An 88,813-nucleotide genomic window follows, 5' to 3' on the forward strand; every position below is an offset into this window, starting at 1 on the left:
AGCTTCAGGCCCCAGAACCATCGTGAGTGCGAGCGGCTGTAGCCGTAGCCGGCCCATCCGGCCAGGGCCGAGCGGCGCACGGTGTCGCGGGAGCGACCGCACTCCACGGGCGTGGAGTCGGTGATCCACACCGGGTCCGCCCACAGGTCGGTCGCCCGTGCCAGGTCGCGGATCGCCTGTTGGAGCAACGGGCGCGCGGCGCGCAGGCGCTTGTTGTAAGCGGGCCGTTGGGGCAGGTGGGGGAACATGCCGCGCAGATGGGCGCGGGCGAAGCGGATCCATCGGGCCTCGGAGTGGAAGCCCAGCAGCACTTGGGCCACGGCCAGGCACACCAGTTCCGAGTCCGTCAGCCGCGGCGGGCGGCCCAGCCAACGCGTTCGAGGCAGATGATCATCGATCTGCACGTAGAGTGCGGTCAGGAGGGTGTCCAGTTCTTCGGTCGTCACAACCCGAATGCTGGACACCCTTCCTGCATGCCCGAAGCAGAACCAGCAAAGCCAGCTGACTTCGGAACTAATCGTCTAGACCACCCCCGCCTGGCGGGCGGTCTCTTCGAAGGCGCGGGCGGCGGGGGTGGTGCGGTAGGGGGTGAGGCGGCGGTGGAAGTCGCGGAGGTACTCGACGGTGCGGGCGGAGCGCATCTCGCCGGCCGCGCGGAGGGAGTCGGTGGCCATCGAGCAGGCCTCGTCGACGTCGCCCATGCCGAGTCTCGCGGAGGCGAGGACGAGGCGGCAGAGGATGCGGCTGCGGGAGTAGGCGGGGGCGCGCAGGCGGAGGGACTTCTCGGCGTGCTGGGCGGCGGGGCGCCACTGCTGGAGGTCGCGGTAGCAGTGGGCGAACTCGTCGGCGAGTTGGGCGTCGTCGAAGTACCGGGCCCAGGAGGGGACTTCGTCGGCGCTGCGGGCGGTGGCGAGCGCGCGTTCGCAGCGCACCAGGGCGGTGGTGCAGGCCCGGACGTCGCCGGCCAGGGCGTGGCCGCGGGCTTCGGCGGCGTGCATGAGGGCCTGCACGACGGGGGCGGCGGTGGTGCCGACGCCCTGCTGGGCGACCCGGGCGAGCTGGATGGCCTCGCGGGCGTGGCCGAGGTGGACGGCCTGCTGGCTCATGGTGGTGAGGACGAAGCCGCCGAGGACGCGGTCGCCGGCGGCCTGGGAGAGCCGCAGGGCCTGGACGAAGTAGCGCTGGGCGAGACCGTGCGCGGCGATGTCGAAGGAGGTCCAGCCGGCCAGCCGGGTGAGGTCGGAGACGGCGCCGAACAGGGCGCGCCCGATCTGTTCGCCGTAGCGGCCGCGGAGCATCGGTTCGGCTTCGCTCTCCAGGTAGCGGACCAGGGCCTGCCGGGCGTGGCCGCCGCCGTAGGCGTGGTCGAGGGCGCGGAACAGGTCGCCGACGGCGCGGATCGCGGCGATGTCGCCGCGGCCGACCCGGACGGGGGGCCTGGCCTCGCGCTGCTCGGCGGCGGGTTCGGCACCGGCCGGGCGGCGCGGGCCCTGCTGGGGGACCCGGGCGCCCTGCGGGGGCGTGCGGAGCTCCTCGGGGGTGAGGGTGGTGCCGTCGCGGGCGACGCGTTCGTCGGTGCGGCCGATCAGCCAGTCGCGGCTGGGGACGACGAGCCCGGCGGGGGTGAAGGCGATCTTGCGGAGTTCGGCGTACGGGCCGTTGTCCTTGCGCCACATGGAGGCGACGATGTCGACGGCCTCCTGCGGGGTCTCGGCGAACTCCAGGCCGGCGTAGACCGGGGCGCAGGCGTCCAGGCCGACGTCCTGGGCGGTGAGGCGGCGGCCGAGGCGGCGGGTGAAGACCTCGGCGATCAGCGCGGGGGTCGCGCCCCGGGGCTGCTGGCCGCGCAGCCAGCGGGTCACGGAGGTCTTGTCGTAGCGCAGGTCGAGGCCGTGCTCCAGGCCGAGCTGGTCGACCCGGCGGGCGAGGCCGGCGTGCGAGAAGCCGGACTCCTCGATGAGCGCGGCGAGTTGCGGGTTCTGGGCGCGCCCGGCCGCGGGGGCCGGTGGCTCGGTCGGCTCGGGGGCGCGCGGAGGGGTCTCGGCCGCTCCGGTCGGGCGCGGGTCGAGCGGGTCGAGCGGTCGGTACGCCGGGCTGTCGATAACGGGCCGTTGGGGCATAGCAGTCCACACCTCTCAGGCGCCGTTCCGGCCCCTCCTGCCCGGACGGCGCCCCCTGATCGGGAATCGGCGCGAATGTAGCGAGCATTGGGACGCTATGGGTGGATTCGGGCCACCCGTCCTCCGAACGGGTGAACCATCCCCGCCCGTTGTGAGGAAGCCCGGCCGTCGCGTGTTTGAGTTCGGGAGCCGCTGCCCGCGCTCCGGCCGCATGGCGCGGGCCACCACAGGGGGGCCGACTGCTGTGGTGTCCGCCCACATCGTTGCGCGGGCCGCGGATTCCTACCGTTCTCGGCCATGGACACCACTTCTGCCCCGCCCTCCGGCCCCCCGCTGGCGGGCCGCACCGCGCTGGTCACCGGGGCCGCCTCCGGCATCGGCCGGGCCTGCGCGGAGGCGTTCGCCTCGGCGGGCGCGCACGTGTACGTCGTCGACCTGGCCGCCGCCGCGGCCGAGGAGCTGGCGGCCGCGATCGGCGGGACCGCGCACGTCGCGGACCTGTCGGACCCGGACGCGGTGGAGGCGCTGCCGACGGACGCGGACATCGTGGTCAACAACGCCGGCCTGCAGCACGTCGCCCCGGTGCACGAGTTCCCGGTGGAGCGGTTCACCCTGATCCAGCGGGTCATGGTGGAGGCCCCGTTCCGGATCCTGCGCCGCACCCTGCCGCACATGTACGAGCGCGGGTGGGGCCGGGTGGTCAACATCTCCTCGGTGCACGGCCTGCGCGCCAGCGCCTTCAAGTCGGCGTACGTGACCGCCAAGCACGCCCTGGAGGGCCTGAGCAAGACGGTCGCCCTGGAGGGCGCCCCGTACGGCGTGACCAGCAACTGCGTGAACCCGGCGTACGTGCGCACCGCGCTGGTGGAGCGGCAGATCGCCGCGCAGGCGCTGGCGCACGGCATCCACGAGGACGAGGTGGTGGAGCGGATCATGCTCGACCGGACCGCCGTGAAGCGGCTGATCGAGCCGGACGAGGTCGCCCAGCTGGCGGTGTGGCTGTGCTCGCCGGGCGCCTCGTACGTCACCGGCGCGAGCCTGCCGGTGGACGGCGGCTGGACCGCGCACTGAGCCGCGGCGCCCCCGCCCGGCCGGACTCCGGGCGGGAGGCTGTCGGCGGGCGGGCGCTTCCGGCAGGATCGGGGCCGCGCAGCAGGGCGGCGGCCGCCGCCCGGGGAGGGCGCGGCCCCGGTCCGTTCCGGCGGGCGGGGGCACCGGGGGCACGGGGCACTGGGAACAAGGGAAGACCGTGATGGACCGCCACACCACCGCCGCTCCGGCGCTGCGCAGGCTCCTCGACCTGCTGGCGACCGGCGCCGCCACCGAGGACTTCGGCGAGGTGCTCGCCGAGGCCCGCCGCCGGGGCGCCCCGGCCGAGGTGCTGACCGAGATCGACGACGCCACCTGGCAGGCGCTGCGGGTGCACCGGACGATGCGCCAGCACCGGCGGCGGGAGGCCGAGCTGACCGCGCTGTTCGACACCGCGGGCGACCTGGCCGCCTCCCGCGACCTGGACGCGGTGCTGCAGGCCATCGTCCGGCGGGCCCGGATGCTGCTGGGCACCGACACCGCGTACCTGACGCTGCCGGACGAGCGGGCCGGGGACACCTACATGCGGGTCACCGACGGCTCGGTCTCGCCGATCTTCCAGACCCTGCGGCTCAGCCTCGGCGACGGCCTGGGCGGCCTGGTCGCGCAGACCGCCCGCCCGTACGCCACCCACGACTACCGGGTGGACGAGCGGTTCCGGCACACCGGGCAGATCGACGCGGGCGTGCTGGACGAGGGCCTGGTGGCGATCATCGGGGTGCCGCTGCTGCTGGGCGGCAGCGTGATCGGGGTGCTGTTCGCGGCCGACCGCTCGCCGAGGGCGTTCTCCCCCGACGAGGTGGCGCTGCTGTGCACGCTGGCCGCGCACGCCGCGATCGCCCTGGACACCGCCAAGTCGCTGGCCGACACCCGGGCCGCGCTGGCCGAGCTGGCCGACGCCAACGCGGTGATCGGCGCGCACGCCGCCGCCGTGCAGCGCGCCGAGCAGGCCCACGACCGGCTGACCGACCTGGTGCTGCGCGGCGCGGAGGTCGCCGACGTGGCCGCCGAGGTGGCCGCGCTGCTGGACGGCGGCGCCTCCGTGCACGACGCCGAGGGCGCCCCGCTGACCGGCCCCGGCGGCGCCCCCGGGGGCCTGGCCGACGCGGTCCTCGCCTCCCGCGCCGAGGGCCACGCGGTGCGGCACGGCGCGGAGTGGGTGTGCGCGGTGCTGGCCGGGCAGGAGCTGCTGGGCGCGCTGGTGCTGCACGGGCGGCCCGACCTGGACGACGCGGACCGGCGGGTGTTCGAGCGGGCCGGCGTCGTCACGGCGCTGCTGCTCCTGCTGCGCCGCTCGGTCGCCGAGACCGAGAACCGGGTCCGCGGCGAGCTGCTGGCCGACCTGCTGACCGCGCCCGACCGCGACCCGGCGGGCCTGGCCGCGCGCGGTCGCCGGCTCGGCGTCGACCTGAACCGGCCGCACCTGGTGCTGGTCGCGGTCACCGGGGACCCGGCGGCCCGGGAGCGGCTGGCCGGCGCGGCGGCCCGCTACCTGTTCGGCTCGCGCGGGATCAGCGCCGAGTTCGGCGCGGGCGTGGTGCTTCTCGTCCCGCACGAGGGCGGCGACGCCGGCCCGGTGGCCGCGCTCGCGGCGGAGCGGCTGGCCCGGCTGGCGGGCGCGCCGGTGACGGTGGGCGCCGGGCGGGCGGCCAGCGGCCCGGTCGCGCTGGCCGCCGGGTACGCCGAGGGGGTGCGCTGCGTCCGGGCGCTGCGGGTGCTCGGGCGGGAGGGGGACGGGGCGTGCGCGGCCGACCTGGGCTTCCTGGGCGTGCTGCTGGGCGACGGCCACGACGTGGACGGCTTCGTCCGGGCCACCCTGGGCCCGCTGCTGGACTACGACGCCAAGCGCGGCACCGAGCTGGTGCGCACGCTGCGCGCGTACTTCGACTGCGGCGGCGGCCTGACCCGGGCCAAGGACCTGCTGCACGTGCACGTGAACACGGTGGTGCAGCGGCTCGACCGGGTGGAGGTGCTGCTGGGCCGCGACTGGAACCAGCCGGAGCGGGCGCTGGAGCTCCAACTCGCGCTCCGGCTGCAGTTGCTGGCGGAGGGCTGAGCCGGGGTCGCGGTCGGCGCGGCCGGTCGGCGTACAGTGGCGAGGTTGGGCTGTCCGGCCGGCTGGGAGTGGTGTGGTGAGCGAGAACGTGCGGTTCGTGCGGATGGGGATAGGCGAGCGGACCGTCCCCTACCAGGAGGCGTGGGCGGAGCAGCAGCGGCTGCACGCGCTGCGGGTCGCGGACGAGATCCCGGACACCGTGCTGCTGCTGGAGCACGACCCGGTCTACACGATGGGCAAGCGCACCAACCCCGCGGACCTGCCGCTGGACGGCACCCCGGTGGTCGAGGTCAACCGGGGCGGCGAGATCACCTGGCACGGCCCCGGCCAGCTGGTCGGCTACCCGATCGTGAAGCTGCCGGACCCGATCGACGTGGTGGCGTACGTGCGGCGGCTGGAGGAGGCGCTGATCCGGGCCTGCGCCGAGTTCGGCGTGGAGACCACCCGGGTGGAGGGCCGCAGCGGGGTGTGGCGGCTCGGCGCGGAGATCCCCGACGCGGTGGTCGACCCCTCCCAGGTGGTGGAGATCGGCAAGCTGACCCTGCGGATGGGCCTGCCGCTGGGCATCGACCCGCGGCTGGCCGGGCCCGAGTACGCGCCGTCCAACGCGGGCCAGCGCGGCGACGACCGCAAGCTCGCGGCGATCGGCGTGCGGGTGGCGCGCGGGGTGACCATGCACGGCTTCGCGCTGAACTGCGACCCGGACATGACCTGGTTCGACAGGATCGTCCCGTGCGGGATCCGGGACGCCGGGGTGGCCTCGCTGAGCGGCGAGCTGGCCCGGCCGTTCCCGGTCGGGGCGGCGGTGGACGCGGTCGAGCGGAAGCTGGCCGAGGTGTTCGCCGAGCTGCCCGAGCCGGTGGCCGCGGCCCGGTAGTGGAATCGGCGCGGCGCGCCGGACGTTGCCTTTCGAAGGCAAGCCCGGGGCCGGGCGAAGGCCGTCGAAGTGCAGGCGTACCCTGAGTGGTACCCCGTCTAGTTCTAGGAGTCGCACGTGTCCGCTGTCGCACCCGACGGCAGGAAGCTCCTCCGGCTGGAGGTCCGCAACAGCGAGACCCCCATCGAGCGGAAGCCCGAGTGGATCAAGACCAGGGCGAAGATGGGGCCGGAGTACAACGCCCTGCAGTCCCTGGTGAAGAAGGAGGGGCTGCACACGGTCTGCCAGGAGGCCGGGTGTCCCAACATCTTCGAGTGCTGGGAGGACCGCGAGGCGACCTTCCTGATCGGCGGCGACCAGTGCACCCGCCGCTGCGACTTCTGCCAGATCGACACCGGCAAGCCCGCCGAGTTCGACCGGGACGAACCGCGCCGGGTCGCCGAGTCCATCGTCACGATGGACCTGAACTACGCCACCATCACCGGCGTCGCCCGTGACGACCTGGCCGACGGCGGCTCGTGGCTGTACGCCGAGACCGTCCGCCAGGTGCACGCGCTGACCGCCGGGCGGGCGGCCGGCCGCACCGGCGTCGAGCTGCTGATCCCGGACTTCAACGCCGTCCCGGAGCAGCTCGCCGAGGTCTTCTCGTCCCGTCCCGAGGTGCTGGCGCACAACGTCGAGACGGTGCCGCGGATCTTCAAGCGGATCCGCCCCGCGTTCCGCTACGAGCGCTCGCTGGACGTGATCACCCAGGCCCGGGCGGCCGGGCTGGTCACCAAGTCCAACCTGATCCTGGGCATGGGCGAGACCCGCGAGGAGGTCAGCGAGGCGCTGGCCGACCTGGTGGACGCCGGCTGCGAGCTGATCACCATCACCCAGTACCTGCGTCCCTCGCTGCGCCACCACCCGGTGGAGCGCTGGGTGAAGCCGCAGGAGTTCGTCGAGCTCCAGCAGGAGGCCGAGGAGCTGGGCTTCGCCGGGGTGATGTCCGGTCCGCTGGTGCGCTCCTCGTACCGGGCCGGCCGGCTGTACCGGCAGGCGCTGGAGCACCGGGAGCGGGCCGCCGCGGTCTGAGCCGCCGCTGCTCGACGGTGAGGGCGGGCCCGTCCCGGGCCCGCCCTTCCGCGTGCCCGGGGCGCTGGGCCGTCCGGAGCAGCTTCCGACGTTTCACGTGGCATTGACGGCCGGGTCACCGTACGGTAACGGGCGTCCGGGACGCTGGAGCGGTACCCGGGTCGAGGAGTTGGTGTGGATGCGTACCGGAATCCGGACCGCGCTGCGGCGGGCCGAGCAGCTGCTGTTGATCCGCGGCGCGCGCCGCAACGCGTGGGCGGCGGTGTGCGAGAACCGGCGGCTGGCGGGCGAGCGCGAGCAGTCCGTACGGGCGTTCGGGCCCGGCGCCTGAGCCGCCGCCCGGGAGCGGGACCCGGCCCCGGACCGGGGTCGGGGTCGGGACGGGGGCGCCTCCGGGGAAGACCAGGGTCACGAACCGGCACCGCCTTGGATGATCGCGTGGGCCGCCACGTACCATGAGCGGTATGGCGAGGCAAAAATCCGATACCCCTGGGCGGCTCGCACAGATCCGCCAGGCATATGTCATGACCAAGCAGGTCGACACCAAGATCGGCCTGATCATCGCCGGCGTCGGCCTGCTGACCTTCGGCGTGTTCCTCGCCATCGGCTTCGCACTGGACCACCCCGTCTACCTGGGCATCCTCGGTTTCGTGGTGGCGGTGCTGGCGGTCGCGATCGTCTTCGGCCGGCGGGCCGAGCGGGCCGCGTTCGGGCAGATGGAGGGCCAGCCGGGCGCGGTCGCGGCGGTGCTGGGCAACATCCGGCGCGGCTGGAGCGCGAACCAGACCCCGGTCGCGGTCACCCGCAGCCAGGACGCGGTCTACCGGGCGGTCGGCCGGGCCGGCATCGCGCTGATCGGCGAGGGCAACCCGAACCGGGTGCGGCCGCTGCTGGCGTCCGAGAAGAAGAAGATGTCCCGGGTGGTCGGCGACATCCCGGTGCACGACATCGTGGTCGGCAACGGCGAGGGCGAGATTCCGCTCAAGAAGCTGCAGATCCACCTGATGCGCCTGCCCCGGGCGATCAGCGCCTCCCAGGTCACCGAGACCAACGACCGGCTGCGCGCGCTCGGCGACCTGCTCTCCAAGGCGCCGATCCCCAAGGGCCCGATGCCGAAGGGCGCCCGGATGCCCAAGGGCGGCCCTCGCTGAGGCGCCACTCCCCCGTTCCACACCACGGCCCCGCCCGCGAGGTTCCCCTCCGCGAGCGGGGCCGTTCGACGTTCCCGGGCCGTTCGACCTTCCCGGGCCGTTCGACGTCCTCTCGGGCCGTCGGGCGGTCCGCAGGGGTTCAGAAGCGGACCTCGACGGTGCCGACGGCCTTGTCGTGCAGGCCGCGGGTGTCGCGGTCCCAGACGGCGGCCGGGACGACCAGGCACAGCAGCAGGGTGCGCAGCAGCACCTGCGGGATGGTCGCGCGGGTGCCGTCCAGCCGGACCACCCGCAGGCCGAACAGGCGCTTGCCGACGGTGGTGCCGGTGGTGGCCAGGAACAGCACCGTCACCGCGTAGAACAGCGGGGTGGTCCACAGGTTGGCGGCGCTCCGGTCGCCCCCCGCGAGGAAGCCGTACGCGACCAGGCTGACCAGCCAGCCGTCGACGAACAGCGCGCCGATCCGACGGCCGGGACCGGCCAGTGAACCGGGCCCGGTCTGCGGGAGGCCGAGGCGCTCGCCGCGGTAGCCGAAGTCGGCGCCCATCTTCTCGGCGGCCGCCTTCGGGCCGTCGATCCACGATCCGAGTGCTTCTCTGGTGTCCACGAATCCACCCTAACCGGGCTTACGGCCGGGGCCGGTGGCGGCCCAGGCCGGTGGCGCGTCCCGGTCGGCTCCCGTCGGGGTGAACCCCGTTCGGCCGACTGCCGCGAGTGGTCTAGACCGGTGATTGACCACACGGTCGGCGGGGGAGGGATTTTGCCCGGAACCGTCCTGCTTTGCCAGCGGCCCGAACGGCCTGGTTAACATGTGGGAAACAAGCGAGTCACGAACCGGAAACGGGCCGTTCCTATCGTGAGCCCCCAGCACCGGGGCTCCCGTCGCCCCTGACGGAGACTCAGACCGTGCACGCCGAGGAGGAGTACGGATGTTCACCAACGCCGACGAGGTGAAGCAGTACATCGCGGACAACGACATCAAGTTCGTCGACGTCCGGTTCTGCGACCTGCCGGGCGTGCTGCAGCACTTCTCGGTCCCGGCCGCGACCTTCGACCCGTCCGAGACCCTGATGTTCGACGGCTCCTCGATCCGCGGCTTCCAGGCCATCCACGAGTCCGACATGGCCCTGGTGCCCGACCTCGCGACCGCCCGGCTGGACCCGTTCCGGGCCGAGAAGCACCTCAACATCAACTTCTTCATCCAGGACCCGATCACCGGCGAGGCCTACAGCCGCGACCCGCGCAACGTCGCCCGCAAGGCCGAGGCCTACCTGGCCTCCTCCGGCATCGCCGAGACCGCCTACTTCGGGCCCGAGGCCGAGTTCTACGTCTTCGACTCGGTGCGCTTCGAGACCTCCGCCAACGCCTCCTACTACCACATCGACTCGGTGGCCGGCGCCTGGAACAGCGGCTCCGCCGAGGGTGACGCGCGCGGCTACAAGGTCAAGTACAAGGGCGGCTACTTCCCCGTCCCGCCGGTCGACCACTTCGCCGACCTGCGCGCCGAGATGTCCCTCGAACTCGCCAAGGCCGGGCTGGAGGTCGAGCGCCAGCACCACGAGGTCGGCACCGCCGGACAGGCCGAGATCAACTACAAGTTCAACACCCTGCTGCACGCCGCCGACGACCTGATGCTGTTCAAGTACATCATCAAGAACGTCGCCTGGCGGGCCGGCAAGACCGCAACCTTCATGCCCAAGCCGATCTTCGGCGACAACGGCTCCGGCATGCACGTCCACCAGTCGCTGTGGACCGGCGGCTCCCCGCTCTTCTACGACGAGCAGGGCTACGCGGGCCTCTCCGACACCGCCCGCTACTACATCGGGGGCATCCTCAAGCACGCCCCCTCGCTGCTCGCCTTCACCAACCCCTCGGTGAACTCCTACCACCGCCTGGTGCCCGGCTTCGAGGCCCCCGTCAACCTGGTCTACTCGCAGCGCAACCGCTCCGCGGCGATCCGCATCCCGATCACCGGCTCCAACGCCAAGGCCAAGCGCATCGAGTTCCGCGCCCCCGACCCGGCCTCCAACCCCTACCTGGCCTTCTCCGCCATGCTGATGGCCGGCCTCGACGGCATCAAGAACAAGATCGAACCGCTCGAGCCCGTCGACAAGGACCTCTACGAACTCGCCCCCGACGAGCACGCCGCCGTCCCCCAGGTGCCCGCCTCCCTCGGCGCCGTCCTCGACGCCCTGGAGGCCGACCACGAGTACCTCCTCGCGGGCGGCGTCTTCACCACCGACCTGATCGAGACCTGGATCGACTACAAGCGCACCCACGAGATCGCCCCGATCGCCCTGCGGCCGCACCCGCACGAGTTCGAGCTCTACTACGACCTGTAGGACTCCCTCCGGCCTGCGGGAACGCGGGTCGGTGCCGCGGCGCTCCCGCCGGCCGGAGACTCCTCCGGCCTGCGGGAGCGCTGTTGTCGGGGCGGGCCGGTGGGGTTCAGTTCCGGCCGGGCAGGTGCCAGAGCTGGTTCTTCTTGGTGGTCAGGGCGCCGGCGGGGTCGCACGTCCACTGGTGGACGGGGGCGCCGAGGGCGGTGGAGACTCCGCTGACGTCCACGCACTTGCCGCTGTGCACCGCGACGAGCTGGTGGTCGTCGGTGGTGGCCCGCCGCAGGGTGAACTGCTGGTTCGTGCCGCCGTGGCAGGTCCACTGCTGGACCGCCGCCCCGTCGGCGGTGGAGGCGCCGGCGATGTCGAGGCACTTGCCGCTGTGGCGGTTCACCAGGGAGTAGGTGTCGGCCGCCCCTTGCACCGGGGTGAAGTCGAACCGCTGTTCCTCGCCGGTGCCGCAGGCGTCCTGCTGGTACGGGGTGCCGTCGGCGGTGCTGAGGCCGGGGTCGTCCAGGCAGTACCCGCTGTGCCGGGCGACGGCGGTGGACGAGAAGGCGGGGCGGCCGGAGGTGAACTGCCACCAGTTCACGTTGAACAGGAACCCGCTGCCGCCGGTGAAGCGCAGGTGCAGGTCGTGGGTGCCGGTCGCGCCGGTGACGGGGCAGGAGACCGTGGTCCAGGTCTGCCAGCCCCCGGTGCCCGGCACGGTGCAGGTGCCGACGGTCGGCCCGGTGGCGCTGTCCAGGTGCAGTTCGATCCGGCCGCCGCCGGCGCCCGAGGCCACCCTGGCGGTGAACGAGCCGGCTCCGGCGCCGAACGCCACGCCCTTGACCTTGGTGCCGTCGCCGTTCTCGATCCAGCCGACGTCCATTCCGCCCTCGCCGGAGGGTTCGGTCTCGATGCCGCTGCCCCACGCGACGGTCTCGGCCTCCTGGCGGACGTAGGGGTCGAGCGTGCCGGCCTGCGGCGCCCCGGCCGTCGTCATGGTGATCGTCGGAATGGTGCCGTCGGCGTTGTAGGCGAACTTCTCCACCGCGACCGACCGGGTGTAGCCGCCGCCGCCCGGAAGGGCGCCGTTGTGGTAGAAGAAGTACGAGCCGCCGTTGAAGTCGACGATGCCGACGTGGTTGGTGAAGCTGCTGCCCTGGGTGGGCATGACGGTGCCGCGGTACGTCCAGGGCCCGGTCGGGCCGGGCGAGGTGGAGTAGGCGATGAACTCGGAGCAGCACTTCGCCGCGAACACCATGTAGTACAGGCCGTTGCGCTTGTAGAACCACGGGCCTTCCTCGTACAGGGTCGGCCGGTTCGCGTCCCCCGTGCGGGTGCCGAATCCCGCGGTGGTCAGCGGTACCTGCGTCGGGCTGCCGGAGTACGAGACCATGTCGGCGTTGAGGCGCACGTACCACAGCCTCGGGTTCCCGTAGTACAGGTAGGCCTGCCCGTCGTCGTCGACGAAGACGGTGGGGTCGATCTCGGAGTTCCGGATCAGCGGGCCGCCGAGCGCGTCGCGGAACGGCCCGGTGGGGCTGTCCGAGACCCCGACTCCGATGGCCTGCGTTCCGTTGGTCGTGCGCACCGGGACGTACCCGTAGAACCTGCCGTTGCGCTGGACGACCTGCCCCGCCCAGGCGTCCGAGCCGGCCCAGCTGAAGGTGGCCAGGCTCATCGGCGAGCCGTGATCGGTCCAGTTGACCATGTCCGACGAGGACCACACCCGCCAGTCGCGCATCCGGAAGGTCGTCGAGCCGTCCTCGTCGTGCCCGGTGTACAGGTAGACCCGGCCGTTGTACACCAGCGGTGCCGGGTCCGCGGTGTAGACGTGCTGCACGATCGGGTTGTCCGCCCGGGCCTCGGCCGGAAGGAACGCCACCGTGCAGAGCAGGCTTGCCGCCACGGCGAGGAAGCGCCGCAGCCACCGCTGGAGTGTGGATGTCACTGTTCGAGTCCCTTGTCGGATCGGGGCGGGTGGGGACGGAGCCGAGGGCGACGGCGGCGGGCCGAGGCGAGTGTTAGCGCTAACAAATCCGGGGCCGGTCACGGGCGCGGCCGACCGGCGGTGCGACCGGGCGCACCGCGCGTGACGACCTGAGTGTCCCTCAACCGGGCTGCGGACGACCAGAGTTGCGCCCGAAAGGGAGGCCGGTGCTCCGCATCGGGGTCGGCGGGTGCGGCCGAACCGGGGTCGACCGCCCGGTGGCGGCGCGTGTAGGCCGTGGTGGGCCGGGCACACGTGGCGCAGCAGTACTTTCCCTCCCGTCCGTCACGGGGTTCACTGGATCCGCCATGGCCGCACCCCTCTTCGGAAACAGCGCCCACCACCGCCACCTGGACTTCGGCCCGGGTGACCGGACCGCCCTGGGCACGGACTTCCTGCGCCGTGCCCTGGCGGACTGGGCCGTCGACCCGGCGGCCGGCGCCGACGTGCTCCTGGCCGGTGCCGAACTCCTGTCCAACGCCGTCCGGCACGCGCACGGCCTCCGGCGCCTGGACCTGGACCTGGAGGCCGGGACGCTGCGGGTGGCGGTCACCGACTCCTCGCCCGCCGCACCCCGTCCCAGACCGGACCCGTCCGGGGCGGACGGCGGCTACGGCCTGCGCATCGTCGACCGGCTCGCCCTCGACTGGGGCTCCGTCCCGGCCGGGGACGGGAAGACCGTCTGGGTGCGCCTGCCCGCCCCTCGACACGGATGAGCGGCGCCACGGCCCGGGCGGCGCCCTCCTGGCCGGAATCCGGCCCGCCGCCGGGGCGCGTCCGGCGGCGTGCTTGAACCGGACGGTGCCGCCCGGGCAGGATCGGGACGCACACCGCCCCTCGCCCGAAGGAGACTTGGCCGTGTCCGCCGCCGAGCCCACCGACCCCGGGGCCCCGCCCGCCGATGCCGGGCTGCGGATCACCTCCACCGACGTCCTGACCTCCGGCCACAACCGCCGGGTGCGCGTGGTGCGCCTGGAGGGCGAGATGGACCAGCCCCGGCGCCACCACCTGGAGAAGGCGCTGACGGCCGCGCTCGCCTCCCGCCCGGCCCTGCTGGTGGTGGACCTCGGCGCCCTCGCCTTCTGCGACTCCAGCGGCCTGAACGCCCTCGTCCACGCCCGGCGCAACGCCCAGGACACCGGCACCCGGCTGGTCCTGGCCGCGCCCACCGGGCCGGTGCGGTGGCTGCTGGAGATCACCGGCATGCACCAGGTCTTCGACATCCGCCCCGACGTCGAGAGCGCCCTCGCCGGGCAGCCCCGCCCCTGAGGGGCCGGGCCGCCGCGGCCGCCGCCCGGACCGGTCGTGGCGCGGGACGCTCCCGCCGGGCGGACCGGGACCACGCTCCCCCTGCCGAACGGCGGGTGAGGCCAACCCCCGGGCCGATAGGGGGGTGCAGCGGATGGTTCGGTCGCCGTCCCCGCGGCGAGAGTGGGGGCCATGATCAAGGACAAGGGCCTCCCGGCCGCTCTGCTCGTCCCGCTCGCCACCGCCCTGGCCACCGCCGCCCTGGCCGTCGCCCCCGCCGCCTCCGCCGCCCCGTCCGTCCGGGCCGCCGCACCGGCCAGCGCACCGGCCTCCTCTCCGGCCACCGCGGCTGCCGGGGAGGAGGCCGGGGCCACCGCGTTCCGCTCGCCCGAGGCGGCCCTCGACCAGGTGGCCCACCCGCTGCGCACCACCGAGCCGGGCGGCACCCTGGCCGACCTGCGCCCGTTGGGGCGAATGGTGGGCGACGCCCGGGTGGTGGGCATGGGCGAGGCCAGCCACAGCTCGCACGAGTTCTTCACCCTCAAGCACCGCGTCCTGCGCTACCTGGTGGAGGAGAAGGGCTTCCGCGCGTTCGCCCTCGAAGCCGCCTGGAGCACCGGCCTGCGACTCGACGCCTACCTCCTGCGCGGCGAGGGCGACCTGCGGCAGATCATGGACGAGGAGTTCCAGGGCACCTACCGCTGGTGGAACAACGCCGAGTACCGCGACCTGCTCCAGTGGATGCGCGCCTACAACATCCGGCACCCCGACGACCCGCTCCGCTTCGTCGGCGACGACAGCGGCTTCGCCGGTCCGCGGCTCTACGACGACGTCACCGCCTACGCCGCCGCCAACCGGCCCGAACTCAGCGGGCAGCTGGCCGAGTTGTACCGGGGACTGCGGCCGACCGGCAGCGCCGCGAGCTACGTCGACGCCTACTGGGCGAAGCCGCTCGCCGAGCGCGCGGAACTCGCCGAGCGGACCGGACGGGCGGTGGAACTGCTCCGGGCGCACCCCGGCGCCGACCCGGACGCGCACGCGTGGGCGGTCCGGCACGCCACCGCGATCCACCAGATGACCACCCTGTACGCCTTCGACTGGGACGACCCCCGGATCGTCCCCGAGGCCATGCTCTACCGCGACCGGGTGATGGCGGACAACGTCGCCTGGTGGCAGCGGCGCACCGGCAAGAAGGTCCTGGTCTCCGCCCACAACAGCCACATCGCCCTGAAGAGCTACGTGCCCGCCACCTACCCCCGGGTCCAGGGCGACCTCCTGCGGGAGGAGCTGGGCGGCGGGTACCTGAGCATCGGCCTGACCTTCGACCACGGCTCCTTCAACGCCTTCGACCACGACGGCTCCCCCGCGCGGTTCACCGTCGGCCCGGCCGCCCCCGGCACCGCCGAACACACCCTCGACCGGGTCCGCCACCGCGACTTCGTGGTCGACCTCCGCACCGCCCCCGAACCGGCCCGCAGCTGGCTCGCCGCACCCCGCACCGTCAAGAACATCGGAGCCACCTACCCCGGCATCGCCGACGCCCCCCAGGTCGACCTCGCGGCCTCCCACGACGTCCTGATCCACCTCCACCAGGTCCGGGCCGCCCGCATGCTCGGGTAGCACCGACCCGACCCGGCGCGGCGGCGGCATGGCGGGCAACGGCGGCGGCGGCGCGGAGGCGTCGCAGGGGCGCGGCGGGGCCGGAACGCTTCGCCCCCACCCCGGCGGGGCGTCAGCGCAGGTACTGACGGGCGCCGGTGGTGGCGGCCTTCCGCACGGCGTCGAGCAGGCGGTGGGTGGCGGTCGCCGTGCCGAAGTCGGGGGTGACCGCCTCGCCGGTGCGGATGCCGTGCGCGAGGTCCGCGTACACGGCGGCGACGTTGGCGAGCGCGACCGGGGCCCCGGGCAGGGTGCGGTGGTCCGGCGTCGGCAGGGGCAGCGGCGTTCCCGTCCCGTCCGCCCCGTGGAGGGTGAACTCGGGGCCGACCAGGGAGTCGTTCGCAGAGGACAGCACGAGGCGGCCGAGTCGTCCGTGGACCTCGATCCGGAAGCCGGCTCCCGCCGGGCCGCCGATCATGAAGTGCGCGGAGGCCGCCGCGCCGGACTCCAGCAGCCCGTTGACGACTATCTGGTCCGGTGACGTCACCTCCAGCCGTTCGCCGGTCTCTTCGAGGGTGACGCCGGTGACCCGGGTCGCCAGCGTCGCGGACAGTTCGGCGAAGTCGCCCACCGCCGAGCGGAACATGTCGAGCGAGTGCCCGGCCACGACCGCGAGGTGGTTGACGCCCTTGGTCGCGTCGAACAGGGCCGCGTAGCGCTGCGACCACACCTCGGGGGCGGACAGCGAGTACGTGAGCGACGCGGACAGCACGTCGCCGATCCGCCCTTCGGCCAGCAGCCGGCGCAACTGCCGGACGGCGGGGTGGTGGCGGCTCTGCAGTCCGACCGCGTGCCGCACGCCCGCCGCCTCCGCCCGGCTCCGGAACCCGTCGGCGACGGCCGCGTCCAGTGCGAGCGGCCACTCGCAGTAGACGTGCTTGCCCGCCGCGACGGCGGCGTCCACGAGTCCCTCGCGCCGGGGCAGTTGCACGGCGATGACGACGAGGTCGACGTCGGGGTGGGCCGCCATCGCGCGCGGGTCGTCGAACGCGTACCGGGCGCCCCAGGCATCCGCCGCGGCACGGGCCGAGTCCGCGCTGGTCCCGGCGACGGCGGTGATCGTGTAGTCGGGCAGGGCGGACAGGGCCGGCAGGTGCACCGCGCGCGCCCAACCGCGCGAGGCGTGCGCGCCCACGATTCCTACCTTGATGGTGTCCGGCACAGTGCTACTTCCTTCGCTGGGGGTGGGGTGAGAGGGGACGCAGCCGGGCGGCCGTGTCACGGATCGCTCGCTTCCACGGCGTGGGAACGGATCGGAACAGTCAGGGAACGACACGTGTCGTTCCGTCGAAGATGGCGTACGCGCCCCGGGCCTGTCAACACGACACGTGCCGTTTCCTGTTAGGGTCGGACCATGGCCTCGACGACACCCCCCGATCCGCGACGCCGCAGCGAGAAGAGCCACCAGGCCGTCCTGGCGGCGGCCATGGACCTGTGCGTCGAGCACGGGTACGGCAACGTCACCGTGGAGGCCATCGCGGCCCGCGCCGGCGTCAGCAAGAAGACGATCTACCGGTGGTGGCCCACGAAAGGCGCCGTCGTCCTGGAGGCCGTGAACGAACTGGCCGGTGAAGTCACCCGGTTCCCCGACACGGGCGACATCACCGCCGACCTCACCACCCAGATCACCGGCCTCTTCAACAGGTTCATGACCGGCCCGCTCTCCGCCGTCTTCGCGGGAGTCATCGCCGAGACCCAGCACGACGAAGCCCTCGCCCGCGACCTCCGCACCCAGCTCCTCGAACCGCGGATCGCGGAAGCCCGCAGACGCCTGGACCTCGCCCGCGAACAGGGCCAGCTCGCCCCTGACGCGGACATGGACCTGATCATGGACCTGCTGTACGGCCCGCTGTACTACCGCCTGCTCCTGCACCTCGACGCCTGTTCCCAGGAGCGCGTGCGCATGCAGATCCGCCTCGTCCTCGGCTGCTTCACGCCGGACCGGCCCTCGGCGTAGCCGCCGGACGCCTTCGCCGACCGGAGGGCCGGGGACCGGTCAGGCGAGGGCGGCGGTCAGCAGGGCGAAGGCGCCGGTGATGACGGCGACGCGGGCGTAGTGCCAGCGTTCCCAGCGGTTCAGCTGCTCCTTCCAGTCCGCGGGGCGGTTCTCGGGGGTCCACGTCCTGTTCCGGTTGTTGATCGGGACGAGCAGCAGGAACGACATGACCACGCTGAGGACCAGTAGCGCGGCAGCGGTGACGACGAGTCCGGTGCCCTGGCCGTGCCGTCCGACGACAGCCCAGGACACGCCGAGGACGAGCGAGCCGACGTACCAGAACGGCATCAGGGCGCCGAGCATCCGGCCGCCGTGGGCGTGGCCGAGCTGGCCGGCGTCGCCGGGCAGTGCGTCGAGGATCGGCTTCATCACGAGGACGACGGCGAACTCCACCCCCACCATCACCCCGACGACCACGACGGTGAACACCTCGAACGCATGGAACATGACGACTCCTCGGGGATGTGGGGCTACCGGACGGAGAGGGTCGGCCCCGCGGTGGGCCGACCCGGTCAGGGGCGGATGACGTAGCGGCCGCGGAGGCCGGGGCGGGCCGTGGCCCGGTGGGCGTCGGCGGCCCGGTCCAGGGGGACCACCGCGTGGACGCGGGCCGGGAGTTCGCCCGCGGCGGCGCGGGCGAGGAGGTCGGCGATCCGGGCGGTGTCGGGCGAGGTGAGCAGCGTGGTGACCGCGATCCCGCGCTCGGCGGCCGGCGCGAGGCCGGGCCGCAGTCCGACGTAGGCGCCGCCGTCGCGGACCAGTTCGAGCGCCCGCTCGTTCAACTGGGCGGCGTCGACGACCGCGTCCCATCCCGGCCCGGCGTGCGTGGTGAAGTCGGCGCCGAGGCCGCGCACGAACTCCTCGTCCCCGGCGCGGGCGAGCCCGGTCACTCGCCAGCCGCGCCCCCGGGCCAGGACCGCGACGTTCGCCCCGACCGCCCCCGCGGCGCCGGTCACCAGCAGCCGGCCGGCGGCCTCGGGCGCGTCGCCGAGCAGGTCGACGGTCTACGCGGCGGCCAGCCCGTTGAGGGGGACCGTGGCCGCGGCCGACAGGTCCAGCCCGTCGGGGACGGGGGCGACGTCGGCCTCGGCGACCACGATCTGCTCGGAGTAGGTGCCGAAGTCGCGGTCGAAGCCGACCACCAGGCCGGCGACCCGGCTGCCGACGGCCAAGTCGACGTCCGGCCCGACCGCGTCCACCACGCCGGCGAACTCCCATCCCAGGCCGGTGCGCTCGGGCTGGTTGACGAGCCCGATCGAGTGGAAGAAGCCCGCCGCGACGCCCAGGTCGGTGGGGTTGACCGTCGCCGCGGCGACGGCGACGCGGATCCGGCCGGGGCCGGGCTCGACGACGGGCACCTCGACGACCTCGATCGAGTCGGGGCCGTTCGGGACGCGCACGACGGCGGTGCGGAAAGTGGACATGCCCATGGAGTGCTTCCTCTGCAAGGGAGTGGGAGGCGGGAACGGGACGGAGGCGACCGGGTCGGCCGGAGCGCCCGCTCTCCTTGACTCCATGGTGGATTCCTTGATCCCCTGTCGTAAGAAGGCACTTGGAAGTGCGTAAGCCCTCTCGGGGGGAGGAAGGTGCGGTCGGATGTCGACACGGACGGCGGCCCAGCAGCGGGCCGAGGACAAGGCCGGCTACAACGCGTTCATGGCGGGCTGCCCCAGCCGCCAGCTGTTCGAACGGATCTCCGACAAGTGGGTCGCGCTGATCCTCACGGCCCTCGGCAGCGACGGCCCGCACCGCCCCGGGACCGAGCACGCGGACGGCCCCCGGTCGATGCGCTACTCCGAACTGTCGCGCCGGCTCGCGGGCGCCAGCCAGAAGATGCTCACCCAGACCCTGCGCTCCCTCGAAGCCGACGGCCTGGTCACCCGGACCGTCACGCCGACCGTCCCGGTGACCGTCACCTACGAGCTGACCGACCTGGGCCTGTCCCTGAACCGCGTCATGATCGGCATCAAGGACTGGGCCGAAGCGCACATGGACGACGTGCTCGCCCACCGCGAGGAACACCTGCGCGCGACGGCCGGGCAGCACGAGCCCGCCGGGTGATGCCCCGGCCCCGGAGCGAGTCCGCTCCGGGGCCGGGGCGGCCTCTCGTCCCCCGTCCGGTGGCGTCGCTCGTTCAGGCGGACGCGCCGTCCTGCGCCTCGGGCGGGGGCAGCTCCCTGACGTTACGTCACACGATCAAGGGTGTCCGGCATAGGGTGGTCCGACGTCGAGCCCCACCAGGAACAGCCCCGGGGACGCTCGACTCGGAGGAGGACCGGCATGGCGGAGGAACACGCGGCGGCGGGAGGCGAGCAGGTCCTGCCTCCGGCTCGCATGGCCGCGCTGGCGGGGGTGGCCCGGCTTGCCGCCGATCGTGTCGGTGACCGCCCGGGGTTCGAGGCGCTCCTGGGGTTCCTCTCCTGGGAAGGCCTCGTCACCCTCGACTCCGGGTTCAGCGATTCGCTGTTCCTCAGGCGGGCGGAACGGGCGGAACGGTTCTCCGAGAGTTACCGGACACCCGAAGCACGTTTCCGGCTGATCCAGTTGCTGCTCGCCGAGACGCTGTCGAAGGGCGCCGGTGCGGAGGATCCACAGGCCCCTGAACTGGCGCACCGGATCGTGTCCAGGATGTCCGTTACGGGATCCGGTCGGGAGACGGCCCGCCCGCTCCTCTACGTGACGCTCACCGATGAGGGCGTCGCCGCCGCGCTCGCCGTGTACGACGAGTTCTGGACAGAAGATTGGTGAAGGGCATGGGGAAGTCGTTCGTTCTCTCGATCGGTGTCGACACTTACCGGGAAAGCTCCATACCGGACCTCTCCTGGGCGGCCCGTGACGCAGAGGTGTTCCACCGCGAAGCGCTCAAGGGGCGCGCGGCGGAGTCAGTGGAATCACGCCTGCTCCTCAACGAGCAGGCGACGACCCGAGCCGTCCGGGAGGCGCTCGGGGACTGGCTCGCGACCGCGGGCCCGGACGACAACGTCATCGCGTTCTTCGCGGGACACGGAGCGCAGGAGGTCCGCCCGGACGCGGACCCCCGCACCGGAACCGAGGCCTACCTCCTTCCGGTCGACACCGAGGTCAAGTCGCTCTACGCGTCGGCCGTCTCGCTGACGCACGAGTTGCCCGTCATCCAGAAGCGGTTGAACGCCCGGCACGTCACGCTGGTCCTGGACTGCTGCTTCGCGGGTGGCAGCATCGCGTACCCGGGCGTGCGCGCCCGGGGAGTCGACGGCCCCAACCTCGCCAAGATGCGGGCGGTGTCGGACATCGGCGTGAACGCGGCCGTCATGACCCATTCCGGGGAGTTGCACGACATCGGCGAGGGCGTGTCGGTTCTCACGGCCTGCGGCCCCGACCAGGCCGCGCTGGAGAGCGACGACCTCGGCCACGGAGTCTTCACTCACCACCTCCTGCTCGCCATGGACGAACTGCGGCGCGAGGGGTCGGACTCGGTCTCGCTCGGCGAGGTGTACGCGAAGGTCGTCAGATCCGTCGTGGTCCACACGAAATCCAGGCAGGTGCCGATGCTGGACGGGCGGCTCGCCGGCCAGCAGCTGTTCCTCGGCTCCTGAGGGCAGCGGACGTGCTGCTCGACAGGGCCTTCCGACAGGTTCTCGCAGACACCCGGTGCGCGGACCAAGTGATCCGGATGACGGCGGACACGCTGACTCCGGTCGGCGGCTCGGTGGAACTGGGCGAGGTCTTCTTCCACGAGTGGGTCCACTACTACCAGTTCAGCAGCACGCCGACCGGCGTGCTGCTCTCCCAGTACCGGCGGAACTGCTTCCGCACCCTGAAGCGGTCGCTGGTCCGGCCCGCGGACCGCTCCTTCGATCCGCAGCCCTTCTACGACCAGTTGGCCGTCTTCAGGAATTCGTGGGAGGCCTGGAGCCCCACCTGGTACAACGTCGGCGCCTCCGGAGCCCGGACCGTCACCGCGGCTCGGGTGGAGAGTGACGGCCTGCACGTGAACCTGGCGGACTGCGCTTTCACGTTCCGGCTTCCCCTCGGCATCCACGCGGCGTACGAGGCCATGGCGTGGTGCGCGGCCGCGTTGCACTGCTCGCCGGGCACCATGCCGGCGATTCCGAGGAGCGCGGATTCCCTGGTGTACACCTGGCCGTTGTGGGTGGTGGCCGGAGTGACCGGGCGGGATCTCGACGCGCTCTCGCACGAGGACCTCGTCGGGGTGCTGCCACTGCTCCTGATCGCCTGCTACTTCGACCACCGGCAACTGCCCGCGCCGGTCTCCGAGCTGTCCGACGGTTTCCGTGCGATCAGGGCCGACCTCGAGGATCGCGGAGCAACGACCGGTCGGCTGCTTCGGCAGCTCTTCCGCGACTACGCGGAGTTCTGGAGCAGGAGCCTCTCCTCGGCCAACACCGATGCCTACCTGCGGCGGATCGGGTTGCCTCGCCTGTCCTCGATGACCGAGATGACGGCCGACCTGGTCCAACGACAACTCCGATCTACGCAGGGTGAGTTGGAGGACTTCGCAAGCTCCCGGCAGAACGACCTGAAACTCGTGGACGACACCCTCGCCGAGGTCGACCTCCTCCGGACCACCCTTTCGCACCTCGACGCCGTTCACGCCCGGGCCGATCACGTGCTCGTGACCCCCTTTGCGCTCAGGCACGACCTCGCGCCGCCCGTGTGCGCCGTCGAGGGACCGGAAGGCTACTCGTGGTTGACCGTCACCCTCGGGAGCGACCCCCCGGACCCCCACGTGAGGAGCCGGAACGCGGGCAGGATCACACTGCGCGAACAACTGGCCATCAGCGAGCACGTGATGATGCAGATGGCGTTCGGGAACCACCTGGCCTGCTACGGACCGATCGACTGGCGCATTCCCATCAACACCTGCCCGGCCGCGGCGTACTGCCTCGGGACTCCGGACAAACGAGGCATCGAATTCTGTGTCGATCCGGCCTGGCGCCAGTGCGTCGGCATCATCGTCGACGGGATCTCCGGCCACCACGGCGGGTCTCCGTCGGACCTGGAGATCCCCGGGATCCGCCGAGCGGTCGAGGAGGGGCATGCGGCGCTCCGCGGCGGGGGGCCGCCCATCGAGCGGGCCACGATCGACTACCGTGCCCTCGGTCTCGCCCCCTACCGCCAGCCGTTCGACCGACGCGGGCCGTAGACGCACCTCCGGTCCGGTGCGGCGGCAAGGGGGCGGACCGCCGGAGTCAGCCGCCCGGGGTGACCAGGCCGGATTCGTAGGCGGCGATGACGGCCTGAGCCCGGTCGCGGACGTCGAGTTTGGCGAAGAGGGCGGTGATGTGGTTCTTGACGGTGGAGCGGCTGAGGTCGAGGGCGGCGGCGATGGCGTCGTTGTCGAGGCCGGTGGCGATCAGGCGCCAGACCTCGGTCTCGCGCGGGGTGAGGTCGGCGGGGGCGGGGGCCGGGGGCAGGGTGGCGGGGGCGGCGGCGGGGGTGCGGACGTAGGTGGAGAGCAGGCGGGTGAGCAGGCGGGGGGCGACCACGGCCTCGCCGGTGTGGACGGTGCGGATGGCGGCGCCGAGTTCCTCCGGGGAGACGTCCTTGGGGAGGAAGCCGCAGGCGCCGGCGCGCAGGGCGGCGACCACGTACTCGTCGAGGTCGAAGGTGCTGAGGGCGAGGACCCGGCAGGCGGGGAGGGTGCGGGCGAGTTCGCGGGTGGCGTCGACGCCGTCGAGGACGGGCATCCGGATGTCCATCACCACCACGTCCGGGCGCAGCCGCTGGGCGAGTTCGACGGCGTGGGCGCCGTTCTCGGCCTCGCCGACGACCTGCAGGGCCGGGTCCGGGGAGAGGATCAGGGACAGGCCGCGGCGGACCAGCGGCTGGTCGTCGGCGATCAGCAGGCGGATCGGGGTCACCGGTGCGCTCCCGGGAGGACGTCGGATTCGGTGGCGGGGTGCGGGAGTTCGGCCCGGACGGTGAAGCCGCCGGGGTGCGGGGCGGCGGTGAGGGTGCCGCCGTGCAGGGCGGTGCGTTCGCGCATGCCGACCAGGCCGTGGCCGCCGGGGACGTTGCCGGAGCGGGTCCGGGGGCCGGGGCTCGGCGCGGTGTCGGTGACCTCGACGCGGAGCAGTTCCGGTCCGTAGGCGAGGGTGACCCGGGCGGTGGCGGCGGGGCCGGCGTGCTTGCGGGTGTTGGTGAGGGCCTCCTGGACGATCCGGAACACCGTCAGGCCGAGGGCGGGCGGCAGCGGGCGGGCCGGGCCGTCGACGGCGAGGTCGGTGGGCAGGCCGGCCAGCCGGGAGTCCTCGATCAGCCGGGGCAGGTCGTCGGCGCCGGGCTGCGGGGCGGGCGGGGCGGTGTCGGGTTCCTCCTCGGCCCTCAGGACGTCCAGGAGTTGGCGCATCTCGCGGAGCGCGAGGCGGCCGGAGGACTCCAGGGTGACCAGGGCCTCCCGGGCGGTCTCGGGGCGGGCGAGGTTGGCGCGGGCGCCGCCGGCCATCAGCTGCATGGTGGTGATGTGGTGGGCCACGATGTCGTGCAGCTCCCGGGCGATCCGGCGACGCTCGTCGGCGACGGCCCGTTCGGCCAGCAGCTCGCGGTTGGCGGTGACCTCGCGCTGCCAGCGGGTCACGGCCAGGCCCGCCCCCGCCACCAGCAGCGCGGAGACCGGCGCGGAGACCACGGCCTCCCAGCTGGGGAGGGCGAAGTGGCTCTGGCCGAGCATCGTCGTCACCGCCGCCCCGGCGGTGGCCCCGGCGGTGACCGCGAGGCCCCGCGTCCGGGCCACCGAGAACAGGGCGAGGACCAGCGCCGCGCCGAAGTGCGGGGTGCCGGGCCCGGCCAGGTCGGCGACGGTCTGCAGCGCCAGCACCCCGGCCAGGCCGGCCACCGGGGCCCGGCGGCGGGCCAGCAGCGGGACGGCGGACAGCACCAGGCAGAGCACGCCCGCGACGGTCGCGGCGCCGGCGCCGTCCATCGCGCCGAGCAGCAGGTAGCCGAGCACGTCGGCCAGCGCGGAGCCGACGGCCAGCAGGGCGTCCGCGTGCGTCCACAGCGGGCGGGCGGGCAGGTCGGGGCGGGCCTCCGCGTGCGGCCACGGCGCGCGGGCGGGCAGGTCGGGGCCGGCCTCCGCGTGCGGCCGCGGGGTGGCGGTCTCCGGGCGGGTGTCCATGGTGCTTCGCTTCCCCGTTCGGCCTGGCTGGTCTGCGCGTTCATTCTGGCACCGGCCGGGCGGCCCGCTCGTGGTCCCCGGGGGCGAAGGTGGGACGGGCGGGTTGGGAGCGTGGTCCCAGCCCGGGGGCGGGGGCGGGAGCGCGGGCCCCGGTGCGGATCGTCCGTCGCCACGACGCCCGGGCGGGGGTCCGGCTGATGAGCTGGAGGCAGGCCGGGGGACCCCGTGCCGACGACCCGACGGACCAGCCCAGGGGGCACCACCGTGATCCGCGCACTGACCGCAGCAGCCACCAGACACGCCTGGAAGGTGATCGCCGTGTGGGCGGTGCTCGGCGTCGCGCTGACGGGCCTGAGCCCGCTGCTGTTCGCCAAGGCCACCCAGGCCGGGACGGCGGACTTCCTGCCCCGGGGCTACGACTCGGCCGCCGCGCTGCGGGTCGCCGAGGACCACTTCGGGGTCCGGTCCGACGCCACCACCGTCACCGTGCTGGTGGCCCGCGCCGACGGCGCGCCGCTCACCGCCGAGGACGAGCGGCGGATCGGCGCCGAGGCGGCGGAGCTCGGCAAGCGCCGGGTCGAGATGCCGCGCCTGAAGGACGAGCCGTCCTTCCTGCTGCCCGACCGCTCGCAGACGCCCCGGGTCGCGCCGGTGACCACCGCGCCCGACCGGAGCTTCGAACTGCTCGGCGTCGAACTGACCGGCAGCGTCGCCGACCAGGGCGTGCAGGACGTCTACCGGACCTTCCGCGACTCGGCCCGCGAGCGGTTCGCCGAGGCCGGGCTGCGCACCGGGTTCACCGGCGGGCTGGCCGACGGCGTCGACAGCGCGGATGCGAACGACACCGCCACGAAGGTCGGCGGCGCCCTGGTGATGGGGCTGATCGTGCTGATCAACGTGCTGGTGTTCCGCAGCGTGGCGGCCGCCCTGCTGCCGCTGCTGGCGGTCGCCCTGATCGGCGGCGTGGCCGGCGGCGCGGTCGCCGGGACGGCCACGCTGACCGGGCTGCGGCTGGACGCCAGCACGCCGGGCCTGATCTCGGTCGTCCTGCTCGGCATCGGCGTCGACTACCTGCTGTTCCTGCTGTTCCGGTTCCGCGAGCACCTGCGGGCCAACCCCGGGCAGCCCGCCCGGCAGGCCGCCGCCGAGGTGTCCGCCCGGGTCGGCACCGCGATCACCTCGGCCGCGCTGACCATCGTCGCGGCGTTCGCCAGCCTGGGCGTGGCGACCTTCGGCCAGTTCCGCTCGCTCGGCCCGGCGGTCGCCGTCGCGGTGCTGGTGATGCTGGTGGGCAGCCTGACCCTGATGCCGGCGCTGCTCGCGGTCTGCGGGCGCGGCATGTTCTGGCCCTCGCGGGCGCTGCGCCGGCAGCCCGCGCCCGGGACGGCGGGCCGCTGGGGCGCGCTGGTGGCCCGGCGCCCGGTGGCGGTGCTGGCGGCGTCCGTCGCCCTGCTGGGCGTGCTGGCGGCGGGCACGGCGGGCATCCGGATGGACTACGGGATGGGCGACGGCGGGAAGACCCCGGCCGCCGCGACCGCCGCGGAGATCGCCCGGGCGCTGCCCGCGGGCGTGTCCGACCCGACCGGCGTGTACGTCACGGCGCGCGACGGCGGGACGCTCGACGCCGGCCGGGTGGACGGCCTGGCCCGGGCGCTGGGTGCGGTCCCGGGCGTCGGCCAGGTCGCCCCGGCGGTGGTGAGCGGGGACGGGCGGGCCGTCCTGATCGACCTGTACCCGACCGCGGACCCGCAGAGCCGGGAGGCCCGCGAGCTGGTCTCCGGCCCGCTGCGCGCCGCGGTCGCCGCGCACGCCCCGGCCGGCACCGAGGCGCACGTCGGCGGGACGGCGGCCGTCTTCGCGGACGTGTCCGCCGCCGTCGACCACGACCTGAAGGTGGTCTTCCCGGTCGCGGCCGCGCTGATCGCGCTGATCCTGGTGCTGCTGCTGCGCAGCCTGCTCGCCCCGGTGGCGCTGCTGCTCGCCGTCGGCGCCGGTTTCGCGGCCACCCTCGGCGCGGCCACCCTGGTGTTCCAGCACCTGCTGGACGGACCGGGCGTCAACTTCACCCTGCCGCTGGTGCTGTTCCTGTTCGTGGTGGCGCTCGGCACCGACTACAACATCCTGATCACCGACCGGATCCGCGAGGAGATGCGCCACCCGGGCCCGGCCCGCGCCGCCGTGGCCCGCGCCGTCCGGCACACCGCCCCCGCCGTCGCCACGGCCGGCCTGGTCCTGGCCGGTTCCTTCGCCTCGCTGGCGACCACCCCCGGCAGCCGGCAGATCGCCTTCGCGCTGACCCTGGGCATCATGCTCTCCGCCGTCGTCCTCTCGCTGGCCGTCGTCCCCGCCCTGGCCGCGCTGTTCGGCCGCGCCCTGTGGTGGCCGCTGCGCCGGGGGCCGGAGCGGGTGCCCGCGGCTCCGGCCGGGGCGGCGGAGGTCCGGGCCTGGGAGTCGGTCCGCTAGGAGAAGGGCCGGAAGGGCCCGGTCCGCGCGTGGCGCGGGCCGGGCCCTTCCGGGCGTCCGGGGTCAGTCGTGGAGGGCGGCGAGGAGGGGTTCGGCTTCGGGGGTGAGGTCGGGGTCGTCGGCGATGGCGAGGAGGAGGTCGGCCTCGGCGGCGGTGGGCCGGTCGAGGTGGAGGAGGGAGCGGGCGCGCTGGAGGCGGGCGGCGGGGTCCTCGGTCTCGGTGATGACGGCGTCGAGGAGGGTGACGGCTTCGGGGTGGCGGTCGGCGTCGTGGTAGGCGACGGCGAGGTTGAAGCGCATGCCGGGGTCGTCGTCGAGGGCGACGGCGCGTTCCAGGTCGGCCACGGCGGCGGCCAGGTCGCCCGCGCCGTAGGCGAGTTCGCCGCGCAGGGCCCAGGCGGGGGCGCAGTCGGGGTCGGCGGTGAGGGCGGCGGTGCAGGCGGTGGCGGCCTGTTCGGTGTCGCCTTCGGCGGCGAGCAGTTGGGCCCGCAGGGTGAGGAGCCGGGAGTGGTGCGGGTCGGTGGCGAGGCCGGCTTCGACTTCCCGGCGGGCGGCGTCGGGGTCGTCGAGTTCGGCGAGCAGGCTGGCCAGGTTGAGGCGGGCGTCGACGAAGTCGGGGTCGAGGGTGAGGACGTACCCGAAGTCGTCCGCGGCGCCCTTGGTGTCGCCGAGTTCGGCCCGGACGTCGGCCCGGTTGTAGTAGGCCTCGGGGAACGGCGGGGAGAGCCGGACGGCGGCCTCGAAGTCGTCGAGCGCCTCCTGGAGGCGGCCGGTGCGGCGCAGCACGATGCCCCGGTCGAAGTGGTACTCGGCGTAGTTGGGGTCGACGGTGATCACCGAGGTGTAGTCGGCGACGGCGTCCTCGTGGCGGCCGAGGCCGGCGTGCACCTGGGCCCGGTTGTAGACCAGGACGGAGCGGTGCAGGGCGTGGTCGCCGGGTTCGAGGACCTCGTCGAGGGCGGCGATGCAGGCGTCGAGGAGGTCGAGCGCGGCTTCCGGGCGGCCTTCGCGGACCTCGATCAGGGCGAGGCCGTTGCGGTTGAAGGCGGTGCGGAAGGCCCGTTCCTTGGGGTCGGCGTGCTGGCCGGCGAGGGCGATCGCGGTGTTGATCCAGCCGCGGGCGAGCTGGTAGTCGCGCTGTTCGCCGCTGAGGAAGCGGGTGTAGAGCATGGCGGTGCCGTACGCGCACTGCAGGTGGATGTCGGGGTCGGCGCTGACGGCGCGGGCCCGTTCGTAGTACGGGAGGATCGCGTCGGTGCGTTCCAGGGCGGCCAGCGCGGTGGCGGGCTTGGCGATGAAGGTCCACCAGTGCACGGGGTGGGTGCTGTGGTCGACCAGGGCGGCGCCGCGTTCCCCGTAGTCCAGGACGGCGTGGTAGAAGCCCAGGTCGCAGCAGTGGTTGGTGGCTTCGCGGAGCAGGTCGGCGCCGGGGCCGGCCGGGTCGCTGCCCTGTTCGGCGTGCCAGAGCTGGGCGCCGAGGCGGAGCGAGGGTTCGGCGAGGGCTTCGAGTTCGGCGCGGCGGGCGTCGTGCAGGGCGCGGCGCTCGGCGTCGGGGAGGTCGGCGTACGCGCGGGCGGCGCGGGGGTCGTCGGTGGTGCCGTCCTCGCGGACGTAGCGGGCGGCGAGGGCGGGGCCCTCCTCGGGGGCGGCTTCGGGGCCGCCGGTGGCGTCGGTGCGGGCGCAGTGCGCGGCGAGGGCGGGGGCGAGCGGGGCGGCGGGGCTGCTCGCGGCGTCGAGCGGGCCGTCGTCGGTGCCGATCACGACGGTGAGCAGGGCCGGGTCCATCCGGCGCAGCAGGACGGCGAGGAACTCGCCGTCGGTCGGGTCGGCGCGGTGGGCGTCCTCGACGACCAGGGTGCGCGGGCCGTCGCCGAGGGCGCGGACGTACTCGGTGAGGAACTCGGCGAGGCCGTGCGCGATCCGCAGGGTGCGCAGCCGCGAGTAGTAGCGGGTGCGTTCCTTGGGGACGGCGAGCGAGGTCAGGGTCTCCCGGGTGGCGGGCACGACGTCGTGCAACTCGGGTGTGGTGGTGAGGAGTTCGACGTCGTGTCGGCGGACGGCTTCGGGGCAGCGGTCCAGCGCGTCCGGCACCAGGGCGCGCAGCAGGGTGCCGACGGCGGTGTACGGGCCGCGCAGGCGCCGGTCCGCGCTGACGGTGGCCAGGCCGGGGGGCAGCGACAGCCCGGCGCGGGCCTCGGCGCGGGCGGCGCGGTGCGGTGCCCGCACCCAGTGGTGGCGGTGGTCGGCCATGGCGGCGGTGCCTTTCGTCCGGAACGGGCGGGCGGGGTAAGGGAGTTCGGGGTACGGGACGAGGGGTCTAGGCGAGGGCGGCGCGGCGGCGGCGCCGGTCGCGCAGGGCCAGGTGGGCGACCGCGCCGAGTTGCAGGACGGTCAGCGCGAAGAAGACCGCGGAGTCGACGAACTCGCCGCTCGCGGCCCGGCCGCCGAGGCGGTCCACGGTGCCGGTGACGAACCGGGACGCGGCCGGGAGGACGCCGGCGGCGAAGACGGCCAGCGAGAACGCGTAGCCGCCGACGATCAGCCAGGCGTACCAGCGGGCGGCCCGGCGGTCGACCGGGTGCCAGCCGGACTCGTCGAGCGGCGGGCGGCCGAGGCGGCGGCGCACCGCGTTGCGCAGCACGCCCTGCGCGGTGGCGTGCAGGTCGTGGCAGCCGAGGACGGTGCCGAGCAGCACGTACAGGTCGGTGCGCAGGTGCAGGAACGCCTGCCAGGCCAGCCGGAGCAGGGTGGCGTAGGCGAGGGCGAGGCAGAGCCTGCCGGCGCCGCTGAGCGCGCCGTCGGGCTGGCGGGTGACGGCGGCGGTGAGGGTGAGGGCGGCGGTCAGCACGGCGTCGGCGAGCATCCCGGCCAGGATCGGCAGGTAGCGGCGGCGGCGGGGGACGGCGACCAGGCCGTCCAGCGAGGTCTCCAGCACGACGAAGATCAGGCGGTGGCCGATCCGCAGGCGGGTGGGCAGGCCGAGTCGGCGTCCGGCGAGGGCGTGGAACCCCTCGTGCACCAGGATCAGCGGGAACTGGCCGACGAACAGCACCAGGGCGACCACGGTGAAGTACGGGCTGAAGAACACGTTGGTGGGGCGCGGCGCGAGGTCCGGGGTGCGGACGGCCGCGAACACGGCGAGCGCGACCACCAGCAGGTAGCCGGCCCAGGCGGGCGGGCTGAACGCGATCCGGCCGAGCCGCTGCCAGCGCACCGGTCGCGCCGCGGCGGGCTCCGGCGCGGCGGCGGCGCCGGTCCCCCGGGTGGCGCGGACGAAGCCGAGCTCGTCGAGCCCTTCGACCAGGTCCAGCACGTCGACGCTCTCGCCGTGCTCGCGCTCGTACGCCTCGGCGGCCTGGCGCGGGGTCATCCCGTCGGCCAGCCAGCGGACCAGCTGGGCGCCGTCGGGCGGGAACACCGCGTACGAGTCGGTCTCGACCCGGCCGACGGTGACCTCCTCGCCCTCCTCCAGGTAGACCAGGGGGTGCAGCTCGACGGGACGGTCCGGGTCGACGGCTGCGGTGGCGACGGCGGCGGTCGGGTCGGCATCGGCGTCAACGGCGATGGCGTCAACGGCGGTGGTGCTGGTGGCCGGGCTGCCGGCGGATGAGGGGTGCATCTGTCGTCCTCCCGGGGGAAGCGGGGACGGGGCCGGCCGCTGGTCGCGCGGCCGGCCCCGTTACTGCCAGGCGGTCAGACCTCAGACGGCGGCACAGTTACAGCCGTACATGGTCTGGGCCGCGCTGGTCAGACGGACGGAACCGGCCTTGCGGATGACGATCTTCTTCATGATCTCTCCCTCCATGGACACGGACGGGAAATCCGACGGATTCCCCCACCGGGGACGGGAGAATTTTCTCCGTCGTCCTCGCGGCGGTCCCATCATGAATTGCACGTTACAGCCGTGTCAACAGGGCGCAATTGCGCATTCCGCTTTGTAACAAATGGCGGCAGTGAGCTGCGCATACGGCTCTGACCTGCGGAGATGAAGAGGAATGCGGGAAATGGGCAGCACGAATCGCACGCGTGGCGACCGGCGGTGCGCAGGCGGGTGAATGCACGCCACAACGTCACCGTGAAGAGGGTTCCGGCATTGCCGGAATCCCGTCGCGCAGCCGGGCTTCGGGTATTCACCGGGGCGCGGACCCTCGAAGATTCCCACCTTGTCGAAGCCGCGTCAATACGCATTCCTGGGGATGCGGCGGCACTTCGCGCGAGGGGAGTGACGGATGTGGCCGCAGCCGGTTCCCGGGGATTCCGGGGCGGGTGTTCCCGGGGTGGCGGACGGGACGGAAACCGGGTTGGCGGAGCGGCGAGCCTAGGCTACCTTGGTTGATGCCTAGGACTCCTAGGCGCGAGGTGGAAGCGGCGACGAAAGGGTGAGGGGAACCATGCGGGAACTGGCCGAACCGGCGATCCGGGCATCGTTCGTCAACTGCACCAAGGGCGAGGCGAGCCGGCTCGCCCTCCCCCGGCGGCTGTCCGAACTCCCTTGGGAGGAGCTGGACTTCCTCGGCTGGCGGGACCCGGGCTCCCCCGAGCGCGGCTACCTGGTGGCCGAGTACGAGGGGCGGCTGGTCGGGGTCGCGCTGCGACGGGCGCAGCGCGCCGCGACGGCGGGGGCGGGGGTGCGGCAGGGCGCGATGTGCTCGATCTGCCGGACCGTCCACCCGGCCTCCGGCGTCGCCCTGCTGACCGCCCGCAAGGCCGGGCGGGCGGGCGGCGAGGAGTACGCGTCGGCCGGCGAGTACTTCTGCGCCGACCTGGCCTGCTCGCTGTACGTCCGGGGCCGCAGGCGGACGGCGGCGGGCGGGGCGCGGATGCGGGAGAGCCTCGGCACCGAGGAGCGGATCGACCGGGCCCGGGCGAACCTGGCGGCGTTCCTGGAGCGGGTGGTGGTGCGGGCGTGAACGGGGCGTTCCACGGCGTCTTCCGGGTGGCGCTCGGCTTCCTCGGGCTGGCGGCCGCGCCGACGGGGCTACTGCCGTTCGGCCGGAGGTGAGCGGCGCCGCCGGGGCCACCGGGGAGGACTACCCGGTCGGCCAGGTTTCGAGGAGGTGGTGGAGGCCGGCGGTGATGCGGTGCCAGGTGGCGTCGGGGGTGCGGGGGTGATGGAAGCCGCCGGCGGTTTCGATGGTGACGAAGCCGTGCAGGGTGCTGCGCAGCAGGCGGGCGGCGTCGGTGTGGGCGGGCTCTCCGAGGCGGTAGTGGCGCAGGACGGCGTAGGTCAGTTCGACGCTCCGGGCGAGGATCGCGGTGTCGGTGAAGTCGGCCGGGTCGTGCGGGAGTTGGGTGGCGGCGTAGCGGCCGGGGTGCTGCCGGGCGTAGTGGCGGTAGGCGTCGGCGAAGGCGGCGAGGGCTTCGGCGCCGGCGCGGCCGGCGATGGCGGCGGCGAGGTGCTGGTTCATCTCGTCGGTGGCCAGGGCGGCGACCCGGACGCGGATCTCCCGGAGGCTCTTGACGTGGGAGTAGAAGCTGGCGTCCTTGACGCCGAAGCGGCGGGCCAGGGCGGAGACGGTGACCTTCTCGATGCCGACCTCGTCGGCGAGTTCGGCGGCGGCGCGGGTGATCCGGTCGACCGTCAGTCCGGCGTGCGCTGCCATGTGCCCCGTCCTGTTCGTGCCGCTTGGTCCGGTGGCGATTTTATCGGGTGCGGGGTGCGACGTTCCGCGGTGCCGGAGCGTCTATAGGGAGGGCCGGGGGAAGATCAACTGATCTCCCCTCAAATGGTATGTTCATGCCAAATCGGGGGCGTGGGGGATCACGTGCTCCGACCGTTCCCGCACGCACCCTGGAGTCGTTTTGCCCGGACACCCGCTCCGCCACCGCCTGTACCGCCGCAGCCTGCCGCTGGCCGCCGCGGTGCTGGCCGCCTCGCTGCTCGCCGGCTCGGCGCAGGCCGACGACCCGGCGCCGGTCGACGTCGCGCTGACCGCCGACCTGGACGCCCTGCTGGCCGACGCCCGGCTGGCCAACGCGCAGACCGGCGTCGAGGTGCTGGACGCCGCGACCGGGCAGGTGCTGTATGCCCGGCAGCCGCAGGCGCTGCTCACCCCGGCGTCCACCCTGAAGACGGTGACCACCGCGGCGGCGCTCGACCTGCTCGGCCCGGACCACCGGTTCACCACCGAGGTGCGCACCGCCGGCACCCGGTCCGGCGGCACGGTGGCGGGCGACCTGGTGCTGCGCGGCGGCGGCGACCCGACGCTGCTGGCGACCGACCTGGACGACCTGGCCGGGCAGGTCGCCGCGTCCGGGATCACCACCGTCACCGGCCGGGTGCTGGCCGACGGCAGCCGCTACGACGCGACGCCGCTCGGGCCGGGCTGGGCGTGGGACGACGAGCCGTACTCGTACAGCCCGCAGATCTCCGGCCTGACCGTGGCCAACGACCCCGAGTACCTGATGGACACCGTGCGGGTGACCGTCACCCCGGGGGCGGCCGGGACGGAGGCGGCGGTCACCCTGGACCCGGCGCAGGCGCCGATGTCGTTCACCGGGAAGGTCACCACGGGCGCGGCGGGCAGCGGCTCGTCCGTCGGGGTGGACCGGCGGCGCGGGGCCAACGAGCTGGCGCTGTCGGGGAGCATCGCGGCCGGGTCCGCGCCGGTGACCTCCTGGGTGACGGTGGAGAACCCGTCGACGTACGCGGGCCGGGTGTTCGAGGGCGCGCTGGCCCGGCACGGCGTGCGGGTGGCGCGCGGGGTGGACGCGGCGACCGGCGCGGAGGCCTCGCAGCCGCTGGTGTCGCACCGGTCGCAGACCCTGGCGCAGATGATCGTCCCGATGCTGAAGCTCAGCAACAACGGCATCGCCGAGCACCTGCTGAAGGAGATCGGCAAGGTCAAGGGCGGTCGCGGCGACTGGGCGACCGGTGTCGCGCAGGTCCGCGCCTTCCTGAACGCGAACGACCTGGGCACCCCGGCCGGGCGGCAGGTCGACGGTTCCGGCCTGTCCCGCTACGACCTGGTGACGCCCGCCAAGATGGCCTCGCTGCTCAAGCTCGCCCAGGGCCGGCCGTGGTTCGGCGCCTGGTACGACGCGCTGCCGGTGGCGGGCAACCCGCAGCGGCTGGTCGGCGGCACCCTGGCCGCCCGGATGCGCGGCACCAAGGCCGAGAACAACGTGCACGCCAAGAGCGGCTCGATGGGCGGCGTGGACAACCTGATCGGCTACGCCACCGCCCCGGACGGCCGCCGGCTGGTCTTCGCGGTGATGGTCAACGACTTCGCGGGCACCAGCCCCCGCCCGGTCCTGGACGCGATCGCCGTCCGCCTGGCCACCGGCCCGGCCCAAACCCAAGCGAAGGCCCGCTCGCTGAACGCCCCGGCCGCGTCCACGGCCCAGGACGACGCCTACCAGGGCACCCGCTGGGAGGACTGCGAGGCCGTCGCGCACTGCTGAGCGGCCCGACCGGGACGGGCCCGGCGCGCACCCCGCGCGCCGGGCCCGTCCGGCGTTCCGGGCCGCTGCGGATTTCACACACCCGTCATCAATCAAACGGTTGATTGACGACGGTGCCGCGCGTACGCTCCCCGCCATGACCGAGCCACCACCACCACCGCCCTCCCCGTCCCCGTCCCCGAGCCAGGCCGACCTGAGCCGGGAGCGGATCGTCGCGGCCGCCACCGAGCTGTTCGCCGAGCACGGCTACGACGGCACCACCACCCGGACGATCGCGGCCGCCGCCGGACTGAACGTCGCGACCGTCGCGTACCACGTGGGCGGCAAGGCGGACCTGTACCGCGAGGTGATGCGGCGGGCGCACGAGGCCGAGCGGTCGGCGGTCGCCGAGGCGCTGGACGAGTTCGCCGGGCGGGCCGGGACGGATCCGGCGGGCGCGGCCGCCGGGTTCGCCGACCGGTACCTGGACTTCTGCCTGGAGCGGCCGCACGTCCCCGCGCTGTGGATGCGCCGCTGGCTGGCGGACGCCGCCGAGTTCGCCGGCCTGGAGGAGGAGTACGCCCGGCCGCTGCTGGAGTCGGTGCGCGACGCGCTCGCCGCCGCGCTGCCCGGAGTGCCGCCGGAGCGCGCCGAGTTGGCGGTCTGGACGGTGCTGTGGACGGTGCACGGCTTCTGCCGTTCGATGATCCGCGCGCAGGTCCCCCGGTTCCGCGTCCACCTGCGCGGCCTGGTGCTGCGCGAACTGGGCCTGGAGGCACCGGCGTGAGCGCCGCGATAGGCGGCCGGCAGCTCGCCGGGTACGCGCTGGGCTCGGTCGGGACGGGCATCCACTCGACCGTCCCGGGCCTGCTGCTGCTGTACTTCATGACCGACGCGCTGGGCGTCCCGGCCGGGGTCGCGGGCCTGGTGGTGGCGCTGCCCAAGGCGTGGGACGCGCTGTTCAACCCGACCGTCGGCGCCGCCAGCGACCGGGAGGCGCTGCGCACCGGCCACCGCACCCGGATCCTGCTGGCGGGGGCGCTGGCGCTGCCGGTGGCGTTCGCCGCGATGTTCCTCTCCCCGCTGACCGGTTCCGGCGCCGCCGCCTGGGTGGCGGTGACCTTCGTGCTGGCCTCCAGCGCCTTCGCGCTGTTCCAGGTGCCGTACGTGGCGCTGCCCGCCGAGATGTCGGACCGGCCCGAGGTGCGCACCCGGATCACGGTGTGGCGGATCGTCTGCCTGACCGTCGGCATCCTGGTCGCGGGCGGCCTGGCCCCGGCCGTGGTGTCGCTGGCCGGGGACGGGCGGCGCGGGTACGCGGTGATGGGCGCGGTGGTCGCCGTCCTGCTGCTGGCGACGCTGCTGGTGCCCGCGCTGGGCTCCCGCCGGGTGCCCGCCCGGCCGGGGCCGGAGCCGCTCGGGCTGCGCGCGGCGCTGCGCACCGCGCGCGGCAACCGGGCGTTCTTCGCGCTGCTGGGCGCGTTCGTGCTGCAGGCCTCGGCGGTGGCGATCATGCTGGCGGCCGCGCCGTACGTCGCCACGTACTGGCTGGGCGGCTACGGGCTGACCTCGGTGCTGTTCGTCTGCCTGGTCGCGCCGAGCGCGGTCGCCGTCCCGCTGTGGGGCCGGGCCTCGGCCCGCTGGGGGCGGCTGCGCTGCCTGGTGGCGGCGACCGCGCTGTTCGTGCTCGCCTCGGCGGCGCTGTGGCCGGCCGCCGGGACGGGGACGGCGCACGTCGCCCCGGTGCTGGCGCTGTGCGCGGTGCTGGGCGTGGCGTACGCGGCGCTGCAGGTGCTGCCGCTGTCGCTGCTGCCCGACACCGTGCACGCGGACGCGGCCCGCACCGGGCGCCTGCAGTCCGGGGCGTTCACCGGGCTGTGGACGGCGGGCGAGACGGCCGGACTGGCCGCCGGGCCCGGCCTGTTCTCGCTGGCGCTGGCCGCCGCCGGGTTCGTCTCCTCCACCACCGACCACCCCGTCGCGCAGACCGGCGCGGCCCGGGCGGGCGTCCTGCTCGGGTTCAGCCTCGTCCCGGCGCTGCTGATGCTGGCCTCGCTGCCCGCCCTGCGCGCGTACGGCCGCCGCCGCGCCACCCCCTCACCCATCCCCACCCCCACCGACTCGCTTGCCGGAGACCTCTCATGACGGACCGTCAGACCTTCCTGCCGGCGGCCGGCCGCCCCACCGCCGACCTGCTCGCCGAGCTGAGCGCGCTCACCGCCGCCGACCTGCCCACCCGTGGCGGGCGCACCACCGCCTACACCTACGACGCCGGCCGGCCCGAGGTGCGGGCCGCCGCCGAGGGCGCGTACCTGGCGATGCTGGAGGTCAACGGGCTCGACCCGACGGCCTTCCCGAGCATCGTCGCGCTGGAGCGGCAGGTGGTCGGCGCGGTCGCCGCCCGGCTCGGCGGGGACGGGTCCACGCCCGGCGTGTTCACCAGCGGCGGCACCGAGTCGATCATGCTGGCGGTGAAGGCCGCCCGGGACTCCCGCCCGGAGGTCGCCGAACCGGAGATCGTGGTGCCCGCGACGGCGCACGCCGCGTTCTTCAAGGCCGGGGCGTACCTGAAGGTGAAGGTGGTCGCGGTGCCGGTCGACCCGGAGACCTTCCGGGCGGTGCCGGCGGCGATGGCGGCGGCCTGCACCGAGCGGACGGTCCTGGTGGTCGCCTCCGCGCCCTCGTACGCGCACGGCGTGGTCGACCCGGTCGCCGCGATCGCCTCGGCCGCCGCCGAGCGCGGCCTGCCCTGCCACGTCGACGCCTGCGTGGGCGGCTGGCTGCTGCCCTGGCTGGCCGAGGCCGGCGCCGAGGTCCCGCCGTTCGACCTGTCGGTGCCGGGCGTCACCTCGCTCTCCTGCGACCTGCACAAGTTCGGGTACGCGCCCAAGGGGGCGTCCGTGCTGCTCTTCCGCGACCAGCCGATGCGGCTCGCCGCGTACTTCGCCTGCGCCCGGTGGCCCGGCTACCCGGTGGTCAACTCGACCGTCCAGAGCAGCAAGGGCGCCGGCCCGCTGGCCGGCGCCTGGGCCACCCTGCAGGCCCTCGGCGCCGACGGCTACCGCGCGTTGGGGCGCGCCGCGCTGGCCGCCACCCGGCGGCTGGTCGCGGGCGTCGGGGAGATCGACGGGTTGCGGGTGCTCGGCACCCCGGACGCCACCCTGATCGCCGTCGCCACCTCCGGCGACGACCCCGTCGACCTGTGGGAGCTCGCCGACGAGTCGCGCGCCCGGGGCTTCTTCCTCCAGCCCCAGCTCAGCCTCGACGGCCTCCCCGCCAGCCTGCACGTCACCCTCACCGGCGTCAGCGGCGAAGGCGTCGAGGCCCTGCTCACCGCGCTGCGCGAGAGCGTCGCCGCCGTCCGCGCCCGCGGCCCGGTCGCCCCGCCCTCCGACGTCCTCGCCCTCCTCGACGGCCTCGACCTCGGCCTCCTCGACGACGCCGCCTTCGCCGCCCTGCTCCCCGCCGCCGGCCTCGACCTCTCCGCCGACCCCGACTCCCCCACCCGCATGGCGGGCGTCAACCGCCTCCTCGACGCCCTCCCCCCGCACCTGCGCGACCAGCTCGCGACCCGCTTCCTGTCGGCGCTGTACTCCCCGTACCTGGGCGGATGACCGGCCCGGCCGCCGACCGGTACGTTGACAGCCCGTGGACGGAGGCTCCACGGGCCGGAGGAGGGACCGATGGGCGCGCCGGACGCGGTGGTCGTGGGCAGCGGGCCGAACGGGCTCGCCGCCGCGGTGGTGCTGGCCCGGGCCGGCCTGGACGTCGAACTGCACGAGGCGGCCGACGAACCGGGCGGCGGGCTGCGCTCGAAGGCGCTGTTCCGCGACGACGTGGTGCACGACGTCTGCGCCGCCGTGCACCCGATGGCGGCGGCCTCCCGCTTCTTCCGCGAGTTCGACCCGGCCGCCCGCGGCGTGGACCTGCTCCTCCCCGGGATCAGCTACGCCCACCCGCTGGACGGCGGGCGGGCCGGCCTCGCCCACCACTCGCTCGACGCGACCTGCGAGCGGCTCGGACCGGACGGGCCGCGCTGGCGGGCCCTGATGGAACCGCTGCTCGGACGCAGCCGCGCCCTCGTCGACCTGATGCTCTCCGACCAGCGGCACCCGCCGACGGACCCGGCAGCGCCGTTCCTGCTCGGCGGACGGGTCCTGCGGCACGGCACCCCGCTGGCCGCACGGCAGTTCGCCGGACCGGAGGCGGCGGCGCTGCTCGCCGGGGTCGCCGCGCACGTGGTCGGCCCGATGCCGACGCCCGCCTCCGCGGCGGTCGGCCTGCTGCTCGGCCACCTCGCCCACGGCACCGGCTGGCCGGTGGTGCGCGGCGGGAGCGCGGCCCTCGCCCGCGCCCTGGTCGAGGACTTCACGGCGCACGGCGGCCGGGTGCACACCGGCCGCCGGATCACCGACCTGCGCGAGTTCCACCGCTCCCGCGCGGTGCTGCTCGACGTCGGCCCGAAGGAGTTCCTGCGGATCGCCGGACCCCGGCTGCCCGCCGGCTACCGCCGCGCCCTGGCCTCCTTCCGGTACGGGCCGGGCGCGGCCAAGGTCGACTTCCTGGTCGACGGCCCCGTCCCGTGGGCGAACCCGGAGGTCGGCGGCGCGGCCACGGTGCACCTGGGCGGCAGCCGGGCCGAGGTGTTCCGGCAGGAGACCCTGGTCTCCCGCGGCGTCCGCACCGACCGGCCCTTCGTCCTGGTCGTCGACCCGGCGGTGGCCGACCCGGGCCGGGCCCGCGCCGGCGTCCGCCCGCTCTGGGCGTACGCGCACGTCCCGAACGGCGACGACACCGACCCGGTCGCCCCGGTGACCGCGCGGATCGAGGCGTACGCCCCCGGCTTCACCGACACCGTGCTGGCCGCCCGGGGCGTCAGCGCGGCCGCCCTGGAGGGGTACAACCCCAACTACGTCGGCGGCGACATCGCGGCCGGCGCGATGACGCTCAAGCAGACCCTGATCCGCCCCGCCCTCCGCGTCGACCCGCACACCACCCCCCTGACCGGCGTCTACCTCTGCTCCGCCGCCACCCCGCCGGGCCCCGGCGTGCACGGCATGTCCGGCTACTTCGCGGCCCGCTCGGCCCTCCGCCGCGAATTCGGCCTCCGCCGGCCCCCGTCCCTGGCCCCCTCGCCCCCGCCGCAGCCGCAGCCGCAGCCGCCCCGGGTCTAGCGGGGCAGGCGGGTGGCGAGGCCGTCGGCGAGGCGTTGGAGGCCGAATTCGAAGCGGGTGTCCATGTCGGGGTCGGTGAGGTCGTCGGCGAGGGCGACCAGGTTGGGGTAGGTGTCGGGCGGGAGGGCGCGGAAGACTTCGCCGGCCTCGCGGGCGGCCTGGCCGCGGCTGGCGCCGGCGGCTTCGGCGGCGGAGAGGGGGGACTGTTCCTGGAGGACGAAGCCCTGGACGTAGGCGGAGAGCAGGTAGGAGGCCATCGCGGCGTCGGCGTCGGTGAAGCCGGCGGTGCGCAGGCGGTCGAGCTGGTCCTCCAGGACGGCGAGGATGCGCGGGCCGGGGGCGAGGCGTCCGGCGACGACCTTGGCGGCGTCGCGCCTGGCGAGCAGCAGGGCGCGGTAGCGGCGGCCGTAGTCGAGGTACTGGTCCCGCCAGTCGCCGGTGCGGGGCGGGAGTTCGGCGTCGGCGATGATCGCGTCGTTGAGGAGGTCGAGCAGCTCCTCCTTGTTGCGGACGTGCCAGTAGAGCGAGGCGGCCTGGACGCCGACCTCGGCGGCGACCTTGCGCATGGACAGGCCGGCCAGGCCCTCGCGTTCGAGGACGAGCAGCGCGGCCTCGGCGATGCACTCGCGGGTGACGGTGCGCGCGGGGGGCGGGGCCACAGTTGCTCCTGGGGTGCGGCGGGGCGGTCTCGGCGTCGGTCTCGCGCTTGCAATCTAACACCGTTAGGGCGATCCTGGGTGCGCGATCGCGGCCCCTAACACCGTTAGGGGCCTACTCGGCACGCCCGGAGGGGGAGAGATGGACGACCGCGCCAGGAGCGCCCGCCACAAGTGGCAGGCGCTGGCCACGCTGTGCGTCACGATGTTCATGGCGATGCTGGACAACGTCATCGTCACCATCGCCCTCCCCCGGATCGGCCGTGACCTCGACGCGGGCATCAGCGGCCTGCAGTGGGTCGCCGAGGGCTACAGCCTGGTGTACGCGGCGCTGCTGCTGACCGGCGGCACGCTCGGCGACCGGTACGGCCGGACCAGGGTGTTCCGGCTCGGGCTGGCGCTGTTCACCCTGGGTTCGGCGGCGGCCGCGCTCGCGGGCGGGATCGGCACGCTGGTCGCGGCCCGGATGCTGCAGGGCGTGGGCGCGGCGCTGCTGACGCCGGGCAGCCTGGCGATCCTGCGGGAGGTGTTCACGGACGAGCGGGAGCGGGCGCGGGCGATCGGCTTGTGGTCGGGCGTCTCGGCGCTGGGCCTGTCGGTCGGGCCGGTGATCGGCGGTCCGATGGTGGACGCGTTCGGCTGGGCCAGCGTGTTCTGGATCAACGTCCCGGTCGGGCTGGTCGGCCTGGTGCTGGCCTACCGGGTGCTGCCCGAGGTCGCGCCGCGCCCGCGGCGGGTGGACGCGGTGGGCCTGGCGCTGTCGGCGGGCGGGCTGGGCGCGCTGGTGTACGGGCTGGTCGAGGGCCCGGGCCGGGGCTGGACGGACGGCCGGGTGCTGGCCTGCGGGGCGGTGGCGGCCGTGCTGCTGGCGCTCTTCGTCCTGGTCGAACTGCGGGTCGGCGAGCCGATGCTGGAGCTGCGGATGTTCCGCGACCGGATGCTGGCGGGGGCACTGCTGAGCGGGCTGATGGTGAGCTTCGGGATGTTCGGCGCGCTGTTCTTCCTGCCGCTGATGCTGCAGGGCGTGATGCGCTGGGCGCCGACCGACGCCGGGTACGCGGGCCTGCCGATGAGCGGCGTGATCATGTTCGCGGCGCCGCTGTCCGGCCGGCTGACCGCCCGTCACGGCCCGCGCCCGCCGCTGGTGCTGGGCATCGCGCTGTGCGCGGTGGGCCTGGGCGGACTGTCGCTGTACTCGGGGCACGCGCACTACTGGTCGTACGTGTGGACGCTGGTGCTGCTCGGCTTCGGCATGGGCCTGACCTTCACGCCGGTGTCGATCGCGGTGCTGCGGCGGGTCGCCCCGGAGCGCACCGGCATGGCCTCGGCCACCGTCAACACGCTGCGCGAACTCGGCGGCGTGCTGGGCATCGCCGTCCTGGGCGCCGTGCTGACCGACCGGCTGACCGGTGCGCTGACCGGCACCCTGCACCGGCTCGGCCTGCCCGCGGACGGCGTGCCGCACGCGGTCTCCGCGCTCACCGGCCACGGCGCGGCGGGCGCCGACCCGGCCCCGGAGCCCGTCCGGGCGGCCCTGGACGCCTCCTTCGTGGACGCCCTGCACCTGGCCCTGCGCTGCGGCTCCGCGGCCCTCGCCGCGACCGCCGTCCTGGTCGCCCTGCTGCTGCGGCCGTCCGCCGCCCCGGCGCCCGCACCGGCCGCCAACCCGGTGCCGTCCGTCACCGTCTGACGGATCGTCAGAAAGAACCCGCCCCGGCCGGGCGACAGTTGAGCGGGTGTGGTGAACGCGTACGGTTTCGTCGTGTCCGTTCGCTAGCATGACCGGCTCAAGTGGTCGGACCGACACCGGTGGTGGGGGATGGCGTGCTGAGCGTGGGCCCGGACGGCAGCGGCGGCAGTGGCAGCAGGGGCGGCAGTGGCAGTGGCGGCGGCTTCCGGGTGGAGCCGGACGAGCTGGACGGGGCGGGGCAGACCGCGGGCAGCGTCGCCGCGCGGGTCCCGGACGGCACCGCCCGGGTGCTGGGCGCCTCGGACGCCGCCGAGGCCGGGCTGCGCGGCTGGAGCACCGGCGGCGAACTCGACTCCTGCACCGACGAGTGGCGGCGGCTGCTGGACACCCTCTCCGCCGAGATGGACCGGCAGGGCGACGACCTGCGGCAGACCGCGGCGAACTACCGCCGGGCCGAGCAGGAGGCCGCCCGCGGCCTGACGGCGGGGCGGTGAGCGTGGACGTCCCCACCCTGCGCGACGCCGACCCGGACCGGCTGTTCGGCGCCGCCGACGCGTACGCCGCCCTGGCCGAGGCGTTCTCCGGCCACGCCGACGCCTGGCGGACCGGCGTCGACGGCCGGGTCCGGAACTCCGGCTGGACCGGCACCGCCGCGGACGGCGCCCACCGCTCGCTCTCCCGCACCACCGGCAAGCTGGCCGCCGCGCACCTGGAGCTGTCCCGGATCGCGCCCGTCCTGCGCGAGGGCGCCGAGGCGTTCCTGCTGGCCCGCTCCAAGCTGCGGGCCGCGCTCGCCGACGCGGCCGCGCACGGCTTCACCGTCGCCGACGACGGCGGCGTCTCCTGGCCGCCGGCCGGCCCCGCCGAACGCCACGACCCGGACGCCCCGGACCGCTCCCGGCAGGGCACCGACCTGCGCGACCGGATCGCCGACGCGCTCACCGAGGCCGCCCACGCCGACCAGGTCACCGCCCAGCGCCTGCGCCGCTACACCGACGACGCCCGCACCGGTGCCGGACTCGACCCCGGCACCGCCGCGCTGCGCCTGAACAGCGCCGTGCTGGACTCGCTCAACCCGCTCGGCGGCGGCGAGGACCTGGTGCGGGCCGGGATGCCCGGCAAGGACGCCCCGCCGACCGAGGTCAACGCCTGGTGGAAGTCGCTCCCGCCGGACGAGCAGCAGCGCCTGCTCCGGGCGTACCCGGCCGAGCTCGGCAACCGCGACGGCATGCCGACGCCCGCCCGCGACCAGGCCAACCGGATCAACCTGGACCGGATGGTCACCGAGCTGTCCGCCCGCCCGGACCTCTCCGAGTGGGACCGGAAGAAACTGGAGGGCTTCCGGGCGATCCAGGGCCGGCTCGCCGAGGACCGGGACAAGCAGCCCCCCGCCTACCTGATGGTGATCGGCGACCAGGGCCAGGGCCGGGCCGCGATCGCCTACGGCAACCCGGACACCGCCGACGACGTGGTCGCCTACGTGCCCGGCCTGAACACCGAGGTCAAGAACATGGGCGGCGGCGACGCCAACCGGGCCCGCGACCTGTGGCAGACCGCGCACGACCTCGACCCGAGCCGCAGCACCGCCTCGATCGCCTGGCTCGGCTACGACACCCCGCAGGTCAAGGGCGTCAGCCCGGACATGTTCGCGGTCGCCGGCGACGACCGGGCCAAGCAGGGCGGCGAGGCGTACCAGGGCTTCCTGCAGGGCCTGCGCGCCTCGCACGAGGGCCCGCCCGCGCACCTCACCGCGCTCGGCCACTCGTACGGCTCGTTCACCGTCGGCCAGGCCGCGCAGCGCCCCGGCGGCATCCCGGCGGACGACGTCATCCTGGTCGGCTCGCCCGGCACCGGTGCCCAGCAGGCCTCCCAACTCGGCGTCGGCGCGGGCCACGTGTGGGTCGGCGCGGCCGAGCACGACCCGGTCTCGCACCTGCCCAGCCACGACGAGGCGAAGGGCATCGGCATCGGCGCGGGCATCGGCGGGCTGCTCGGCGGCCCGCTCGGCGCGGTGGCCGGCGGCTTCCTCGGCGACAGGATCGCGGGACACGGTGACCCCGACGAGCTGTGGTTCGGCCAGGACCCGGCGAGCCGCGAGTTCGGGGCGCACCGCTTCGACGTCGCCGACGGCCCGCTCGGCTTCGCCTCGCACTCCGACTACTGGAACCAGGGCGACGGCCGGGACGGGCACTCGCTGCGCAACATGGGCTTGATCGTCTCCGGCCACGGCGACCGGGTGTCCGGACAGGAGTACCGATGAACGAGGACCTCGGACGCGAGCTGCTCGCCGCACGGGCCGCGCTGGACGAACTGCTCGACTCCGCCCCCGCCGCGCTCGTCCCGGCCGCCGCCTGGGCCGACGGCCCGTACGTCGCCGTCGCCCACGAGCACGCCTTCACCCGCGAACCGGACGGCACCGCGCACCTGGAGAAGCGCCGCTACCTGCTGACCCGGGTCGCCGAGCACCGCTACCCCGAGCTGCTCGCCCAACTCGGCCGCGCCTGGCGCGAACGCGGCTGGGCGGTGGAGGCGGAGGACGACCCGGTGCTTCCCGTCCTGCGCGCCAAGTCCCCGTACGGGACGGCCGAGTTCAGGATCGGCTTCGCCGGCAACGGCACCCTGCTGGCCCGGGTCGACGGGCTGGCCGCGCCGGGTGTCTCGTACCCGTTCGGCGGGGCGAGCACGGTGCCGATCGGACCGGACGGGTCGATGGACACCATGCCCCGGCGACAGGACCCGTTCTGGTCGGTCTAGGGTCTGGGCAGGTGCTTCGGCGAAGGGGAACACGGATGAGACTGCGGGTGGCGGGCGCCGTCGCACTGCTGGTGCTGGGCCTGGGCACGGCCGGCTGCGGCAGCGGCGGGTCGGCGGACGGCGGGTCCGACCGGCGGGTGGTGGCGCTGGACACCGCCCGCACCCGGCTGCGCGAACTCGTCGACGGCACCACCGGCGCACTCACCCCCGCCGTCCGGTACGCCGACGACGCGTACCGGGCCGTCCCGCACGAGAACGCCGCCCGGGACAACGACGGCACCGCCCAACTCACGCTCCGCCGGTACGTGTTGACCAAGGTCTCGGCCGCCAACCAGGCCCGCCTGCTGACCCAGGTCCGGGCCTACTGGACGAGCCTGGGCTACACCCTGCACGACACCGGCTCCCCCGACCTGGCGAGCGCCGCCGCCCCCGACGGCACCGGCGTGACGGTCAGCATCGGCGCCGTCGGCAACGTCACCGTGACCGCCGACGCCTGGGTGAAGGACCCCGGCACCACCACCCCGTTCGGCCCCGCCCCCAGCCCGCTGCCGACCGGCAAGGACGGCGGACCGGACACCGTACCGACCTTCGAGGACCCGGCCTGGTCCTGAACGCGCCCCGCCCTGCACTGGATTCGTGGGCGCGGAGGACTCCACCCTTCGCCCGACACCTCTCGGAGGCACCCCTCCTGCCAGGCGTTCCCCTGCTCCCCGTCCACTCTGGTCTCCCGGCTGAACGGTCTCGGCATCCCCGTCCCCGACCCCGGCGGCACGATCCGCGCCGCACGGACGAATCGGGGCCGACCGGGGCTGATCGGGCGTCACGGCGGCTCTGACACACCGTAGTTGCCGGGTGGCATTGGGCTGACGTGACCATGCTGGCTATAGTCGGAACGATCTAGCCGGAACGGCGGCCGGCCGAGGGGTCTTCCTCGGTACCGCCATGTCGCGTTCCGTCGCCATGCCGCCGTGCCGGCCGTCGTCCCTGGGCTTGTCGTGTTCCGCGTCGACCACGGGGAGAGACGGCTATGGCTCAGTTGACCGGGCGGAGGCGCAGCGCGCTGGCCGCCCTGATGGGCGGGACGCTGCTGCTGAGCGGCTGCGGCGTCATCGGGATCGGTGGCGGTTCGGGCGACCAGGCGGACCTGCGTTCGCTGCTGCCGGAGCGGGTGCGCAAGGCGGGGGTGATCACGGTGGGGTCGTCGTTCACGGCGGCGCCGGTGGTGTACCGCAACGACCGCAACGAACCGGACGGCCTGGACCCGCACCTGGCACAGAAGCTGGGCGAGCTGCTCGGGGTCCGGGTGGAGTTCCAGGACGCGGGGGTGTTCGCGAACGTGCTGCCGGGGCTGCTGGGGCGCAAGTACGACATCGCGATGTCGGGGATCACCGACACCCGGGAGCGCGAGCAGGGGCTGGACAAGGACGGCAAGCAGGTCAACGCGGGCGTGGACTTCGTCGACTACTTCATGGCGGGCATCGGCATCGCCGTCGACAAGGGCAACCCGAAGCAGATCACCGACATCGACCGGCTCTGCGGGCACACCGTGACGGTCAAGAAGGGCACCACCCACGCCGACCTGGCCGCCCGCCAGAAGGCGGTCTGCGACCCGGCCGGGCGACCGCTGACGATCATGGAGACGGACAGCGACAAGGCGGCGATCGAGAACCTGCAGGGCACGGCGGACGCGTACATCACCGACTACCCGAAGGCGACGTACGCGGTGCAGACGGCCGGGAACGGCGCCCTGTTCGACATCGGCGGCCCGCAGATCCAGCCGCGCCCGTTCGGGATCGCGCTGCGCAAGGAGGACGCCCAGCTGCGCGACGTGCTGATGCGGGCGATGAACCGGCTGATCATGGACGGCACGTACGACCGGGTGCTGGCCGACCACCAGCTGACGGTCGGCGCGATCCAGAACGCGGTCACCAACGGGCCGTGACGCCCGCCGGGCTCGCTCACCCGGTGGTGGCGAAGGCCAGCACCGCCACGTCGTCGGTGAGCGTGCCGGCGTGGCGGCGGACGTCGTGGTCGAGGAAGTCGACCACGGCTTCCGGTCCGGTGGCGGGCAGGGTGGTGAGGCGGTCGGCGAGCGGGTAGAACGCGCCGGCGCGGTCGCGCGCCTCGGTGACGCCGTCGGTGTGCAGCAGCAGGGTCCGGCCGGGCGGCAGCGGGACGGTGGCGGGCGGTTCGGCGGGGCCGGCGGCGAGGTGGCCGAGGCCGAGCGGGAGGTCCTCGGGGCAGTGGACGGCGTCGACCCGGCCGGGGGCGAGCAGCAGCGGGCTGAGGTGGCCGCGGTTGACCACCCGGACCTGGTCGGCGCCGGGGCGGTGCTGGACGAGGACGGCGGTGACGAACAGTTCGCGGTCGCCGTACTGTTCGGCGTCGCGGCGCACGGCCCGGTCCAACTGGTCGGCGAGTTCACCGAGTTCGGCGGTCTCGTGGGCGGCGATCCGGAACGCGCCGATCACGTCGGCGACGGTGCGGACGGCGTCCAGGCCCTTGCCGCGGACGTCGCCGAGCAGGATCCGGGTGCCGTACCGGGTCTCGCACACCTCGTACAGGTCGCCGCCGACGCCGACGTCCGCCTGCGCGGGGTGGTAGAGGCCGGCGGTGCGCAGGCTCCCGGCGCGGGCCGGGACGGGGCGCAGCACGGTGTGCTGGAGGGTGTCGGCGACGGCCCGCACCCGGACCAGGTCGCGGGCCTGGCGGCGGCGCTGCCGGGCGAGTCCGGCGCCCACCGTGCCGGCCAGCGCGGTGGCCAGGTACGTCCACAGGTGGTGCTGCTCGGTGAGGTGTCCGGCGCGCTGGGCGAGCAGCGCCTGCAGGACGACGGTGACGGCGGTGGTGGCGGCGACCAGCGCGGGACCGGCGCTGAACGCGACGACCACCGGGACCACGGTGAGCAGGAAGCCGGCCGCGACGGAGCTCGGGATGGAGCGTTCCAGCACCAGGTCGGCGACCACCAGCAGGACGGGCAGCATCCGCACCCAGGTCGGGGTGCGCAGCGCGGCGGCCATCGCGGCCTCCCAGCGGGCCCCGCCGGGGGACGGCGTGGCGGGGCGGGGGTCCAGCGGTGGCCGAGGCGCCGGATCGACCGGCCCGGCCGGAGCGACCGGCCCCGTCGGAGCGGCCGACTCGACCGACTCGACCGACTCGACCGGATCGACCGGATCGACCGGATCGACCGGATCGACCGGATCGACCGGGTCGACCGGATCGGCCGGGCGGACGTCGGGGGCGGGCGGTGCTGCCATGCTGACCTCCTCGGCGGCCGGGGCGGGTGGGACGCTGCCTCCATGGTCGCGTGCGGCGCGGGCCGGTCACCGCTTGCCAAGGTCCCGACGGTTCGGGACCTTCGGCCTGTTCCGGCCGGGTGCCGGGGTGTGCCGTGAGCTGCGTCACCGCCCGGCCGGGGCGAGGGCGACCGGGAGCGTCCGGTGGCCGCGCAGCACCAGGCGGGTGCGGCGGGGGGCCGGGCCGGCGGGGACGAGGTCGGGGAAGCGGCGCAGCAGGGCGGGCAGGGCGGTGGTGGCCTCCAGGCGGGCGAGCCGGGCGCCGAGGCAGAAGTGCGGGCCGCTGCCGAAGCTGAGCGGCCGCCCGGCGGGCTCCCGGCCGTCGTCCGGCTGGTAGCGCCAGGGGTCGAAGCGCTCCGGGTCGGGGTAGCGGCGCGGGTCGCGGTTGGCGGCGCCGAGCAGCAGCAGGACCTGGGTGCCGGCCGCGACGGGCCGGTCCGCGACGGTGAGGCCGGACCGGCCGGCCAGCCGGGAGGTGAGCTGGACGGGCGAGTCGTGCCGCAGCACCTCGTCGACCAGGGGGCCGGGGTCGAGGGTGCCGTCGCGCAGGGCGGCGGCGGCCCGGGGGTGGGCGAACAGGCGGGCCAGGGCGTTGCCGATCAGGTTGCCGGTGGTCTCGAAGCCGGCGACCAGCAGGAGGGCGAGGTTGGCGATCAGTTCGCGGTCGGAGAGCCGTTCGGGTTCGGCGTCGGCGGTCCGCACCAGGGCGCTGACCAGGTCGTCGCGCGGGTCGGCGCGCCGCTCGGCGGCCAGGTCGGCGAAGTAGTCGGAGAGCCGGACGGCGGCCAGGTCGGCGGCGGCCAGCTCGGCCTCGTCCGGGCCGAACTCCAGGGTGACGGTCAGGTCGGTGGCGAGCGGGCGGAACAGGTGCCGGTCCCCGGCGGGGACGCCGAGCAGTTCGCAGATCACGCCGACCGGCAGCCGGAACGCGAACGCGTCCAGGAAGTCGACCGGTCCATCGGCGCCGACCCGGGCCAGGCCGTCGAGCAGGTCGTCGACGGCGGCGGTGACGGCGGGGGCCAGCGCGGCGACCCGGCGCGGGGTGAAGACCGAGGCGATCAGCGCGCGCATCCGGCCGTGGTCGGGCGCGTTGCGCTGCAGGATCGACGGGGCGAGCAGGTGCTCGCCGGGGTGGTCGGGGAAGCCGGGGTCGGCGGCGGCCCGCATCGGTCCGTCCTCGACCAGGAAGCCGGGCGTGCGCAGCACCTCCTCGGCCTCCCGGTACCCGGTCACCACCACCGTGCCGCCGCCCGCCCACACGGCCGGCCCGAGGGCGCGCAGCCGCTCGTACCGGGGGTAGGGGTCGGCCCGGCCCGCCGGGCCGACCAGGTCCTCGACGATCTCCATCGCCACGACGGCGTCGTGCACGGTTCCCCCCGTGTCCGGATGTCTCCCACGTCCTCCTCGCAACGGCCGGGCCGCGCACCGGGGTTCCCGGCCCGGCGGGAGCGGCTGGGTAGGGTGGACGACCATGGAGATCTGGATCAACCCGCAGTGCGGCAAGTGCCGTACCGCCCTCGGCGAACTCGACGCGGCGGGCGTGGGGTACACCGTCCGCCGCTACCTGGACGATCCGCCGACGGCCGCCGAACTCACCGAGGTGCTGGGCCGGTTGGGCCTGGAGCCGTGGGACGTGGCCCGGCTGGACGAGGCCGTCGCCAAGGAGCTGGGCCTGCGTTCCTGGGGCCGCGAGGAGGGCGACCGGGCGCGCTGGGTGGCGGCGATGGCCGCGCACCCGAAGCTGATCCAGCGGCCGATCATCACCGCGGACGACGGCTACACCGTGATCGGGCGCACCCCGGACGCGCTGAAGGACGTCCTCGCGCACTGAGCCCCCTCCCCCGGCGGCCCCTCCCCGGCGCCCCCGGCGGCGGTGACAGCGGCCTGACAGCGCGCTGTGAGCGGCCCCCGGCAGGCTGGACGGGTCCGGAAGCAGTCCGTCCTCACCTGCCGGGAGCGCCCGTGTCCGACTTGCCGATCCGCCGTCTGACCGTCGTCTCGGTGCACCGGCCCACGCCGCGGACGGCGCGGGTCACCTTCGCCCTGCCGCCCGGCGAGTTCGCCCTCGCCGGACCGGACCAGCAGGTCAAGCTGTACTTCCCGCGCCCCGGCCAGGACCGGCCGGTCCTCCCCGCCCCGGCCCCCGGCCGGTCCCTGATGGACTGGTACGGGGCCTGCCACGCCGTCCCGGAGGCCGAGCGCCCGTGGATGCGCTCCTTCACCCTCCGCGCCCACGACGCCGAACTCCACACCGTGGACGTCGACTTCGTCCTGCACGGCGCCGACGGCACGGGCGGCCCGGCCGCCGCGTGGGCCGCGCGGGCCCGGCCGGGGCGGGAGCTCGCGATGTTCGGCCCCTCGCCCGAGTTCGCCCGCCCGTTCCCGCTGGACGGCGACCGGCCGCTGCTCTTCGCCTGCGACGAGTCCGCGCTGCCGGCCCTCGGCACTCTGGTCGAGGCCCTCCCGGCCGGCGCCCGGGCCCACGCCTGGATCGAGGTGGCCGACCGCGAGGAGGAGCAACCCCTGCTCGGCTTCGGCGAGTTGACCACGCACTGGATCCACCGGGGCGACGCCCCGCACGGCGCCCGGCTGCTCGCCGCGCTCCGCTCCGCCACCCTCCCGGCCGCCCCGGGCCGCGCCTGGCTGGCCGGCGAGGCCGGCACCGTCCGCGCCCTGCGCCGCCACCTCACCGAGGACCGCGGCCTGCCCCGCGCCGCCCTCCACGCCACCGGCTACTGGCGCACCCGCCTCACCCAGGACGACGCCCCCACCCCCGAGGACCTCGCCGACGCCCGGGACGTCCTCCGCGAACTCCGCGCACTCCGCTGAGGGCCCCCGCCCCGGCCCCTGCTGGTACCTTCCGCTGGTGACGAGCCTCCTCCAGCCGCCGCTGCTGACCCGTCTGCTGGCCGCCGAACGGATCCTGATCGCCGGCGCGGGCGGCGGCTTCGACGTGTACGCGGGGCTGCCGCTGGCCCTCGCGCTGCGGGCCGCCGGGCGCGAAGTGCACCTGGCGAACTTCTCGTTCAGCAGCCTGTACGGCCTCGACCGGGAGGTCTGGGCGGCCCCCGAACTGGCCCGGATCACGCCGGACGTCCGCTCCGCGGACCGGTACTTCCCGGAGCGCTCGCTGGCCCGCTGGCTGCGCTCGCACCACCTGCCGGACACCGTCTGGGCGTTCCCGCCGACCGGGGTGCAGCCGCTGCGCGCCGCCTACCGCGCCCTGGTCGACCTGCTCGGCGTGGACGCGATCCTGCTGGTCGACGGCGGCACCGACATCCTGCTGCGCGGCGACGAGGCCGGACTCGGCACCCCCGAGGAGGACATGACCTCGCTGGCCGCCGTCGCCGGACTCACCGAGGTGCCCCAACGCCTGGTCGCCGCACTGGGGTTCGGGATCGACGCGTACCACGGCGTCAGCCACGGCCTGGTGCTGGAGAACCTCGCCGCCCTCCAGCGCGACGGCGGCTACCTCGGCGCGTTCTCGATCCCCGCCGACTCCCCCGAGGCCGCCCACTACCTGGACGCCGTCGCCCACGCCCGCGCCGAGTGCCCGGAACACCCCAGCATCGTGCACGGCTCGATCGCCGCCGCGCTGCGCGGCGAGTTCGGCGACGCCCGCTTCACCGAACGCACCGGCGACAGCGCGCTGTTCATCAACCCGCTGATGACGCTGTACTTCGGCGCCACGGTCGAGGCGCTGGCCGCCCGCCACCTCTACCTGGACCGGCTGGAGCACACCGTGCTGCTCGGCCAGGTCGCCTCCGCCATCGGCCGCTTCCAGGACTCCCTGCCCCGCCAGCGCCCGCCCCGCGCCTTCCCGCACTGACCGCGCACCCCGGCCCCGGCCCCGGCCCCGGGCCCGCCCCCGGACCCGGGCGCGGACCCCTGGCTCCGGGCAGCGCCGAAAACCCCTCCGCTCCGACCGCCGGCGGCTGCTACCGTCCGCCCGGTGACCACCCCGAGCCTCCTCCAGCCGCCGCTGCTGACCCGTCTGCTGGCCGCCGAACGGATCCTGATCGCCGGTGCCGGCGGCGGCCACGACGTGTACGCGGGCCTGCCGCTGGCCCTCGCGCTGCGCGCCGCCGGGCGCGAAGTGCACCTGGCCAACCTGTCGTTCACCCACCACTACGGCCTGGACGGCGCCGCCTGGGAAGGACCGCACCTGGCCCGGATCACGCCCGACACCCGCTCCGCCGAGCCGAAGTTCCCCGAACGCTCACTGGCCCGCTGGCTGCGCTCGCACCACCTGCCGGACACTGTCTGGGCGTTCGCCCCGGTCGGGGTCAAGCCGCTGCGCGCCGCCTACCGCGCCCTGGTCCGGCGCCTGGGCGTGGACGCGATCCTGCTGGTCGACGGCGGCACCGACATCCTGCTGCGCGGCGACGAGGCCGGACTCGGCACCCCCGAGGAGGACATGGCCTCGCTGGCCGCCGTCGCCGGACTGCGGAACGTACCGACCCGCCTGGTCGCCTGCCTCGGCTTCGGGATCGACGCCCACCACGGCGTCAGCCACGGCCTGGTGCTGGAGAACCTCGCCGCCCTCCAGCGCGACGGCGGCTACCTCGGCGCGTTCTCGGTCCCCGCCGACTCCCCCGAGGCCGCCCACTACCTGGACGCCGTCGCCCACGCCCGCGCCGACGCGCCCGAGCGCCCCAGCATCGTGCAGGGATCGGTGGCGGCGGCGCTGCGCGGCGGGTTCGGCGACGTCGGGCTCGCCGAGCGCGTCCCCGGCAGCGACCCGTTCGTCAACCCGCTGATGGCGCTGTACTTCGGCACCACGGTCGAGGCACTGGCCGCCCGCAACCTCTACCTGGACCGGCTGGAGGGCACCGGCACGACCCGGGAGATCGCCTCCGTGATCGCCGACTTCCGCGAGGAGCTGCCCCGCCTCCGTCCGGCCCGCCGCTTCCCACACTGACCGCGTACCCGAACCCGGCCCCGGACGCGTCAGTCGGCGAGCCGTCGGCCGTCGGGGCCGCGGACTTCGAGGCGGAGGCCGAACTCGTCGCGCAGCAGGGCGGCGTGCTCCGGAGTGGCGAGCAGGTAGTGCTCGTCGTCGCAGACGTCGAGGGCGCGGACGCGGTGGAAGACCCGCGGGTCCGCGGCGGGGCCGGGCAGCAGGTCCGCGATGCCGTCGCGGACCGCGGCCTGGTCGAGGTAGTCGTCGGACTCCTGCTCGACCCACCAGGACCGGTCGGCCCCGTTCACCCGGAACCGCAGCTCCCGGGAGCCGCCGGGCTCGCCGATCAGCTCGACCCCGTCGACGACGGTGCCGGGCCCGAGCGCCGAGGCGGCCTCGTCCAGGATCCAGGCGTACGCCGACTCGGCCTCGTCGACGTCCTCCCCGTGCACCGCGAACGCCAGGCCGCACTGCGCGAAGACCTCCACCAGCTCCTCGGTGCGCCGGGCCGGGCGCGGCTCGGGGAAGTCGGCGAGGTGGGCGCGGGCCTCGGCGAGCCGCTCGGCGCCCACCATGCCGAGTTCGTGCAGGCGGGCCGCCAGCCGCAGGTAGCTGGTCGGAGCGGTGTCGGTCGGAGCGGTGTCGGTCGCCGTCATGGACGCATCCTGACACCCCGTCACGACACCGCCCCCGCCCCGCCGGGGCGTCGTGCCGGTGCTCCCCTCAGCCCTTCCGGGCCGCTGCGACGATCTTCCCGGTGGTGTGGAAGAACCGCGACGTCGCCTGCCCCCGGTACGCCTTGGGGAAGGCGGTGGCCGGGTTCCCGTTCAGCCGCCCGTTGCGCACGTGCATCACCACGAACGCCTCGCCCGGGGTGGCGCCGACCATCTCCCAGTCCCCCTTCGGCGAGACGACCGGCAGCGCGGCCATGACCTCGTCCGGCAGCGGCTCGGACAGGAACAGCACGCACAGCCGCTTGTCCTCGCCCGGCTCCACCCCGGCGAACGGTTCGGCGGCGAGCACCGCCTCGACCTCGTCGACCGTCCGCAGCACCACCGGCACCGGGTAGCCGAGCCCGACCGCGAGCTCCGCCTCGATCCGGGCCGCCAGCGCCGCCCGGTCGGTCTCCGCGCTGCGGAAGAAGACGTTCCCGCTCTGGATGTACGTCCGCACCCCCTCCAGCCCGAGGCCCGCGAAGAGCTCCCGCAGCCGGTCCATCTTCACGGTGCGGCCGCCGACGTTGACCGCCCGCAGGAAGGCGATGTAGGTCTCCATCCGGCCGAGTGTAGGACCTGGCGCCGGCAGCCCCGGTGACGCGACGGCGTGGCGGCCCCCGCCCGAAGGCGGGAGCCGCCACCCGCGAACCGTCCGGCCGCCCGTCAGCCGTTCGGCAGGATCACCGCCCGCCCGTTGATCTTCCCGGCGTGCAGCCGCTCGTAGGCCAGCGGCGCCTCGTCGATGCCGTACGTCTCGACGTGCACGTCGACCGCGCCGGCCCGGGCCAGGTCGAGGACCTCGATCAGCTCGGCGCGGCTGCCCCAGTACGGGGAGGCCACGGAGACCTCGTACGGCAGGGCGCCGAAGCCGACCGGCAGGGTGCCGCCCCCGATGCCGACGATGGTGACGTCCCCCTCGACGGCGGCGAGCCGGCCGGCCAGGGCGGTGGTGGGCGGGGCGCCGACGAAGTCGAGGACGACCTGGGCGCCGAGTCCGGCGGTGAGTTCGCGGACCTTGCCGGCCGCCGCGTCGTCCGAGAGCACCGCCTGGTGCGCGCCGACCGCGCGGGCCAGCGCGAGCTTCTCCTCGGTGACGTCGAGCGCGATCACCCGGGCCGCGGTCATCGCCCGCAGCAGCTGGATCGCGACGTGTCCGAGGCCGCCGGTGCCGATGACGACCGCCGTGGAGCCGGGGACGAGCTTGGGCAGCGAGCGCTTGATCGCGTGGTAGGGCGTCAGCCCGGCGTCGGTGAGCGGGACGGTGCGCACCGGGTCGAGGTCGCCGAGCGGGACGAGGTGCCGCGGGTCGTCGACGACCATGTACTCGGCCATCGCGCCGGGCGCGCCCAGCCCGGGCGGCATGATGCCGAGCTCGGTGGCGCGCAGGCAGTAGTTCTCCTTGCCCTCCGCGCACTTGGCGCAGCCGCCGCAGCCCCACGGGCCGTACACGGCGACCGACTCGCCCTCGGTGAGGCCGGTGACGCCCGCGCCGAGCGCGGCGACGGTGCCGACGCCCTCGTGGCCGAGGGTCAGCGGCAGCGGGAACGGCAGCTGCTCGGCCGGCCAGCTCATCACGGCGATGTCGGAGTGGCAGACGCCCGCGGCGGTGACCTTCAGCAGGACCTGCCCGGGGCCGGGCTCGGGATCGGGGACGGTGACCACCTCGGGGTGGCCGCCGACGGTGCGGTACTGGACTGCCTTCATGCGTGCGACGCTCCTTCGCGCTCGTCCCCCCGGGTGACGGTCCCCCCGCTTCGTTGCGGTTCAGCGGGCGGCGTAGCCGCCGTCGACCAGGTGGTAGCTGCCGGTGACGAAGGACGCCCGCTCGGAGAGCAGGAACGCGGTCAGCTCGGCGACCTCCTCGGCGCGGCCGAGGCGCCCGGCGGGGTGCAGGGAGATCAGCAGTTCACGGCCGGCCGGGTCGGTGTCCTTGAGCAGCGGGGTGTCGATGAAGCCGGGGCCGACCGCGTTGACCCGCACGCCCTGCGGGGCGTACTCGACGGCGGCGGTCTTGGTCAGTCCGACCACGCCGTGCTTGGCGGCGGCGTACGCGGGCGAGCCGGCGAAGCCGTTGGTGCCGAGGATGGAGGCCATGTTGACGATCGCGCCGCCGCCGGCCGCCAGGATCTCCGGCAGTTCGTAGCGCATCGAGTAGAAGACGCCGTCCAGGTTGGTGGCCAGCACCCGGCGCCACGCCTCCGGGTCGTACTCGCCGGTGGGGGCGACCGGGCCGCCGATGCCGGCGTTGTTGACGGCGAGGCTGAGCGGGCCGAGGCCCTCGACGGTGGCGCGGACGGCGGCCCGCACCGAGTCCGGGTCGGTGACGTCGACCCGCACGGCCAGCGCCTTCGCACCGCTGGCGGCGCCGGCGGCGGTGAGCGCGTCGGCGGCCGCGCGGGCGCCGTCGAGGTCGTAGTCGGCGACGGCGACGTTCGCGCCGCGCTCGACGAGCAGGGTGGCGGTCGCCAGGCCGATGCCGGAGGCGGCTCCGGTGACGAGGGCGGTGCGTCCGGCGAACTCCTGGGTGGTCATGGCTGGTTCCTCTCGTGCGCCGCGCGAAGGGGTGGGCGCGGGTGGTGCGGTTCCCGACCGGCCGACGGGGCCGGTCAGTTCGGGGGTTCGGCCGCGGCCAGGGTGAAGGCGCGGTCGAGCAGGGCGGGCAGGTCGCCCGCGGGGTCGCGCACCCAGGTGCGGGTGGCGGCGTGCAGGGCGGCGACGCCGAGGCCGACGGCGACGGCGGGCCGCAGGTCGGTCTCCGGGTCGAGGCCGAGCCGGGCGGCGACCAGCCGGATCGAGCGCTCCTCCTCGGCGACGGCGATCCGTCGGAACGCGGCGGTCAGCGCGGGTTCCTCGTCGATCAGCACGAACAGGTCGCGCATGCCGGGCCGGCGGTGCCAGGCGGGGTGCTCGGGGTCGGGGTCGCGCACCCAGGCGGCGACGGCGGCCCGGTAGGCGGCGACCGGCGGTTCGGCGGCGGGGCGGGCGGCCAGGGCCTCGTTGATCCGGGCGAAGTCGGCGCGCAGGCAGTCCAGCACGGCGTCCTCGCGGGAGGCGAAGTGGCGGCTGAAGGTGCGCCGGGAGACGTCGGCGGCGTCCGTGACGTCCTCGACGGCGAGCGCGGCCAGGCCGTGCTCCAGGGTGAGGCGCAGCGCGGCGGCGGCCAGCGCCTCGCGGGTCCGGCGGGTCTTGCGGCCCCGCCGTCCGGCTCCTCCCTCCGGGGAGGCGCCGGGGGGTGCGGGCTGCTCGCTGCTCATGCCCCCACCGTACTACTGAAAATGTCCCGGCGGGACACGAGTCCCGCCGGGACATTCCGGCCCGGGTCGTGCTGCTCACGTCCCGGACGGCTCCGGGACGCACCTCACTGACCGGCCGGCCCCCACAGCAGGTCGGTGCAGCGGGCGTACGTGTCGCGCCAGTGCGGCCAGTGGCGCACGGTCTCGTCGTCGCAGTCGGCGAGCAGCCGGTCGACCTGCGCCGGCTCGACGCCCTCCAGCAGCCAGACCAGGGCGTCGGACGCGGACGGGCCGTCGGCGAAGCGCAGCAGGTCGAGCAGTTCGGGCAGGGTGCCGATCCGGGAGCCGGGCGGGAAGACGCCGGCCATCCGGGGCAGCAGCTGGCGCTCCTCGATCCGCAGGTGGGTCTCCACCCGGGCGGCCAGTTCCTCGACCGCGTAGGAGACCGGCCAGGAGCTGGCCGGGTCGCGGGTGGCGATGCCGACCAGGGTGGTGGTGCGGGTGAAGCACTGGTCGAGGTTGTGGTGGTCGGACTCCAGCCAGTTGAGCAGCAGCCGCAGTTCGGGCGCGAAGCGGCGCAGCACCGGCCAGAGCCGGGTGTCCTGCTGCTCGTGGTGGCAGGTGACCATGGCGGTGAGGAAGTCCCAGTGCCGCTTCAGCGCCTGGGCGGTCTCGTGGTCGTCGGGCTGGAGCAGGCGCAGCGCCTGCGGGAACCGGGCCAGGTCGCGCCGGACGGCGGCGTGCACCAGGCGGAGCCCGGCGAAGGCCAGGGGCTCGACCGCCGGAGCGGCGGACGTCCAGTCGCGCTGGACGGCGGTGTCGCTGCCCCGCGGCGCGGGGACGGTCGTAGGGCCGACGGACAGCAGGTGACGGGACATGGCGCTCTCTTCGGGACGGTCTGGACTGGCCGGAGCGGGGCCGCGGTGCGGCACCCCGGTCAGTTCTCCGGTTCGCGGCTCCAGGGTGACCACAGTCCATCAGGGACGAATGAACGACCGATTGCTGTGCAGGTCAGGACGGTTTCCGGGCACCTCGGAACGGTTTTTGACGGTTCTTTACGTCCGCCGTCTGCCCGTTCCGGCCCGACTCAGTCGGCCTCGGGCCCGGCGGTGTTCGCGCTCAGCCACTCCAGGGTGGTCGGGATCATCTTCTTGAAGTCCGAGGTGAGGTGCTTGCCGCCGGGCTGCTCGTAGTACTCGACGGTGGTGGGCGCCTTGGCCTTGGCGACCCAGTTCTTCACCAGCCTGGTCTCGTACGCGTTGGCGCCGCCCGCGGTGGCCAGCATCCGCACGTCGGCGGTGCCGGCGCCGATCAGCTGGTCGGGGCTGTTGGCCAGGCGCTCCTGCTCGTGGCCCTTCCAGAGCGGCGAGTCGGGGTTCCAGTAGCCGTCGATCGGCACCGCGGCCTTGAACACGTCGGGGTGCTGCAGGGCGAGCTTGGCGCTGCAGAACCCGCCGGTGGAGGCGCCCATCACGGCCCAGCCGTCCCGGCCCTTGAGGGTGCGGAAGTTGGCGCGGACGAAGTCGGGGATGTCCTGGGACATCCAGGTGCCGATCTTCGGCTGGCCGGGGATGTCGGCGCACTCCAGCGCCTTGGACTCGTTGGAGTCCAGGTTCTGCACCGGCATGATCATGATGAACGGGTGGGCCTTGCCCTGGGCGACCAGTTGCTGGTCGATCTCCTGGATCGGCAGCTGGTTGTCGGTCCAGGTGTTGTAGCCGGCGCTCTGCCCGCCCGCGTACAGGGTGAGCACCGGGAAGCCGGTCTTCGCGTACTTCGGGTCGTCGTACTGCGGGGGCAGCCAGACCCACACCTTGCCGCTGACCCCGGACTTGGGGCCGGCCAGCGTGGTCAGCAGGATCGGGCCGACCGGGGTGTCCCGGGCCTTGGTGAACTGGGTGGCGGGGCCGGTCGGCATCAGCACCTTGGACGGCTTGGGCGGGGCACTGCTGCTCGCGGGGGCGGAGGGGGTGGCGCTGCCGGTGCCCCGGTGGTCGGAGATCGCCGCCCGGGCGTCCCCGGCGCCGTCGCCGGAGCCGCCGCAGGCGGTGAGCGGGACGGCGAGGGCGAGCAGTGCGGCGGCCGCCAGCGGGCGGCGGGCGGCGGGGCGGGGCTGCGGCAGCACGGTGGTCTCTCCGGGCGGGGGCGCACCCGGCAGCCGGGTGCAGGCCCTGGTCAGTGGTCGGGGGACGGCCGCGACGCGGTCACCGGCCCTTCCCCGGGGTAGGGCCCCGGCCGCACGGCGCTGCGGCGGTCCGGACCTCCCGTGATCCTATGACGTGGCACCCCCCGGCCCGGTTGCGCCGGGCCCCACGACCCGCCGGTCGGCGGGGGTGGTTCCGGCCGGTCGGCGGGGGTCCCGGCCCGGGGCGGGGACGGCTCGCGGGGCGGGGCGGGACGCTCGCGGGGCGGGGCGGGACGCTCGCGGGCCGGTCCCGGCCCGGCTTGGACGTTCCTCCGACTGACGCGGCGGCCCGGCCGGGCGATCATGGGCGTCCACGTCCGTGTCCGTGAACCACCCCGAGGAGTGTGCGCGTGTCCCAGCAGGTTGCCGTCGTCACCGGTGCGGGCAGCGGCGTCGGCCGCGCCGTGGCCCGCGAGCTCGCCTCGGCCGGCTGGCGGCTGGTGCTGGCCGGGCGCCGGGCCGCCCCGCTGGCGGGGACCGCCGCCGGGCTCGGGCCCGAACGGGTGCTGGCGGTGCCCGCCGACGTCACCGACGAGCGGCAGGTCGAGGCGCTGTTCGACGCCGCGACCGGGCGCTTCGGCCGGATCGACCTGCTGTTCAACAACGCCGGGACGTTCGGCCCGTCCGCACCGGTCGAGGAGGTCGCGGCGGCCGACTGGCGGGCCGTGGTCGACCTCAACCTGACCGGCGCGTTCCTCTGCGCGCGGGCCGCGTTCCGCCGGATGAAGGCGCAGGACCCGCAGGGCGGACGGATCGTCAACAACGGTTCGGTCTCCGCCCACGTGCCCCGCCCGCACGCCATCGCCTATACCGCGAGCAAGCACGCCGTCACCGGCCTGACCCGCGCCCTCTCCCTGGAGGGCCGCCCGTACCGGATCGCCTGCGGGCAGATCGACATCGGCAACGCGGCCACCGACATGACCTCGGCGATGGTCACCGGCGTCCGGCAGGCGGACGGCCGGACCGCGCCCGAGCCGACCATGGACGTCGCGGACGTGGCCCGGACGGTGCGGCACATGGCGGAGCTGCCGCTGGAGGCGAACGTGCAGTTCGCCACCGTGATGGCCACCGCGATGCCGTACGTCGGCCGCGGCTGAGCGCCCCTCCCGCGCCCGGACGCGCGGGAGTCCCGGCTCCCCCGGAGCCGGGACCCCTCCTGCCGCCCGGCGGCTCAGCTGCGCCAGGTGTCGTTCAGCACGACCCTGCCGCTCGCCGGGACGGTCGCGGTGCGGTTGGCGCCGCTCTCCCAGGTGACGTTCCCGGCGGCGTCCTTGCGGACGTACTTGTACTGGATCGCGGTGCCCGCGCCCAGCGCCACGTCCAGCTTCCACACGGGGTAGGCCGAGGCGGAGAGCGGCAGCGCCTTCGCGGTGTCCCAGCCGCCCAGCGCGGCCGCGTCGCCGACCACGTAGACGTTCTGGCCGACCGCGGTGGTCGCGGTGACCGCGAAGGACGCGCCGGACCCGACCGACGGCGAGGCGGACGCCGAGGCCGAGGGCGAGGCGGTGGCGCTCGGGGAGGCGGTCGCGCACGGGTCGCCGGAACCGATCACACCGTCCTTGACGGTGACGTTCCCGGTCCCCAGGGCGTAGTTGTTGCCGCCGTTGTTGTCCCAGGTGCCGGAGCCGTTGTTGAAGGTGGCGGTGAGGCCGGTGGCGCCGCCCAGGGCGACGGTCCTCTTCACCCAGCCGGTGCACGCCGCGTCCATCGCCACGCCGGGCGCGGTGGTCCAGCTGCCGCCGGTGGGCGCGTAGTGCAGGTCGTAGGCCGACCAGTTCTTGTTCGTCGAGTAGAAGACGGTGGCGGCGTTCCCACCGCCGGTGGCCGTGGCGGACGGCGTCGGGGTCGGGGTCGGCGTCGCGGTGGAGCCGCCGCCCGCGCCGACGTACAGCGCGACCGCCTCGCCCGGGGCGACGGTGGCGGTGAACCTGCCGTCCGAGCCGACGGCGTAGGTCGGGCCGGTGCAGCCGCCGTTCACCGGGTCGCCGTGCTGGACGTCGCAGTAGACGCCGGCCGGCAGCGAGGTCTGGAAGGTCTGGGTGATCGCGCCGGACTCCCGGTTGATCGCCACGTAGCCCTTGCCGCCCCGGCCGAAGCCGATCGCGTTGTTGCCGTTGGACCACCAGTTGGTCATGCCGGTGCCGGAGACCGCGTTGCGGAAGCCGACCATGTTGGCGACCTGCCGCCAGGCGTGGGTGCAGTTCCAGCCGTCCTGGTAGCAGGCGTTGACGGTGCCGCCGTTGGGCGGGCCGTCGTCGTTGCCGCTGAACGCGTAGCCGGAGTAGACGTTCGGCGAGCCGTACGGGTTGGCCAGCAGGAAGACGTTGGCCAGCGTGTAGGCGGAGCCGTACTTGTAGGTGAGGGTGGAGCCGTTGCGCTCGGTGTCCCAGTTGTCGACGAAGGTGCGGGCCTGGGCGGAGCCGAGCAGGCCGCTGCCCCAGCTCTGCAGGTCGGAGAGCCGGCCGCCGTTGAAGGCGCTCTTCAGCCAGGTCGCCGAGCGGAACTCGTCGACGTCGCCGTTGCCGGTGTACTCGGAGGGCTGGACGGCCTCGCCCGCGCCGTAGATGACCTCCTGCACCCAGTAGGCGCCGGGGTTGCTCACCTTCGCCTTGATGGCGGCCAGGTCGCTCGCGGCGATGTGCTTGGCGGCGTCGATCCGGAAGCCGTCGACGCCCAGGGTGAGCAGGTCGCTCAGGTAGCCGGCGATGGTCTGCTGGACGTAGCCGGAGCCGGTGTCGAGGTCGGAGAGGCCGACCAGCTCGCAGTTCTGGACGTTGGAGCGGTCGCCGTAGTTGCTGATCGACGTCCGGCAGGAGTGGAAGTCCTGGTCCTGGTAGGAGCCCGGGTAGGTGTACTTGCCGTACACCGTGCCGCCGGTGCCGGTGCCGCTGCCCGCGCTCATGTGGTTGACCACGGAGTCGGCGATCACCTTGACGCCCGCGGCGTGGCAGGCGTTCACCATGTTCCGGAACGAGGTGCGGTCGCCGAGCCGGCCCGCGATCTTGTAGCTGACGGGCTGGTAGGAGGTCCACCACTGGCTGCCCTGGACGTGCTCCTGCGGCGGGGAGACCTCGACGAAGCCGTAGCCCTTGGGGCCGAGGGTGTCGGTGCAGGCCTTGGCCACCGAGTCGAACTTCCACTCGAACAGGGTGGCGGTGACGTCCTTGCCACCGGGCGGGGTGGCGGTGGCGGTCGGCGCGAGGGTGAGCCCGGCGCCGACCGAGAGGCCGAGCGCGGCGAGCGCGGTGGTGGCGGCGGCGAGCCGCCTTCTGCGGACGGGGGCGGAGGTGGGCAAGGGAGCAGCTCCTGGGGGAGGCCCGGGCCGCGGACGCAGGTCGCGGGACGGGAGGGCGGCGGGGTGGGGGGCCGCGACGGCGGGGGTGCTGCCGTCAGCGCGACGGGGGGAGGGTCGCTACTGCAAGTGTTCTGCAAAGGCGTTGAAACTTGCTGGAAACTTGCAGTGGCATGACCATAGGGTTCGCCCGGACGCCCGTCAAGGGAGGTTGCACGCCCGTGACCTGCCCCTGATCACCCCCGGGAACGCGAACGCCGGTCCGCCGCTGACAGTTCGTCAACGGCGGACCGGCGCTCTCCTGCGGCCGGGCCCGGGATGCTAGCCCAGCTGCCGCTCGATCAGGTCGCAGGCCCGGGCGGTGCCGCCCTCGGCCGCCGCCCGCGCGCGCAGTGCGCGCGAGCGGGCCGCCACCGCCGGGTCGCCGACCAGCTCGGCCAGCGCCGTCCGCAGCGCCTGCGGGGTGGCGTCCGCCGTGTCGATCCGGCGGGCGACGCCGAGCTCGACCAGCCGGTCGGCGTTCATGAACTGCTCGGCGGCCTGCGGCACCGCGATCATCGGCACCCCGGCGAGCAGGCCCTCCCCGCAGCCGCCCATGCCGGCGTGCGTGACGAAGGCGTCGGCCTGCGCCAGCACCGCCCGCTGCGGCACCCAGGGGTGCACCTCGACGCCGGCCGGGACCTCCCCCAGCTCCGCCGGGTCGGTGTGCCCGCCGATCTGCAGCACCAGGTGCCAGCCGGGGAGGTCGCCGAAGGCGGCCAGGCAGTTGCGGTAGAACGCGGGCTGCCGGGTGTACGCCGAGCCGAGCGAGACCAGCAGCACCCGCTCCGCGTCGGCCGGGCGCCGCCAACTCCCCTGCTCGGCCCGCAGGTCGAAGCACGGGCCGACGAAGTCCACCGCCTTCCGGTCGACCCGGTCGGCGTGCGGCTGCATCGCCTCGGTGATCATCGCGACGGCCCGGGCGGGCCGCCCGGAGAACGCGTCCACGTCCGTCGTGGTGGCGCCGCTGCCCGCCAGCCACTCGGTGAAGCGCTCGAAGTAGGCGTCCGCCCCGGGCAGTTGGCGCAGCTGGCCGCCGATCTCCTCCTGGTAGCCGTCCCACCCGACGATGGTCGGCGAGAGCTGCACGACCGGCCGGCCCTGCGCCTCGGCCAGCGCCCGGGCCGCGTACGCCCCGATGTCGTACAGGTACAGGTCGGCCGGGTCGGCGTCGTAGTGCGCGCGCAGCCGGGGCAGCATGGCGATCGCGTCCTCCAGGAAGACCCGCATGGCGCCGATCGGGTCCTCGGGCCAGTCGTGGTCGGCGACCGGCAGCGTGGAGGGGAGGGGGACGAGCTCGGCGCCGGTGGGGGCGATCAGTTCGGCGACGGAGGGGTCGTTGGCGTACGTCACCCGGTGGCCGCGGGCGACGAGTTCGCGGATCACCTCCAGGCTCGGGCGGACGTGGCTGACGGCCGGAATGCCGACCATGGCGATGTGGGCGCGACGGGGTACACGGGTCATGCGGAGAGCACCTGCTTCCGTTCTACGGGGGCGTGGACAACACACCGCACCGCCGGGGCGCCGTCGTACGGGCGCGCGCGGGCGGGCGGGACGCGTGGGCTCGGGGCACTGCCCCGGCCGCGTCAGCCGTAGATCTGCTGGAAGGAAGACATGCCAGGACCCTAACCCGGAACCGCCCGCCCCGCACCCGATTAACGGACGCACCGGAGAACGGAGCGGGCCCCCGGAGGCGACAACCACCGGGGGCCCGCAGGCGCTTGACCGATCGTCAGACCGCGTCCGGCCCGCGCTCGCCGGTGCGGACCCGGACGATGCCGTCCACCGGCACCACCCACACCTTGCCGTCGCCGATCTTCCCGGTCCGGGCGGCGGCCACGATCGCGTCGGTGACCCGCTCGGCGTCTTCGTCCTCCACCACGACCTCGATCCGGACCTTCGGCACCAGGTCGATCCGGTACTCCGCGCCGCGGTACACCTCGGTGTGGCCGTGCTGCCGCCCGTAGCCGCTGGCCTCGGTGACGGTCAGGCCGTGCACGCCGAGCTCCTGCAGCGCGGTCTTGACCTCGTCCAGCTTGAACGGCTTGACGACGGCGGTGATCAGCTTCATACCGAGCGGGTCCTGTCGGAGGCGGGCGCACCGTGCGGGTGCACGCTGGTGGCGTGGGCGGTGGCGGAGCCGTGGCCCAGGACGCCGTGATCGTACGCGTTCTCGGCGTGCACGGCGAGGTCCAGGCCGGTGAGTTCGTGTTCGGGCGCGGCCCGGAAGCCCATCACCCGGTCGATCGCCCGGCCGATGCCGTACGTCGCGCCGAACGCGTACCCGGCGACCACCAGGACCGCGGCCAGCTGCTTGCAGAGCTGGCCGGGGCCGCCGCCGTGCAGCAGTCCGGCGGGGCCGCCGGTCATCACGGAGGTGGCGAACAGGCCGATCAGCGCGGTGCCGAGGACGCCGGCCACGAAGTGCACGCCGACCACGTCGAGCGAGTCGTCGTAGCCGAGGCGGAACTTCCAGCTGACGGCGTAGCAGCAGACCAGTCCGGCGGCGAGGCCGATGACCAGGGCGCCGAGCAGGTCGACGCTGCCGCAGGAGGGGGTGATGGCGACCAGTCCGGCGACCGCGCCGGAGGCGGCGCCGAGGGTGGTGGCGTGGCCGTCGCGCCTCTTCTCAACCACCAGCCAGCCGAGCAGGCCCGCGCAGCCGGCCGCCTGGGTGTTGAGGACGGCGGCGGCGGCGAGGCCGTTGGCGCCCATCGCGGAGCCGCCGTTGAAGCCGAACCAGCCGAACCAGAGCAGGCCCGCGCCGAGCAGCACCAGCGGCAGGTTGTGCGGGCGCATCGCCTCCTTCTTGAAGCCGAGCCGCGGGCCGAGCAGCAGGGCCAGGGCGAGGCCGCTGGCGCCGCAGTTGACCTCGACGACGGTGCCGCCGGCGAAGTCGAGGGCGCCGAGGTGCTTGAGGATCCAGCCGTCGGGGGCGAACACCCAGTGCGCGACCGGCACGTAGACCAGCAGCGTCCAGACGGCGGTGAAGGCGACCCAGGAGCCGAACTTGGCGCGGTCGGCGATCGCGCCGGAGATCAGCGCCGCGGTGATGATCGCGAAGGTCAGCTGGAAGGTCGCGAACAGCAGGGTGGGGACGTCCCCGGTGAGGCTGTGCGGGGTGATCCCGGCCATCCCGAGGTGGTCGAGGGAGCCGATCAGGCCCCAGCCGGCGTCCTTGCCGAAGGCCAGCGAGTAGCCGGCCAGCAGCCAGACCACGGTGACCACGGCGATCGACGTGAAGCTCATCATGATCATGTTGAGCACGCTCTTGGTGCGCACCATGCCGCCGTAGAACAGCGCGAGGCCCGGGGTCATCAGCAGCACGAGCGCGGTGCAGGCCAGCAGCCAGGCGGTGTCGCCGCTGTCCAGGGTGGGTGGGGAGTCAGCGAGGAGCATGCGGGGAGTGTCGCCGGGCCGGATTTCGCGCCGCCGTCACCGGTGTTTCGGGGGTGTTTCGTGTTGCCCGGGGGTTTCCGGGATCTCACCGTTCGGACACCCGGCGGGCGGGTCCGCGACCGCCGGGCGCACCCGTGCCGGTGCCCGGCAGCCGCGGGGCGACTGCCGGGCACCGGCCGGTGCGGGGTGGGTCAGCCGGTCTGGACGGCGGTGTCGTCGATCACGAAGGAGGTCTGCAGCGAGGCGTCCTCGACCGCGTTGAACTTCACCGTGACGGTCTGCCCGGCGTAGGCCGACAGGTCGACGCTCTTCTGGGTGTAGCCGGTGGCCGCGTTGACGTTGGAGTGCGTGGCGACCGTGGTGCCGTTGACGGTGACGGTCAGCTTGTCGTAGACGGTGCTGCCGGTCTCGGCGGTGTCGATGTGCAGCCAGTAGCTCAGCGTGGCCTTGCAGCCGGCCGGGATGGTGACGGTCTGCGAGAGGCTGTCGGTGTGGGCGGAGCCGTAGCCGTCCAGCCAGGCCTTCCAGGAGCCGCCGTGGGCGGCCTGGGAGCTGGAGTTGTCGACGACGCCGGAGGAGGCGGTCCAGGGGCTGGCGGTGCCGGTCTCGAAGCCGGGGTTGCCGAGCAGCTGGGCCGGGGTGCAGCCGGTGCCGCCGCCGGTGGTGACCGTCCAGGTGAAGGAGGCGGTGCCGGTCTTGTTGGCGGCGTCCTTGGCGGTGACGGTGACGTTGTAGGTCCCGGCCGTGGTGGCGGTGCCGCTGATCACGCCGGTGGAGGCGTTGATGGACAGGCCGGTGGGCAGGCCGGTGGCCGAGTAGCTGAGCGGCGCGGTGCCGCCGGTGGCCTTGATCTGCAGGTTGACGGCGCCGTTCAGGGCGGTCGACTGGTTGCCGGGGCTGGTGACGGTCGGGCCGCCGGTGCTGGGCAGCGAGCCGACGTTGACGGCGGCCCAGGCGGTGGCGGTGGCGTTGTACTCGGCCGAGCCGGCGCCGTACAGGTCGGTGGCGGCGGAGAGCGTGCCGGCCCGGGCGCTGGCGTAGTTGGTGGTGGAGGTCCAGTAGGTGGTCAGCGCCCGGTACCAGATGGCGGCGGCCTTGTCCCGGCCGATGCCGGTGACGCTGATGCTGTTGGCGGTGGGCGAGTTGTAGCTGACGCCGTTGATCACCTTGGCGCCGCTGCCCTCGGACAGCAGGTAGAAGAAGTGGTTGCCGACGCCGGAGGAGTAGTGGACGTCGAGGTTGCCGACGCCGCTATACCAGGAGTCGGCGGAGGAGCCGTCCTTGGAGGGCTTGTCCATGTAGCGCAGCGGCGTGCCGTCGCCGTTGATGTTGATCAGCTCGCCGATCAGGTAGTCCGGGTTGTCCTTCGGCAGGTTGGCGTAGAACTCGACCAGGGTGCCGAACACGTCCGAGGTGGACTCGTTCAGGCCGCCGGACTCGCCGGAGTAGTTCAGGCCGGCCGTGTTGGAGGTGACGCCGTGCGTCATCTCGTGGCCCGCGACGTCGAGTTCGGTCAGCGGGTGGGTGTTGGAGGCGCCGTCGCCGTAGGTCATGCAGAAGCAGCTGTCGTCCCAGAACGCGTTGACGTAGTTGCTGCCGTAGTGGACCCGGCTGTACGCGCCGACGCCGTCGTTGCGGATGCCGCTGCGGCCGAAGGTGTTCTTGTAGTAGTCCCAGGTGGCGGCGACGCCGTAGTGGGCGTCGACGGCCGCGGACTCCTTGTTGGAGACGGTGCCGTCGCCCCAGCTGTCGGTGGCCTTCGAGTACAGCGTGCCGGTGCCGCTGGTCCCGTTGTTCAGGTTGGTGGTGTACATGTTGCCGCGGGTCGGGTCCTTGAGCTGGTAGTTGGAGCCCGACTGCGAGGTGCCCAGGGTGACGCTGCCGACGAAGACGCCGTTGCCCGTGCCGGTCTGCACGCCCTCCCACTTCTGGATCACGGCGCCGCTGGTGGCGTCGGTGACCACGTGCAGCTTGCTGGGGGTGCCGTCCTCCTGGACGCCGGAGACGACGGTCTCCCAGGCCAGCCGCGGGCTGTTGTCGGCGGCCCAGACCACCAGCCGGGGCGCGGTCTCCAGGGCGGAGCCGGCCTGCGCGGCGAGCGCGGTGGCCTGGCCCTTGGCGGCGGCCAGCTTGGGGGTGGTGGACAGGCCGTCGAGGGTGGCGGTGGAGGCCCGGTCGACGCCCTTGGTGGTGCCGTTGGCGGCCTGGTGGACGATCAGGTCGCCGCCGAGGACGGGGAGTCCGCCGTAGGTACGCTCGTAGCGGAAGTGCTGGGTGCCGTCGGCGTCCTTGGACGCGTCCTTCACGACCAGCTTCTCGGCCGAGCCGAGGCCCAGGGCCTGGGCGAACCCGGCGGAGCGGCTGTCGGCGGCGGAGATCAGCTGGGCGTGGCCGGCGGCCGCCTGCTGGGCGGCGACCTGGCCGGTCGGGGCGGGGGCGTCGGCGGGCGCGGCCTGGGCCAACGACGCCGGGATCGCGGTCACCAGCAGGGCGGTGGTGGCCGCGAGGGCGGCCATGCTCACGCGGGCATGCGTGCGGCGAGACATGCGGGACTCCTTTACCGACCGTCGCGGGGTCACGAGCGGTGGAGAGAATCTGGCCGCGGTTGCGGCGCAGCGGGGGCCCCTGCCGCCGGTTCGCGGCGCGGGGTGCGGTGCGGTGCGGTGCGGTGCGGTGCGGTGCGGTGCGGTGCACGTACGCGGTGCGGGCACGTGGGGTGCGCGTGCCGGGCTGCGGTCGCCGGGGTCCTTGGGGAGGGCTCCTCCGGCGGGTCGGGAACGCCTGTCGGGTCCGCAGCCGGGGGAATCCTGGCAGCAAACACCACGCGAATGACAGATGCATGCCAGGGATTGACCGATTAACGACCGTTCACCGCCCCGCCCGGCGACCCCCCGCCGGCCCCTCATGGTCCGGCATGTGGGACGGACGGGGGAAGGTCCGCGCCAAACATCGCCTCGGTGCGTCGGTTTTCGGCCATCACGGCCAGGGGCCCCACCCGGAGGTGAGGCCCCTGGTACCGCGTGGAAACCGTCAGTTCTGGACGAACACCGCCACCGTCCGGGCCGGCACCGTGAAGGTGCCGGTGGCCGGGTCGAAGGCCGCCCGCTTCACCACCGGGTCGGCGCCCTTCGCCTGCACCGCGTGCAGCGTCTGCCGGCTGCCGCGCAGGCCGGCCACGGTCTGGGCCTGGGTGGTCGGGGTGGCGTTGAAAACCACCGTGAGGCCCTTCTCGGCGCCCTTCAGCCCGGTGCCGTCCAGGTGCATGGTGATCACGCCCGGGTTCTCCCCGGCGGTGCCGGACAGCGGGAAGGACAGCCGGCGCTGCACCTCCGCCGAGGTCGGCAGCGCGAACAGCGGCGAGGACTGCCGGATCGTCAGGAACTGCTGGTAGATCGCGGTGGAGGCACCGGTCTCGTTGCAGCCCATCCGCAGCTTCGGGTCGGCCAGCAGCTGCTTGTCGCGGACCCACATCGACTGGTTGTCGGCCGCCATCGGCAGGCCGCGGCCCCAGCCGTTGCCGCGCCCGCAGTCCCAGTCGATCGCGTTGAACCAGTCACCGGAGTCGAAGGAGTTGGCGTCCAGCGACTTCGAGCGCAGCAGGTCGCTGCCGGCCTGGGCGAAGCCCGGGCCCTGGCTCAGCGCGGTCAGCGACAGGCCGAGCGCCTGCATCCGGGCCCGGTCGGCGGGCGAGGTGCCCTGCGGCAGCTTGAACGCCAGCGCGTCGTACAGGTCGGCGTTGTCGTGGGCGTCCAGGTACTCCACCGCCTCGCCCGGGTTGGCCGCATAGCCGGTCGGGGCGCCGTTGTAGTCGACGCCGCCGCCGGTGACCGGCTTCCCGCCGCTGTCGGTGAACCTGTACGCCGCCAGGTTGCCGGTCAGGCCGACCTTGACCTGGTCCATCTGGTGCAGCAGCCGGGCCTTCTGCTGCTCGGGGGTGCCGTTGGCGTCCGAGCCGTTCGGGTCGGTGAACAGACCGGAGGCGAAGCCCTGCTGCGGGGCCGAGGACAGCTCGTAGTTGCCGCCGCGCCCGGCGTCCCGGATCCGGTCGTTGAAGGTCGCGATGCCGGTTCCGGCCATGTTGGCCTGGGTGGCCTGGACGAACCGGGCGTCGTCGGCGACGGTGCCGAAGTTCCAGCCCTCGCCGTACAGGAAGACGTCCTTACCGCTGACGCCGTCCTTCTGCGGGGTGAGCGCCCGCAGCGCCGACTGCACGTCCAGCATGGTCGACTTCGGGTCCAGGCCCATCAGGTCGAACCGGAAGCCGTCCACCCGGTACTGCTTGGCCCAGGTCACCACCGAGTCGACGACCAGCTTGTTCATCATGGCGTGCTCGGGCGCGGTGTCGGCGCAGCAGGAGTCGGTGGTGACCTTCCCGCTGTCGCTCAGCCGCTGGTAGTAGCCGGGGACGACCTTGTCGAGCACCGACTTGTCGTCCTGCCCGGCCGCCGCGGTGTGGTTGTAGACCACGTCCAGCACCACCCGCAGGCCCGCCTCGTGCATCGCCTGCACCATGGCGCGGAACTGCTCGGTGCGCGCCGTGCCGTTCGGGTCGGTCGCGTAGGAGCCCTCCGGCACGGTGTAGTGCAGCGGGTCGTAGCCCCAGTTGTACGCGTCGTCGGCCTGCACGGCCGCCACGCACTCCTGCTGCCGCTCCGAGTCGGCGGCCAGCGCGGACAGGTCGCAGGCCGGGAGCTTCTGCTCGGCCCGGTTCTCCCGGATGGTGGCGATGTCGAAGGTCGGCAGCAGGTGGACGGTGGTCACGCCGGCCCCGGCCAGCTCCTTCAGGTGCCGCATGCCCGCCGACTGGGACTGCGTGAACGCCAGGTAGGTGCCGCGCTCGTCGGCCGGCACGGTGCTGTCGGCGGACGAGAAGTCCCGCACGTGCAGCTCCTGGATCTGCTGCTTGACCGCCGGGATCGCCTCCGGGCTGCGGTGCCGGTCCCAGCCCTTCGGCTTGGTGGCGGCCGAGGACAGGTCCGCGACCAGGCTGCGCTTGGAGTCGGCGGACAGCGCGGTCGAGTACGGGTCGGTGACCAGGTTGGTGACCACCTTCTGCACGCTCGGCGCCCACACCTTGACCTGGTACAGGTAGTACGCGCCGTCCAGGTCCTTGGCGTCCCCGGTCAGCGACCAGACGCCGGACGCGTCGTCCCGCTTCAGCGGCACCGTCCTCGGGGTGCCGCCGCTCGCCCTGTCGAACAGCTGCACCGCCACCTCGGTCGCGGTCGGCGCCCACAGCGAGAGCGTCACCTTCCGCTTGTCGCCCTTGCCCTTCCCGTTGCCGTTGCCGTTGCCGTTCCCGTCGCCGTTGCCGTGGTCGCCCCCGCCCTGGCTCCCCGGGCCCGAGTACACCGGGCCGAGCTGCGCGGACGCCGCCTTCGCCGCGTACAGGTCGTCCAGCACGCCGGGCGTCTGGACGCCGGTGGCGGCCAGCGCGGCGCCGTTCGGCAGGTGCTCGGTGAAGACCAGCTGGGCGCGCAGCGCGGCGGTGACCCGGCCCGCGTCGCGCGGGTCGACGGTGAACGCCCGGTACCCGGCCAGGTGCGGGAACTTCGCCTTCTGCGCGTCGGTCAGGCCGGCCGCCGGGGTGAGCCGGATCCACTGGCCGGGCTTGGAGAGCACGCCCTTGTCGACGGTCAGCCCGCCGGCCGGGTCGTAGATCAGCTGGGCGCTGGTGCCGCCCTTCAGCTGGGCGTCGGCCGCGCCGTAGCCGGCGGGCACCACGACGGTCCTCGCGTCGATCCACTGGGCCTTCGCCGAGCCCAGGTCGAGCTGCGAGGAGGTGCCGGCGCTCTGCGGCAGCAGGTGCCCCTCCTTGCCGCCGACGATCCAGATCTCCCGGCCGGAGGTGGCGAAGTCGAGCGACTGGTCCTGCGGCAGGTCCTTGTCGCCGCCGTTGTGGATGATGTAGCTGAGGCTGGTCGCGCCCTCGGCCAGCGGCACCTCGAAGACCGCGCCGAACGCGTCCTGCCGGACGGGCGGCAGCGGGCTGCCCCAGTCGGTGGGGGCGGCGGCGCCGGTCCAGTCGTGCAGGCCCCAGCCGGCGTAGTTCCCGTCGGCCCGCCGGTAGTGGATGACCGCCTTGCCCGCGGGCGGCTGCTGCGCCCCGTCCGGGTCGGCGGTGCGGACGGTGGCGTCGCCCTCCTTGATCCACACCTCGCCGGTGGCGGAGACGTCGACGTGCCGGTCCTGGTCGACGTCCTTGGTGCCGTTCCTCTCCACCACGAACCCGACGTCGGACGCCCCGCCCTTGAGCTTCACGTACGCGAACGCCCCGTACGCGTCCCGCCCGACGAAGCCGTGGCCCTCCGGCCAGGTGGTCGCCTCGCCGTCGGCGATGTCGCCCCAGGCGTAGAGGTTCCAGCCGTCGTAGTTCCCGTCCTGCCGCTGGTAGTGCACCACCGCGTACTCGCGCGACACCGCGCTCGGCGCGGGCGTCGGCGGCTGCTGGCCGGTGGTGAACCGCCCGGCGGCGGAGGCCAGTCGGCCGGCCGAGTCCTCGACGACGGCCTTGAACCGGACGACCGTCCCCGGCGCGACCCCGCCCAGGTCCTGGGTGACCTTGTAGACCCCGTTGTCGGACGTGCCCAGCGTCCGCCAGGCCCCGTCCCCGACCTGCGCCGCGAAGGTGACCCGGTCGAACCCGCCGCCCGGCACGTTCGCGCCCAGCGTGACCGTCCCGTACGAGCCGTCGGCGGGCGCGGTGACGGTGATCGACGGTCCGGCCGCCGGCTTGGCCAGCTTGTGCCTCGCCTTCAGCACCACCGAGGACAGCGCCGGGACGGTGACCGTCACCTTGCCGTCCGCGCCGCTGGTGACCCGGCCGCCGGTCCCGTACAGGCCGTCGAAGTCCATGCCCGCCGAGAAGGTGTCCAGCGTGACGGTCTTCGGCTCGGCCGCGTTGTTGACCGCCGCCAGGTACTCGACCTGCTCCTCGGCGTCGATCCGGGAGAACGCGTACACGCCCGGCCCGTCCGCCGCGTACCGCTCGACCTGGGCGCCGTCGGCCAGCGCCGGGTGGTCCTTGCGCAGCTCGGCCAGGCCGGCGATGCCCTGGTAGAGCGCGCCGTCCTTGCCGTACCGGTCCTTGGAGCCGGAGGCGCCGCCGATCACGGTGTCGGCGTTGTACGAGGGGGTCTTCGAGGCGAACATGTCCTGCCGGGCGTCCTTGTCGCCGCCCGCGCCGGTGAAGCCCTGCTCGTCGCCGTAGTAGACCACCGGCTGGCCGCGGGTGAGGAACTGCAGCTCGTTGGCGAGCCGGTCCTTGGCGAGCAGCGCCTCGTTCGAGGCGCCCGGGTTGTCGCTGCGCAGGAAGGAGCCGAACCGGCCCATGTCGTGGTTGCCGAGGAAGGTCGGCAGCTCGTAGGCGTCGGTGTCGGCCGTGGTGTAGCGGTAGTCCTGGGCGTACAGCTCGCTGAGCGCCTTGGCCGAGCCGTTCTGCGAGACGTAGGCGCGGGCCGCCTCCTGGAACGCGAAGTCCAGGGTGGCCTGCAGCTTGCCCTTGGTGACGTACGGGGAGGTGACCGCCGGGTCGCCGGAGTACACCTCGCCGAACATGAAGAACTTCTTGTTGCCCCGCTGGGCGGCGAACTGCTTCAGCGCGGGCGCCCACTGCTCCCAGAACGCCAGGTTGACGTGCTTGACGGTGTCGATCCGGAAGCCGTCGACGCCGGTCTCGGCGACCCACTGCTGGTAGATCCGCTCCATCCCGGCGACGACCTTGGGGTTCTGGGTGTCCAGGTCGTCCAGGCCGGAGAAGTCGCCCTCGGTGGCGGACTCGCCGACGAAGGTCGAGTTGCCCCGGTTGTGGTAGAGCGACGGGTCGTTCAGCCAGGACGGCGTCTTGGCGGTCGCGCCGGCCTGGTCGCGCAGCACCGGGGTGTAGGGGAAGGAGTCCTTGGTGATGCCCGGCCACTGCGCCCGGGCGTCGGCGACCGCGGTCTCGTCGACCGGGCGGCCGTCCGCGTCGAGGGTCGGGTAGGCGCCCGCGGAGCGGTAGTCGTACGTCTTCTCCGCGTAGTCGACGACGTCGGCGGTGTGGTTGGTGATGACGTCGAAGAAGACCTTGATGCCGCGCTTGTGCGCCTTGTCGATCAGCTCCTTGAGCTGGGCGTTGGTGCCGAAGTGCGGGTCGACCTGGGTGAAGTCGGTGATCCAGTAGCCGTGGTAGCCGGCCGAGGCGTCCGCGCCGGTGCCCTGCACGGGCTGGTTCTTGAAGATCGGCGCCATCCAGATCGCGGTGGTGCCGAGGTCCTGGATGTAGTCGAGCCGGTCGATCAGGCCCTGCAGGTCGCCGCCGTGGTAGAAGCCCTTGTCGGCCGGGTCGAGGCCGTTGTCCATCCGGCCGCCGGTGATGCCGCCGGTGTCGTTGCCGGTGCTGCCGTTGGCGAAGCGGTCCGGCAGCACGAAGTAGAACTGCTCGCGGGTGAGGTCGTGCCGGCTCGCGGTGGCCGCCAGGTCCTTGTCGGACGGCGGGGCGGGCGGGGTGGCCGCGGCGGCGGCCAGCGGCACGGCGCCCAGGGTGGCGGCGATCAGCGAGGCCGCGACCAGGACGGCGGCCCGTCCGGGGCGGCGGTACGGGGTGGTGCGGCGCTGGGGGCGGAACGGGGCGTCGGCCACGGCAGGGCTCTCCCTCGGGGGCGCTCGGGCAAGGGGTGGGTGGCGTGGAACCTAGCGCCCTGCAAGATGTTTCAGCAAGATGTGAAAGCGATTTCGGGCCGGAGTCGTACCGAGTCGTGACCTGAGCCCCGCCCGCGTCCGCACGCCCGCCCCCGCCGCCCGCGCACCCGGCGTCCGTACCCGAACCAGACCCCGGTTCGACCCCCGGTAACCCGCGCGCCACAATGGACCGCATGCGCCTCGAAAACCGACCGACCCCTACCCCCGTAGGGGGACGGGCGGTGAAGAATCCCCGACCAGAGGATGAGCGAGCGGCCACACCTCGTCTGGCAGACTTCTCGTCCATGGGGGAACCGACCGAGATCCACGCAGCCGGCGCCGAACGTGCCGACCGGACCACGCACGACGGTTTCGACCCGGGCACGGACCACACCCCCCGCACGCCCGCCGGAGCCACCCGCGTCGCCCAGTCGCCCGCCGCCGCCGTCCGCAGCCGGGTGCGCGAGCAGCGCCGCACCCCGCGCCGCCCGCACCTGCTCTTCGAGCTGGCCCTGATAGGGATCAGCTACTGGCTGTACTCGCTGGTGCGCAACGCCGTCCCGGAGCAGGCCACGATCGCCCAGAAGCACGCCGGCTGGGTCTGGGACCTGGAGCACACCCTCGGCATCGCCGTGGAGCGCTCGGTCAACCACGGCGTCAACTCGGTCACCTGGCTGATCGTCGGGATGAACTACTACTACGCCACCCTGCACTTCATCGTCACCATCGGCGTGCTGGTCTGGCTCTACCGCTCCCACCCCGGCCGCTACGCCGCCTCCCGGACGGTCCTGTTCGTCACCACCGGCATCGCCCTGGTCGGCTTCTACTGCTTCCCGCTGGCCCCGCCCCGCCTGATGACCGACGGCGGCTTCATCGACACCGTCACCCTGCACCAGACCTGGGGCTCGCTCGCCTCCGGCGCGGGCGCGCACGTCTCCAACCAGTACGCCGCGATGCCCTCGATGCACATCGGCTGGTCCACCTGGTGCGGCCTGACGATCTTCTTCCTGGCCCGCCGCACCTGGGTCCGGCTGCTCGGCCTGGCCTACCCGGTGGTCACCCTCAGCGTCATCGTCTCCACCGCCAACCACTTCTGGCTGGACGCGGTCGGCGGCCTGATCTGCCTCGCCGTCGGCTTCCTCGCCGCCCGGCTGATCTACCACACCTGGGCCTTCCGCCTGCCCCGCGCGCCGGGCGGGGCCACCGAACGGGAGCTCACCGTCCCCACCCAGTGGGACACCAAGATCAGCGCGTAGCCGCGCCGGCCGGAACGCACCGGCCGGAGCCCCCCGCCTACTCTCCCCCCGCCTACTCCCCGCCGTAGAACAGCCGCTCCACCACCCGGCGCGCCCGCCGCGTCGTGCGCCGGTACTCGTCGACCAGCTCCCCCGAGTGCCCCACCCCGTAGCCCAGGTAGCGCGCCACCCCGGCCAGCTCCCGGGCGTCACCGGGGAAGCTGTCGCCGGCCCGGCCGCGCACCAGCATGACCGCGGCCCGGACCCGGGAGGCGAGCACCCAGGCGGCGTCCAGCACCCGCGCGTCCTCGCCGTCGACCAGGCCCGCCGAGGCCGCGGCGGCCAGCGCGGCCCGGGTCCGGGTGGTGCGCAGGCCGGGCACCTCGTGGCCGTGCCGGAGCTGGAGCAGCTGGACCGTCCACTCGACGTCGGCGAGCCCGCCGCGGCCGATCTTGGTGTGGGTGGTGGGGTCGGCGCCGCGCGGCAGCCGTTCGGACTCGATCCGGGCCTTGATCCGGCGGATCTCCAGCAGGTCCCGGTCGGGGACGCCCGTCCGCGGGTAGCGCAGCGGGTCGACCAGTTCGCGGAAGCGCTCGCCGAGCCCGGGGTCGCCGGCCGTCGCCTCGGCGCGCAGCAGCGCCTGGCTCTCCCAGGCGTGCGACCAGCGCGCGTAGTAGGCCGCGTACGAGCTGAGGGTGCGCACCAGCGGGCCGTTGCGGCCCTCGGGCCGCAGGTCGGCGTCGACCAGCAGCGGGGGTTCGACGGAGGGCGCGGCGAGCAGGGTGCGCAGTTCGCCGACCACCTCGCGGGCGGCCCGCGCGGCGGTCTCGTCGGCGGCGCCGGGCAGCGGCTCGTGGACGAAGAGCACGTCGGCGTCGGAGCCGTAGCCGAGCTCGTGGCCGCCGAACCGGCCCATCGCGATGACCGCGATCCGGGTGGGCAGGTCGCCGTTGCGGGCCGCCCAGCCGTCGCTCGCGGCGCGCAGCGCGCCCTGCAGGGTGGCGGCGGTGATCGAGGTGAGCGCCTCGCCGGTGAGGTCGAGGGCGCGGGCCGGGTCCTCGTCGAGCCGGCCGAGCACGTCGGCGGCGGCGGTGCGGAACAGTTCGCGGCGCCGGACGGCCCGGGCGGCGGCGACCCCGGCGGCGGGGCCGCCGGCCCGGCCGACGGCGGCCAGCACCTCGGCCTCCAGGGCGGAGCGGCCGCGCGGGACGAGCCCGCCGGCGTCGCCGAGCATGGCGACCGCCTCGGGGGCGCGCAGCAGCAGGTCGGGGGCGAGCCGCCCGGCGGAGAGCACCCGGGCGAGCTGTTCGGCGGCGGCGCCCTCGTCGCGCAGCAGCCGCAGGTACCAGGGGGTGCGGCCGAGCGCGTCGGAGACCTGGCGGAAGTTGAGCAGTCCGGCGTCGGGGTCGGCGGAGTCGGCGAACCAGCCGAGCAGCACCGGCAGCAGGGTGCGCTGGATCGCGGCCTTGCGGCTGACGCCGGAGGCCAGCGCGGAGATGTGCCGCAGCGCGGCGGCCGGGTCGGCGTAGCCGAGGGCGGCCAGGCGCTGCTTGGCGGCCTCGGCGCTGAGCCCGGCGGCGCCGGAGCCGGTGACCCGCAGTTCGGCGACCGGCAGTTCGGCGACGGCGTCCAGCAGCGGCCGGTAGAACAGCCGCTCGTGCAGCCGCCGCACCTCCACCGCGTGCCGCTTCCACTCCCGCTGCAGCGCCGCGACCGGGTCGTCCCGGGTGTCCCCCTGGATCAGCGGGGCCATGGTGCGGGCCAGCCGCCGCAGGTCGGCGGGGTCGGTGGGCATCAGGTGGGTGCGGCGCAGCCGCTGGAGCTGGATCCGGTGCTCCAGGGTGCGCAGGAAGCGGTACGCGGCGTCCAGCGAGGCGGCGTCGGCCCGCCCGACGTAGCCGCCGGCGCTGAGCGCGGCCAGGGCCTCCAGGGTGTTGCCGCTGCGCAGCGTCTCGTCGGTGCGCCCGTGCACGAGCTGGAGCAGCTGGACGGCGAACTCGACGTCGCGCAGGCCGCCGGGGCCGAGTTTCAGCTGCCGGTCGAGTTCGCCGGCCGGGATCGCGTCGACCACCCGGCGGCGCATCTGCTGGACGTCGGTGACGAAGTTCTCCCGGGCGGCGGCCTGCCACACCAGCGGGGCGGTGGCCTCGGCGTAGGCGCGGCCGAGTTCGGGGTCGCCGGCGATCGGGCGGGCCTTGAGCAGGGCCTGGAACTCCCAGGTCTTGGCCCAGCGCTGGTAGTAGGCGAGGTGGCTGGCGAGGGTGCGCACCAGCGGGCCGTTGCGGCCCTCGGGGCGGAGGTTGGCGTCGACCGGCCAGATGGTGCCCTCGCCGGTGGTGTCGGAGCACAGCCGCATGGCGTGCGCGGCGAGCCGGGTGGCGGCTTGCACGGCCCCGTGCTCCTCGGCGCCCTCCCGGGCCTCGGCGACGAAGATCACGTCGACGTCGGAGACGTAGTTGAGTTCCCGGCCGCCGCACTTGCCCATCCCGATGACGGCGAGCCGGCAGGCCGCGGCGGCCTCCGGGTCCTGTTCGGCGGCGATGTCGAGGGCGGTCTGCAGGGTGGCGCCGGCCAGGTCGGCGAGTTCGGCGGCGACCTGCGGCAGGTCGGTGGTGCCGGACAGGTCGCGGGCGGCGATCGCGAGCAGGCAGCGCCGGTAGGCGGCGCGCAGCGCGTCGGCCCGGCCCCCGGCCTCCCCGGACCACACCCGGCGGGTGAGTTCGCCGAGGAACTCGCCGCGTCCGGGGTGGATGTCGCGCAGTTCGAAGGAGACCAGGGCGTGCCAGTCGCGGGGGTGCCGGGCCAGGTGGTCGGCGAGCGCGGTGGAGGCGCCGAGGACGCCGAGCAGCCGGTCGCGCAGCGGCTTGGAGGTGGTCAGGGTGTCGCGCAGGGTGTGCCGTTCGTGCGGGTCGAGCGCCTCCAGCAGCCGGGCCAGGCCGAGCAGGGCCTGGTCGGGGTCGGCGGCGGCGCCGATCGCGTCCAGCAGCACCGGGTCGGCGGCGAGGCCGTGCAGCGCCGGTTCGTCGAGCAGCCGCACCGCCTGGTCGGGGTCGGAGAAGCCCCGCCGCACCAGTCGGGTCTCCAGCCGGCTGATCCGGCTCCCGGCCCGTTCCTCCACCGTGTTCCCGCCTCCCGTGACCGTCCTGTTCGAAGGGTACGTTCCCGGCGGGCCCGGGCGCCCGGCGTGACGCACCGTCAACGCCTCCGCGCCGGACCGTGACACCGTCCGGGCGCGGCTCGTTGGCCACGGGGTGACACCGCCGCGATCGCCCGCCCGCCTCCCCTCGCTGACCGGCCTGCGCTTCCTGGCCGCGCTGCTGGTGGTCTGCTACCACCTGTCCCGCCAGGTCGGCGCCCTGCCGGTGCTCAGTCCGCTGGCCTGGTACGGGCGTTCGGGGGTGACGTTCTTCTTCGTGCTGTCCGGGTTCGTGCTGGCCTGGACGTACGCCGACGCCCCCGTCCCGGCCGGCCGGTTCTACCGGCGGCGGCTGGCCCGGATCTGGCCGCTGCACGCGCTGGCGACGGGCGCCTCGCTGGCGGTGTTCGCGGCGCTGGGCGCGGCGGTTCCGGTGGGGGCGGCGCTGTGGTCGCTGCCGCTGCTGCACCCGTGGGGGCGGGCGACGGTGATGGGCGGCAACCCGGCGGGCTGGTCGCTCGGCGACGAGGGCTGGTTCTACCTGCTGTTCCCGCTGCTGCTGCGGCTGCGGCCGGGCCGGCGGGCGGCGGTGCTGTGCTGCGCGGCGGGGCCGCTGCTGTGGCTGGCGGGTTCGGCGGTGGCCGATCCGGGGCTGCGGAGCTGGCTGCTGGACTACCTGCCGCTGAGCCGGACCCCGCAGTTCCTGCTCGGCGTGGCGCTGGGCCTGGCCGTCCGCCGGGGCCGGCTGCCCCGGCTGCGGCCGCTGCCGGCGGCGCTCGCGGTGGCGGCCTTCCACCTGGCGCTGGTGCCCTGGCACCGGGCGGTGCCCGACGCGCTCTGGTACGGCCCGTACAGCGCCTCGCAGCTGCTCTCCGCGCCGCTGTTCGGGGCGCTGATCGCCGCCCTGGCGCGGGCCGACCTGCGCGGCCGGGGGCCGCTGGGGCGCCGGGGGTGGACGGTGCTCGGCGACTGGTCGTTCGCCTGGTACCTGGTGCACGAGATCACCTTCCGGCCCTGGCTGCACCGCTACGGGCACCCGGCGCCGGGTCCGGCCACCGCCGCCGTCTGGCTGCTGCTGGCCGGCTGCTCGCTGGCGCTGGCCGGCGCCCTGCACCGCTGGGTCGAGCGCCCGCTGGAGCGCCTGCTGCGCGGCCGCCCGGCCCCGGACGCGGCGGGGCCGCACCTCCCGCGTCCGGCGCGGGCGGTGCGGCCGCGGGCCGCGGCGGGCCGGTCGCCCGCTCAGAGCTCCGAGGAGTCGTCCCGGTTGACGTAGCTGTAGAAGACGCCGAGGTCGTAGCCGTCCTTGTCGGTGTCGAACCTGATGGTCAGGTCGGTGTCGCCGGGGCGCAGGTAGTCGGAGATGTCCCAGCGGTTGGAGTCGTAGCCGAAGTTGTTGCGGAAGTACGGGGCGCGGACGAACCGGTCGGCCGGCGTCAGGTCCTCGATGGTGGAGTTGAAGGCGTCGTCCGGCTGGTGGTCCGGGTCGCTGAACAGCGTCTCGGGGCCGTTGGTGGACTTCACCTTGAGGGTGTCGCCGGTCCACTTCAGGTCGCCGTCGTAGACCACGAACCCGAGCTTGCCGTGCACGTTCGCCAGGTTCTCGGGGGTCTTCAGGCCCTCCAGTTTGAACTCGCGCTCCGGGCTGTCGGGCAGTTCGACCTGGAAGCCGTCCCAGAGGTTGATCTGCCGCAGCGGCTTGCACGGGTTCTCGTACGCCACCACGATCGTCCAGCCGCCCCAGCTGTGCGGCTTCACCACCGAGTCCATGTTGGCGACGGTGTAGGTGCCGTTGCCGTGCGCCTTCACCAGCTCGGTGACGTCCGCCGAGGCCTGGTAGCTGCTCTCGTCGTCGGTGGTGATGTAGCCGATCGACGGCTGGTCGTTGGCGATGTTGGTGTACTGGGCGTCGCCGGGCAGCTTGAGGTAGACCTCGTCGATCTGGCTCTCCGGCAGCACGGTGTCCTCGATGCCGCGGGTGCCGCCCCAGTACAGCCGGGCGTACTTGACCGTGGAGCCGTCCAGCAGGCCGAGGTCGGCCGAGCTGGCCGAGTAGATCGGGTCGCCGAACGGGCCGATCGTCCCGGGGTCGATGTTGACGTACTTCATCTCGTAGTTGTTGTTGATCGGCCGGCTGCCGGCGCCGGCGCGGGCCTGCTCGCACGGGGGCTGCGCCGGGTCGATCGGCGCCTTGGTCTCGTCGCAGGTCATCAGCGAGTTGCTGATCCGCGTGATCGAGCCGTGGAACTCGCCCGCGAAGCGGGACGTGAACGGCAGCGGGTTGGAGGCGATGGTGTTCGCCCGGTGCGCCGCCCTCCCCGAGCCGCGCGCGTCCGCGGTCCCGCCCGCCACCAGCAGCTGCGCGGCCAACGTCGCGAGCACGGCACCCGAAATGCCGACCCGACGTGCAGTGGAGCCCATGTCACCCTCTCGTGTTCGATCGTCCGGACGGTCGTCCGCCCTCATCGAACACAACTGATAGTCACATTTTCGTCACCCTGCGCCATCCGTGGGCGCGCCACCCGCCACCGTCGGAACGGCCTCCCGCAGCCGCTCCCGCAGCGCGGCCACCGGCACCGGCACCACCCGGGCCAGCTCCTCCAGCCCCAGGTACAGCTCGTCGACCCGCCCGGGCGGCGGACCGGCGGCCAGGAACCGCTCCAGCGCGTTCGCCGCCGCCGGCCCGGCCGGCATCGCCGCGTACGCGAACACCAGGTCGCCGAGGGCGTGGACGTCGCCCGGATCGACCAGTTCGACCACCCGGGCCAGCAGCTCCGCCCCGCCCGGCAGGCCGAGCGCGTGCAGGACCACGGCCTTCTCGTACGGGTACCAGGAGTCCGCCGGGTCGATCCCGATCGCCCGGTCGAGGGCGGCCAGCGCCTCCGCGTACCGGCCCAGCAGCCGGAGCACCCCACCGCGCCCGCCGTGCGCGGCCGGGCTGTCCGGGGCCAGCTCCACCGCCCGGTCGAAGTCCGCCAGCGCCTCCTCGGGCCGGCCGAGTGTGGTGAGCACCGCCCCCCGGTACATGTGCGCCCGTGCGCCCGGGCGCTCGCCGGCCACCGCCCGGTCGAGGTCGGCCAGCGCCTCCGCGTACCGGCCCAGCAGCCAGTACGCCCAGCCCCGCTCGCCGAGCACCCAGCGGTAGTCGGGGACCAGCTCCAGCGCCCGCCCGAAATCGGCCAGCGCCTCCGCGTACCGGCCCGTCTCCAGGTAGGTCTCGCCCCGCGAACCGAACGCCCACGCGTAGTCCGGCTTCAGCTCCAGCGCCCGCCCGAAGTCCGCCAGCGCCTCCTCGTGCCGGTCCATCAGGCGGTAGGTCTCGCCCCGCGAACCGAACGCCCACGCGTACTCCGGCTCCAGCTCCAGCGCCCGCCCGAAGTCCGCCAGCGCCTCCTCGTACCGGCCCATCGTGCGGAGCGTCTGCGCGCGCGAACCGAAGGCCCACGCGTAGTCGGAGCTCAACTCGAGCGCCCGCCCGAAGTCCGCCAGCGCCTCCTCGTGCCGACCCATCGCGGCGTGGGTCTGCCCCCTCGATCCGATCGCCCACGCGTACTCCGGGTCCAGCTCCAGGGCCCGCCCGAAGTCCGCCAGCGCCTCCTCGTGCCGGCCCGTCGTACGGTAGGTCTCGCCCCGCGAACCGAAGACCCACGCCCGCTCCGGGTCCAGCTCCAGGGCCCGCCCGAAATCGGCCAGCGCCTCCTCGTGCCGACCCGTCGTGCGGTAGGTCTCGCCCCGCGAGGCGAACGCCCACGCGTGGTCCGGGTCCAGCTCCAGGGCCCGCCCGAAATCGGCCAGCGCCTCCTCGTAGCGCTCCAGCCTGTCGTACAGCTCGCCCCGGGCGAGCAGCGCGGGCACGCTGTCCGGGTCGAGCTCCAGCGCCCGGTCCAGGTCGGCCAGCGCCTGCGCCCGGCGGCCCGGCGCGGAGTGGGCGCGCGCCCGCAGGCAGTAGCCGAAGGCGCGGGACGGCCGGTCCAGCACCCGGCCGGACAGCAGCAGGGTGAGGGCGGCCGGGCCCGGCTCCGGCTCCTCCAGGGCCGCCGACAGGCGCTCGCCCCAGGCCAGGACGTCCGGTGCGTCGGCGTCCTGCCCGGCCCGGACCAGCGTCCGCACCCAGCGGCGCAGCACCGCGACGCCCTGCTCGTAGGCGTCCAGCAGTTCGCGCAGGGCCGGGCCGAGCGCCTGCCCGGGGTCGGCGCACAGCCGGTGGTAGGTCTCCTGCAGCCGGTGGGAGCGCCAGCGCTCGTCCTGCCAGCGCTCCGGATCCCTTCCGTCGCAGGGCAGTTCGGCGCGCCAGCGGGCGAAGGTCCCGGCGAGCCGGGTGTGCTGCCGCTGCCAGCGGGTGGGCCACTCGGCGCGCTGGCGGCGCAGCATCGCCGCCCGGACCACCTCGTGGTAGTGCCAGCGGCCGGAGCGCTCGATGACGAACGGCAACGAGCGCAGCCAGCCGAAGAGTTCGCGCGCCTCCTCGTCGTCGACCGCCGCCCGGTACACGTCCTCGTCGAGCTCCTGCGGCAGGGCGCAGGCCAGTGCGGCGGCCCGGCGGGCCGGGTGGGTCTCCCACTTCAGGAAGCGCTCGACGGCGGTGCCGCTCGGGTCGCCGACGTCGGCCGCGCCGGCCGGGTTGCCCTCGGCGAGGGTGGAGACCAGCAGCGGGAGGCGGCCGGACAGCCGCAGGATCTCCGCGGTGACCCGCTCGTCCGTGACGCCCTTGGCGGCCAGCAGCTGGCGGGCCTCGCTCTCGGTGAACACCTCCAGCGGCAGGTCGGTGACCAGGTCCAGCCAGTCGCCCCAGCACTGCGCGTCCAACCGCCCCTGCCCGGCCAGCACCACCAGCACGTTCGCCGGCAGCTCGCCGTACGCGTCGCTGACCAGCACGTCCCGCAGCCAGTCGTCGAGCAGCGGGCCGGTGCGCTCGTAGGTGTCGAAGAACAGCACCAGCCAGTCGTGGCGCTGGCCGGCCTCCGCGAGGTCGCGCAGCAGCACCGGGGTCAGCGCCCGCAGCGGGGACAGCACCAGCTGCGCGTCCTCCGGGCTGCGGAAGCGCGCGCTGAGCAGGCCGCGCAGCTGCTCCGCGCCGGCGGCGACCTGGTTCGGGTCCAGCGCCCCGGTGAACGGCGCCACGCCCGGGATCATCCCCGCGCCCACCAGCCCGACCCGGGAGGCCAGGACGGCGGCGGGCGACGGCCCGCCGGGGCGCTCCTCGCCCGCCGCGCCGGCGTCCGCCTCGTGCCGGCGCTGCCGGTGCGCGGCCAGCAGCCGCTCCAGCGCCTTCAGCGGCGCGCCCTGCTGGGCGAACTGCCCGGCGATCGACCGCATCGCCTCCACCGCGTCCGCCACCGACTCGTCCACGTACGCGGTCACGGCGCCCGCCTCGCGCGCGGCGCCCTCCAACTGCCGCACCAGCGTGGACTTCCCCACCCCGCCCGGTCCGCGCACGTGGAACAGGAACCGCTCCGGGTCCTGCGCGGGCTGCCGCAGCACCTCGTTGAATGACTCCAGTTCGCTGCTGCGCCCGACGAACCCGCTCCGCCTCCGGCGCCGGATCAGCTCCTGCCGCGAGGGCCTGCGCCCGCTCACCCGTCCCGCCCCTCCCGATCGACCGTCCGACGTCATTCGACGCACAGTCAAACACCGTCAGTTCCCGTTGAGTCGGCCCTGAAGCAGGTGATCCGCGGACCGGACGACGACGCCTGTCCAGGACGGGACGCCGTCCTGCCGGTGCGCGGGCCGAAGGGCCCGGCCGCTCAGGTTCTGCCGGGTTTGCCCGCCGAGACCAGCAGGAGGACGGACGAGCCCGGTGCCACCGGTTGTGCGCCGCCCCGGGGGTCACTGCTGATCACCTGCCCGGCGGGGGCGTTCCAGTCCGTGTGCCGCATGATCGTGCAGCTCAGTCCGAGTCCGCGCAGCAGGCTTCCGGCCTGTTCGACCGGCATGCCGGCCAGGTCCGGCAGCGCGATGCCCGCTCTCGCGGTCTGCTCCCGCTCCTGTGCCGGAGTCGCATCGGCGCCTCCGCTCTTGGGGGCGCCGGTGGCGAGCGGGGCGCACACCCCGTTCGCCGGTGGGGACAGGGAGGCGCCGGGCGCGGGCGGCACGGGCTTCAGCGCGAAGAACCCCACCGTGGCGCACGCCAGCACGCAGCACGCCGCAGCGGTGCCGAGGAGCGCCCGGCGGGTGCGGCTGCGGCTGACGACTCGCTCGATCGCGGCCGCGTCGACGACCGGCGCCGTCGGCCCGTCGGCGAAGGAGGCCACCGCGGCACGCAGCTCGGCTTCGAGGCCCGGCTCGAACGGGGCCGGTCCGGACGACGTGTTCCTCACTTCGTACCTCCGAAAGCGGCAGACGGCGTGTGCGGCGCCTGGGCGCCCGATACGGAATCGCGCAGCTTGGCCAGGCCGCGGGCGAGCTGGGACCTCACCGCACTCGAAGAGATGTCCAGGACGTCGGCGACCTGCCGGGCGTCCAGATCGTGCAGGTAGTACAGGACCACCACGCTGCGCATGCCCATCGGCAGCCCGAGCAGTGCCTCGATCAGTTCCGCGCGCAGATCCACCTGCCCGAACCGGTCCCGGGGGTCGGCCGTCTCGGGCACCCCCGACAGCCCGGGGCGCTCGCCCAGGCGCGACAGCCGCCGCCAGCGGTCGTTGGCCAGGTTGACCAGCACCTTGCGCACGTACGCCTCCGGCGAGTCCGCCACCGCGACCTTCCGCCACTGTCGGCACGCCCGCTCCAGCGCCTCCTGCACCAGATCCTCGGCCACGTGCACGTCACCGGTCAGCGCATACGCGGTGCGGAACAACGCTCCCGACCGCTGTGCGACGAACTCCGTGAATCCGTTGCCCGGACCGCTCCTGCGAAACCTCACCCGCCGACCTCCTCTCCTCGTCCCGTCCCGATCACTGCCCCCATGACGGCGGAACGGGGCCGAGTGCTGCACCGAACCGCCACCAGTGACGTGAATCACAGCCGGGACGGAAGGGTGTCCCAGGACCTCGCGCCGCCGCCGCCCGGGGCGGGGGCAGGGCCACCCGTTCGGGCGAAGGGGGTCGAGCAACACCTCCGCGAAGACCGGCGCCAGGCCCTCCCGGCCTCGATGCCGCAGACAACAGGGCCGCTTCGCGCGCTCATCCCGGCGCAGACAGGCGCCGGCCGGCCGCTACCCCCGCCGCCAGGGCTCCGCGAACTCCCGGTAGAAGTGCGGCAGGCTGTCCGCCGGCCCGGCCGCCAGCCGCCGGAACACCTTACCGATCGGGTTCCCCACCTGCCCGCTCGGCAGCTCCACCACCAGCGGGAACCCGAACGCGGCCGCCTCCGCCCCGTCCACCGCCCGCCAGGAGCCGCCGCCCTGGCGGACCATCACCTCGCCCAGGTAGCAGCCGAACCCGAACAGCGTCTCCCCCACCTGTCCGCCGGTGATCCCGCTCCCCCGGAACTCCTCGATGATCCCGTCGACCACCGCCAGACTCCCCACCGAGTAGTCCAGCTCCACCCCGCTCACCCGCGCCGCCGACGCCACGATGTCCGCCGCGAACAACCCGGCGTTCCCCACCTCCGGCGCGTACCGCAACCGCAGCTCCATCCCCAGCCCCTCCCGGCTCGCCCCTGCTCCCCCCGTCCCCTACCCGGAACCCCCGGGAAAAACGACCGGCCCGGCACGAGTACGTCGTCCGGACCGCAACCCGACGAGAGGGCCCACGGCGAAGGGGCTGTGCAACCGCCGTGCAGCCGCTGCACCCCGGCACTCCGAAGGACGGCCGGGCCGTTGACAGCCGTCGCCCCCGGCCGCCCCCGGCGCGTATCGCACGGCCCACCGGCGGCACGAGTTTCCGGTACGCGTCACCTGGTGGCCGTTCAGCTTCTACGCTGCTTGGACGTCGGTTTGTCTTCGGATGCGGGGTTCCGGGCGGGATGAGCGTGGAGATTGCAGAGCTGGTGCAGCAGGCCGGCCCTTATCTGACTGCGGCCGCAGGCGCTTACGGGGGTGCGGTCCTGACCCGGGCCGAGGACGCCGCAGCGGATGCCACCGCGAACCTGGGCCGCCGCATGCTCCAGGCCCTCTGGAGGCGGCGCTCCGAGACCGGACAGGCCGAACTGGAGGCTGCGGTCATCGACGTCGCCGAGGACACCGAGGACCCGGACGCCGCTGCCGCCCTGCGCCAGCAGCTCAAGCGAGCCCTGCGCGAGGACGCGGAACTCCGCCGGGAACTGGCCGCGCTCCTTTCCGCGGCGGTTCCCGCGACGGTGACCATCACCGCCTCCGGCGAACGCGCCATCGCCGCCCACACGATCACCACCGCCATCACCGGCGACGGCCACCGTCCCGGTCAGTGACCGGTCCCCGGAGCGAAGCCTCGGGACCGAGGGCGATCGCCGCACAGAACATCGGGACCGCCATCACCGGGGACAGCATCGGCCTGCCTGCGGAGATCCTCACCGCCGCCCGCGACGTACCGGCCCCGCCACGCCTCACCAACCTGGCGACCGCCCCGCTGTGCCTGGGGCGCGAAGGAGACCTCGCCTGGCTCCGCCGCACCCTCGTCGAACAGCGCGGGAGCACCATCACCCAGGCGTCCACCGTCCACGGCCTCGGCGGCATCGGCAAGACCACTCTCGCCCTCGCCTACGCCCACCGGCACAAGCGGGACCACACCCTCGTCTGGTGGATCAACGCCGAGTCCCCGGACCGGATCGAACGGTCCCTCGCCGATCTCGCGCGACGGCTCCTTCCGGCGTGGGCCGACAAGGCGTCCCGGGACGCCTGTGCCGAGTGGGCCATGGTCTGGCTGCAGTGGCACCCCGGCTGGCTCCTGGTCTTCGACAACGCCGAGACCCCCGCCGACCTCGCGCCCTACCTGGGCGCCCTCGACGGCGGCCACCACCTCATCACCAGCCGTCGCGCCACCGGATGGCCCCGCACCATCCCCACCCGCTCCCTCGGCACCCTCGACCCCGACGAAGCCGCCGACCTCATCTGCGCCTACGCGATCGACGACCGCCGCCCCACCCCTCACGAGCACCAGGACGCCAAGGCCCTGGCCGCCGACCTCGGCCACCTCCCCCTCGCCCTGGAACAGGCCGGCGCCTACCTCGCGCAGAACCCCACCTCCACCCTCGCCGCCTACCGCCGACGCCTGGACACCCGACTGGACAAGGCCGCCGACGGCATCGACGCCGAACGCACCATCGCCCGCGTCTGGACCCAGACCCTCCAGGCCCTCGTCGCCCGTACCCCCCTGGCGGTCGGGATCCTGCGCACCCTGGCCTGGCTCGCCCCCGACGACATCCCGGTCAGCCTCCTGCAACGCCCCGGCACCGACCCCGACGAACTCGCCGAAGCACTCGGGGCCCTCCGCGGCTACAGCATGGCCACGCTCACCGCGGAGACCGTCAGCGTCCACCGCCTGCTCCAGACCGTCCTGCGCCACACCGCGCCGATGGAACCCGGCCACCCGCCCGCCGGCCGCCGCGAAGCCGAAGAGGCGGTGGTCCGCGCCTTCACCGCCCTGCCCGAACCCGCGTCCGGGCCCGCCGGGGAATGGGACGCCCTCATGCCTCATCTGATTGCTCTCGCGGCTTCCGCTCCCCCCGGCCGGCACGACGGCACCACGACGACGCTGTACGCCACCGCCGCCCGGTACCTGCACCAACAGGGCCAAGACGCCCGGGCGATCCCCCTGCTGGAAGCCGTCCTCACCCAGTTCGAGGAGCACCTCGGCGATGCCCATCCCTACACCCTGATCCACCGCAACAACCTCGCATACGCCTACGGTTCCGCTGGGCGTTCCGGTCGCGCCATCTCCCTCTACGAGACCATCCTCGCCCAACGCGAGCAGGTCCTCGGCGACACCCACCCCGACACCCTGACCAGTCGCAACAACCTCGCCGGCGCCTACCGTTCCG

General features: G+C 74.3%; 72 protein-coding genes. 37 read left to right on the forward strand and 35 right to left on the reverse strand.

The features are described from left to right. A partial coding sequence (locus tag ACZ3J7_RS04010; RefSeq protein WP_465616594.1) for a transposase family protein occupies nucleotides 1-446 on the reverse strand: 446 nt, incomplete at its 3' end. A gap of 75 nt (nucleotides 447-521) precedes the next feature. Next, entirely contained in the window at nucleotides 522-2,120 is a 1,599-nt protein-coding gene (locus ACZ3J7_RS04015) for a regulator (RefSeq protein WP_465616596.1), read from the reverse strand. Nucleotides 2,121-2,417: 297 nt separating this feature from the next. Between ACZ3J7_RS04015 and ACZ3J7_RS04020 the strand changes: the two genes are divergently transcribed. From ACZ3J7_RS04020 to ACZ3J7_RS04045, 6 genes are all read left to right on the forward strand, one after another. Next, nucleotides 2,418-3,191 carry a 3-hydroxybutyrate dehydrogenase gene (locus ACZ3J7_RS04020; RefSeq protein ID WP_465616598.1) on the forward strand — a complete coding sequence of 258 codons (774 nt, stop codon included), beginning with the start codon at nucleotides 2,418-2,420 and terminating at the stop codon, nucleotides 3,189-3,191. 181 nt (nucleotides 3,192-3,372) lie between these two features. Then, on the forward strand, nucleotides 3,373-5,265 hold the full coding sequence (locus ACZ3J7_RS04025; protein ID WP_465616600.1) for a helix-turn-helix domain-containing protein: 1,893 nt from the start codon (nucleotides 3,373-3,375) through the stop codon (nucleotides 5,263-5,265). Nucleotides 5,266-5,368: 103 nt separating this feature from the next. Further along, nucleotides 5,369-6,142: a lipoyl(octanoyl) transferase LipB gene (gene lipB / locus ACZ3J7_RS04030; protein ID WP_465617243.1), complete on the forward strand. Its 774-nt coding sequence runs from the start codon at nucleotides 5,369-5,371 to the stop codon at nucleotides 6,140-6,142. A gap of 117 nt (nucleotides 6,143-6,259) precedes the next feature. Beyond that, nucleotides 6,260-7,216, forward strand: a complete 957-nt coding sequence (locus ACZ3J7_RS04035; protein ID WP_465616602.1) for a lipoyl synthase — start codon at nucleotides 6,260-6,262, stop codon at nucleotides 7,214-7,216. Between the two features lie 178 nt (nucleotides 7,217-7,394). Further along, nucleotides 7,395-7,547, forward strand: coding sequence for a hypothetical protein (locus ACZ3J7_RS04040; RefSeq protein ID WP_465616604.1), 153 nt, complete (start codon nucleotides 7,395-7,397; stop codon nucleotides 7,545-7,547). A gap of 133 nt (nucleotides 7,548-7,680) precedes the next feature. Beyond that, complete coding sequence (locus ACZ3J7_RS04045) at nucleotides 7,681-8,367, forward strand: DUF4191 domain-containing protein (protein ID WP_465616606.1); 687 nt, start codon at nucleotides 7,681-7,683, stop codon at nucleotides 8,365-8,367. A gap of 139 nt (nucleotides 8,368-8,506) precedes the next feature. On the opposite strand, the gene ACZ3J7_RS04050 is transcribed toward ACZ3J7_RS04045, so the two are convergent. Next, nucleotides 8,507-8,974, reverse strand: coding sequence for an RDD family protein (locus ACZ3J7_RS04050; protein ID WP_465616608.1), 468 nt, complete (start codon nucleotides 8,972-8,974; stop codon nucleotides 8,507-8,509). A gap of 322 nt (nucleotides 8,975-9,296) precedes the next feature. Here ACZ3J7_RS04050 and glnA point away from each other — a divergent pair, with 322 nt between their 5' ends. Next, entirely contained in the window at nucleotides 9,297-10,709 is a 1,413-nt protein-coding gene (gene glnA / locus ACZ3J7_RS04055) for a type I glutamate--ammonia ligase (protein ID WP_465616610.1), read from the forward strand. A 106-nt stretch (nucleotides 10,710-10,815) separates the two neighbouring features. Here the strand turns inward: glnA and ACZ3J7_RS04060 are convergent, their stop codons facing one another. Next, nucleotides 10,816-12,645, reverse strand: a complete 1,830-nt coding sequence (locus ACZ3J7_RS04060) for a family 43 glycosylhydrolase (protein WP_465616612.1) — start codon at nucleotides 12,643-12,645, stop codon at nucleotides 10,816-10,818. Between the two features lie 347 nt (nucleotides 12,646-12,992). On the opposite strand from ACZ3J7_RS04060, the gene ACZ3J7_RS04065 reads away from it, so the two are divergent. The 3 genes from ACZ3J7_RS04065 (at nucleotide 12,993) to ACZ3J7_RS04075 (ending at nucleotide 15,552) form a co-directional block, all read left to right on the forward strand. After that, nucleotides 12,993-13,400, forward strand: coding sequence for an ATP-binding protein (locus ACZ3J7_RS04065; protein WP_465616614.1), 408 nt, complete (start codon nucleotides 12,993-12,995; stop codon nucleotides 13,398-13,400). A gap of 142 nt (nucleotides 13,401-13,542) precedes the next feature. Next, nucleotides 13,543-13,953, forward strand: a complete 411-nt coding sequence (locus ACZ3J7_RS04070; RefSeq protein WP_465616616.1) for an STAS domain-containing protein — start codon at nucleotides 13,543-13,545, stop codon at nucleotides 13,951-13,953. Nucleotides 13,954-14,124: 171 nt separating this feature from the next. After that, a complete protein-coding gene (locus ACZ3J7_RS04075; RefSeq protein ID WP_465616618.1) occupies nucleotides 14,125-15,552 on the forward strand; it encodes an erythromycin esterase family protein in 1,428 nt (475 codons plus the stop codon). A gap of 112 nt (nucleotides 15,553-15,664) precedes the next feature. Here the strand turns inward: ACZ3J7_RS04075 and ACZ3J7_RS04080 are convergent, their stop codons facing one another. Beyond that, nucleotides 15,665-16,753, reverse strand: a complete 1,089-nt coding sequence (locus ACZ3J7_RS04080; RefSeq protein ID WP_465616620.1) for a Gfo/Idh/MocA family protein — start codon at nucleotides 16,751-16,753, stop codon at nucleotides 15,665-15,667. Nucleotides 16,754-16,945: 192 nt separating this feature from the next. Here ACZ3J7_RS04080 and ACZ3J7_RS04085 point away from each other — a divergent pair, with 192 nt between their 5' ends. Beyond that, nucleotides 16,946-17,548 (forward strand): TetR/AcrR family transcriptional regulator, encoded by a 603-nt coding sequence (locus ACZ3J7_RS04085; RefSeq protein WP_465616622.1) that lies wholly within the window; start codon nucleotides 16,946-16,948, stop codon nucleotides 17,546-17,548. A gap of 39 nt (nucleotides 17,549-17,587) precedes the next feature. Here the strand turns inward: ACZ3J7_RS04085 and ACZ3J7_RS04090 are convergent, their stop codons facing one another. The 3 genes from ACZ3J7_RS04090 to ACZ3J7_RS04100 form a co-directional block, all read right to left on the reverse strand. Beyond that, nucleotides 17,588-18,034 (reverse strand): anthrone oxygenase family protein, encoded by a 447-nt coding sequence (locus ACZ3J7_RS04090; RefSeq protein WP_465616624.1) that lies wholly within the window; start codon nucleotides 18,032-18,034, stop codon nucleotides 17,588-17,590. A gap of 65 nt (nucleotides 18,035-18,099) precedes the next feature. Further along, nucleotides 18,100-18,543, reverse strand: coding sequence for a zinc-binding dehydrogenase (locus ACZ3J7_RS04095; protein WP_465616626.1), 444 nt, complete (start codon nucleotides 18,541-18,543; stop codon nucleotides 18,100-18,102). 48 nt (nucleotides 18,544-18,591) lie between these two features. Then, nucleotides 18,592-19,017 (reverse strand): alcohol dehydrogenase catalytic domain-containing protein, encoded by a 426-nt coding sequence (locus ACZ3J7_RS04100; RefSeq protein ID WP_465616628.1) that lies wholly within the window; start codon nucleotides 19,015-19,017, stop codon nucleotides 18,592-18,594. A gap of 166 nt (nucleotides 19,018-19,183) precedes the next feature. Between ACZ3J7_RS04100 and ACZ3J7_RS04105 the strand changes: the two genes are divergently transcribed. The 4 genes from ACZ3J7_RS04105 (at nucleotide 19,184) to ACZ3J7_RS04120 (ending at nucleotide 22,733) form a co-directional block, all read left to right on the forward strand. After that, on the forward strand, nucleotides 19,184-19,648 hold the full coding sequence (locus tag ACZ3J7_RS04105; RefSeq protein WP_465616630.1) for a winged helix-turn-helix transcriptional regulator: 465 nt from the start codon (nucleotides 19,184-19,186) through the stop codon (nucleotides 19,646-19,648). Between the two features lie 219 nt (nucleotides 19,649-19,867). After that, on the forward strand, nucleotides 19,868-20,335 hold the full coding sequence (locus ACZ3J7_RS04110) for a hypothetical protein (protein WP_465616631.1): 468 nt from the start codon (nucleotides 19,868-19,870) through the stop codon (nucleotides 20,333-20,335). Then, nucleotides 20,332-21,162: a caspase family protein gene (locus ACZ3J7_RS04115; protein WP_465617245.1), complete on the forward strand. Its 831-nt coding sequence runs from the start codon at nucleotides 20,332-20,334 to the stop codon at nucleotides 21,160-21,162. Before ACZ3J7_RS04110 ends, ACZ3J7_RS04115 begins: the two co-directional genes overlap by 4 nt. 11 nt (nucleotides 21,163-21,173) lie before the next feature. Next, on the forward strand, nucleotides 21,174-22,733 hold the full coding sequence (locus ACZ3J7_RS04120; RefSeq protein ID WP_465616633.1) for a hypothetical protein: 1,560 nt from the start codon (nucleotides 21,174-21,176) through the stop codon (nucleotides 22,731-22,733). A 46-nt stretch (nucleotides 22,734-22,779) separates the two neighbouring features. Here the strand turns inward: ACZ3J7_RS04120 and ACZ3J7_RS04125 are convergent, their stop codons facing one another. Next, on the reverse strand, nucleotides 22,780-23,451 hold the full coding sequence (locus ACZ3J7_RS04125; protein WP_465616635.1) for a response regulator transcription factor: 672 nt from the start codon (nucleotides 23,449-23,451) through the stop codon (nucleotides 22,780-22,782). Next, entirely contained in the window at nucleotides 23,448-24,707 is a 1,260-nt protein-coding gene (locus ACZ3J7_RS04130; protein ID WP_465616637.1) for a sensor histidine kinase, read from the reverse strand. The genes ACZ3J7_RS04125 and ACZ3J7_RS04130 overlap by 4 nt, the downstream gene beginning before the upstream one ends. Before the next feature lie 264 nt (nucleotides 24,708-24,971). Between ACZ3J7_RS04130 and ACZ3J7_RS04135 the strand changes: the two genes are divergently transcribed. Next, entirely contained in the window at nucleotides 24,972-27,170 is a 2,199-nt protein-coding gene (locus tag ACZ3J7_RS04135; RefSeq protein ID WP_465616639.1) for an MMPL family transporter, read from the forward strand. A 63-nt stretch (nucleotides 27,171-27,233) separates the two neighbouring features. Here the strand turns inward: ACZ3J7_RS04135 and ACZ3J7_RS04140 are convergent, their stop codons facing one another. Next, the gene (locus ACZ3J7_RS04140; RefSeq protein ID WP_465616641.1) at nucleotides 27,234-29,420 is read right to left on the reverse strand and encodes a tetratricopeptide repeat protein; all 2,187 of its coding nucleotides are present in this window, start codon (nucleotides 29,418-29,420) and stop codon (nucleotides 27,234-27,236) included. A gap of 67 nt (nucleotides 29,421-29,487) precedes the next feature. After that, on the reverse strand, nucleotides 29,488-30,789 hold the full coding sequence (locus ACZ3J7_RS04145; RefSeq protein ID WP_465616643.1) for a hypothetical protein: 1,302 nt from the start codon (nucleotides 30,787-30,789) through the stop codon (nucleotides 29,488-29,490). Nucleotides 30,790-31,561: 772 nt separating this feature from the next. Between ACZ3J7_RS04145 and ACZ3J7_RS04150 the strand changes: the two genes are divergently transcribed. Next, complete coding sequence (locus tag ACZ3J7_RS04150) at nucleotides 31,562-32,080, forward strand: FBP domain-containing protein (RefSeq protein ID WP_465616645.1); 519 nt, start codon at nucleotides 31,562-31,564, stop codon at nucleotides 32,078-32,080. Nucleotides 32,081-32,200: 120 nt separating this feature from the next. Here ACZ3J7_RS04150 and ACZ3J7_RS04155 read toward each other — a convergent pair whose 3' ends face one another. Beyond that, a complete protein-coding gene (locus ACZ3J7_RS04155) occupies nucleotides 32,201-32,773 on the reverse strand; it encodes a TetR/AcrR family transcriptional regulator (protein WP_465616647.1) in 573 nt (190 codons plus the stop codon). Nucleotides 32,774-32,972: 199 nt separating this feature from the next. Between ACZ3J7_RS04155 and dacB the strand changes: the two genes are divergently transcribed. From dacB to ACZ3J7_RS04180, 5 genes are all read left to right on the forward strand, one after another. Beyond that, nucleotides 32,973-34,574, forward strand: a complete 1,602-nt coding sequence (gene dacB, locus ACZ3J7_RS04160) for a D-alanyl-D-alanine carboxypeptidase/D-alanyl-D-alanine endopeptidase (RefSeq protein WP_465616649.1) — start codon at nucleotides 32,973-32,975, stop codon at nucleotides 34,572-34,574. A 136-nt stretch (nucleotides 34,575-34,710) separates the two neighbouring features. Continuing rightward, complete coding sequence (locus ACZ3J7_RS04165) at nucleotides 34,711-35,340, forward strand: TetR/AcrR family transcriptional regulator (RefSeq protein ID WP_465616651.1); 630 nt, start codon at nucleotides 34,711-34,713, stop codon at nucleotides 35,338-35,340. Further along, entirely contained in the window at nucleotides 35,337-36,698 is a 1,362-nt protein-coding gene (locus ACZ3J7_RS04170; protein WP_465616653.1) for an MFS transporter, read from the forward strand. The genes ACZ3J7_RS04165 and ACZ3J7_RS04170 overlap by 4 nt, the downstream gene beginning before the upstream one ends. Next, nucleotides 36,695-38,167, forward strand: a complete 1,473-nt coding sequence (locus tag ACZ3J7_RS04175) for a pyridoxal phosphate-dependent decarboxylase family protein (protein WP_465616655.1) — start codon at nucleotides 36,695-36,697, stop codon at nucleotides 38,165-38,167. Before ACZ3J7_RS04170 ends, ACZ3J7_RS04175 begins: the two co-directional genes overlap by 4 nt. A 69-nt stretch (nucleotides 38,168-38,236) precedes the next feature. After that, nucleotides 38,237-39,727 carry a phytoene desaturase family protein gene (locus ACZ3J7_RS04180; protein ID WP_465616657.1) on the forward strand — a complete coding sequence of 497 codons (1,491 nt, stop codon included), beginning with the start codon at nucleotides 38,237-38,239 and terminating at the stop codon, nucleotides 39,725-39,727. Here ACZ3J7_RS04180 and ACZ3J7_RS04185 read toward each other — a convergent pair. Beyond that, nucleotides 39,724-40,386 (reverse strand): TetR/AcrR family transcriptional regulator C-terminal domain-containing protein, encoded by a 663-nt coding sequence (locus tag ACZ3J7_RS04185; protein ID WP_465616659.1) that lies wholly within the window; start codon nucleotides 40,384-40,386, stop codon nucleotides 39,724-39,726. The genes ACZ3J7_RS04180 and ACZ3J7_RS04185 overlap by 4 nt on opposite strands. A gap of 139 nt (nucleotides 40,387-40,525) precedes the next feature. On the opposite strand from ACZ3J7_RS04185, the gene ACZ3J7_RS04190 reads away from it, so the two are divergent. The 6 genes from ACZ3J7_RS04190 to ACZ3J7_RS04215 all read left to right on the forward strand — a co-directional run bounded on the left by ACZ3J7_RS04190 (nucleotide 40,526) and on the right by ACZ3J7_RS04215 (nucleotide 46,769). Continuing rightward, nucleotides 40,526-42,073, forward strand: coding sequence for an MFS transporter (locus tag ACZ3J7_RS04190; RefSeq protein ID WP_465616661.1), 1,548 nt, complete (start codon nucleotides 40,526-40,528; stop codon nucleotides 42,071-42,073). Nucleotides 42,074-42,207: 134 nt separating this feature from the next. Beyond that, nucleotides 42,208-42,567 (forward strand): WXG100 family type VII secretion target, encoded by a 360-nt coding sequence (locus ACZ3J7_RS04195; RefSeq protein ID WP_465616663.1) that lies wholly within the window; start codon nucleotides 42,208-42,210, stop codon nucleotides 42,565-42,567. Further along, nucleotides 42,564-44,333 carry an alpha/beta hydrolase gene (locus ACZ3J7_RS04200; protein WP_465616665.1) on the forward strand — a complete coding sequence of 590 codons (1,770 nt, stop codon included), beginning with the start codon at nucleotides 42,564-42,566 and terminating at the stop codon, nucleotides 44,331-44,333. The genes ACZ3J7_RS04195 and ACZ3J7_RS04200 overlap by 4 nt, the downstream gene beginning before the upstream one ends. After that, complete coding sequence (locus ACZ3J7_RS04205; RefSeq protein WP_465616667.1) at nucleotides 44,330-44,827, forward strand: hypothetical protein; 498 nt, start codon at nucleotides 44,330-44,332, stop codon at nucleotides 44,825-44,827. The genes ACZ3J7_RS04200 and ACZ3J7_RS04205 overlap by 4 nt, the downstream gene beginning before the upstream one ends. Before the next feature lie 35 nt (nucleotides 44,828-44,862). After that, a complete protein-coding gene (locus tag ACZ3J7_RS04210; protein WP_465616669.1) occupies nucleotides 44,863-45,438 on the forward strand; it encodes a hypothetical protein in 576 nt (191 codons plus the stop codon). A 416-nt stretch (nucleotides 45,439-45,854) separates the two neighbouring features. Next, nucleotides 45,855-46,769, forward strand: a complete 915-nt coding sequence (locus ACZ3J7_RS04215) for an ABC transporter substrate-binding protein (RefSeq protein ID WP_465616671.1) — start codon at nucleotides 45,855-45,857, stop codon at nucleotides 46,767-46,769. A 16-nt stretch (nucleotides 46,770-46,785) separates the two neighbouring features. On the opposite strand, the gene ACZ3J7_RS04220 is transcribed toward ACZ3J7_RS04215, so the two are convergent. Beyond that, entirely contained in the window at nucleotides 46,786-48,084 is a 1,299-nt protein-coding gene (locus ACZ3J7_RS04220; protein ID WP_465616673.1) for a PP2C family protein-serine/threonine phosphatase, read from the reverse strand. A 144-nt stretch (nucleotides 48,085-48,228) separates the two neighbouring features. Next, entirely contained in the window at nucleotides 48,229-49,491 is a 1,263-nt protein-coding gene (locus tag ACZ3J7_RS04225; RefSeq protein ID WP_465616675.1) for a cytochrome P450, read from the reverse strand. 103 nt (nucleotides 49,492-49,594) lie between these two features. Here ACZ3J7_RS04225 and ACZ3J7_RS04230 point away from each other — a divergent pair, with 103 nt between their 5' ends. The 4 genes from ACZ3J7_RS04230 to ACZ3J7_RS04245 all read left to right on the forward strand — a co-directional run bounded on the left by ACZ3J7_RS04230 (nucleotide 49,595) and on the right by ACZ3J7_RS04245 (nucleotide 53,044). After that, nucleotides 49,595-49,954, forward strand: a complete 360-nt coding sequence (locus tag ACZ3J7_RS04230; protein WP_465616677.1) for an arsenate reductase family protein — start codon at nucleotides 49,595-49,597, stop codon at nucleotides 49,952-49,954. 131 nt (nucleotides 49,955-50,085) lie between these two features. Then, nucleotides 50,086-50,952 (forward strand): siderophore-interacting protein, encoded by an 867-nt coding sequence (locus ACZ3J7_RS04235; RefSeq protein ID WP_465616679.1) that lies wholly within the window; start codon nucleotides 50,086-50,088, stop codon nucleotides 50,950-50,952. Nucleotides 50,953-50,989: 37 nt separating this feature from the next. Beyond that, entirely contained in the window at nucleotides 50,990-51,952 is a 963-nt protein-coding gene (locus ACZ3J7_RS04240; RefSeq protein ID WP_465616681.1) for a DUF1152 domain-containing protein, read from the forward strand. Between the two features lie 123 nt (nucleotides 51,953-52,075). Further along, complete coding sequence (locus tag ACZ3J7_RS04245) at nucleotides 52,076-53,044, forward strand: DUF1152 domain-containing protein (RefSeq protein ID WP_465616683.1); 969 nt, start codon at nucleotides 52,076-52,078, stop codon at nucleotides 53,042-53,044. 29 nt (nucleotides 53,045-53,073) lie between these two features. On the opposite strand, the gene ACZ3J7_RS04250 is transcribed toward ACZ3J7_RS04245, so the two are convergent. The 7 genes from ACZ3J7_RS04250 to ACZ3J7_RS04280 form a co-directional block, all read right to left on the reverse strand. After that, nucleotides 53,074-53,682 (reverse strand): hypothetical protein, encoded by a 609-nt coding sequence (locus tag ACZ3J7_RS04250; RefSeq protein WP_465616685.1) that lies wholly within the window; start codon nucleotides 53,680-53,682, stop codon nucleotides 53,074-53,076. A gap of 67 nt (nucleotides 53,683-53,749) precedes the next feature. Then, nucleotides 53,750-54,301: a DUF1697 domain-containing protein gene (locus tag ACZ3J7_RS04255; protein WP_465616687.1), complete on the reverse strand. Its 552-nt coding sequence runs from the start codon at nucleotides 54,299-54,301 to the stop codon at nucleotides 53,750-53,752. Between the two features lie 104 nt (nucleotides 54,302-54,405). Next, nucleotides 54,406-55,446, reverse strand: coding sequence for an NAD(P)-dependent alcohol dehydrogenase (locus tag ACZ3J7_RS04260; RefSeq protein ID WP_465616689.1), 1,041 nt, complete (start codon nucleotides 55,444-55,446; stop codon nucleotides 54,406-54,408). 60 nt (nucleotides 55,447-55,506) lie between these two features. Beyond that, nucleotides 55,507-56,274, reverse strand: coding sequence for an SDR family NAD(P)-dependent oxidoreductase (locus ACZ3J7_RS04265; RefSeq protein WP_465616691.1), 768 nt, complete (start codon nucleotides 56,272-56,274; stop codon nucleotides 55,507-55,509). A 74-nt stretch (nucleotides 56,275-56,348) separates the two neighbouring features. Continuing rightward, nucleotides 56,349-56,996, reverse strand: coding sequence for a TetR/AcrR family transcriptional regulator (locus tag ACZ3J7_RS04270; protein WP_465616693.1), 648 nt, complete (start codon nucleotides 56,994-56,996; stop codon nucleotides 56,349-56,351). Between the two features lie 104 nt (nucleotides 56,997-57,100). Then, entirely contained in the window at nucleotides 57,101-57,853 is a 753-nt protein-coding gene (locus ACZ3J7_RS04275; protein WP_465616695.1) for a hemerythrin domain-containing protein, read from the reverse strand. A gap of 209 nt (nucleotides 57,854-58,062) precedes the next feature. Continuing rightward, nucleotides 58,063-59,100 carry an alpha/beta hydrolase gene (locus ACZ3J7_RS04280; RefSeq protein WP_465616697.1) on the reverse strand — a complete coding sequence of 346 codons (1,038 nt, stop codon included), beginning with the start codon at nucleotides 59,098-59,100 and terminating at the stop codon, nucleotides 58,063-58,065. Between the two features lie 410 nt (nucleotides 59,101-59,510). On the opposite strand from ACZ3J7_RS04280, the gene ACZ3J7_RS04285 reads away from it, so the two are divergent. Then, nucleotides 59,511-60,257, forward strand: a complete 747-nt coding sequence (locus ACZ3J7_RS04285) for an SDR family oxidoreductase (protein WP_465616699.1) — start codon at nucleotides 59,511-59,513, stop codon at nucleotides 60,255-60,257. 74 nt (nucleotides 60,258-60,331) lie between these two features. Here ACZ3J7_RS04285 and ACZ3J7_RS04290 read toward each other — a convergent pair whose 3' ends face one another. The 6 genes from ACZ3J7_RS04290 to pulA all read right to left on the reverse strand — a co-directional run bounded on the left by ACZ3J7_RS04290 (nucleotide 60,332) and on the right by pulA (nucleotide 74,509). Continuing rightward, nucleotides 60,332-62,455 carry a carbohydrate binding domain-containing protein gene (locus ACZ3J7_RS04290; protein ID WP_465616701.1) on the reverse strand — a complete coding sequence of 708 codons (2,124 nt, stop codon included), beginning with the start codon at nucleotides 62,453-62,455 and terminating at the stop codon, nucleotides 60,332-60,334. A gap of 318 nt (nucleotides 62,456-62,773) precedes the next feature. After that, the gene (locus ACZ3J7_RS04295) at nucleotides 62,774-63,955 is read right to left on the reverse strand and encodes a macrolide family glycosyltransferase (protein WP_465616703.1); all 1,182 of its coding nucleotides are present in this window, start codon (nucleotides 63,953-63,955) and stop codon (nucleotides 62,774-62,776) included. A 268-nt stretch (nucleotides 63,956-64,223) separates the two neighbouring features. Continuing rightward, complete coding sequence (locus ACZ3J7_RS04300; RefSeq protein ID WP_014135467.1) at nucleotides 64,224-64,562, reverse strand: P-II family nitrogen regulator; 339 nt, start codon at nucleotides 64,560-64,562, stop codon at nucleotides 64,224-64,226. Next, on the reverse strand, nucleotides 64,559-65,890 hold the full coding sequence (locus ACZ3J7_RS04305; protein ID WP_465616705.1) for an ammonium transporter: 1,332 nt from the start codon (nucleotides 65,888-65,890) through the stop codon (nucleotides 64,559-64,561). Before ACZ3J7_RS04305 ends, ACZ3J7_RS04300 begins: the two co-directional genes overlap by 4 nt. 191 nt (nucleotides 65,891-66,081) lie before the next feature. Continuing rightward, nucleotides 66,082-68,436: a M4 family metallopeptidase gene (locus ACZ3J7_RS04310; RefSeq protein WP_465616707.1), complete on the reverse strand. Its 2,355-nt coding sequence runs from the start codon at nucleotides 68,434-68,436 to the stop codon at nucleotides 66,082-66,084. A 484-nt stretch (nucleotides 68,437-68,920) separates the two neighbouring features. After that, nucleotides 68,921-74,509, reverse strand: coding sequence for a pullulanase-type alpha-1,6-glucosidase (gene pulA / locus ACZ3J7_RS04315; protein ID WP_465616709.1), 5,589 nt, complete (start codon nucleotides 74,507-74,509; stop codon nucleotides 68,921-68,923). A 344-nt stretch (nucleotides 74,510-74,853) separates the two neighbouring features. Between pulA and ACZ3J7_RS04320 the strand changes: the two genes are divergently transcribed. Then, a complete protein-coding gene (locus tag ACZ3J7_RS04320; RefSeq protein WP_465616711.1) occupies nucleotides 74,854-75,804 on the forward strand; it encodes a phosphatase PAP2 family protein in 951 nt (316 codons plus the stop codon). A gap of 52 nt (nucleotides 75,805-75,856) precedes the next feature. Here the strand turns inward: ACZ3J7_RS04320 and ACZ3J7_RS04325 are convergent, their stop codons facing one another. Beyond that, the gene (locus ACZ3J7_RS04325; RefSeq protein ID WP_465616713.1) at nucleotides 75,857-78,901 is read right to left on the reverse strand and encodes a bifunctional [glutamine synthetase] adenylyltransferase/[glutamine synthetase]-adenylyl-L-tyrosine phosphorylase; all 3,045 of its coding nucleotides are present in this window, start codon (nucleotides 78,899-78,901) and stop codon (nucleotides 75,857-75,859) included. Nucleotides 78,902-79,034: 133 nt separating this feature from the next. On the opposite strand from ACZ3J7_RS04325, the gene ACZ3J7_RS04330 reads away from it, so the two are divergent. Further along, entirely contained in the window at nucleotides 79,035-80,192 is a 1,158-nt protein-coding gene (locus ACZ3J7_RS04330) for an acyltransferase family protein (RefSeq protein ID WP_465616715.1), read from the forward strand. Here the strand turns inward: ACZ3J7_RS04330 and ACZ3J7_RS04335 are convergent. The 5 genes from ACZ3J7_RS04335 to ACZ3J7_RS04355 all read right to left on the reverse strand — a co-directional run bounded on the left by ACZ3J7_RS04335 (nucleotide 80,159) and on the right by ACZ3J7_RS04355 (nucleotide 86,492). Then, complete coding sequence (locus tag ACZ3J7_RS04335) at nucleotides 80,159-81,298, reverse strand: hypothetical protein (RefSeq protein ID WP_465616716.1); 1,140 nt, start codon at nucleotides 81,296-81,298, stop codon at nucleotides 80,159-80,161. The genes ACZ3J7_RS04330 and ACZ3J7_RS04335 overlap by 34 nt on opposite strands. Before the next feature lie 111 nt (nucleotides 81,299-81,409). Further along, nucleotides 81,410-84,493 carry a tetratricopeptide repeat protein gene (locus tag ACZ3J7_RS04340; protein ID WP_465616717.1) on the reverse strand — a complete coding sequence of 1,028 codons (3,084 nt, stop codon included), beginning with the start codon at nucleotides 84,491-84,493 and terminating at the stop codon, nucleotides 81,410-81,412. A gap of 167 nt (nucleotides 84,494-84,660) precedes the next feature. Then, a complete protein-coding gene (locus ACZ3J7_RS04345) occupies nucleotides 84,661-85,233 on the reverse strand; it encodes a PASTA domain-containing protein (protein ID WP_465616719.1) in 573 nt (190 codons plus the stop codon). After that, on the reverse strand, nucleotides 85,230-85,778 hold the full coding sequence (locus ACZ3J7_RS04350; protein WP_100584537.1) for a SigE family RNA polymerase sigma factor: 549 nt from the start codon (nucleotides 85,776-85,778) through the stop codon (nucleotides 85,230-85,232). The genes ACZ3J7_RS04345 and ACZ3J7_RS04350 overlap by 4 nt, the downstream gene beginning before the upstream one ends. A 291-nt stretch (nucleotides 85,779-86,069) precedes the next feature. Beyond that, nucleotides 86,070-86,492: a hypothetical protein gene (locus ACZ3J7_RS04355; protein ID WP_465616722.1), complete on the reverse strand. Its 423-nt coding sequence runs from the start codon at nucleotides 86,490-86,492 to the stop codon at nucleotides 86,070-86,072. A 329-nt stretch (nucleotides 86,493-86,821) separates the two neighbouring features. Between ACZ3J7_RS04355 and ACZ3J7_RS04360 the strand changes: the two genes are divergently transcribed. Next, on the forward strand, nucleotides 86,822-87,244 hold the full coding sequence (locus ACZ3J7_RS04360) for a hypothetical protein (RefSeq protein WP_465616723.1): 423 nt from the start codon (nucleotides 86,822-86,824) through the stop codon (nucleotides 87,242-87,244). Beyond that, on the forward strand, nucleotides 87,241-88,813 hold a 1,573-nt coding region (locus ACZ3J7_RS04365; RefSeq protein ID WP_465616725.1), incomplete at its 3' end, for a tetratricopeptide repeat protein. The genes ACZ3J7_RS04360 and ACZ3J7_RS04365, both read left to right, overlap by 4 nt.

The sequence above is a fragment of the Kitasatospora sp. NPDC015121 genome (assembly GCF_055562955.1).

Excerpts from the sequence above, each read along its gene's own strand:
- ACZ3J7_RS04015 (WP_465616596.1), bottom strand. The coding sequence starts at position 2,120 with ATGCCCCAACGGCCCGTTATCGACAGCCCGGCGTACCGACCGCTCGAC.
- ACZ3J7_RS04020 (WP_465616598.1), top strand. The coding sequence starts at position 2,418 with ATGGACACCACTTCTGCCCCGCCCTCCGGCCCCCCGCTGGCGGGCCGC.
- ACZ3J7_RS04025 (WP_465616600.1), top strand. The coding sequence starts at position 3,373 with ATGGACCGCCACACCACCGCCGCTCCGGCGCTGCGCAGGCTCCTCGAC.
- lipB (WP_465617243.1), top strand. The coding sequence starts at position 5,369 with ATGGGGATAGGCGAGCGGACCGTCCCCTACCAGGAGGCGTGGGCGGAG.
- ACZ3J7_RS04040 (WP_465616604.1), top strand. The coding sequence starts at position 7,395 with ATGCGTACCGGAATCCGGACCGCGCTGCGGCGGGCCGAGCAGCTGCTG.
- ACZ3J7_RS04045 (WP_465616606.1), top strand. The coding sequence starts at position 7,681 with ATGGCGAGGCAAAAATCCGATACCCCTGGGCGGCTCGCACAGATCCGC.
- glnA (WP_465616610.1), top strand. The coding sequence starts at position 9,297 with ATGTTCACCAACGCCGACGAGGTGAAGCAGTACATCGCGGACAACGAC.
- ACZ3J7_RS04065 (WP_465616614.1), top strand. The coding sequence starts at position 12,993 with ATGGCCGCACCCCTCTTCGGAAACAGCGCCCACCACCGCCACCTGGAC.
- ACZ3J7_RS04075 (WP_465616618.1), top strand. The coding sequence starts at position 14,125 with ATGATCAAGGACAAGGGCCTCCCGGCCGCTCTGCTCGTCCCGCTCGCC.
- ACZ3J7_RS04085 (WP_465616622.1), top strand. The coding sequence starts at position 16,946 with ATGGCCTCGACGACACCCCCCGATCCGCGACGCCGCAGCGAGAAGAGC.
- ACZ3J7_RS04090 (WP_465616624.1), bottom strand. The coding sequence starts at position 18,034 with ATGTTCCATGCGTTCGAGGTGTTCACCGTCGTGGTCGTCGGGGTGATG.
- ACZ3J7_RS04100 (WP_465616628.1), bottom strand. The coding sequence starts at position 19,017 with ATGGGCATGTCCACTTTCCGCACCGCCGTCGTGCGCGTCCCGAACGGC.
- ACZ3J7_RS04105 (WP_465616630.1), top strand. The coding sequence starts at position 19,184 with ATGTCGACACGGACGGCGGCCCAGCAGCGGGCCGAGGACAAGGCCGGC.
- ACZ3J7_RS04110 (WP_465616631.1), top strand. The coding sequence starts at position 19,868 with ATGGCGGAGGAACACGCGGCGGCGGGAGGCGAGCAGGTCCTGCCTCCG.
- ACZ3J7_RS04130 (WP_465616637.1), bottom strand. The coding sequence starts at position 24,707 with ATGGACACCCGCCCGGAGACCGCCACCCCGCGGCCGCACGCGGAGGCC.
- ACZ3J7_RS04140 (WP_465616641.1), bottom strand. The coding sequence starts at position 29,420 with ATGGCCGACCACCGCCACCACTGGGTGCGGGCACCGCACCGCGCCGCC.
- ACZ3J7_RS04145 (WP_465616643.1), bottom strand. The coding sequence starts at position 30,789 with ATGCACCCCTCATCCGCCGGCAGCCCGGCCACCAGCACCACCGCCGTT.
- ACZ3J7_RS04150 (WP_465616645.1), top strand. The coding sequence starts at position 31,562 with ATGCGGGAACTGGCCGAACCGGCGATCCGGGCATCGTTCGTCAACTGC.
- ACZ3J7_RS04155 (WP_465616647.1), bottom strand. The coding sequence starts at position 32,773 with ATGGCAGCGCACGCCGGACTGACGGTCGACCGGATCACCCGCGCCGCC.
- ACZ3J7_RS04165 (WP_465616651.1), top strand. The coding sequence starts at position 34,711 with ATGACCGAGCCACCACCACCACCGCCCTCCCCGTCCCCGTCCCCGAGC.
- ACZ3J7_RS04175 (WP_465616655.1), top strand. The coding sequence starts at position 36,695 with ATGACGGACCGTCAGACCTTCCTGCCGGCGGCCGGCCGCCCCACCGCC.
- ACZ3J7_RS04180 (WP_465616657.1), top strand. The coding sequence starts at position 38,237 with ATGGGCGCGCCGGACGCGGTGGTCGTGGGCAGCGGGCCGAACGGGCTC.
- ACZ3J7_RS04190 (WP_465616661.1), top strand. The coding sequence starts at position 40,526 with ATGGACGACCGCGCCAGGAGCGCCCGCCACAAGTGGCAGGCGCTGGCC.
- ACZ3J7_RS04205 (WP_465616667.1), top strand. The coding sequence starts at position 44,330 with ATGAACGAGGACCTCGGACGCGAGCTGCTCGCCGCACGGGCCGCGCTG.
- ACZ3J7_RS04210 (WP_465616669.1), top strand. The coding sequence starts at position 44,863 with ATGAGACTGCGGGTGGCGGGCGCCGTCGCACTGCTGGTGCTGGGCCTG.
- ACZ3J7_RS04215 (WP_465616671.1), top strand. The coding sequence starts at position 45,855 with ATGGCTCAGTTGACCGGGCGGAGGCGCAGCGCGCTGGCCGCCCTGATG.
- ACZ3J7_RS04220 (WP_465616673.1), bottom strand. The coding sequence starts at position 48,084 with ATGGCAGCACCGCCCGCCCCCGACGTCCGCCCGGCCGATCCGGTCGAC.
- ACZ3J7_RS04230 (WP_465616677.1), top strand. The coding sequence starts at position 49,595 with ATGGAGATCTGGATCAACCCGCAGTGCGGCAAGTGCCGTACCGCCCTC.
- ACZ3J7_RS04250 (WP_465616685.1), bottom strand. The coding sequence starts at position 53,682 with ATGACGGCGACCGACACCGCTCCGACCGACACCGCTCCGACCAGCTAC.
- ACZ3J7_RS04255 (WP_465616687.1), bottom strand. The coding sequence starts at position 54,301 with ATGGAGACCTACATCGCCTTCCTGCGGGCGGTCAACGTCGGCGGCCGC.
- ACZ3J7_RS04260 (WP_465616689.1), bottom strand. The coding sequence starts at position 55,446 with ATGAAGGCAGTCCAGTACCGCACCGTCGGCGGCCACCCCGAGGTGGTC.
- ACZ3J7_RS04265 (WP_465616691.1), bottom strand. The coding sequence starts at position 56,274 with ATGACCACCCAGGAGTTCGCCGGACGCACCGCCCTCGTCACCGGAGCC.
- ACZ3J7_RS04270 (WP_465616693.1), bottom strand. The coding sequence starts at position 56,996 with ATGAGCAGCGAGCAGCCCGCACCCCCCGGCGCCTCCCCGGAGGGAGGA.
- ACZ3J7_RS04275 (WP_465616695.1), bottom strand. The coding sequence starts at position 57,853 with ATGTCCCGTCACCTGCTGTCCGTCGGCCCTACGACCGTCCCCGCGCCG.
- ACZ3J7_RS04295 (WP_465616703.1), bottom strand. The coding sequence starts at position 63,955 with ATGACCCGTGTACCCCGTCGCGCCCACATCGCCATGGTCGGCATTCCG.
- ACZ3J7_RS04300 (WP_014135467.1), bottom strand. The coding sequence starts at position 64,562 with ATGAAGCTGATCACCGCCGTCGTCAAGCCGTTCAAGCTGGACGAGGTC.
- ACZ3J7_RS04305 (WP_465616705.1), bottom strand. The coding sequence starts at position 65,890 with ATGCTCCTCGCTGACTCCCCACCCACCCTGGACAGCGGCGACACCGCC.
- ACZ3J7_RS04310 (WP_465616707.1), bottom strand. The coding sequence starts at position 68,436 with ATGTCTCGCCGCACGCATGCCCGCGTGAGCATGGCCGCCCTCGCGGCC.
- ACZ3J7_RS04320 (WP_465616711.1), top strand. The coding sequence starts at position 74,854 with ATGGGGGAACCGACCGAGATCCACGCAGCCGGCGCCGAACGTGCCGAC.
- ACZ3J7_RS04355 (WP_465616722.1), bottom strand. The coding sequence starts at position 86,492 with ATGGAGCTGCGGTTGCGGTACGCGCCGGAGGTGGGGAACGCCGGGTTG.
- ACZ3J7_RS04360 (WP_465616723.1), top strand. The coding sequence starts at position 86,822 with ATGAGCGTGGAGATTGCAGAGCTGGTGCAGCAGGCCGGCCCTTATCTG.